Source organism: Desertivirga xinjiangensis, assembly GCF_024436435.1.
GTDB classification, from domain to species: Bacteria; Bacteroidota; Bacteroidia; order Sphingobacteriales; family Sphingobacteriaceae; genus Desertivirga; species Desertivirga xinjiangensis.
This window is the reverse complement of sequence record NZ_JAFMZP010000008.1, coordinates 1-115,343: the sequence shown is the minus strand read 5'-3', so window position 1 is coordinate 115,343 and position 115,343 is coordinate 1. Positions and strand designations below refer to the sequence as shown.

Sequence of the window (115,343 nt, the reverse complement as noted above, 5' to 3'; positions counted from 1 at the left end):
CGATTGCTGCGCATCGAAGACTTTTTCACCGTCTGCTGCTATGAGTCGAATCTGAATGGAGGATTTTGTATTGATACTGATGTTATCTGCGCCTTTTCCTGTATATACCCAAACCTCTTTAGTAACCTGCGGGTCCATCGTTTTGCTAAAAACCAGTTGTTTGTCCCCCTGTGCTTTTAGCCGGAATATCTCCAATGTTAGTTGTTTGTTGTTGCCGCTAAACTTAATCTGTTCGTTCTTGTCTGAAGCTTTTACCTCTACGATCTCGTTAAGGAAGAAGTAGAATTTTTCTGACTCTTCTAATAGCCTGGATCGTTGACTTCTCATTTTAGACAACAATTCATCGTGGCGGAGTTCGTAAGATGATGCAGGTAAACGTCGTAAAGAAGTTTCCAGCACCTCATCGGGCACAGCCGAAACGAACTCGCTGGTAATCCTCATCCACTCTTCATAGCTCATCTCGTTTAGTATTCTTGACACCATCAGCCGGCTTTCCCAGAGATAGGTATTGATGTTCCTTACCTCATGGTCGTAACCCTGAAGAAAAGGCAGAAGCCATGAGCGCGAGGCCAGGTTAGGGAACAGACCTTGATTCAAGTAGAATACCTGATCACGATCCCGGGGAACGGCGATGTATTTTTTCCCTTTACCCTCCTGGATATCTTTCCATCTCCATTGGTCCACGTGCCGGTCCCAGTCGCCGATCAATATATCCAGCAATGTCGCTCTCAGAAAGCCTTCGGCCTCTACCTTGTTGCCACTGTCTTCATCCAGAGCGGCAAACATTTCTGGTGTGTTGTCTGATTTCCCGAGCGGTTCTCTTTCTTCTAAAAGGACTAGCGTGTTTTCAAAAGTGGAAGCAAATTCACCAAGTGCGGGGTCTGGAGCTACCAATCCAACAACTGGATTTGTATGAGGCACTCCCGTTGCCTTCGCTAGAACCGGTACTATTAGAGCTGCGTAGGGGTGCTGCGCCGACATATTATCGTCTACCCAGTCTTTTGCAAAAGTATTTCTGATTACTTCCGGGATTAAAACCTCCGGGTATTTCTCTACGCTTCGAAGTACGTATTCCTTGCCCTGCTTATCCTTAAGCCGGAGTGAATGACTTTGATGCCCACCCCCGCGTCTGGTGGGGGTAAGGCCTCCATTAAGCTCTGAGATTTTTATTATTGGAACCTTGGTGTCTGCAGCCCATTCTTCACGATAGTTCTCACCGAATAGTTTCCGGTGAAACTTCCCTGGTTTGTTATACGAGGCATGAGCTTTCACGATAACGCTGTCCTGAGCAAAGGATGTGCTTGCATGAAGTATTAACGTGAGGATAATTAATAAAGAGAATACGAACGTGAAAAGGTGGTCTTGTTCGTCGCTTCCTTTTGCTGACTTCAACTTTGTGGTAGTAGCCATTCTTTTGATTTTGCTACTATGATTGTTTGTATTCATGATAACTCTTGTTTTAGCTTGTGAACCTTGGCATCAAAAGTCACGATTGCTAAAAAGCTGTCTCATGAGCTTTGCTAAGAAATTGGATTGACAAAAATCAAGTGCCTGGGAAGGAGGTACATTTCATTTTCTTAAAGGTGTTAAGGACGGATCGCGAGGACTTGACATTTGTCAATTGTGCTTTTTATCTTATGTCAATGTGTAGCAGTTGCTACCTCTCCATCTTTGTTGTGTTCACAAAACGAAATTTTAAAACTTAAAAATTATAATCATGGAAACTACACAACAAGCAGTAAAATGGACTATCGACAACATGCACTCAGAGGTCTTATTCAAAGTTAAACACCTGGTTATCTCAACTGTGACAGGCTCGTTTAAATCGTTTAATGGATCTGTAACCCTTCCAGAGGAATCGCTAGAAGGGGCAGAAATCAGTTTTTCAATTGATGTTGATAGCATCGACACTAACCAGCAGCAACGCGATGCGCATCTCAAGTCTGCCGACTTCTTTGATGCAGAGAGCTTTCCGACCATCAACTTCCAATCGGTGTCATTCATTAAAAGAGACGAAGAGAATTACAGCTTACTCGGTAACCTTACGATCAAAGGAGTAACCAAACTAGTGGAGGTAAATGCCGAATATGGCGGCACGGAGAAAGATGCATACGGCAATCAGAAGATCGGGTTCGAAGTTACGGGAACGATAAACCGAAAAGAGTTTGGATTAACTTACAACGCCCTTACAGAAACAGGGGGACTGGCGATTGGAGAAAATATCAAGTTGATTGCCAACATTCAATTGCAAAAATCAGCTTAGATTCATAAAATATACCAAATAAAAAGACAAGGGCATTGTCTTTTTATTTGGTATTTGGCTTACATGGATACCATATAAAGGCTTTCACATGCTATCTGCCCTATTTAGCTTTGCGCATGCTATATCTTATCATCTCTCGGTGTTGTAAGGCCCAGGATTTTAGCCCCAAAAGGACGGTCTTCAATGATTCACTATGAGTGTAACCTCATAGACGATGGTGATCGGAGTGGATGGTGTTATAGTTCTTTTCAAAATCCATTCATTTCCAACTCTTTTAACTGGCGAGAAAGGTTCTTTGGGGTAATGCCCTGTATAGCCTGCTGAATCTCGTTAAACCGTCGCGGCTTTTCGATCAACGTATAAATCAGTGGCAACTTCCATTTACCGTTAAGCACATATAAGGCGTCTTGAATGGCATTCACACTACTCAGACATTCCTCTTCCTTAATAAGCTCCTCATTCTCAGCTAATTTGATAGAGTCAAATCTGTCAACTTTCCTTAAAGATACCACTTTCCTGAAGGATAGTAAGGTTTTTTCGATGGTTACTGCCTATACTTTTGGACCAAAATGATTTTTTGAAAAAGATCCTTCATTTAATATCCAGCCCGAGAAAAGACGCTTCTTAAAGTATCAAACTTGGCAGGGCAATTGTAGCCCAGATTACTGAAACCTATCCTGATGCTGTGCTTGAGGAACTGGACCTGATCGCTGAAGAAACCCTCATCTTGATGGGTCGCACCTTCAGGCATTCTTTACCCCTCCCGATCAGTTAAGTGCCACAGATAAGGTGGCTATTCAATTCTCGGATAAGTGGATTGGACAGCTGCAAAGCGCCGACTTTATCGTAATAGGTGCACCTCTTTATAACTTCACGATACATTCTGCCCTTAAAACCTGGATTGATCATGTTGTTCGAGCAGGAAAAACCTTTTCCTACAAAGAGGGCGGTCCGGAGGGATTGGTGAAAAAATAAAAAAAGTGTATCTGGCAGTACTACCATGATCCGCCTGAAAGCAGGCTAGCGGATTGACAAAAAGCAGTGTGTCTGCATATTCTTCCCATGAGGATGTTTTCTTTTTTGCGATGAGAGCACCTTTAGCTAGCGATAAGGCAGGGAAGAATTATTCCGTATAGCGGTTCAAATCCATATGTGTTATTTTTGTTTATGGCATATGAAAGAAAGATTCCGATTTCGATGGATTGCGGTTTAGATCTTTTCAGAGAGGTTCTCAATGGGAAATGGAAAATTGCATTGTTATATTATATCTCAGAAGGTATAAAGCGCCCAGGTGCTTTGCAGAGAAGTATACCTGAAGCATCGCGCAGAGTATTGAATATCCAGTTAAACCAGTTAGAAAATTACGAACTGGTTAAGAAGAAGATTTTTAAGCAACTCCCCCCTAAGGTTGAATATTATCTCACAGAACTTGGAGAGAGTTTGGTTCCGGTTATAAGAACGATCGGAGACTGGGGTGATGCACATCGCGAAGAATTAGAGAGGGTTATTTATTTTAATAACGCAAATGCTTGATGATCACTTCCTATCCATTTGTACAAATGAATAGTACTTTGTTGTTGTCCGTCTTTATCCTTGCTGCTATGTGAAATATAAAATAATCCATCGCCTAAAGGGCACATACCCGTAGCTCCCCACTTAAAAGACCAACCCCTAATGCCTGATACCGGATCTTTGGAGCCGGCTTCTAGCAAAGAAAGTGTTTCGACTTTAAACTTCTTATTTTCAGATCTTATGTAACTTTTAATCGGCTTTCTTTTTCCATCAATGACAAAGAGATCATAGTTTGGAAAATGAGACTTAGATCCCTTGTACACTGCAGCGAACAAATTTCCTGTGTATGGATCATAAGCCAAGTTCTGAATGCCATACCGGGTATTTCCTGTTTTTAAGAAATAATTTTCGAGGGGCTTTTTGGGTCCTGAATGGTGTAGCTTGTTCTGTGATAGTTTTTGCGCATACTGCTTCCAATCACTAACGTCGTATTTCAAGATAACCTGATGGTCATTATCACTTCGTGTTGTATCACCATAAATGCCGTATGCTACGTACAAAAACTTTTTAGTAGGATTGGATCTCCCTATAGCCGGGCCAAAAGCAACTCCGTCTATTCCTGAACAGGCAAACCGATGCGCCCTTACTCTATCCCCATCTTTTACCGTCGCCGCATAATCCTTTACTGCCTCCCTGATATAAACAGTATTTAATACATCTTCTTTTTCTGCATCCATGTTTGCACGTACAATACGCGACCCATCGAAAATTGCAATGTAAAATCCATCCTCGCTCGCCGTTTTACCTCCTAATTGTCTTGTAATGCCTTTTCCTATTGCATCGTTTTTGTATTCTAGCGACCCGTATATCTTCCCGTCATCACCAAAAGCCAGATCGCCGAGGTGACCGACAAAGCCAGTCACACTACCTATTAAATTTCCCGAGAAGTCAGTTTTGATCAACCTATCAGTAAATGAGAAGTAGACCCAAGCATTCGCTTTATCCACCACAATGCCTTGCACGTGAAATTTACCCTGCTTACCTGAATAAATGGAATCCGGAAGTGTTAGAGTTTGAGACTGAGAGCGCAGGGATACTGCGGTAAAAACCAAGAGGTACAAAATGAATTTTTTCATCCTTTAGATGACTAAGTTGATTTAGAGTTTAGACTTGTGCCAACATAGATCCTACAGTGACGTGGGTCGGCAAAAGCCATTAATACGGCGGATTGATTGCGGCTCCTGTGAATGATGAATTGTTGGATTTTTATAAATTTCTTCCCTAACAGTCTGAGTAACAAAGAAGCCGCAGACTTAAATAGCTGCGGCTTCTTCTTATAAGATCTTCTCAGCCATTACCTGCGTTGCCATACCTGTTCTCACTGTGTATCCGGAAAGGCAGGAAGAAGAAACGCTCCAGCGGCAACAGACACTTTTGATGTACTTCTAGACGAACTGCTAATCTCGTCTGACGAATTGTCGGCAGGCGCATTTTCATGTTTGTTACAGCTAGCAGAAACAAGTGCGCCGACAACGAATGCCATCCGCAAGGACTTTTTAAAAATAAATTCCATTTTATTTGTGTTTGTTATGTGAGGTAAGTTTCATTTGCTCTCCAGTACAGGCCACAAACCTAGAAAACCGCACATTACCTATACATTAACGTTACGTTTCATTTTCTGCGTAATTCATGGTTTTTATGGAGACTTTTGTTGTTTAGCATAACAACGTCTTGAAACTAAGGCTTATAGCGGCTAAAGAAGAAAGACAATACTCATGATGACCTTCAACAGTTTGTTCAGCCTGTTTACACCCTACTAAAACTTCTTGTAGATGACGGATTGCTAAGTGGTTTTTTCAAATGCGCCCTTGTTTAATTCTCTGCAATTTTTGCAATGAACTGAACACTGGCCCGCTGTGTCACAGTAGTATACAAATCGGTATCCGCTGAAGGGCGGAGCGTCCACATTTTTTAAATCCACTTTGCCCTTTGTCCAGTTTACAGCCGATGAGAGCGCCATAATTAATTAAATCTAGGATTATGGAAAGGTATCAAGTTAAATCGCACTATTCCAGGTTGCTGAAATTACAGTAAGTTATCAGCCTAAGTTCAAAGCTTCAGAAAGGCCAACTGTATCAAGTTCAAAAGACGTCTACAACTTCTTCTTTCATAACTGGGATAATACCCGCATTGAAATGATTGAGCAGTTTAAGATAATGCTGTTAAACTGTGCAAATAAAATCCTGGGAATCTTCACTGTCTCAACCGGAGGTGTAGCTGGTACTGTTCCAGACCTAAAGTGATATTTGCTACCGCTTTGAAAGGAAATGCCAGTTTAGTGAAGATCCAGGCTTCGCTGTCAACTCCCACTCCAATCTCGGAGCGCTTTAACTTTTTAATATCAGCGTAAGCCAAACCTGTATAGCAGCAGAAAAGAAAAATGTCGCGCACCTGGGCCAGACGCTCCATGCTGATTTTCTTTCTGTGCATCGTATCTAGTTCCCCCTTGGTGAGATAAACCCGCTCACCACCGGAGTTACTGGACAATGGCGACACATTAAAACAACTACTGGCCAGAAGCCGCTATCTGCTTTAAAAGACTGTGATAATTAGACTACAGAGAAGGCTGAGTGGGCTAAGTTACTTAACAATTAATCTGCACCACAACAATATCCTTAACTATTTTGATACCCGAAGTACCAACGCATCGGCCGAATCTTTCAATGCAAAGATCAAAGCATTCAGAGCTCAGTATAGAGGCGTAGGAAATGTCAATTTTTTCCTCTTAGACTTATGAAGATTTTTGCTTAGTCCACAGATTTTGGTACTGACCCCAACTTTTCCGGGATCAAGTGGAAAAGTTGGGGGCGGCTAAGCGCATTAGTGCCAAACTTTTTAAAACGGTCGTCATGCCGAATTCAATTCGGCAACTCTTGGACTATAAAGGACATGCTTAAGCAAGAGGTCCTGAAACAAGTTCAGGATGACGAAGGAAAGAACATCCCCCCAACTTTTCCGCTTGATCCCTTTTCCGCTCGATCAACCTTCGTTTGGTTCGTAAAATCGAGTTTTGCTAAAACTAAAAATCCCGCTCTACTTCAAGTAAAGCGGGATCGTAGCCCGTAGGGGAATCGAACCCCTGTTTCCAGAATGAAAATCTGGCGTCCTAACCCCTAGACGAACGGGCCAATTTGAAGAGTCTTCCATCTTCTTTTGGTAGCGGGGACCAGACTCGAACTGATGACCTTCGGGTTATGAGCCCGACGAGCTACCAACTGCTCCACCCCGCACTGTTTTTTCAATCTTTCAAGCCCCGATAAATCTCATCTGAGACATAAAAAAAGCGGGTCATTTAATCCGCTTGCGTAGCCCGTAGGGGAATCGAACCCCTGTTTCCAGAATGAAAATCTGGCGTCCTAACCCCTAGACGAACGGGCCATTTGAAGAGTCTTCCATCTTCTTTTTGGTAGCGGGGACCAGACTCGAACTGATGACCTTCGGGTTATGAGCCCGACGAGCTACCAACTGCTCCACCCCGCACTTTTGACAATCCTGTAAAGCTTTCTTTTGTTAAATACTTACCCCCCGAATTGGACTGCAAAGATATATTTCGTTTCTTTGCAGTCCAAATCTTTTTTAAAAAAAATTTACATGTCGCATAAAGCTGGATTTGTGAGTATTGTTGGCAAGCCAAATGCAGGAAAATCAACCCTGATGAATGCGCTTGTGGGCGAGAAAATGTCGATTATAACACCGAAAGCGCAAACTACGCGCCATCGGATACTGGGTATAGTGAATGAAGAAGAATACCAAATTGTCTTTTCAGACACCCCCGGTGTGATCAAACCTGTATATGGTTTGCAGGAAAGTATGATGGGTGCAGTGAACGATTCTTTGGTTGATGCCGACATTATTCTTCTTGTAACTGATATAAATGAGCGTTACGATGAAAGTGATGTTATTGAAAAATTAAAAAATACAGCCTCCCCTTTTGCTGTAATAATAAACAAAATCGACAAGTCGACCCAGGAACAGGTAGAAGCTAAAATTCAATACTGGATAGATACTTTAAACCCAAACGCAATATTTGCCACTTCTGCACTTAAGGAGTACAATATTGAACCGGTAATGGATTTTATACTGCAGAAGCTGCCGGAACATCCTGCTTTCTATGACAAAGAAACTTTGACCGACCGGACTGAACGCTTTTTTGTTTCAGAGATCATAAGAGAAAAGATCTTTAGATTGTATGAAAAAGAGATCCCATACAGCACTGAGGTTATCATCACCGCTTTCAAAGAAGAAGAGATCATTAACCGCATCAGTGCAGAGATCATCGTGGAAAGAGATTCACAAAAGAACATCCTTATTGGTACAGGTGGCGAAATGATAAAAAAGGTTGGGACCTATGCACGCAAAGATATTGAGGAATTTCTCCAAAAGAAGGTTTTTCTTGAAATGTTCGTGAAAGTGCTCCCCGATTGGAGAAACAGGAAAAACTACCTGAAAAGGTTCGGATACGAAGATTAGTAAAAATACGATTTACGATTTTAGATTTACGTTTTTGCACGTGATCAATTGTGAATCGAAACAGAAGATTGATCATTAATTAAAAAAGAAGCTCTTGAATGGAGCTTAATTGGAAGAAGAAGAAGGCCCACAAGGGAAACCGTAATTCGTAACTTCAAAAATCGTAAATTAAAATGAGTAATATAGTAGCAATAGTAGGGCGACCAAACGTAGGAAAGTCTACATTATATAACCGACTGACCGAAACACGGAAGGCGATTGTTGATGACATGAGCGGTGTAACACGTGATAGACATTACGGGGTAGCTGAGTGGGTTGGAAAGACTTTTACAGTTATAGACACAGGCGGATATGTAGCGCATTCGGAAGATGTTTTTGAATCGGCTATACGTGAACAAGTATTAATCGCTATTGAGGAAGCGACAGTGATCCTCTTTATGGTGGATGTTACAACCGGCATCACGGATCTTGACGACAGCATTGCGGACATCCTTCGCAGGAGTAAGAAGCCTGTTTTTGTTGTAGCGAATAAGCTTGACAACAATCAGCTGGTAAGTGAAGTGCCGATCTTTTACAGCTTTGGATTAGGCGACATCTATGCGATCTCTTCTATGACAGGCTCTGGTACAGGAGAATTGCTCGACCAGGTGATCACCCATTTCCAGGAAGATGAACCGGATGATACTACTATTCCCAAATATGCTATTGTAGGAAGACCTAACGTTGGTAAGTCATCGATGATCAACGCCCTGATCGGCAAAGAACGTAACATTGTTACGCCGATCGCCGGCACAACCAGAGATTCCATTCATATCCATTACAACCAGTTTGGTCATGAGTTTATGCTGATCGACACTGCTGGTCTTCGAAAAAAAACGAAGGTAAAGGAGAACATCGAGTTTTATTCGGTAATGCGAACTATCAAAGCCTTAGAAGAAGCCGATGTAATTATCTTAATGATTGATGCGGTTGAGGGTCTCGAATCACAAGACATTAATATCTTCCATCTTGCTGAGAAGAATAAAAAAGGGGTAGTAATACTGGTTAATAAGTGGGACTTAATTGAAAAGAACCACAAAACCACCAAAGTTTATGAAGATCTTATCCGTGAAAAGATTGCACCTTTTTCAGACGTGCCCATCATTTTTACATCAGTAACCGAAAAGCAACGTATTTTTAAAGCAGTGGAGGCCGCTTCCAAGGTTTATGAAAATAAATTAAAGAAAATACCTACATCCAAACTAAACGATGTATTGCTTCCTATTATTGAGAATTATCCACCTCCGTCCCTAAAAGGAAAGTATATTAAGATCAAGTACATTACGCAGATTAATGCAAGCTCTCCGATGTTCGCCTTCTTCTGTAATCTGCCTCAATATATCAAAGATCCTTATAAAAGATTCATCGAAAATAAATTGAGAGAACATTTTGATTTCAGTGGTGTTCCAATACAAATATACTTCCGACAGAAGTAAGAATTATAACACCATGAGAAAAAAACTTTGGATCTTATCAATTGCCATTTGTGCATTCGTCGCCTGTAACACCCGCGGCGATTCTGACAGCGACGATAAAGACACGATTAATGCTAATAAGACTGAGCGGTCTCTTATGGAGGACAGTCTAGATGCTACTAAGGCCGATACTGTGCACCGCCAGCAATAAAAAAATATAATAGTCAGGACTTCTTTAGTGATTCAAGAGCCCTGGCTATTACTTTGTCGCCTCCATTGCGGACCCTGAAAAAACCCTCGTTACCAAAATAATAGCGTGCAGCCAAAGCTTTTACCTGCGCCTGGATTGCCGGCCTGGCTTTTATTGCCTCCTTTTGATCAAACTTAACGGCTCTTAAAGCAGCAATATCCCGTAGCTTTTTATACTGATCTTCGCTTATCTGAAAGTTGGCGATGAAATGATCTAAAGACATGGGGCTTATCTGTTTAACCAGGTTTTTATAAACAAACTCTAATAAGATACCCCTCGCGTTTAAAGCGTAATAGTAATTGTTGTAGGACGAGGTATCCACAGGTACAAAGATGTCTGGAGTAATTCCGCCCCCGTCATAAATCACCCGTCCTGAGGCAGTTTTGTATTTCTTATGTTTTTGCAGAGTGTCAGTTTGCTTTCCTGTAACTTCTCCTTTGTGAAGCCGGTTCTCAATCTCCTGATAGTACTTATCTGACCCATTGTTATAGGCGCGTTGAATGGAACGGCCGGAAGGAGTATAGTAACGTGCCACTGTTAAATTAAGTGCAGAACCGTCTCCGAAATTAAATTGCTCCTGCACCAAGCCCTTGCCAAAAGACCGGCGGCCAATTATTAGTCCGCGATCAAGATCCTGGATGGCACCGGCGAAAACCTCACTGGCAGACGCAGAGTGTTCATCAATAAGGACAACTAGCTTCCCTTTTTCAAATACACCTTTTGGGGTTGCGAAATAGTCGGTTCGGGGTTCATGCTCTCCCTTTGTATAAACAATAAGTTTTTTATCGGGAAGAAACTGGTCTGCCAAAGCTGTGGCCGCATTCAGATAGCCCCCGCCGTTGGCTCTTAAATCGAGCACCAGATTATATAAGCCTCTCTTTCGCATCCGGTTAATTTCAAAGGCGAAATCGTCGTCAGTCCGGGCGCCAAATTTACTGATCTTTATATAACCGGTATGATCTTCAAGAAAATAGGCTGCATCGATACTACTGACTACGATCTTGTCACGTTTTACAGAAACTTTTTTCAAACTGCTGTTTCGCTTTAAAAGCAACTCCACCGCAGTTCCATTTCGTCCCTTGATCAAAGAAATTATTTTTTGAGGATTAGTCTGCGGCCCTGTAATCGCCTCTGCACCTACCTTCAGAATTTGGTCGCCTGCTTTAATTCCCGATTTTTCTGCAGGGCCTCCTTTATGCACTGAAAGTATACTAACTGTATCATTTAAGAATTGGTATTCAACGCCTATGCCATTATAATTTCCATCCAGATCTTCAAACTGACGGCGGGCAGCAACCGGCGGCAGGTATGCTGAATGAGGGTCCAGTTTCTTAAGGATCTGGTTAATTGCAAGGTTCTGCATTGAATCAACCTTTACTGGGTCAACATAATTTTCCTCTATAATATTTAATACACGATCAACTTTTTCAACACGGGTTTCCGTTAAAAATTGCTGGGAGTTTTCAGCACGTTTTTGTGCATGTTCTTTTTGAAACTTCGGCCCTATGATCATTCCTAAGATCAGAGTTCCTGTATAGAGACCGGCAATAGTGAGATTTCTCCTGGTAGATGGTTGCATGCGTAATCAGACTGCTAAATTTAATACATCAATTGCTTTGTTTAGTTCTTAAAATGTCATAAAAATGCCGTTTTAAGATTATTGAGAAGTTTTGTCTTGTTAGACTAAAAATTTAACCTGGCAAATATCATCCCTGGCTAACTAAAAATTTCAGACATTTGCCCCGCTATGGAAAGAACCACCGAAAAGGACTCTTTATATAATGATCTTGAAAAGATGTCTGTAAAAAGTCTTCTTCAAGGAATAAATAACGAAGACAAAACCGTACCTTTTGCTATCGAAAGAGCGATACCACAAATTGAAAAGCTGGTAGTCGCAATCTCTGACAAAATGAGGGAAGGCGGACGGCTTTTTTATATCGGAGCAGGAACCAGTGGAAGGTTAGGCATTGTTGACGCTTCAGAATGCCCCCCAACCTATGGTATTCCCGACGAATGGGTAATAGGAATTATTGCCGGTGGCGACACTGCAATTAGAAAAGCGGTTGAATTTGCGGAAGATGATCCGCAACAGGCATGGAAAGATCTGCTGCAATATAATATCTCTAAAAAAGATGCCCTTGTGGGAATTGCGGCTTCAGGAACCACACCTTACGTTATAGGCGGCCTACAGAAGGCTAATGAGGCTGGACTGGTAACTGGTTGTATTGTTTGCAATGATGGTAGCCCTATTGCTTCCCTTGCCCAATACCCGGTTGAAGTAATTGTTGGGCCCGAATTTGTGACGGGATCTACCCGTATGAAATCGGGGACAGCACAAAAACTCGTATTAAATATGATTAGCACTGCCGTAATGATTCAGCTTGGCAGAGTAAAAGGAAATAAAATGTTTGATATGCAGTTAAGTAATAACAAATTATTAAACAGGGCCGTAAAAATGATTATCGAAGCAACCGGGATAGATAAAGAAACGGCACAGAAACTGCTTGATAAGCATGGAAACGTCCGTGCTGCTGTTGACGCTTACAAAAGCACTGATTAAATTGATCTCCAGACATAGGGCTTAGAGGAAAACTTAATGCACGACATTGAACCATATTACCGCTGGCGCGACGACTATATAGCCGCCGAAGATGATCGTTCACCATTTTTTCAAACCGAGTACAGTGAATTCGAGTTTGACAAAATGATCTACAACTATTATATCCACCCTCAGTGGGATTATTTTGGATCTCAGACACTGTATATGAAGATCCTCTTTGTAGACTACGACAAACAATACTCAATAATAGAATTTCTTGGCGAATGGAACGACACCCTTTATAATGACATCATGTTATTAAAGCGGGAGATTATTGAGTTAATGATGCATGAAGGAATAAACAAATTCATTTTAATAGGAGAAAATATTCTGAACTTCCACTCGTCTGATGATTCCTATTATGAAGAATGGTTCCAGGACGTGGAAGATGGCTGGATTGCTGGAGTGAATTTCCGCGAACATGTAATAGATGAGTTCAAACGTAATAACATCGATTATTATATCAACTTTGGTGGCTCGCTCGATGAAATGCAGTGGCGAAATTTAAAGCCAATCCAGTTTTTCAAAAGGATCGAGGAACAATTGACCAAACGGCTTACCTGACAATAAACTATCACGTCAATCCCATAATAGCTGTTTTCACCAGCTCCTTCCTTTCTTATTTGCAATTCCCCCAATTATTTACGATTTTTGCCAAGCTTATTCAGAAAGACGGAGGGACTAGACCCTACGAAGTCTTAGCAACCTGTGCTTACAAGGTGCTAAATTCTATCCGAATCCGTACCCGGGAATTTGGAACAGATAAGTGAAAGTCAAAAAGCCGGAGACCGACTTTTCGAAAATAAGCATGTTTAAGTTATATACTTTTTGAGTTTGTGTTAAGGTGAGCAAATGCAGCGCATTACTTATAGCTTAAAGCTTAAAATAACAATTCTAAAATGGACATTAGAAAAGAGCTTGAAAAACGCATCCTGGTGATAGATGGAGCAATGGGGACAATGATCCAACGCTACCAGCTGACAGAAGAGGATTTCCGCGGTGAGAGATTTAAAAATCACCCTTGTGATCTAAAAGGAAATAATGATCTTTTAAACATCACCCGTCCTGATATTATCAAAGCCATTCATGCCGAATACCTGGAGGCTGGTGCCGATATTATCGAAACGAATACTTTCAGTACGCAGCGCATTTCTATGGCGGATTACCAGATGGAAGATCTTTCATATGAAATGAGCTTTGAAGGTGCAAAGATAGCCAAAGAGGTGTCCCTGGAGTTTACTGCGAAAAATCCTGATAAACCACGCTTTGTCGCGGGCGCTATAGGGCCTACCACCAAAATGGCATCTATGTCTCCTGATGTAAATGATCCTGGATACAGGGCTGTGACCTTCGACGAATTGACTGCAGCTTTTGATGAGCAGGTCCGTGGGCTGGTAGACGGTGGCGCTGACGTGTTGCTTTTTGAAACCATCACCGATACACTGATCACCAAAGCCGGCTTATTCTCCGTCAAAAAATACGAACAGGAAATTGGGCGAAAGATCGAGATCATGATCTCGGGGACCATTACTGATGCCAGCGGAAGAACGCTATCGGGGCAAACAGCTGAAGCCTTTTTGAACTCACTTACTCATGCCAATATCCTAAGCATTGGGTTCAATTGTGCGCTTGGTGCAAAAGAAATGCGTCCGCATATTGAAGAACTTGCTAAAAAAGCGCCTTGTTATGTATCAGCTTATCCAAACGCCGGTCTGCCTAACGAATTCGGTGCGTACGATGAACAACCGCATGAAACAGCGCATTTAGTAGGCGATTTCATATCCAGCGGATTTGTCAATATAGTGGGTGGCTGCTGTGGCACTACTCCCGAACATATTGGATGTATCGCAGCAAAGGCAGCAAAGTCTCAGCCTCGTAAGATTCCAAAAGTGGAGCCATACCTCCGTCTAAGCGGACTGGAACCGGTAACAATAACTCCTGAAAGTATTTTTGTCAACATTGGGGAACGGACCAACATCACCGGATCACCTAAATTTTCAAAACTTATCCTCGGCGGCGATTATGAAGCTGCACTGGCTGTTGCACGTCAGCAGGTAGAGGGCGGCGCTCAGATCATTGACGTAAACATGGACGAGGGCATGCTAGATTCGGAAGCTGCAATGACAAAGTTCCTTAATCTTATTGCCTCAGAGCCTGATATAGCTAAGCTCCCGATCATGGTAGACTCTTCGAAATGGTCTGTTATTGAAACTGGCTTAAAGTGCCTGCAGGGTAAAGGAATTGTGAACTCCATCTCTTTAAAAGAGGGGGAGGAAAAGTTCATTGAAAGTGCCCGGAAGATCTTAAATTATGGCGCAGCTGTAGTTGTGATGGCTTTTGACGAACAAGGTCAGGCCGACAACTACGAACGCCGCACGGTGATATGCAAGCGCTCCTACGACATATTGGTCGATAAGGTTGGCTTCCCCCCACAGGATATTATTTTTGACCCTAACATTTTAACTGTAGCTACAGGGCTCGAAGAGCATAATAACTATGCGGTAGACTTTATCAATGCTACCCGATGGATTAAAGAAAATCTGCCGTATGCAAAAGTAAGCGGCGGTGTATCTAACATTTCTTTCTCTTTCAGGGGAAATAATGTAGTTCGCGAGGCCATGCACTCAGCATTTCTATATCACGCCATCAAAGCAGGCTTAGACATGGGAATCGTAAACGCTGGTATGCTTGAGGTGTACGAGCAGATCCCAAAAGAACTGCTTGATAAAGTAGAAGATGTCCTGTTAAACCGCCGTGATGATGCCACTGAACGCCTGGTTGAATACGCAGACACGATAAAAAGTAAGGGAAAAGAGGTTGTAAGGGATGAAGAATGGCGGAAAGGAAGCGTTGAGGAGCGTCTTTCGCATGCGCTGGTTAAAGGTATCGTTGAATATCTGGACGCTGATGTTGAAGAAGCCCGGCAAAAATATGATAAACCCCTGCAGGTGATTGAAGGCCCCTTAATGGAGGGCATGAATGTGGTGGGAGATCTATTCGGCGCAGGAAAGATGTTCCTTCCCCAGGTTGTAAAATCAGCCCGGGTAATGAAAAAAGCGGTTGCTTACTTGCTGCCTTTTATTGAAGAGGAGAAACTCAAAAACCCTCAGGATGGCGGATCAAGTTCTGCAGGCAAGGTTCTAATGGCGACCGTTAAAGGAGATGTTCACGATATCGGCAAAAACATCGTTGGGGTTGTGCTGGCATGCAATAATTTTGAGGTGATCGATATGGGTGTGATGGTGCCAGCACAGGCTATCATCAAAAAAGCACGGGAAGAGAATGTTGATATCATTGGTTTAAGCGGCCTGATAACCCCTTCCCTTGATGAAATGGTACATTTCGCTAAAGAAATGGAGCGTGAAGGCTTCACTATACCTTTACTGATCGGCGGAGCAACTACTTCCCGCATCCATGCGGCAGTAAAAATCGACCCTAACTATTCAGGGCCTGCCATTCATGTTCTGGATGCCTCCAGGAGTGTTACCGTATGCAGCAGTTTAATGAACGGAGAGTTTCGTGACACCTATATCAAAGGTATAAAGGATGAATATGCCAAGGCACGAGAGGCACATTTAAATAAACGCTCAGATAAACGTTATAAAACTATCGAAGAGGCAAGGGCTGACAAATATCAGATTAACCTAAACGGTTCTGTAGCACCAGCGCCGAAACTTCTGGGAACAAAAGTATTCGAAGACTTCCCGCTGGAGGACCTGGTCCCGTATATCGACTGGACACCTTTTTTCCATACATGGGAACTTCGGGGCAGCTATCCGCGGATATTTGAAGATAAAATTGTAGGCATTGAAGCAAAAAAGTTATTTGATGATGCTCAGAAACTGTTGAACCGTATTGTCGTTGAGAAACTTCTCAGAGCAAAAGCTGTCATCGGCTTCTGGAAAGCAAAATCTGTATGTGACGACATTGTGCTCGAAACAGAAGATCAGGGGCCAGTAACCATACATACGCTTCGTCAGCAAACAGAAAAAGTAGCAGGGGAACCGTATTATGCTTTATCTGACTTTATCGCTCCGCAAGAATCGGGCATTGACGACTACTTCGGCGGCTTTGCAGTTACAGCCGGAATAGGGTGCGATGAGCTGGTTGCGGAGTTTGAAAAAAATCATGACGATTACAACAGCATCATGACCAAAGCAATAGCTGACCGTTTTGCTGAAGCTTTCGCTGAAAAAATGCATGAACTTGTGCGGAAAGAATACTGGGGTTATGCACAAACAGAAGGCCTAAGTAATGAGGACCTGATAAAAGAGAAGTACCAGGGAATCCGCCCCGCACCAGGCTACCCTGCTTGTCCAGATCATACTGAAAAGCGCACTTTGTTTGACCTTTTAAAAGCAGAAGAGGCCACAGGTATTCATTTGACGGAAAGTTTCGCAATGTATCCTGCTGCATCAGTTAGCGGGTTCTATTTTTCGCATCCTGAATCGCGGTATTTTGGACTGGGGAAAATAAGTAAAGACCAGGTAGAAGATTACGCAAAACGTAAAAACCAGCCATTAGAGGACGTTGAAAGATGGCTAAGTCCTAATTTGGGGTATTAATATGAAGATAATTGATCATATAGGGAATGCCAATGGCAAAACTCTTTTTTCTTTTGAACTATTACCGCCTGTTAAGGGACAAAGCATACAAAGTATTTATAATGCCATCGACCCGTTAATGGAGTTCAAGCCTCCGTTCATCGATGTAACTTATCATCGTGAGGATTATATTTACAAACAGCACTCCTCTGGCCTGCTTGAACAGATCTCTTACCGCAAACGGCCCGGAACTGTAGCAATATGTGCCTCCATAATTAACCGGTATAAGGTTGATGCGGTTCCTCATTTGATCTGCGGGGGCTTCACGAAAGAAGAAACTGAAAATGCATTGATCGACCTGCAGTTTTTGGGCATAGATAATGTGCTGGTATTGCGCGGAGATGCCCGAAAAGCTGATCCTTCGTTTATTCCTACCCCGGGCGGACATGCCTATGCAACCGATCTGCTGGCACAGGTTGTGGATATGAATAACGGGAAGTATCTTCATGAACATAACGATGCCAATAAATCCGACTTTTGTATAGGAGTGGCAGCTTATCCTGAGAAACACTTTGAAGCACCTAACCTGAAAACTGATTTCAGGTATCTGAAAAAGAAAGTGGAGATGGGGGCAGACTTCATTGTAACACAAATGTTTTACGATAACCAGAAGTATTTCGACTTTGTAAAACTTTGTCGTGAAAACGATATTAACGTCCCTGTTATACCAGGATTAAAGCCTATCACATCTTCGAAGCAGCTTGTCAGCCTGCCAAAGATCTTCCATATTGACATTCCTGAAGATTTAAGTGAAGCAGTGCTGGCTTGTAAATCTGAAAAAGATGTTAAAGAAGTAGGGATCGAATTTATGATCCAGCAATGCAAGGAACTGATGAGCTTTGGAGCCCCGGTATTGCATTTTTATACCATGAGTAATCCAGCGCCAACAAAAAGAATTGCAGAAGCGATATTTTAAAGAGAAAGAAGGGGGCAAAGTGATTTCCTGCCCCATTCTTTTTAAAAGCCCTGACCTGCAGGTTAATTCTTGACTGTAAAAACAGTGGCTACACCACGTTCCCCTTCATGATCAAATTTCCCATTATCAGAAGGATAATTCACAACCCCACTACCTTTAACCCAGGCGGTAGAAGACCCACCTCCATCATAGTTCAACGCAGAAGTACAACCTAAAGCGGCCATTAATTGCGACAACTGAGGGATGGTCAATCCCTGTGACTGCGAAGATCTGCCATCAACAACTACTACGATCATTTTCCCGCTAGATGTCAGCCCTACTGCTGTACGAGGATGCCTGTTTGAATTGAAATCCACATCCTGTTGCGAAAGCTCCTTACCGTCCAATATCATTAAAGGACCGCCAGCCAGGGCTACCGGTTCTACTACTGCAGACCATCCCCCGGACGGTTTTTGAACTATGTTCGGTCTTCCCGAAGCATCAATTGTTACGGCTCCATTTTCCCGGTACGGCGTAAAGCCGCTTACTGTTTGGTTAACTACCTGACCTTCACTCTTAAAGAAAGTAGTGGATCCGCCACTCGTGGTGTTAAAAAAGCTCCCGTTAAATGCAATAAGGGCATCCTTTGCAGTCGCTGCCTCACTTGTTTTCAGAAAACCCGATCTTACATACGGTATTTCTATTTTATATCCCTTTGAGAGATCGATCTCAAACATGTTAACATACTGGCGCGATTCAAATATCTGGGGAAATTGATAGTACTTCCAGGTAATCCCATCGGCAACGATTTTACTTTTCCAGGCGGCCGACTCAACAACTTCCTTAATATCCTGCTCCTGTACAACGGAGTAATCATAGGGCAATTGTACCCCGTCATCCTGCTTAGAGCAGGATACAAGCAGGAACAGAAGCATTAAACTATATAAAAAATTCTTCTTTTTCATTGAGTAATTATTTTAAATCAATCCATTTTAGTCTTAAAGACTTAGGGCCTTCAAGTATTTTCAGCCCACCACCCAGTTCCATATATTCCTGGTTCCGGTACACATAAAGCTTTCGGTTAGCAGCGTCAACCATCACAGCGCTAACATTTCCTTGTCCCCAGGCATAGGGCCAGCCAGTGAAATAGTTTGGCGCGCTTGCTTCTTGTTCGATGACGAAGATCTTGCCTTTCTTCCGGCCAACGAGTACTCCGGTATCCGAGAACAATAGCAGCTTATCACCATCAATGAATCCGGCTTTCAGGCTATTCTTCCACTTTGCAGGCACGTTTGGGATCAGGGTGCTTAGATCTGAAACTCCTTTTATTTTCTTGTCTTGCTTATTTATGTTTAGCAGCTGCTCTCCATTCCATACATACCAGTGGGACCCCGCATCTATAAAGCGTAGCTCCTTTTGTACCGCGTAATCTTCCAGGGCAGGGAAAAACTTACCGCGAGGGTAGTAACTAAAGCGAGTATTCTGACGGTCTGTAACATAAACCAGGGAGCCCGTGAGGTAATATATCGAGTCGGCCTGCCGCCAGACTGCCTCGGGGGTCAGCCAGGTCCCCTTCAGTATGAACTTCTCATTATCTGGTTCTCCGTTGAAAATAGAACCATAGTCCAGCTTATCTGAAGGTTTGGGGTCTATGCTGCCTTCAATATAGAACTTCGCCTCTACTTTATCGTACTTCCTTAGTCGTGCAGCTACGGAAATGGCATGCCAATGGTCTGATACAACAAATACAGTATCCCCTGGCAGTATAACTGGTGTGCCGTCCGCTTCTTCCAGCTTCCTGCTGAAAATATAGTTCTGGACCGTCGTTTTCGAGTTCTCCTCTTTATAGATTATCTTCCCGGGAACACCGCTCTTAAGCAGGGCATCGCTCATGAAGGACGCCTCACAGATGGATGAGCCATGTGCGGCGCAGCCTCCTGAAACGATGATCTTATCGAAGCTTTGTTTTTGATATAAACGAATAGCTATATCCATCCTGTTTTGCAACACCACCGGATCTGCAGAGCCCAGGATCAGCATAATGGTTTTAGGCGGGCTGGCAAGCAAACAATGCCAGCCTGCCAATAAAAAGCAAAGTGAGATAATCCTCTTCATCCTTTATTAGCTTATCTGTTATCAGTTTGTCAGGGCTCCCATAATGGATCCTGTGCGTGCTGCACTATTTTTATCCTTGCTGATCAGCGAGCTTTCCAGAGGCGGCACATAGGTCAGTCCTAAAGCAGAAAGTGCGTTCTCATTCAAACCGTTTGTTAGAGCTGGGTTATTAGCCCCTGTTAGCCTAAAAGAGCTACTGAACATAGTGGCCGGATTGAAAGAAAGCCCTGCTACAACTGTTCCGCCATCACCATATACCGCACTTGCAATCACAGCATTCTTAAACACAGGGGTAACCGCTGCATTATCTGTAAAGGCATCTACATCGGTGGAAGTGCTGGCTTGCCTGTTACCGGAAATAACCGAGTTGATAACAGTCAGATTGTTTACATTCATACGTCTGTAAACGCCGGCGCCAGGACCTGCTACCTGATTGTCTGTAATAGTACAACTGATGATATCGGCCTTTGAATTATCATACAGCATTACTGCACCTCCTCCATTTACCGATGTGCTGGTATTGCCTGTAAGCAGGCAGTTCACTAAAATAGCTTTTGATCTTTCCCGCATGTAGAGTCCTGCGCCATACGATGTATTGCTGTTGTTCATCACTTCAGAGTTATAAAGTATGATAGTTGCATCCGGGTAGCCGTGCACCCCACCCGCTGTTCCTCTGGCGCTATTGCCATTGAATTGTGTGTTATAGGCCGTTAACGACGATGCATAGATCCATACTCCTCCTCCGTTGTTAGAAGTATTTTGATTATTGTTAACCTTGCAGTTTTCCATCGTAACCTTGGCGTTTGAGAAGGCATACAAGCCTGCTGCAAAACCAGCTGTTCCTTTGTCTGCGGTTGCCTTATTGTCAATGATGTTAACGTATTTCATGTGAACCTGAGCGGGCCCAATTGCAATGCCACCTCCTTGTCCACGACTATATCTGACACTGTTGATCGTGATATTGGTACCTCTGTCGGTAGCGTTGCCTCCTGTGATGATTAATCCTTCCAGGTAGACCTTCGAATCGGCTTCGTTATTGGCGGTGACTGTAACCGTATGGAAAGCCTGCTTGCCGCTTTGCATCCTGCCCTGAAGAATGGTCTTGTACAGTTCTGCGTTTGGTGTAGCTCCCGGCATGGCATCACTTGAAAAACCTCCTATCACGGATATATTTTTGGAGATCTCGAAGGTATTATCTGATTCTTCTGTGGATTCGCCATTGCGGATAGTTTTCGTCGGGTAGTAGGTCCCTTCCATCATATAAATGGTGCTTCCGGTTGTTGCTTTCTCCATTGCTGTAGCGAAGTCGGTCGGTGCGTTCCATGAGTCCCCCTCTCCTGTTCCGTCGGGGCTTACATAGAATACCGGAACTTTACCGGACTCCTGCGCAACGAGGACCTGCTTAACCATATTGTCATTTATACGGACACTGATGACGCCCGAGCGCTCATCATCTTCATTGCTGACAACTTCAAAGGTAATTTTCCGCTTACCTTTTGGGTAAACTGTGGAATCCAGGGTAATCCAGTCAACATCAGATTCTACCGTCATATCGACATTGGAAAGCACATCAAACTGATAAGATCCTGCTTTACTTCCTGCTTCAATAAGTTCAGTTCCGGCCAGCAACTTCTCTTGCAGGGCAGAATCATCCTTTTTACAGCTACTTACAAACCATAAGTACAGCATGGCAACTAGAGAAAAAAGTATATTCTTCATAATATTTCTTAATGGTAATAAAGCTATCATCACATGTTCACTGCTATCGTTGAGCAGAATGCACACGATGTTTATCGTTATTTTTTCTTTGTTAAGCTTACCTGGTAATTTTCCCATATGGAGTTATAGCACTCGGCCAGCTCCTTTTCATCTTTATATTTTGATTCATGCATGAAGGGACCTTTATATTTTATCTTTTGCAGGGCAGCAAAAATGGCGTTCCAATCATTCTTTCCGCGTGCATCACAAGGCAGATAATGATTTTCTGCCTCACCCGTACCATTAGATACATGTACAGTTTTAACCCGTGAACCGAATGCAAGCAGCAGCTTTTGAGGCTCTGCTATATGACACATGTCTACACCAATACCTACTTTCCCTGGAAAATTTGAAAACAGCTTCTGGCATTCCTCTACACTACGCATCAGCGGTCGTTCTACATCGCCTTTTCGCAGGGCGGGGCCGAGCATATTCTCAACAACCATCTGCCTTTTATAGCCACTGACAATTTTATAAAGCTCATTCACAGACTTAGTCATCTGCTTGGCCCTGGCTTCACGCTCGTTCAGTCCCAGATAGTACGATGGATGAAAAAGAATGATCTCGGGGCTAAGTACTAGCAGCGCTTTCAGGATATTCCGGTGCGCCGCTACGACTCGCTGACGCCTGGCCTCATTCGTAAGGGATATATCAAAGTTCTGACTGAACGGCATATGTATCGACCATACTTTAATACCGCTATTAGCAAGTATTGTCTTTACAGATTGTATGTGATCTTTCCATTTAACAGAGACCTCAATGGTGTCGAGTTTTTTGTCGAGGATGGCGCCGATTCCCGCGAGCTCGATATGCGTAATACCCAGGGATTTTGCATACTGCATCTTCTCACTGGTTATTTTGCCGATGTCGACAGAGTAGCCCAGTGGATATTTACCAGAGCTTGATTGCCCCCTTGATTTACATACGCTCCCGACAAGAAAAACGCAAAGTGCTATAACTACCTTATTCATACTATTTCCACTCCGGATTTTGTATTAATTTTTTGTTTAAGATCAGATCCTCGGAAGGGATTGGTGCATAATAGTCCCTGTTTTCATCAAAACCGCCTCCCTGCGGGAATGGATCCAGATTGCCTGATGTTGCATTCTGTTGTCCAGTGACAGGATTGCGCAGCGTACGCTGATTGATATTGATAAACGAAGTTACAGACGCAGGCGCTGAAGTGGTGGAACCCGTATGAAGGAATACATCGGCAGTGCCATCTCCCGTAAAGTCGTGTGACCCGGTACCTGAAAAGTAAACCCCAACCATCGGCTGGGTAAGCTTCTGTCCTTCCTTCCAGCGCATAAGGTCATCCCAGCGCTGACCTTCATTAAATAACTCAATCCTTCTTTCGCGACGGATCTCTAAGATCACTCCTTTATTGGCTCCCTTGTCAACATTCACATACTGGGCCAAAAGGTAGGGGTCCGGGTTAGTGTTGGCTTGCGCCAGATTTAAGTTGGGCATGCCAACACGCGCACGCAGCTTGTTGATCGAAAGGTCTAAATCAGCCTGCGTAAGCGTACCCAGCTCTGCCTTTGCTTCTGCATATACCAGCAAAGCCTCTGCATAACGAAAAATGATAATATCAAATACTGAAGCAGAGGTTGCCCATTGGGCGCGATCGGGCAGGGCTTTGATTAAGCGATAACCGGTTGTGGTGATGTTCAATGACACAGGTTCGTTGCTTGTTGCTCCGTTAACTCTAAAGTCAGGTCCTGCAGTAGTTTGCGTCAAACGAGGATCCCTGTTCTGCATCTCCTGATAATAAGACATAGTCTGATAATTGGGTTTATCGGTTAACCGCGAGCCATCATTCATCAGGTAACTGTTAACCATGTCTTTGGTAAGTCCGTAAGATCCGGCGGTTGCGGAGGTGAATGTATAAGCGAGGTTTTGCACTTTCAGCCCCAACTGGTAATCTGCTGCCAGGATAGTTTCCACGTTATCCTGATTGTCGCGCGCAAACAGATTGCGATATGCAGCCGATGTCCCTCCGGCGGAATAAAGCGTGTAAGCTCCAGACCCGATCAGTTCGTTAGAGGCTGATACCGCTTCATTTAGGAACTTCTGGTAACCTTCTATCTGGTGATATTTACGAAACGTGCCTTCGAAGAGCGCCACCCTGGCTTTAAGCAATAACGCAGTATGTTTAGTAATGAGGTACATTTGTTTCTCGGGCGGGATATTCGCAATGGCATAATCCAAATCTGCCAGTACGGAATCCATAACCAGGATACGGGAATCGCGCGCTTTGTAAATATCCGGATCTTTAGCTCCCAGCACTTTGTTATACCAAGGCACATCTCCAAAGGTCTTCACCTTATCGTAATAGAAAAGCGCTCTGTAGAACCTGGCAATACCGCTGTATTTAGCTTTTGCTGCCTCATCTTTTACCTTGTGATAGTTCTCGAGGAAGTAGTTAATCTTTCTGAGGTTGCCCCATGACCAGCCGCCGCTGCCGCTGGCTACTGGAACGATGCGAGTTCCTTTTACCTGGTTAGCCGGATTTAGCGGCATCAGGTTATCTGAAGCAGCGTCGTCAGAGTAAACTTCTGTTCCCGGCAGCATGGTATAGAAGTCGTTAGTAGCTACTTCAAGATCTTTAGCCGTATTGAAGAAATAAGGAGCTTCGACCTGATCTTCTGAAGGACGGTCCAGATAATCTTTATTACAGGATGACAGGGAAGCAAGGCCTGCAACACCGCATATATAATACAGGATGACTTTATTCATTTTCATCGTTTACAATCGTTATAAGTTTAACATTACACCAAAAGAATAGGTCTTACCCATCGGATAGTCCCGCAGATCGCCACGGTCGTCAGCTGTCGCTGGTGATGAATAGCTTATTGCCGAACCGGCCTGTTCCGGATCGATATACCTGGTCAAACCACCAAAACTCCAGGTGAACATATTTTCTCCACTGAAGAAGACACGCAGCTTCTCAATATTAGCTCTCCTTGTCCAATTCTGCGGGAGAGTATATCCTAAACTGAAATTTTTCACTCTCAAATAGCCTACGTTTTCAAGATAATAGTCGTTGAGCTCATATAATGAGCGTCCGGATTGTAATGAAGAGTAACCACGATAGATCTGCGGATATTTGCCATTCTCGTCTGGTCTCCATGCATTGTCTATGAGATCCTTACGAAGGAAGGATAGATATGGACGCTGATAGGTACCCCAGTACAGGTCACCTGTAGGATACCAATCCTGACTCGCCACACCTGCAAGAGCAACAGACATATCGAGAAATTTCCATTTTGCGTTTATGTTCAGGCCGAAAGGAAATCTAGGCATTGCGTTACCTATACGCTGTAAATCGCCATGATTAGCTAAGGTATTATCCCCTTTGTCGATCTTCCCATCGCCATTCACATCAAGGTATTTCACGTCTCCGGCACGCAGGTGGTTCCATTCACTGTTCTGCATGACATTCAGGATGTCATTGTAGACAAAGGAGAGATTGTTCGATGGGTTAGCGAAGGAGTTCTGATAAGCCATGGCCTCTTCGTCCGACTGGAACTGGCCATCGGTACGGAAACCCCATATTTCGCCCAGTCGCTTCCCTTCATAATAAGAGCTTAACAAGCCGTTAGGATTATTATAACGGGTAATGATACCCTTGAAGTTGGAAACGTTTGCTGATACGCTGAAAGTCAGTGGTGATCCCCCAACCTTGAATTTATCCTGGTAGGTTACATTCAGCTCATAGCCCTCATTTCTTAATGCCGCATAATTTTCTTTCGGTTCGTTAGCACCGAATACGGCCGGTAAAGGCTCTCCCGGAAGGTACATACCTTCTACGTTTTTGCGGTACCAATCAAAGTTGACAAAAATCCTGTTCTGGAGTAAGCCGAGATCAAGTCCCAGGTTGATACTCTTGGTGGTTTCCCAGGTGACCACGTTAGGTAGCGGTGACGGCATTGAGGCATAGGTAAGGCGGTTGCCTCCGTTTAACCATGGCGATATTCCCACTGTCATCAATTCTTTGAAAGTATTTACATCCACCGTTTGGTTACCTAGCTTTCCATAAGAACCTCTAAGCTTGACAGAGGGCAGGACGGAGCTGATAGGATCCCAGAAATCTTCACGATCTATCTGCCAGCCTAACGAAACAGAAGGAAATAGTCCCCAACGGCTGTCGGCAGGAAAACGTGAAGAGCCATCATACCGGGCGTTAACTTCAAGAAGGTATTTATTTCTGAAGTCGTAGTTTAGGCGGCCGAAGTAGCCTTGTACTGCCCAATTCGTTGCGGAGCCTGCAATGCTGTTCATGGCAGTAGCCAGAGAAAGATTAGACAGATCTTCGATCAGTAGGTTGTCGGCCTCTGCTGCCACACGGTCGCGATCAAAGCTTTCACGGTTAAGACCGGCAAGTAATTTCACATGATGGTCAGAAGCAATTGTCTTGCTATAGGTTGCAAACAGATTCAACACATTGTACTTGTCCTTCCAGCGGTATTCACTCAGACGGTTTAACCCTACTGTACGGAGGTCCAGCTTATTACCCGCCAGATAGTTGAAGGGATTTAGACGAAAGCTTCTGCTTGTATTTTCAATTCGGTTGCTATAATCGAAGTTTATCTGAAGGCCTTTAACTGGCTTAGCGTTCACACGGAAAGTATTGGTAAACTCTTCATTATTGAACAGGCGCCATGTTTTTCCGGAATAAAGACCGGCATTCCCGCCCTGACCACCGGTTCCTGTACCGATATCTGCAGGAACGCCATTGACCATATTCGGGTAAAAAGCCATCAGGTTATACCATGTTGTAGTACTCCATAAGCCTCCAAATCCATTAGTATAACCACCGTAGTCTTTATCCTCTTCATTGATGAACTGGATGTTATTAGAAATCTCAAGCCAGGGCTTGGGTGTAAATACGAGGTTTGCCTTGAGGTTCTGGCGATCCATGTCAGCATCTTTATTGATATTATTGATGCTCTGGCGTTCGAAGATTCTGCCAGACAAATAACCTCTTAGCTTATCGCTACCCCCGGAAATTGACACATTGTGAAAATTAGATGCCTGATACTTACGAAATATGGTATCCCACCAGTTGGTCTTGTGAAAGAACTTATAAGAACCATCTGATTGCAATTCATGAAAAGGCTCTATCTCACCATTGGCCACCATCTTAATGGTTTCCCAGTCCATTTCATTATACCTGGTATACGAAGACCCGTTATACCCGTAAAGGGCAGCATCCACCGTTTTGCCATATATGTATGGATCTGAAATATAATCTGTTCGGGCAGTAGGCGTTGTCCATCCGAAGTTGTTACTGTAAGAAACTATTGTTGTTCCCGCTTTACCCGACTTTGTAGTGATCAGGATGACGCCAAAAGCGCCGCGGGCACCATAGATGGCAGCAGAGGCAGCATCCTTCAATACGGTCACGGTTTCGATATCATTGGGGTTAACCCGGGTAATATTTCCCTCGATACCGTCAATCAACACCAAAGGGCTACCGCCGTTGATGGAGTTAAAACCCCGTACATTAATGTCTGGCGTCGCTGACGGATCACCATTGTTCATCTGAATATTCAAACCGGGCATCAGGCCTTGTAAGGTTGTCGAAATATTCGCATCAGGACGCAAGGCGATGTCTGCCGCATTTATCTGGGCAACTGCGCCTGTCAGGTTTGCCCGCTTCTGTACGCCGTAACCAACTACTACAACTTCATTCAGATCGCTGATCTGCTCTTTCAGTGCAATTTGTAGCACTTGTCCTTCCGCGACCTCAATGGTAAACGGCTCAAAACCTACGGCAGTGACCGTTATCGTATTTTTAACTGCTGGACTCAGTAGCTTAAAGTATCCTCTGGCGTCTGTTGCTGTACCCAGATTACTATTGGCCAACCTTACCGACGCACCCGCAATGACATTGCCCAACTCGTCTTTCACGTAGCCTTCCACAACGCTTTGTACTGCTTCCGCAGCGTTCCTCATCTCTGCACTGGACTTGATCAGCACCATATTGTTCTCCAAAACGTATACCAGGCCGTGCGGCGTAAGCACAGTGTTCAGCACTTCGGTAACTTCCTTTTTGTGCAAAAAGACACTGACCTTTCCCAAGCCCTTTAAATGCGCATTGTTATACAGGAAATCATAGTTGGTTTGTTTTTGAATATCTACCAATATGTCTTGTATGTTTGCTTGTTTGGCGTGTATTGAGATCTTTTGTCCGAAGGTAGCTGCACTGGCGTGGAGCATGGTTCCGAGCAACAACAAAGAAACCAACTTCATAATTAGCAATAGTTTTTTTACCCCCGCCGATATGAAACAAGGGGGTATGATAAAAAATCGATACATTTGATTAGTATAGGGTAATTAATACTGTTATTAGGTTTTATATCCGTACGACAAATCGGGAGCGCGGCAACGCTTCCGATTGCTTTTTTTAAGTTTTACTTCCTCACTATCACCCTCCCTTCTTTAATTTCAAATCGCAGGTTAGAAATTTTCTCTATGCTTGCCAGAACTTCCTCCAGGCTTCTTGTGCGTACAATGGAGCCTGTAAAAGACTCATTTGAATTATACTGGTATTCGATATCGCTGATAGCATACCAAGTCACTATATCGCCCATAATATCCTTGATATTAGCATCCGTAAAACGAAAGTAACCTTCCTTCCATGCAAGTACCTCTCTGAAGTTAGCTTTGCTTTTATTTTGCAGGACGCCGGCTTCTGCGCGCACCTGATCGCCCGGTAAGAGGTTGATTTGTCTTTGTTCCCTGGTCACATGAACATTTCCTTTTACCAGAGCTGTCTGCGAATAATTGTTATGAGGATAGCTTTTTATGTTGAACTGGGTTCCAAGCACCTTAACATCATAGTCACGCGTTTTCACCCGGAAGGCCATGGATTCATTTCGCTTCACATCAAAATAAGCCTCTCCCGTTAGCTCACAATCACGGTTTGATACATTGAAGCTGGGATCTAACCTCAGAATAGTTCCAGAGTTTAAATCCACTTTAGATCCATCGGGCAATAGTAAGGAATAGCTAATTCCCTTTCCGGTGGTAAACTCGTGATAGGGAAGTTTGAAGTCCTGGCTTTTCGGGTCTAAGGTGATCTTATACAAATTACCGGAGATCTTAGAAAGCCTTACACCATCATAATTGAGCCCGGTTTCAGAAATATCAGCCAAAGCCAACTGCGTGCCGTTGGCTAAACGTATGACGGCATATTGCTCTTCCTGTTTCGATACAGTCTTCCTTTGCCGGGCGGTAGTTTTCTTCTGATTCGGCCCCTGTAAAACCTCCTGATTAAAGTAAAGCACGAATCCAAGCGTGATTAAGATGGAGCATGCAACAGCAGTGAAGGCATAAGGTATCAGGCGGCGAACTTTGGTTCCAGCGAACCTTTCGTCCTGTGCCAGCTTTTCGAACGCTGTTTCTTTTTCAAAGTCTGTAACGTGACCGAGGGTAATCTTTTCGTCCACAGCTTCGTAAAAGGCGTCCTCCTGACTTTCCAGCAGGTTAAGAAATTCTTTAAGTTCTTCCTCCGAAAGATTGTCCTCAAAATATCTTTTTGCTAGTTGTTTAAATCGGTCTTTATCCACTAAGTAATAAATTGTTTTTTATTACCTGATGTACACACGAAGTTCCCGATAGGACTATAAGAAATATAAAAAAATAAAAAAATAAAGGTAGTCGGCTTTTTTAAAGTGCTGACGGAGGTACTTTAGAGTTTGTACGAGGCTATTCTTAACGGTATTGGGAGATATACCTAAGTGGTCTGCAATTTCTTTATGTGATAGCCCCTCTTCCCTGCTCAGTTGCCAGACCTCACGCTGCCTGGCGGGAAGAAGACCTACTGAATGTTTCAAAAGCTGTTCCAGCTCATTGACCTGAGTTGTGCTATCCTCAACAGCAAGTGACATATGATGTACCAGCTCTTGCTGCAGCAGGATGTCGTACTTGGCGGATCGAAGCTTATTGAAACATAAGCGTTTCGCGATAACGTATATTAAGGACCATAAGTTTCGGGATATGTCGATGTTCTCGCGCGACAACCAAAGTTTTATAAAAGTATCCTGCACGATCTCTTCCGCCAGCTCCCTGCTCTTAAGAATCTTATAGGAAAGCTCAAAAATACCCGGGCTGTATGTATCAAATACAAGCTTGAAAGCGGAACGGTCTCCGCTTCTAAGATTCTGACGTACCTGACTACATATTTCCATCTTTTTATAAATTATCCCTGCATCTTGTTCGAGCACGCTGCAAATGTAAAAATCGAGCGTTAACAGTATGTTAAGTACTTAAAAAACCTAGCGGGAACCGACAGTTTGACGAAAACTCTTTTCATTTGAACTGCCCGATGTCTATCATAATCGAAAAGTATCTACTATAAAGATCTAAATTAATATTTTTTGAGAAACTTTAATAAGTTTTTGACTTGGAGGGTTCAGGCCGTATGCTGGCGCATGCATGCCCGCGTGTGCCTAAAAAGACTTTCACAAAAAAAGAGAGTGTTTTTCAACACTCTCTTTTTAAGAGCCTCCTATCGGGATCGAACCAATGACCTACTGATTACAAGTCAGTTGCTCTACCAGCTGAGCTAAGGAGGCTTTTGATGATGCAAATTTAAATTTTTTTGCATTCAAAGCAGCAGGTTTTAGCATATCATGTTAAACAGATTGCTAACCTAATGGCTGTCAAGCAAAAAAAATTACAACAAACCTCTTTTCACTAATTCCGCCTCTAAGTCCTGCGGATTGGTGAAATGAATACTCTCAATTCCAAGCATCCTTGCAGCCTCGACATTCCTTAAGTTATCATCGATAAAAAGTGCGTTTTCGGGCTTTACTTTATACCGGTCTAAAAGTATCTGGTAAAACTCAGGAAAAGGCTTACGAAGCTTTTCTGTCCCCGACACGACCACGCCATCAAACCAATTTAAAAAATCAAACTTCCCCTGCGCTATTGGGTATGTTTCAGCCGACCAATTGGTTAAGGCATATATTTTATAACTACCGCTATCTTTTAAAGCCTTGAAAAGATCGACTGTTCCTTGTATTGGCCCGTCGAGCATTTCTTCCCAACGTCCGTAGTAAGCCCTGATATTGTCTTCATGTTCCGGAAATTGCTTAACTAGCACTTCTGTACCTTCAGCCAGGGTCCTTCCCCCATCCTGTTCTTCATTCCAATCGCCGGTACATACATTCTCAATAAAATGATGCATTTCCGACTCATCAGAAAATATCTTTTTATATAAATGATGCGGGTGCCAGTTGATCAATACCGCCCCCAAGTCAAAAATTATGGTATTAATCATATTCGCTAATTTGATAATAAATAAGATTTAAATACGTCAAAGTCAGCTCCCATTTCGACGGCCTGTTTGGGTTTCCCCTCAAGGGAACGCACTTGCTCAGGGATTTCTACCTTTAATGCAATTGCACCCTCATATACATCAGGAAACTTGCAGGGATGAGCGGTAGACAGGAATACTCCGGCACTGCTATAGTCTCCTGAAACCTTCCGATAGTCTTCAACAGCCAACCAGGCTATAGCTGTATGAGGGCAAACCACGTAGTCAAACTTTTCAAAAACCTCCTGAACAGCTACACGTGTTTGTTCATCTGTAAAACTTTCCGCGCTAACCACCCTTTTAACTTCATCTAATTCATTTTTGAATAAAGTCATAATCCGCACCCAGTTGCTTGGATTTCCAACATCCATGGCATTTGAAAGAGTGGCTATAGAAGGCTTTGGTTCGTACAGGCCTGATTTGAAAAAGGCAGGAACCGTATCATTCACATTGGTAGCTGCTATGAATTGCTTAACAGGCAAACCCATTTTCCATGCCAGCAACCCTGCGCCTATATTTCCGAAGTTTCCACTTGGAACGGAAAAGATCACATCGCTTTTGCCTTCTTTCTTTAACTGTGCATAAGCATTGAAATAGTAGAACGTCTGAGGAATTAACCTGGATATATTAATAGAGTTTGCGGAGGTCAGGCGGAATCGTTCATTCAATTCCGCATCTACAAAAGCCTGTTTCACTAAAGCCTGGCAATCGTCAAATGTTCCGTCAATTTCAATAGCCCTAATATTTTGACCATTGGTGGTCAATTGCAACTCCTGGATGGGGCTAACCTTCCCTTTAGGGTATAAAATAGTGACCTGTGTATTGGGTACACCTAAAAAGCCCAGGGCTACTGCACCACCTGTATCACCAGATGTAGCCACCAATACATTCAGAGTTTTCTCCCCCTCCTCAAGGAAGTGACTCATGATCCGGCTCATGAAGCGCGCACCGAAATCTTTAAATGCTAAAGACGGGCCATGAAACAACTCCAATACATATGTATTGTCATTTAACTTTACTACAGGGGCGGGGAAATCTATGGCGTCATCTATGATTGATTTCAGATCTTCGTCGGGCATCGCATTCTGAAGGATGTTTTTGGCTACCTTAAATGCAATTTCCGGCAGCGAATAGCTATCAATATTATCTATGAAATCCTGTTCCAGAGCCGGAATCTCATGCGGCATATATAAACCCTTATCCTGGGGCAAGCTATTAAATACTGCTTCTTTAAAATCTACCGATAAAGCTGGGTTATTTGTACTATATAATTTCACTTGAATTTGCGTTTTGGAGATTTACGAATTACGATTTTAATTTAATCAAGTATGACAGGGCCGTTTGCATTAACCTTTGAAACATAGCCCAGACTGCCAATATCCAGAGTCGAAAGATGTTTCTGGACAGCAGCTGTTATCCTTTCCGCAGTTTCCCTGTCACGTGTAAAAGAAAATACCGATGGGCCAGATCCGGAAATACCAAAACTTAATGCTCCTAAGTTCATGGCGATCTCACGCATCTTATAAAAGTCCGGAATTAATATGGATCTCACCGGCTCAACAAGGACATCTATCATGCTCCTCCCTATCAGATCCATGTCTTTCATAAATAATCCGCTTACAAGGCCAGCGACATTTCCCCATTGGGTTACCGCATCCTTAAGCAAAACTTTACTCCTTATCATTTGTCGTGCATCACGGGTAGGAACGTCCACTTCCGGAAATACAATAGCTGTATGAAGTTCTTCCGGATACGGAAGCTTAATTACATCCAGCGGATTGTAGCTACGTACCAGTATAAATCCTCCAAGTAAAGCAGGTGCCACATTATCCGCATGCCCGAATCCACAGGCTAACTCCTCACCTCTCATTGCGAAAGGCAGCAGATCTGCCTGTTTAAGAGGATTATCTAATAATGAATTGATAGCAAAAAGTCCCGCAACGGTACTTGCCGAGCTGGAGCCCAAGCCACTTCCAATTGGCATTTTCTTGTGCAACTCTATTTCTACTCCTATATCAGTGCGACCAATTTCCTGCAAATACATTTGAACGCAGGCACTGGCTGTGTTTCTGGATGCATCCAACGGTAACCGGCCATCATCTCCGGTAATCCTGGTTATTACCACTCCTGGTTCCGCCTTCCGGCGCATGATCACTTCATCACCCGGAGCGTCAACGGCTAAGCCCAATACATCGAAACCACAAACCACATTGGCTACGGTTGCAGGAGCGAAAACTCTTATTGATTCTCTCATATCTTATTTCGGAAATCCGAACAGGCCTCTATGCCCCTACATTTACAATATCAGCAAATACACCCGCAGCAGTCACCTCTGCGCCTGCCCCAGGCCCCTTCACTACTAAGGGGCGCTCTTTATAGCGGTCTGTAGTGAACGAGATTATGTTGTCGCTCCCTGAAAGCATGTAGAACGGATGACTATCATCAACCATTTCGAGCGAGATTGATACATCGCCCCGCTCAAGTTTGCCGATATAACGTAAAACCTTCCCGCTGCTTTCGGCCTCATGCTTCAACTTTTCGAAGAAGTCGTTATTTTCAATTAATTGCGCATAAAAGTCATCTACCGAATTGGCAGTCAGGCAAGCTTCAGGCAACATGCTCTGTATTCTTACATCGTCAGGTTCCAGAGGATAGCCGGCATCACGTGCAAGGATAAGCATCTTACGCATGAAGTCTGTACCACGCAGATCGTCGCGAGGATCCGGTTCGGTATAACCTTTTTCCTGAGCCATCTTTACAACATCGTGAAATGTCAGATCCCCTTTAAAATTGTTAAAAATAAAGGAGATGGTACCCGACAGAATCGCTTCAATACGGATTACCCGGTCGCCACTCAGCATCAGATCTTTTAAAGTACGAATGATCGGTAATCCTGCACCAACATTCGTTTCATAGTAAAAATCAACACCGTGCTGATGCGCCAGATCTTTGAAAGTTTTATATTGGGCATAGGAAGAAGAATTTCCTATCTTATTGCAAGTAACTACAGAAATGGTCGCATCCAACACTTCCGCATATCTCGAAATTGGGGCCGGACTGGCTGTATTATCAACAAAAACGGCATTCGGAAGATTTAATTCTTTCATTCTGGAGATAAAGGCATCCAGATCGGCATCTTCCGATGAGTTATTTAGAGTTTCCTCCCAGTTTTGCAGTGATAAACCACCCTCCTCAAAAACCATCTTGCGGCTGTTACTTATCCCAATAACATTTATCAGAATACCGTTTTGCTGTTTAAGAAATTCCCTGTGCTCTTCAAGCTGACGGAATAGCGTTTTTCCAATATTACCGGTTCCTAAACAGAAGATATTTAACGTTTTTTTGAGATCAGTATAGAAAGCGTCATGAACCGCATTTAATGCCTTCGACAAGTCATAACGGGATATGATCACAGAGATATTATATTCTGAAGAGCCTTGCGCAATTGCACGGACATTAACTCCGTTCCGGCCCAATGAATGAAACAGGGTACCTGATATTCCAGGTGTCTCTTTCATATTTTCGCCAACTATGGCAAGTACCGACAAACTATCCTCTATCACTGGTATTTCAATTTTTTTTGCTTCAAGTTCGAGTTCGAACTCAATTTCGATCAGTTGTTTTGCCTTCAGGGCATCAGCTGGGTTTACCGCAAAGGTTATGCTATGTTCAGAAGACGACTGAGTGATCAGGATAACGTTGATCTGTTCTCTCGCTAAAAGTGAAAATAAACGGCCGCTGAACCCGGCTTTACCAACCATACCACTTCCGGTAAGATTGATAACACTGATCTCGTTAATTGACGAAATCCCTTTAACACTATGCGGTGACTTTTTCGCTTCATGACTAATTACAGTACCACTAAAATCAGGCTCGAAAGTATTCCTGATCACGATTGGGATCTTCTTCAAAAACGCAGGAATCATTGTTGGTGGATAAATAACCCTGGCTCCGAAATAAGACAATTCCATTGCTTCAGTATACGAAAGCTCCGCTAAAGGGAAAGCTTTTTTTACTATTCTTGGATCAGCTGTCATCATTCCGTTAACGTCCGTCCATATTTCTATAGCATCGCAATTTAAGGCAGCTCCAAATATGGCAGCTGTGTAATCACTCCCTCCCCGGCCAAGTGTAGTGATCCGCCCCTCTTCGTTACTTCCAATAAAGCCGGTTACAAAGATCAGCCTCCCTTTATTCTCTTCATAGAATCCACGGATCAGCAGATTTGTAACTTCAGTGTGAACTTTGGCATTTCCGAAATTACTATCGGTTTTTATTAACTCGGACGCATCGGCAAACACTGCATCTCCCAGATACTGATCAGCGATCCTGCTGGCCATAAAGGTGGAACAACGCTCTCCATAACTTAATATCAGATCACGCGTGCGGGGTGTAAGTTCTTTTAGGCTTGATACACCTTGCAAAAGATCCTCGATCTGATTAAAAAATATCTTAAGCTTTGTAAAGACGGGATTTTGTCTCGGAACTTCAAGCAACGCCTTAACAACCTCAAAATGGCGACTTTCGAGCTCTGCCAGATAAGTAGAAAAGTCTTCTCCTGCTGCCGCCTTGTCGGCCATAGACACCAATAAGTTGGTTACTCCGCCCATTGCCGACAGAACAACCACAGGATTTCCATGCTTATCTTTTTCTTTTTGAAGGATTTTCATCAGCGAACGGATACTTTCTACTGATCCTACAGAAGTGCCGCCAAACTTTAAAATATTCATTAATTACGTAATTTTAAACAAAAGCGCCTTCCCCTTGTGGGAGGAAGGCGCTTTATGGTTTCTTTATATTTTCGATTACACCATGCACGATCTTCCTCCAGCATATAGCCTGGTGGAAATAATTGTGGTTGTAATGGTATAAGTAAACTTAATCATGTTTTCTAAATCGTTCGTAAAGTACGCAGTAAAATTTAAAAATCGCAAAAAAAATATTTTTTATACCTTTTCATCAAATCCTGGTTCCCAATAAATACGAAACCGCAAAAAACAAAACCCGAAAAGCTGCATTTTGTTAACTTTACCCCTTCATGCAAGGACTAGTTATAAAATCGACAGGAAGCTGGTACCAGGTGGCTGCTAATGACGGCAAGGTGGTGGATTGCCGCATTAAAGGTAAATTTCGCACAAAAGACATTCAAACTACTAATCCGGTAGCTGTTGGCGATATTGTTACTATTGAACTGGAGCCCGACCAGGAAACCGGCGTTATATACAGGCTTCATGAACGTAAAAATTACATTATCCGAAAGTCCGTTAATCTTTCGAAACAAGCCCAGATTATTGCGGCTAACTTAGATCAGGCATTTCTTATTGTAACACTGGCTTCTCCCCGCACGTCTTTAGGATTTATTGACCGGTTCCTCATTACTGCAGAGGCCTATGATATTCCAGCCGGATTGATATTTAACAAGCTTGACCTATTTAGTGAGGAAGGCATAGAGATCCTGGCAGACTATGAAGAAATCTATAAACGTATTGGTTATCCATGCTATGAAGTATCGGCTATTGAGGGAACGAATCTCCCGGACATTGAAGAGCTTCTGAAAGATAAAGTAACGCTGTTTTCTGGCCATTCTGGTGTCGGCAAATCAACTCTGATCAATAAGCTGATCCCTGATATCGAACTGAAAACAGGAAAGATCTCCGATTGGAGCGATAAGGGCCAGCATACCACTACTTTCGCGGAAATGCATAAGCTCCCGCAAGGGGGCTACCTCATTGATACCCCGGGAATCCGGGAACTGGGCATAATTGATATTAAAAAGGAGGAGCTTGCACATTTTTTACCCGAGTTCAGAGCATTGATGAACGAATGTCGTTTCCATAATTGCCGGCATATCAATGAACCTGGCTGTGCCGTTTTACTTGCTGTAGAAGATGGCGAAATTGATCAATCCCGATACGAAAGCTATCTGAGTATTTATCATGGGAATGATACCAGAAATTAATCCATATCAGCCTTATCTATGCGCGCAGTTATACAACGAGTAACAGAAGCCTCCTGCATGGTAGAGGGACAAGTCACCGGGCAGATACAAACTGGCCTTCTGATCCTGCTTGGCATTGAAGATGCAGATACTGAAGAAGATTTGAAATGGCTGGCACAAAAGATCGTAAACATGCGGATCTTCGGCGACGACCAGGGACTAATGAATAAATCAGTCATGGAAATTAATGGGCAGATCCTGTTAATTTCTCAGTTCACCTTGTTTGCTTCCACGAAAAAGGGAAACCGGCCAGGATTTACAAAAGCTGCAAAACCTCCTGTTGCTATTCCCTTTTACGAAAAAATGATCAGCGAGATAAACGGTTTAACAGGAAAAAACACCGAAACAGGGATCTTTGGTGCGGACATGAAAATACATTTAATAAACGACGGACCTGTAACTATAATCCTTGACACTAAACATAAAGAATGACCATAGAGGAAGCTCAAAAACTTGTAGACAAGTGGATAACGACCACCGGCGTGCGTTACTTCAACGAACTTACTAATACCGCTATCCTGATGGAGGAAGTTGGAGAAGTCGCCAGAATTATGTCAAGAAAATATGGCGAACAATCCTTCAAAGAATCAGATAAAGCGGTAGATCTTGGAGATGAGATGGCCGACGTACTTTTTGTACTTATTTGTTTGGCAAACCAAACGGGTATCGACCTGACACAAGCACTAAATAAGAACCTGGAAAAGAAGAACATCCGGGATGCCGACAGGCACAAAAACAATGAAAAGCTGAAATCGGAAGATTAAAGCTTCACCAGCCTGTCGCCATCTAAAACAGGGATAGCAGTGGTAATGTCTACGTTAAGGCAAAAAGCTATATCCTCTTCTATGCCTAGTTTCTTCAAACGGTCACTATGTGATGATTTGCTCATATAAACTCCGAGATCGTCTTTAGCCAGTGTGTACAGATCTTCCGCAGCAACTGCAGAATCATCCAGTTTAAAGGCATCGCCTTTTAGCTGCTGAACCACTGCGCCTGCAAAGATCGTGTCCTCAAGATTAAACTTGTTCTTCCACCCAGCACAAACTAAAAGTATGTTTTCATTTTGCAGGCGAAGCCAGTTTGAAAGGGCCGTAAGATTTAAAAATGAACCAACTACAATACTTTTTGCCTTCCTTGAAAGATGCAAAGCATGGGTTCCGTTTGTCGTGGTAAGCACCACAGTTTTACCTGCCACCTTTTCTGCGGTGTAAGAAAAAGGAGAATTTCCGAAATCAAACCCTTCCACAACTTCGCCGTTCCGTTCTGCAGCTATCAAAAAGCCTTTGCCACTGTAGGCTACACATTCTTCAACTTGAGAAACAGGAATAATGGCTTCAGCGCCGTTTTCTATACCATAGCAGATAGATGAGGTTGCGCGAAAAATATCAATCACAACCACTATACTACTTTCAATATCGTATAAAGGAAGCAAGGCCGGAGTAAGACAAACTTCTATCTTTTTTCTTTCTGATGTTAATTGAACTACTTTCAAATCGTTTAGCCTTTATAAAATGGAAGTTTCACCACCTGAGCTTTAACTGGATTATTACGGATATTAATGAATATCTCTGAACCTACGGTCGAAAACTCAGGTTTAACATAGCCTAAGCCTATTGCCTTTTGCAGCGATGGCGATTGGGTCCCCGAAGTAACTTTTCCGATGTTATTGCCACTCCTATCCACAATTTCATAATCATGACGCGGGATTCCCCGGTCGATCATTTCAAAACCTATAAGTTTACGCGCAGGCTTATTTTGCTTTTGCTCTGCCAGCTGCGCTGCATTAACAAAGTCCTTATTAAACTTGGTGATCCAGCCAAGACCTGCTTCAAGAGGCGACGTATAATCATCGATATCATTACCATAAAGACAAAAGCCCATTTCCAATCGCAGAGTATCACGAGCACCCAATCCAATTGGTCTGATGCCATATGGAGCACCGGCCTCAAAAATAGCCCTCCAGACCTCTTCTGCATGACTTGAATCAAAGTACAACTCAAAGCCTCCTGCTCCGGTATATCCGGTAGCCGAAATAAGCACATTTTCAATCCCTGCGAACTTGCCTTTTTTAAAAGAATAATACTCCATTGAAGACAGGTCCGTTTCTGTTAAGCTTTGTAAAGCTTCGGCGGCTTTAGGTCCCTGGACAGCAAGTAATGCGGTTCTTTCGGATATGTCTTTCAGCTCGACACCGTAAGTATTAAACTTTGATATCCAGTTCCAGTCTTTCTCGATATTCGAGGCGTTCACCACCAACATATAAGTGTTACTGTCGATCCGGTACACCAGTAAATCGTCCACTATGCCGCCCGTTTCGTTTGGAAGACAGGAATATTGGACTTTACCTTCCACCAGTTTTGAAGCATCGTTCGACGTGACTTTTTGGATTAACTCGAGAGCTCTTTCACCTTTGAGGATAAATTCGCCCATATGGCTTACATCAAAAACACCAACTGAATTTCTAACTACCTGATGTTCGGCATTAATACCTTCGTATTGCACAGGCATACTATATCCGGCAAAAGGAACCATTTTAGCGCCCAGAGAAATATGAGTTTCAGTTAATGCGGTATTTTTCATGAATAGTTATTTTACGTGCTTTGTGAAATCTTGAGTCTTGGAAACTCTCAATATCTGGCATCAGGTGGCAAAAGTAAAAAAAAATGGTAAAATCAGGCAGAGATCAGTTCATCCATCTCTTCAGTTTCAGAAAACAAATCAAGCTGAGGATCTGTAACCCTGAAAGTGCGCCTGTGATAAGGAGAAAATCCGTGCTTAAGCACTGCATTTCTATGCTTTATCGTAGGATAACCCTTGTTGCTGGCCCATTCATACTCAGGATGCATCGCAGCGATGTTATGCATGAAATCGTCGCGGTATGTTTTTGCCAGAATAGAAGCAGCAGCAATTGAATAGTACTTCCCATCGCCTTTAATGATACATGCATGAGGTGTTTCCTGATAGGATTTAAATCGGTTACCATCGACAAGAATGAATCCTGGGGAAACTTTTAACTGATCCAGGGCACGGTGCATGGCCAGAAATGAAGCATTTAAAATGTTAATTCTGTCGATCTCTTCATGATCAACCTGAGCCACCGCCCATGCTATAGCTTTCTTTTCGATCAGCTTTCTGAGACTATAGCGTTCTTCTTCTTTTAACTGTTTTGAATCGGTAAGAAGCTTGTGTTTAAAATTTTTAGGCAATATTACAGCCGCGGCAAATACCGGTCCTGCCAGACAGCCTCTACCCGCTTCATCACATCCAGCCTCCACAAATTCATCCTGATAAAACGGAAAAAGCATATTAACCAATTTTTAAAGCCTGGACCAAAGATATTAAATAGGATCTATTTTAAAAAACTAATGTACTTTCAATGTCAATAAGGTGATGTCGTCTGAATTCATTTTAGCATTATAAAACTGCTGGATATCTGACAATATATTGGTGTTGATTTCGTCGACATGCAAGGTTATGTGAGACTTCAGTAGAGACACAAGCTGGTCCTCCATAATAAACACTTCTTCATCGGGGCTTTCAATCAGCCCATCTGTATAATTAAAAATCAGAGCATTGGGTGGCATTGTTAACTCACCCGTATTAACAAACGGAAGTTCATCGAATATTCCAAGCATTGTAGTTCCCTCCTTCAGGTATTGCACAGAATCCTCAGAAACTACGATGGGTGAATTGTGCCCGGCATTCACAAATTCGAGTTCGCGCGTTTGCTCATTATAGCGTCCCAGGAAGAGTGTTATAAATCGTTCGCCTTTGGTGTTGCTCGTCACAAGTTCGTTAAGTTTCCTGATCACTTTTTCAAGATCGCGTTCTACCGACGCCCAGGCACGCAAACTAGCCTGAAGATTAGCCATAAGCAACGCAGCCGATACGCCTTTCCCCGACACATCGGCGATACACCATATAAACTCATGCTTATTTAACCTTATAAAGTCGAAATAATCACCTCCGATATTTTCGTGAGGCAGATAAGTTGCCGAAATCTCAAAGGCCTCACTTTTAGGCAGACGCAAAGGCACGAGCATACTTTGAACTTCACTGGCTAGCTCCATATCTCGCTGCATTCTCTCCCGCTGAACTCTCTCTTTGAAGAGTTTTTTATTTTCTAAAGCAACGATGATAATATTAATAAGCGTTTGAATGAAATTTAGTTCGTGGCTAAGCAATTCGGGCCGCGTATTGAAATCGCCTATAAGAACGAAGGCAAGCGTGCTGTTTTTATGACGTACCGGCACATAAAAATCAAAGCGACTGAGAATCTCATCTGGATGAGTATTAAGAGCTGTGATCGATTTTATCGGCTCCAGAATAGGATAAATTTTAAGCAAAGAGGCTGAAGACTCAATCTCCCCACCATAACTTGAAACACAAACAAACTGCTTGTTCTCCCGCACAAGAAGCCGCATTTTTCCAACATTCAGGTTTACCCGCAAAATCACCTCCAGCATTTCAAACAATACAGATGCGGCACTATTTTTATTAATCGCTAATGTTACCTCAAGTAACGCGTTCAACTCAGCCTGTCTTTTTAGCAATAGCTGTATTAAATCGTTTTCCGCTGTTTCTTTATCCAAGCTTCTTCCTGGTACCAAAATGCTTATTTAAATGCTGTATAATAATATTTCTCCAAATAACGAATTTACATTTATGCCTCAAAATATATTTAATAATACTTTTTGAGACGAATGGTTCAGCGAACCAGGCGGCCTTTCCAGATATATTTGCCGGTATTTCCAGCGACTCCAATATATATCATGTAAACTGTATGTATAATAGTTAGCAACGGAAGAAGTTTTAGCAATTCCGCTCTTTTGGCAAATTGTGTCACTTCCTTTAAAAAGAAAAATTCCGAAATTAATTTAGCTGTCAGCATGAATGCAAAAGCAATGCTCATGGATGGCTGGAATATTGCCAGGATTGCATTTAAAATAATATTGACATTAAAGAGCCAGATGGTTATCCCCAATGCTACTATCTTTTTGTTCTTATATCGTGTACTTTTAGATGCCCAACGCTTACGCTGCCTGATAAACTCTCTTAAATTCGGCTTCGCATCAGTGAAAACTATTGCTAACCGCGATTTGCAAAAACCTATTCCTTCGGGGTATCTTGACGCAACTTTATGCAGAAACAGTTCATCGTCGCCCGATGCGAGATCATCAATTCCATGAAATCCTTGCAGCTCGAAAAAAACGTCGCGACGGTAAGCCAGGTTAGCACCATTACAGGTGGATGGCATTTTGTTTCCGATGGATGAGGCACCTAAACCGATAAGATATAAGAACTCAAGCGTCTGAAGTCGCTCAAAAAGCCCCTTTTCGTTAAAATAAGATACCGGCGAGGAGACCATTTTACAGTTATTTTCCTCGAAAAAAGCAACAATTGTTCTTAGCCACTCTGATCCCATACGGCAGTCGGCATCGGTCGTAATTATTATTTCGCCCTGCGCTAAATTAATCGCTTCCGTAATCGCTTTCTTTTTATAGGAATTTAAAGCCCTATCTTCATTTAACCTTAAAAGTTTTACACCCTTATCAGCATAAGATTCTACAATAGCGGAAGTGCGATCTGTTGAATGATCGTCGACTATTATTAATTCAACAAGCCCTGAAGGATAATTTTGCTTCAGTATGTCTTCTATAGTAAAGGGTATTTTATCTTCCTCGTTTCGTGCAGCGATCAAAATACTTACCTTACTTACTGGCAGCGCCTGACCAGACCTGAAGACTGGTAACTGAAACCAGCCTCTTCTTAAATAAAAAACCACTGCTACATAAACAACTGTAAACAGAAGAGAAATAAAACTAATTATTAGTACCAAAGAAATTGAGTTTAAACACGAATGCGGAGCCTAAAATAGCAGGAATGATAAGATTTACCAACCAAATAAATGCCGTCGCTGCTATAATGGCCACCTCCTGATGAGTAATATAACTAAAGAAAAAACTTGCCGTAAGCGTCCTGACGCCAACGTCAAGCAAATCTAATGAAGGTAATGCAGACTGTATAAAGAACAGAATACATACCATCATGGCCATTTGGAAAACCGGAATTTGGGGTATTAACATACTTATCAAAAGACAATATTGCGATGTAAAGACAACAAATCGGGCGATACAATACAAGAAAACCCGGAACAACGATGAGGTCTTATATCTCGCCAGGATCACAAAGAATTTTTTGAATCGTTTTAAAAATGAAATATTTGTAAGTAAGTCCAGCAGCCAGCGTATTTTAAAATAAAAAAGGATAAAAAAGGCACAAAAACCCAATCCGCCAATAAAGAATGCCGTGTATATAGAGTCGTCCATTTCAACGAATTTTTTTAAGAACCATAAGACAGCCAATGCGCCTAAGACGTTTGTAACTACCATTTGTCCCACAGAGCCAACCGCCATGGCAACAATGCCCAGGATCCTTCTTTTAGGAGATAAGAAAAAAACCCTCCCGCCATACTCGCCTATTCTATTGGGTGTAAATACAGCAAGCGTAAGTCCGCAGAACACCGATTCTATAGATTTCCAAACAGAGATCTGCTCTATCTCTCTGACCAGATACCGCCATTTCAGAGCTTCCAGCAACCAATTTATGAACATCAGTAAAAACACCAGGGAGAGCGTGATATAGATCTTTGTTACTGCAAGAGAGTGAGTTAAAGCTTTGAAATTCCTAAGGTTCGTGTTATTGCTGATCTTATGATATATAAATACAGCAGCTAAAACCAAAATGATAACTTTTAAAAGGATACTAAGGTGCTTTTTATTTTTGTAAGCCAAGCTCTAAACTTTTTGCAATGTTACGCAAAACAATTAATGTAAAGGGTAAATGGCATTTGAACTTTAAAAGCCGTATAATTGTTTGGATGCTGAAAGAAAAATCGAAAGAGCGAATTATACTGGGAATTGACCCGGGCACTTCCATAATGGGATATGGTATTGTGAAAGAGACTGGAAACAGTACAGGGCTGATTTGTTTAGGTGTTGTAAAACTGGACCATCTGGACGACCATCCTTTAAAACTAAATCACATCTTTGAAAAAACTGTAGCTCTAATTGATGAATATCATCCGGATTGTCTTGCCATTGAAGCGCCTTTCTATGGAAAAAACATCCAGGTAATGTTAAAACTCGGCAGAGCCCAGGGAGTGGCAATGGCTGCGGCCCTGTCCCGTAGTCTTCCCATCTTCGAGTATTCGCCAAGAAAGATTAAACAGTCTATAACAGGAAACGGCAGTGCAACAAAAGAACAAGTGGCCGCGATGCTTCAAACCCTGCTAAAGTTTACTGAAACTCCGCAATTCCTTGATGCCACAGATGGTTTGGCAGTAGCAGTTTGCCATTCCTTTCAACGGATCTCCAGCGGAGGAAGTGCAAAAAAAAGCTATTCAGGATGGGATACTTTTGTTAAAGATAATCAAAAGCGAATTGTAAAATAGTTCCACAGAAATGGCATTTACAACGCCATTTCTGTGGATATTTTCTGTGCTATATCGTCTAACTGTTCTGCCGAAAGCTTGAGCTTCGGTCTTGAAAAGTTCATATCGTCAATAGACGTAAATGGAATGAGATGAACGTGTGTATGCGGCACTTCCAAACCCATAACGGTAATTCCGATTCTTTCACAAGGAATTGCCTTCTTCAATCCCGAGGCTACTTTCTTAACAAAGGCTTGCAGATCGAGATAACTTTCATCATCCATGTCGAAGATGTAATCAACCTCCTTTTTGGGGATTACCAGTACATGCCCCATAACGAGCGGGCTTATATCCAGAAAGGCGAGATGTTTTTCATCCTCAGCCACTTTATGACAAGGAATCTCTCCTGCAACTATTTTTGAAAAGATCGATGCCATAAACTACCTTGAGATCTCCAGAATTTCAAACTCCATGCTACCTGCCGGTACTGCTATTTCAGCCCTTTCTCCTACCGACTTCCCAAGTAGTCCTTTCGCAATGGGAGACTTAACAGAAATCTTACCTGACTTCAGGTCTGCTTCCGTTTCAGAAACCAATTGATATGTCATGGTAGCGCCGTTTTTTGTATTTTTTATTTTAACGATAGACAAGGCCAATACTTTGGACGTATCCAATTTCGATTCGTCAATAAGCCTGGCATGAGCAAGCGTATCCTCTAGCTTCGCAATTTTTGTTTCGTGATGACCTTGCGCTTCTTTTGCTGCATCGTACTCGGCGTTCTCAGAAAGGTCGCCTTTATCACGGGCTTCGGCAATAGCTTTGGCAATTTGTGCACGCCCTTCAGTTTTTAAAAAATGTAACTCTTCCTTCAGTTTTTCTAATCCCTCTTTACTATAATAAGTTATCTCAGCCATTTTGCATGTTTTTGGTTCAAGTGTATAAAAAACAAACAAGACTACACCTGCCTTGTAGCTGGTATAGTCTTGCCTTATTAACACGAAGATATATTTACTGACTTATAAATGCAAATATTAATATATTCATTGCATAGAATAAACAGTATTCACTGAGAATTGATTTTTTTTACTAAGATTTCTTTATGATGAAATCGGCTAGATCTCTTATAGGTTTAGACAAGACCTTCCCCATTTTAATTCTATACGCAGAACAAACAGAAGCCAATACGTCCTGAAAATAATAAGCAATAGAACCTACAAAATGACAGGGGTGAGATTGATGTCCGGGATAAGGCAATAAATGAGAATTTATAAATAAATCAAAGCCCTTATATAATAGGTCTTCAACAAACGGTTCAGAACGGTGCCCACTAAGGAACTTACTGAAAGAAGCAATATAAAAATTAGGAAGCGGCTCCTGATAGACATTCTTAATGATACTGTCTTTTGAGATAGGATATTCTTTCAAAAATGACGCCTTTAGGCCTGCAGGCATCGTATCGTATAAACAGGAAGTAATCAGTGCCCTGCCAAAATAGGTACCAGATCCTTCATCTCCCAGAATAAAACCAAGCCCATGAACACTTTCCTGAACTTCCTTTCCATTATAAAAGGCGATATTGGAGGATGTTCCTAAGATACATGTGAACCCACTGCTATTGCCACAAGTAGCATATGCGGAACCTAATGCGTCATTTTCAACGTTTATATACGCTTTAGAAAAAACCTTCGAAAGGCCGTTTGACACTATCTCCCTTTTATCGGGCGTAGAGCAGCCCTCTCCAAAAAAATGCACCTCTTTTATGCGGGAGTTAAATTCCTGGATCTCGTCATAGGCCGACAATACCTTACAAATTTCCTTATCATTAACAAAATAAGGATTTATTCCTTTAGTGGTAAATTCAAGGTACTCAGAGTCGTTAAATTTTAATATCCAGTCTGTTTTAGTTGAACCGCTATCGGCAATTAAAATCATTATCTTATATCTTCAAGAACACTAACCGTTAGTGGTTTCCCAATAAATTTGGTTACAAGACTGTTACCTTCAACCCTTCTAAGGTCACTAGGATCCAAAGATGACGAAAGAACAAAAATTTTAAGTTTACTGTCTTCGGTAGTTATCTCTTTTAATTTTTGTAAAAACTCGAATCCGTTCATTTCAGGCATACGAATATCCAGAAAAATCACCTCCGGCAAGGTTTGCTCATTGTAGCATTTGTTTAAATACTCAATCGCTGCAACAGGGGAATCCATAACCACAACATCATCAGCAAACATACAGTTTTCTAATATCTTGCGATTAATCAGATTGTCGATGTAACTATCATCAATCAACAAAACAGATCTATATTTTGAATCCCTCATATTTATCCCCGGCTTTCTGGTGACATTATACGCGCCGAATTACTTAAGGTTCTATAAACTTTTGCTAAAAGTACAAAAAGAATTAATTTATTAAATTAAGATTACCAGAAATCTCCTTTAATGTTATTTCAGCAAGTACAAAAAGATTTCAGATTACCAAAAATCTCCTTTAACATTATTTCAGCAAGTACAAAAAGATTTAATTTATTAAATCAAGATTACCAGAAATCTCCTTTAACGTTATTTCAGCAAATACAAAAAGATTTAATTTATTAAATCAAGATTACCAGAAATCTCCTTTAACGTTATTTCAGCAAGCTTCGCCTGGTACTGTGCATTGCTGAACCTTACACTTGCATTTACATAATTCAATTGGGCATCCCGGATTTCAACCTGGCTAATACTTCCAAGTCGGTATTTCTCCATAGTAATGTCCAGATTTTGTCTTGCAATCTGCTGATTTTTTTCTTCAAGCTCCAAAAGACTAAGGTTAGTTCTATAGGTCTGAAAAGCACTGGAAAGCTGCGCATTAACGCTTTGATTAATCCTTTCATAATCAAGGCCGGCGCTCTCTATAGCTATCGCAGCATTCTTTTCATTTCGCTTTTGCAGAAAGCCGTTGAATATGTTGATCGATGCAGAGATCCCGTAGTTAAATCCCCGCCCCGTGTTCAACGTGGAGAAACCAAGGGCCGATTCGGTACGATTGAAATTATAGCCGGTATTTACTCCAATAACGGGGTACCTGGCCGCCTTAACCTGTTTCAGATCAAGCTCCGCAAGCCGCTTACTTATCAAAGCAGCTTTTAGTGATGGATTCTGACTTAGAGCTGCGGTTTTAAGTTCAGCCAGGGAAAGGTCATCGTTGATTGGAAAATCATCCGCAACCGTAAAATGAATATTCACATCCCTGCCCATCAAATTGTTTAAATCGATCTGAGTATTGCGATACAGTTCCTGTTGTTTTAAAAGATTGGTGGTATCGGTATTATAATCCACCTGAGCATTCAAAACTTCAAGTCTTGCCGACTTACCAATTTCAAAACGGTTCTGGGCTGTTAATACACGCTGATGTGAGAGGTCGACAGCTGTATCATAAGCCTTCAGTTGCTGTTGCTGCTGTACAAGATCGTAATAACGGGTAATTACGTCACCCAATGTACTCAACACGGTAAGCCTGAGATTGGTTTCTCCTAGCTTTTGCAGTTCTTGTAACTGGTCATACCTGGCAAACATGCCAAATCCGTCAAATACTGTCCAGTTAAGACTTACCCCATAATTTAAGGTTGCCCCCTTGGCGTTGTTTCTTTCGGTGACTTCTCCGGTCGACCTTGTCTGTGAACTATTCTGAATGGTGTTGTTGTTCGCCAGTACACCTTCTACAGAAGGAATCATTCCGGCATTTGCCAGGCTGACATTATTTTCACTTACTTCAACATCATTTTTAACGATACGGATATTAAAATTATTTTCAAGTGCTATCGCTACAGCTTGTTCAAGTGTTAATCGTTCTTGTGCCCTGATTGAAATACAACAAATCACCAGTAGCAAAAACAACACTGCTTTATACTTCATATAAATAAATTAATGGCTGGTTACCAGTTCCTCTTTTTCAAATGCTTCAATATTATCAAATTCAGGACGATGTTTCCGTTCTTTTGACCACATGGAATATATGGCTGGAATCACGAACAGAGTGAGTATGAGAGAGAATATAGTGCCACCAACAATTACAATGCCCATACCCATCCGGCTTTGAGCTGCCGCCCCCAGGGCCATAGCGATAGGTAAAGCTCCCAGGGCGATAGCCAGACTTGTCATTAAGATCGGCCGTAAACGCGCTTCGGCAGCCTCCATAATAGCCTCCATTTTGGGCTTACCCTGTTCTCTGAGCTGGTTTGCAAACTCCACAATCAAAATTCCGTTCTTCGTCACCAGCCCTATTAGCATAATAGTGCCTATCTGACTGAAAATATTCCATGTTTGTCCAAAAAGCCACAGAGACAACATGGCGCCTGCTACAGCCATCGGAACCGTAAGGATGATTATAAGTGGATCGAGAAAGCTTTCGAACTGGGCGGCCAGAATGAGATAGATTAAAAGTAGCGCTAAGCCAAATGCAAACAAAGTATTAGAGCTACTTTCCACAAAGTCGCGCGATTCTCCGCCGAGATCAGTTGTAAAGGTATCATCCAGTACTTTTTCAGCAATTCTATCCATTGCTTCAATACCATCACCAATACTTTTACCCGGAGCCAGACCTGCCGACACTGTTGCTGACATATACCGGTTGTTATGATACAGCTGTGGCGGACTACTGCGTTCTTCGAGCGTTACGAGATTGTCGAGCTGAATTAACTTTCCGGTGCTGCTTCGTACAAATAATGATGTCAGATCTAAGGGATCATTCCTGTCTGCACGTGCAAACTGTCCCATTACCTGATATTGACGTCCGTTCATGATAAAGTATCCGAAACGCTGGCCGCTCAAAGACAGTTGCAAGGTTTGTGCAACATCAATCACAGATACTCCCAGACTTTGTGCTTTCTCCCGGTCGATAGAGATATTGATCTCAGGCTTGTTAAATTTTAAATTCACATCCGAAACACTGAATGTGGGATCTTCATTAACTGCGTTCATAAATACAGGGATCTTTTCCTCTAACTTATCAAAAGTCTGAGCCTGTATAATATACTGAATAGGCTGCCCGCCTCTTCGGTTCACTGAGATCGTAGGCTGCTGCACCACGTTTGTACGTGCCTCAGAGTATTTTTTAGTTACCTTAGTCAGATAATCGGCAACCTCCTTTTGAGAACGCTCCCGCTCTTTTACCGGTTTAAGTGCTATACGCATCATCCCGTTATTTACAGAACCTGCACCACCGAAATTCGGAGAAGTAAGAACCAGGTTAACGGCCTTCTCAGGAACAGAGTCGTTAACCATCTCGGTCAGTTCTTTCATAAATCGATCAGTATATTCAAAAGAGGAACCCTCGGGCGCAGTTACCTGCACCCTCAGCATGCTCCTGTCGTCGTAGGGTGCGGTTTCTTTCTGCAAAATTTTAAAGAAAAGGAATATCAGGCCAAGACAGGCAAGAATTATCGGGTAACTCAGGTATTTCTTTTTCATGAAGCTGCCAAGGGCTTCAGCATAACCTTTGTTCATCCTTTCGAAGTAAGGCTCTGACCAGAGATAAAATTTAGAATGCTTTTGAACACCGCCTTTCATTAAGTACGCGTTAAGCATCGGTGTCAGCGTTAGGGAAACGAACGCAGAAATCAATACCGCAGCCCCTATTACCACACCGAACTCCCGGAACAAGCGGCCAACAAAGCCTTCTAAAAATATAACCGGAAGAAAAACAGCTGCCAATGTGATTGAAATTGAAATAACCGCCATAAAGATTTCGTTGGATCCTTTTACAGCAGCCTCAATCGGAGACATCCCTTCTTCAACCTTTTTGTAAATGTTCTCTGTTACCACAATACCATCGTCTACCACCAGCCCGGTAGCCAGGACTATGGCAAGCAGGGTCAGCACGTTCACCGAAAAACCAGCGAGATACATGATAAAGAACGTAGCTATAAGTGAAACCGGGATATCTATTAATGGCCTGAAGGCAATACCCCAATCTCTAAAGAACAAATAAATGATTAGAATAACCAGTACAAGAGCTATCAGAATAGTTTCAGCTACTTCAATAACCGACGCCCTGATAAAAGAGGTGTTATCCATCGCGATATTAAGCTGTAAGTCTTTTGGTAATTCAGCCTTTAATTTATCGAATTCCTTATAGAACTTATCTGCGATATCAAGATAGTTTGTTCCTGGCTGTGGGATTACAGCCAAACCCACCATAGGCTGGCCCGATTCGGTCATTTTCTTTTCAAGATCTTCGGGTCCAAGCTCTGCCTTTCCCACATCACTAAACCGAATGATATTGGTGGCGTCCGATTTTACGATAAGATTGTTAAACTGCTCCTCGGAAGAAAGATTTCCCAGAGTCTTCACAACCAGTTCAGTATTTTCCCCACTTACTTTGCCTGAAGGTAATTCAACGTTCTGACTATTCAAGGCATTCCTTACATCCGATACGGTCAGGCCATAAGAGGCAAGCTTTACAGGGTTAAGCCATAAACGCATGGCATATCTTTTCTGACCCCAGATCTGGATACTGCTCACACCAGGAATCGTTTGCAGCCGCTGAGAGATAACGTTTTCAGCATAATCGCTCAATTGCAGCTGGTCTCTCGTACTGCTTCTTACCGTCATAGTTATAATAGGCTCAGAATCAGCATCGGCTTTAGATACCACAGGAGGGGTATCGATGTCCTCTGGTAGCTGGCGCAAAGCTTCCGATACTTTGTCTCTCACATCGTTTGCTGCCTCTTCAAGGTTTTTCTCAAGGTTAAACTCAATATTTATTGAGCTTGAGCCTTGGTTACTGGTCGATGAAATATTCCGGATACCATCAATAGAATTAATGGCCTTTTCTAAGGGCTCTGTAATTTGCGACTCAATGATGTCGGCATTTGCACCTGAATAATTTGTTCGCACTGATACGATTGCAGGATCAATCGAGGGATATTCCCGGATCCCTAAAAAAGAAAAGCCTATTAAACCAAATAGAATCAAAATTAAATTGATCACAATGGTTAATACTGGCCGCTTAATACTGGTGGTTGATAAACTCATCTCTGCCTCCTATTCTACTTGTTATCTATTTTCACCTGAACCGGACTACCAGCCTTTAGGGCCATAATTCCTGTAGTTAATACCGTATCACCGGCTTTCAACCCTGAGGTGATCAGTATTTCTTTTTCTGTACGTGTAGAGGTCGCAACTTTAACTTCTTCCGCTTTACCATTCTTAGACACTAAAACCTTTTTACCTTCCTGTTCAGGTATAATAGCCTCAGTTGGCACTAATATAGCTTTCTCAATATTAGATAGCGGAAGCTGGATATTTGCAAATAAGCCAGGAACCAAACCTCCCCCCGGGTTTTCGGCGCGCGCTCTCAGTCTCAGAGTGCGGGTATTGGTCTCAACCTGAGGTTCAATAGCGTATACTTTTGCAGTATATTTCTTTTCCAGTCCGGATACAGTAAAGTCGACATCTGTATTTACTTTCACATCCATAGCATATTTTTCCGGAACGTTAAAAGTGATCTTTACCGGATTTGTATTCACCAGATTTGCAACCACTGTTGTAGGCACAAGATACTCACCAACAGACACGGCTCTAAGTCCTATCTTCCCGTTGAAAGGAGCTTTTATTACCGTTTTTGCCAATTGCGCCTTCACCAATGCAGTCTGGGAACGTAAGGAACGGAATTCGGCTAAAGAAGCATCATATTCTTCCCTGCTGATAGCTTCCTTTTGCAAAAGCAGCCGGGCTCGTTTTTCGTTTTCTCCAGCCAGATTCTGTTTTGTTACCGCCTGGGCAAGCTGTGCCCTTAATTCGGAATCATCAATTGTCAACAAAGTTTGCCCCCTGGTAACATTACTTCCTTCCCTGAAATAGATCCCTCTGATCAATCCTGATATCTCACTTCTCAGCTGAACCTGTTCATTCGCCTCTATCGTACCCGTAACAGCAAGCGAGTTTGAAAAATTTCTCGGTTCTACTACCACACCATCTACGCGCATAGGTTGTCCTCCCGCTTTGCCGGTTTTCGCCGAAGCCCCTTTACCTCCGCCCTTATTGCTAACGATCCGGTACACAATCAGAGAGCCGAAACCGACAACAAGCAACGTGTAAATAATGTACTTTAATTTCATATCTAAGTGCTATTTTTTATAATTGATGATAATATTAAATGGCTTAATATCAACCAAATTACTCTCAATTTGATTGATAACTTCCAAAAAAGTATTTATTTGTGTGTTTGTTAGATTCGCTAACGACTTTTTGTTGAGCTCTTCGGTAACCTCTCTGATCTTGGTCACCGCAGGCTTTGCTTTATCGGTAAGTTTGATCACTTGCTGACGACGATCATTAACGTTCGTCTCCCGGGTTACATATCCGTTTCCCTCAAGGTAATTTATTATTCCCACTACGAAAGATTTATCTACTTCCAGATTTTCAGCGAGTGCTTTTTGCGTTAGAGTTTCCTTATGGTCGTCGATCAGCACAAGCACATACTGATACCTGTCAATATCCAGACCTTTCGTTTGTTGCGAATAAACACTAAGGTATTTCTTTGTAAGGGATATCAGTAATCGGTTTAAAGGCTTTCCTCCAATATGCATAAAAACAAAAACTCAAAACTAAGGGTGGAATTGCAAGAAAGTTTAGTGTATCAACTATTTTACAAGATATTAAATGAAGGAAATCAGCCGATATTATACACTTTCTGTTAAGGATTCGGCTGATAAAATTAAATTTGCAAAAATGCCGACTATGAAAGGATTATTTTATACACTCACTCTACTTTTTTCTATGACACTTATATCTAATGAGACCAGGGCCGCAATACAGATAAATTACGAAGTCTCATTTCCCGAAGCTCAGGCTCACTATATAGACGTTCAAATGAATGTAGCAGGAATTTCAAAAGATTATCTTGATATTAAAATGCCCGTTTGGGCACCTGGCTCATATCTGGTTCGTGAATTTGCTAAAAATGTTGAGGGTTTTTCAGTAAAAGGTACTAACAATGCGCCCCTGGAGTTTCAAAAGACTAACAAAAATACATGGAGGATAACTACCCGGAAAAGCAATAATATTAGTGTAAGCTACCGGGTTTATGCTTTTGAGCTTTCAGTACGCACAAGTTTTGTAGACGCCTCCCATGCCTTTTTATCCACAAGTGGTATTTTCATGTATATTGATAATCTTATCAATATACCGGCTAGCATCACCATAGAACCTCATAACAACTGGAAAACAATTTCAACAGGCCTCGAGCCGGTAAGGGGTAAAAAAAACACCTATTATGCACCAAATTTCGACATTTTGTACGACTCTCCCATAGAAGTGGGAAACCAGGAAGTTTTTGAATTCAACGCATCGGGCGTAAAACACCAGGTAGCTATGTACGGAGGCGGCAATTATGATAAAGTCCGCTTAAGTGCGGATATGACAAAGATCATAGAGGCCGAAACTTCAATTTTTGGAGAAAATCCGAATAAACGCTACGTATTTATTGTACATAATACGCTAAATGGCGGCGGCGGACTGGAGCACCTGAACTCGACTGTTCTCGGCGCAAAGCGCAACGCATATTCTGACGAAAATTCCTACACAGGTTTCCTTGGACTAGTAGCTCATGAATATTTCCATTTATGGAATGTTAAAAGGTTACGACCGATAGCTTTGGGGCCGTTTAATTATGATACAGAAAATTATACTAACAGCCTTTGGATAGCAGAAGGCTTTACAGCCTACTATGATAACCTGACCTTGCGTCGTACCGGCGTTTTCTCCCCGGAAAAATACCTTGAAGTGATCAGTGCTGATATCAATACCGTCGAAAATCAGCCGGGAAATAAGTTTCAGCCTGTAAGCGAGGCGAGTTTTGATGCATGGATAAAATACTATCGCCCCCACGAAAACTCACGAAACTCGACTATATCTTACTATGATAAAGGCTCATTACTTGGTATGATTATCGACCTTGAGATCCTTGGTGCAACAAAAGGACGAAAGGGCCTGGACGACGTAATGAAAGCAATGTACGATGAGTACTATAAAAAACAAAAAAGAGGCTATACCGACGCGGAGTTCAGAACGATGGCTGAGAAGTTTGCAGGAAAATCGCTTGAAAAAATATATACTGATTATGTAAATGGCACTCAGCCGATAAGCTATAATAATTATCTTGGTCACGCCGGCATTTATCTTTCAAAAGAAAGCAGGTGTGATGTGCCCATGCTGGGGATAGGGTCTGCGCTTAGAGATGGAAAACTGATAATTACGAGTGTTGCGAGAAATAGCTCAGCATGGAATGACGGCCTCAATGTCAACGATGAGCTTATTGCCATTGATAACAACCGCATTAGTACCGGTGCCGATCAGGGTAAGAGCGACCTCGACAGGATAATTACTTCCAGGAAAGTGGGTGATAAAATTAAAGTGCTGATTTCCAGGGATGGCATTATTCAAACCTTAGAAGTCACACTGACAGGAAATCCGTATGCCAGGTTTAAACTTGAGCTTGATAAAAACGCAACAACAGAACAATTAGCTGTACGCAAAAGGTGGTTGAATTTATAAGAATAAATCTAAGCTTTTAGGTTTCTTATTTGGATTTATTACAAATAGACTTACCTTTGTCTCAGTTTAGAATTAAGACATGAAGCTTTCACAACTGCTACCGGGGCAAACTGGAATTATAAAAGAGTTTACTGATCTTGAGATGTCAGTTAAACTTATGGAGATGGGTTGTCTTCCTGGCGAATCCATTGTGGTTGAGCGTTTTGCTCCACTAGGCGACCCAATGGCAATCCGGGTATCTGGTTACCAGTTGAGCCTTCGCAAGAATGAAGCTTCAACAATTATTTTGCAATAGAGATATAAGTGAACGGTGATCTGAAAGTTGCACTGATTGGAAATCCCAATACAGGAAAATCTACACTATTTAATGTTTTAACGGGCTTAAATCAGAAAGTAGGAAACTTTCCGGGAGTTACCGTTGATAAGAAGACCGGTTTCTGCAAACTTGCGGACGGAAGAACTGCGCAGGTCATCGACTTACCTGGTACGTACAGTCTTTATCCCAAAAGCAAGGACGAGACTATTGTTTTTGAAGTCCTTGCTGATAAAAATAACCCATCGCATCCCGACCTGCTACTGGTTGTTGCAGATGCCTCCAACCTGAAGCGCAATCTGCTGTTATATACTCAGGTTGCAGATCTTAAAATTCCCGTGATAATAGCTCTGAACATGATAGACCTGGCTTCAAAGGCGGGTACAGATATCAATGTAGACGAGCTTTCGTCGCGCCTGGGAGTTCAGGTTATTCCAATATGTGCCCGTAAAGGCGATAATATTGAGAAATTAAAGGAGGCTATAGCTTATGCGCCATCTACTGCCTTGCAGGCGGATACCATTGAAGTGGAAGCTTTAGCTCCTGGTCTTATCCGTAAGATCCAGGATGAAATATTGGTTGACAAGCCTTACACTGCCCTGCAGCTGGCTCATCAGCATGAAAACCTGCGCTATTTACCTCCAGCTCAAAGCGAACGGATAGAAGAAATTGAGCAGGAGTTTTCATTTCACTCTTCTAAAGTTCAGGCCGCAGAGACAATAGCCCGCTATAATTTTATTAACGATATCTTGTTTGATACCGTTAAATTCAAACAGGAGGCAGAAAAAGAGAACCTTAGTAACAAGATAGATAAGATCCTTACCCATAAGATCTGGGGCTTCACAATCTTCTTCGCAATACTATTCCTACTTTTTCAGGCAATTTTCGCATGGTCTGAATACCCGATGACCCTCATTGAAAGTCTTTTTACCTGGTTAACAAATACGGCCCATGAAGTACTGCCTTCTGGGGTATTCACAGACCTGCTGGTAGACGGAGTGCTTGCGGGGCTCAGTGGTGTATTGGTTTTCATTCCTCAGATTGCTATACTTTTTGCTTTTATTTCTATCCTTGAAGATACCGGTTATATGGCCAGAGTGACTTTTATGATGGATAAGATCATGCGTAAGGTAGGTCTGAATGGAAAATCCGTGGTACCCCTAATTGGAGGATTAGCGTGCGCGGTTCCGTCTATAATGAGCGCCCGTACAATAGAAAACTGGAAGGACCGGATAATCACAATCATGGTTACGCCGCTGGTTAGCTGCTCCGCACGACTGCCTATTTATACCCTGCTCATCTCTCTGGTAGTTCCCGATCAGAAAATCTGGGGTTTTATAAACATGCAGGGTGTAGCACTCATGGGTATGTACGTTCTGAGCATGGTGATGGCCTTTGTGGTGGCATGGGTAATGAAGCTGATCATCCATTCAAAAGACAAGGGATACTTTATAATGGAATTGCCGGTCTATCGAATGCCTCGCTGGGATAACATAGGCCTTACGATGTATGAAAAAGTTAAGGCATTTGTTTTCGAAGCTGGAAAGATCATTGTAGCCATATCTATCGTTTTATGGGTACTTGCATCCTACGGGCCACCAGAAAAACAAAGAGAGCTGGAAAAGAAATATCAATCAGCTGAATACGTAGCTAATTATTCTCCTGAAGAGCTTGAAAGGTTAAAATCATCAGAGAAACTTGAAAACTCCTATGCGGGGATATTTGGCAAAGCGATAGAGCCCTCAATTAAACCCCTGGGATTTGATTGGAAGATAGGGATATCGCTGATCACCTCATTTGCTGCCAGGGAAGTCTTCGTGGGCACCATGGCAACAATATATAGTGTAGACAATGACGAAGCGCATATGGATTCTGTGAGGGAAAAGATGGCCCAGGCTAAAAACCCCGAGACAGGAGAACCAGTGTTCACATTTGCCGTCGCATTCTCTCTAATGGTGTTTTATGCGTTTGCAATGCAATGCATGAGTACGCTCGCTATCGTTTACAGAGAAACTAAAAGCTGGAAATGGCCCTTGATTCAATTGGTTTATATGACGGCTCTTGCGTATTTTGCAAGCTTATTAGTGTACAACCTTCTCAAATAATCTATTGGATAAAGTTGCCATTCTTTCCAAATATATTCCAGCTGAAGCTGCTCCGGTCATAGCTAAATGGATAGACTACTATAAATGCGATTTTAAAGTCTCACGAAACAGGAATACTAAGTTTGGTGATTATCGCTCGCCGCATGGTGGGCACCATCATCGTATATCTGTTAATTATGACCTTAATTCGTATGCTTTTCTGGTTACAACAGTGCACGAATTTGCCCATCTACTGACATGGAATGAGCATAAAGGCCGTGTAAAACCCCATGGAAATGAGTGGAAAATAAATTTCAAAAAAATGATGCAGCCTTTTTTTGAAAAAGATATATTTCCCCGGGACTTGAAGCAAGTACTTCAGGCCTACCTGGAAAACCCGGCCGCCTCAAGTTGCAGCGACATGAGCTTGTTCAGGGCACTTAAAAAGTATGACGAAAATCCTGGCGTTCTGATTGAAAGCTTACCTATAAAGACGGTATTTCAGATAAAGGATGGAAGAGTGTTTGCCAGGGGCGAAGTGCTGCGGAAGCGTATAAAATGTACAGAGACTGATACCGGACGAATATACCTGTTCAGTCCGCTAGCTGAAGTTTATCCTTTAAAAGAAGCATAAGCAGGTCAGGAATCATCCCAACCTGCTCTAGCTCTGAAGAACAAACTAAAAGTATATCTTAAAAAATAAATTTAGTACTTAAGAAATTCGAGTTATTCTCTCCGATAATATCATTTATCAGCTGCTTATTATTTTCATTCAGCTTGGTAGCAACTAAAGATCGGATTGAGAAGGAGCGTAAAGCATCCACAACTGACAAGGTACCTTCTGCGCTATCCTTTCTACCCGTGAATGGAAAAACATCCGGGCCGCGCTGACACTGGCAGTTTATATTTACACGGCTTACCTGGTTAACAAGAGGGTCTATTAATGAAGCAAGTTCATCAGCATCATTACTAAAAATGCTCACCTGCTGGCCGTGCGTGGATTCAATAAGATAGTCGATCGGTTCTTCTAAGTCGGTGAATGGTACGACTGGAATAACCGGACCGAATTGTTCTTCCCTGTAAAGCTTCATGTCTTTGTTTACCGGGTAAACAATTGCCGGGTATACAAACGACTCGTGGCTTTCACCGCCATGTTCGTTAATTACAGAAGCTCCGTGTGCCAGTGCATCATCTATACATTCCTTTAAATAAGCAGGCTTATGCGGCTCCGGAAGAGGGGTAAGAGCCACGCCTTTTTCCCATGGCATGCCGTATTTCAGCTTCGAAACTTCTTCCGACAAAAGCTTTAAAAACTCATCTACAACAGATTGATGTACGAAAATAATTTTCAAGGCTGTACAACGCTGACCATTGAAGGATAAAGAGCCCAGCACGGTTTCGCTTACCGCCAGCTTCAAATCAGCCTTGTCAGAGATTATGGCTGCATTTTTTGCATCCAGCCCTAGAATTGCACGTAGCCTGTTCACTTTAGGGTGCAGTTTTTTGAGCTGATCGGCTACCTTGCTTGATCCAATTAATGTCAGAACATTAATTTTTCCCGACTGCATCAAAGCAGGCACGATGGTATGGCCCCGACCATAAATGGTATTAACAACTCCTTTTGGAAAACATTCTCTAAACGCATTCAATAAAGGATAATGCAATAGGGTACCGTGCTTAGGTGGTTTAAACAGCAGCGTATTGCCCATGATCAAAGCAGGGATCAGGGTAGTAAACGTCTCATTCAAAGGATAATTGAATGGTCCCATACATAATACTACACCCAGCGGAGAGCGGCGGATCTGTGCAACAATTCCCTGTTCTATTTCAAAACGGGATGACTGGCGGTCAACATCTTTAAGGGCATCAATAGTAGCGTAAATATATTCCACTGTCCGGTCGAACTCTTTTACAGAATCGGCATAAGATTTACCTATTTCCCACATGATCAGCTTCACCACAATATCCTTTTGCTCGATCATCTTGTGGGTGAAATCCTCCACGCACTTTATTCTATCCTGAACACTCATAGTAGGCCATTGCCCCCTGCCGTTATCATAGGCAGCGACAGCGGCTTCAAGAGCGTCATTAGCCTCCTTCTCTGTGCAAACCGGATAGGTCCCTATTAATTTACGTTTTAAACCGTCGGGGGTTCGGATACAGACCGGCGAATATACCGGGTGTACATCGCCACTCCAGCTTTTCATTTCCCCATTACTAAGGAACTCCTTCTGATGAACCTCTGAGATAAGAAATTCTGAAGGAATCTCACTCTCCTCAACAAATATTGATTCGAGATCTAATTGTTCGTTCATTATCATACTTTATTATTGCGGAAGCCATCCTTTTATTTAACAGCAGATGGCCTGGTTATAAATGACATCTGTTAAACCGGGGGGAAATTAAAAAAAAATCCCCGGTATTCCCGGGGATTCGTCTTTTGTGATATTCTTATTAAATTCTGTTTTCTAATAGAACAGAATTCTACAAATCTGTAATAGGTTGGTATTTTGGAACAAGTGCTTTCATCACGACCCATCCTATGAGATAACAAACCGCACAGATAGAGAAGATAACGAAATAACCCGCCTCTTTACCCTGGAAGCCCATAAACTTCATTTGAGTCTCCCCGGCAAAAGTAAACAGCACCCCGGATCCTTTATTGATCACAGTAGAGCCTAATCCTCCTGCCATGCCTCCTATACCGGTAACTGTTGCAATAGCCTTCTTAGGGAACATATCACCAACCGTCGAAAAGATATTTGCGGACCATGACTGGTGAGCAGCACCTGCAATACCGATAATAATTACCGGAATCCAGTACGTAGTCTGACCTAATGGTTGTGCCAGTAAAGCCAGCAGAGGGAAAAACGCGAAGATCAACATTGCTCTCATACGGCCTGCATATGGGTCCATCCCCTTCTTATCCACAAAGTAGGATGGCAGCCATCCTCCTATAATTGAAAGAAGAGTTATCATATAAAGTACGAAAAGCGGCAATGCACTTTCAGTAGAGTCCATGCCGTAAATGTCGGCAAGATAAGCTGGAGTCCAGAACAGGAAGAACCACCAAACACCATCTGTCATAAACTTTCCGAAAGCAAAGGCCCAGGTTTGTTTATACTGGAGGCATTTCACAAAAGACAGCTTGCCTTCCGGAGAAGCTCCTGTTACAGGTTCTGAAATGTGCTCATTGATAACAACATCTTGTTGGATATAGGCTAGTTCAGCAGCATTCACCTTAGGGTGAACTTCTGGCTTGTTATAAATGAAAATCCAGAATCCCATCCAGACAAATCCTAATACACCAATGATCAGGAACGCCATCTCCCATCCATAAGCTTCCGCAATAAAAGGGATACTCACAGGCGCTGCTAGAGCTCCAACCGTTGCTCCGGCATTGAAAATACTGGTTGATAATGCTCTGTCTTTTTTAGGAAAATATTCCGCTGTAGCTTTAATTGCTGCCGGAAAGTTTCCGGCTTCACCTAAGGCAAGTACAAAACGTGCAAAAATAAAAAGCGTAACACTTGTTGACAACACTAGTGCAGTATCGCCAACGGTCTCGATATGCTCTTTTGCGCCGCCGAAGCTTACAAACCAGTTTCCGGTAAGGATGCCCGAGGTAGCAATACCGCAATATGCATGAATACATGCACCTAATGACCAGATACCGATTGCCCAAAGAAAACCTTTTTTAGTATCCATCCAGTCAACAAAGCGGCCGGCGATAAGCATTGACCCTGCATAGAAGATTGAGAACAATGCTGTGATTGTTCCATAATCGCTGTCTGTCCAATGAAACTCCGGAACAAGATGGTCTTTCCAGGTTAAGGAAAGAACCTGCCTGTCCAGGTAGTTAATGGTGGTAGCAAAAAACAGAAGACCGCATATGGTCCATCTGTGATTGCTTAACTTTTGTGATTCCATTTCGTGTGTTTATAAATTGGTTATTTTTTAGCGACTGGAATTGATCGTTTCAAGCACCTTAGTGGTGTTTTCTGTCAACAAATCATATTGTTTGTTGTCCATGATATCTTTAGTAACCAAATTGCTGCCCATACCAACTGCACAAACACCGGCTTTAAACCATCCTGAAATGTTCTCTTTAGTAGTATCAACACCGCCTGTAGGCATGAAAAGAAGGTTCGGAAATAAGGCTTTGATACCTGAAAGGAAGCTTGGGCCTAAGATATTGCCAGGGAATAATTTAACGAATTTAGCGCCTAACTTTTCCGCTTTGATAATTTCTGAAGGAGTCATACAACCAGGGACCCAGAGAATACCTCTTGCTTCTGCCCATTCAGCAACATCTTCAACTAATCCCGGACTGATTACGTAATCTGCACCAGCGTTAACGAAAGCTTCAGCTGAGGCTGCATCTTTAATTGTACCAACACCAAGTAACATTCCCGGAAGTTCAGCATCAATTACTTTCTTCATTTCTGCAAAGTTAGCCAAAGCTGCTTCCCCCCTGTTCGTATACTCTACTGTTCTTATGCCAGCATTATATAACGCTCTTAATAACTCAACACTTGTTTCTGCATCTTTATTGAAGTACAATGGTAATATTCCTTGTTCAGTAATTACTTTTAAAACTTCTGTCTTTTTGCTCATATTAATAAATGGAATTTAAATGATTTACAACTGGGGGCTAAAGTAGAAAATTTAAATAAATTAAAAGTACTCTGGCCCGAAACATGATGAGAATCACTTACTAAGTACCAGAAAATTTACGCAAACGTTCCCGGTATTTTTTTCAAAGAATTACACTAAGTCTTTAACTTTAATGTACTTTTGCCCCAAATCTTAAGAATTTTTAAACCCTCTTATTAAAATTTAAATAGTCTAATACGATGTCAAAAAAAGTAGTAACCCTGGGCGAGATCATGTTACGCCTCTCAACTCCGGGATTCGAGCGTTTTGTACAAAGCGATAGCTTTGATGTAACTTACGGTGGTGGTGAAGCTAACGTTGCTGTAGCTGTATCTAATTATGGCTTAGATGGCGTATTTGTTTCTAAAGTTCCTGATAACGCTATCGGACAGGCTGCAATCAATCACTTGCGCCGTTATGGTGTAGATACTCAGTATGTAGCCAGAGGAGGAAAAAGACTGGGTATTTACTTCCTTGAAACTGGTGCTTCAGCCAGAGCTTCTCAGGTGATTTATGACCGCGCTGATGCTGCAATTTCTGAAGTGGATGCTTCTGAATTTGACTTTGATGCTATTTTTGAAGGAGCAGACTGGTTCCATACAACTGGTATTACTCCTGCATTAAGTGATAAAGCTGCGGCCTTAACTTTAGCAGCATTAAAAGCGGCAAAAGCAAAAGGTATTACTACAAGTATCGATTTGAACTACCGTAAAAAACTATGGAGCAAAGAGAAAGCTAAAGAAGTAATGACTGAACTTTGCCAGTACGTTGACGTTTGTATCGGTAACGAAGAAGATGCAGAAACTACTCTAGGTTTCAAAAGCGAGGGCACAGATATCACTAAAGGTGAATTAAATCTTGACGGATACAAATCTGTGTTCAAACAAATGAAAGAAAAATTCGGATTCAAATATATTGCTTCAACTTTACGTGAAAGCCACAGTGCTTCTGATAACGGTTGGTCAGCACTTGTTTACGACGGAAATGAATTCTACCACACAAAACAATATGAAGTTCGTATCGTTGACCGTGTTGGTTCTGGTGATTCATTCGCATCGGGCTTCATCTACGGTCTGGTAACTGGCTTACCTTTCGGTGAGGCTGCTGAGTTTGGTGTGGCTGCATCGGCATTAAAACACACAATTCCTGGCGACCTAAACCACGCTACTCTATCTGAAGTATCTACTCTGATGAAAGGTGATGCTTCCGGCCGTGTTCAGCGCTAAAATTTCCTAGGGAATTAATTATATTGTCCGTCTTACTATCTTAGTAAGACGGATTTTTTATTAACCATCAAGATTTAAAACCATGATCATAGATTCATTAGAAAATGCAGATAAGTATTCGAGTGTGCATCCTTCATTTGCCAAAGCATTTGAATGGCTAAAAGGCCAGGACCTGGCTGCAATCGAAGTTGGAAAATACGATATCGATGAGAACCTGAAAGCTGCGGTATCAAATAAAGACGGTGTAGCAGAAGATGCTGCAAAGTTCGAGTGCCATAACAACTTCATCGATATCCAGGTTTGTATCTCTGCCCGTGAGAAAATGGGATGGACCACACGCAGTGCCTGCACTAATCCTGCCGGGGAATATAACCCAGAAAAAGATGTTCTTTTTTTCAATGACAAACCAGGTATGTACTTTGAGCTTCAATCAAATCAGTTTGCTGTATTCTTCCCTGAAGATGTACATGCACCGATGATTGGCGAAGGGGCTATCAAGAAGCTTGTAATAAAGGTTAGAAAATAACCAACATGTTAAGCACACTCGGCACGCGTGCGCCAGCACATGAACTCTAAGGATAGACGACTACGATTTGTTAGCTCACGCGTGCCGAGTGTGCTAACAAATCGACTTATCAAAACCCTGGATCTATCCTGCCGCTTGAAAATAGTTTTCTATTTTCGAATAGAGATCGCCGGGATTGAAAGGCTTCAGCAGATAATCATTCATTCCGGCTTTGCCAATGTTCTCTACATCTGCAGACGATATAGAAGCTGTCAGAGCAATTATAGGCAAATCCCTATAAGATCCTCCGGCCAGCTTTCTTATCTTATCTGTGGCTTCAAAGCCATCCATTTCGGGCATTTGAATATCCATCAGAACAAGATTGTAGTTTTTCTTCAAAACCTTTTCCACTGCCACTTTTCCGTTTTCGGCGAATTCAACATCAATTCCCCATTTACTTAATACCTTGCGGGCTAAAAAACAGTTGATCTGATTATCATCCGCAACAAGTACAGTTCCTTTCAGTTGCTGAGTGATTTCAATTTTTTTATTCAACGCTTGTTGATTTGCTTTTTGAAACTCAATAGTAAAAGTAAATTTCGTCCCTTCACCTATTTTACTTTCAACAAAGATCTCAGAGTGGTGAAGTTCAATAAGTTTCTTTGTAATTGAAAGCCCTAAACCGGTTCCGCCGTATTTTCTTGTTGTATCTGCTCCTGCCTGCTTGTACACTTCAAAGATCTGCCCTAATTTATCAGCAGGTATACCTATACCAGTATCCGAGATTTGAAACTTTAGGGATACTGAGTCCTGGGTCTCCTTTACCATATCCAGCTTAAGCTTGATTTCACCTTTCTCAGTGAATTTTAATGAATTTCCAAGGATATTCATCATGATCTGGTAAAGCCTTGTGTCGTCCCCTTTGATTAATTCCGGTACGTTTGCATCTATCTCAAAATTAAAAGCTATCCCTTTCTCTACAGCCTTAAACTGCACAGAACTCATTGTCTTTGAAATCAAATCCTTAAGCGCTACTTCTGTTTGCTCCAGTTCAAGATTACCGGTTTCAATCTTAGTAAGGTCGAGGATATCATTAATTAAGGCCATTAGATTTTCCGCCGAGAAATTCAACAGACTTAAACTTTCCGCCTGTGACTCAGAAGTATTCTCTTCATACAAAACCCTTGAAAGGCCCAGCACAGCATTTAAGGGAGTCCGTATCTCGTGGCTCATTACCGATAAAAACATCTCCTTAGCCTTACTCAACTGAAGTGCTTCTTCTTTAGCTCTTATCAATTCAAACTCTGCATACTTGCGTAGCGTTATATCATTAATAATCTCTATTTGCCGGATCACATTTCCATTATCGTCAAAGACCGGGGTGTTCGACACAGATAGCCAAACAGGCTCATTGTCTTTCCGATAATTTAAAGTTTCAAGGTTATATGGTTTCCGCTGGGCAGACAATTCACGTACCTGTGCAAGTTCGTCCATATTGGTACCGGCGCCTAGAAGCAGATCGCCCGCACGACGAGATAATACATCTTCTAAAGTATAGCCGGTAATTTCTGTGAACGAATCATTAACCCAGGTAACTTTACCATCCTTGTCTGTAATAATTACCCCGTTTGCAGTCTTACTGGCCACAAGAGATAACAACTTCACCTGTTCTTCCGCCTGTTTACGTAATGTGATATCTACAGCGATTGCTATCTGCTTTTCCATCGACCCATCCTCGCCAAAGATCGGATTATTGCAAATATACAGCCAGATAGGGCTTTTGTCCTTTTTATGTAAGACGACCTCAATCTCATAAGGGCGTTTTTCCTTCAGGGCTAGCTTGGCATGTTCTACCACCTTGAGATCCGTATCCTTCCCAATCAGCGAGTCCCCGAAAACATGCCCACGTAGTTCGTCAAGAGTATATCCCGTGATATTTTCAAAGGCTTTATTCATCCACAAAACTCTATTCTTATCATCCCTGATAAGCACACCACTCGCGCTTTTATTAGCAGCGAGCGAAAGCAGTTCCAGCTCGTCTGTTATCTTTTTCTGATCGGTAACATCCCTGCCATTAATTAACCAGCGGCCAGTTTGCTTAGTGTCGTGCCAGGCAAACCACTTGTATTCTCCTGATTTACATAATATCCGTGTTTCCAGTCTGAAATCTGTTTCTCCCCGGGCTAATGCAGCTTCGATTCCCGGCATTACTCTATCCCTGTCTCCAGGCTGGCAGTATGACCAGATGTTTTTACCCAGCATCTCTTCAACCGAATAACCCAGCAAATGCTCTACTGATTTATTAACCATTAAGATAGAGCCCTGATCATCGAGTATGGCATGTAGTTCAGGGGAATTATTGAAGATACTGAACATTTGCTCATGCCTGTTAACAAGCGCCTGTAACTGCCAGTTCTTTTTTTGGGTTTCCAAATGGCAAACTACCTCTCCGGCAAGTATCTGCAGGGCATCGCGCTGTTCATCAGACAACTTTTTTGGCAAGTTGTCAGCCACACATACAGTACCAATGCACTGACCTTCGGGGCCGATCAGTGGAGCACCTGCATAAAAACGTGTGTCAGAAAAGGCACCCAGGTCCTTTTTGGAAAAATATGGATCGTTATGAATATCCTGAATTTCGAGAATAGAATCTTTTTGAATCGTATAATGGCAAAGCGATTGATCCCTGCGGGTCTCAGAAAGTTCAAAACCGATTTTTGATTTGAACCATTGACGGGACTCATCAACAAGCGAAATAAATGCAACAGGTGTTTGGCAGATATAGGATGCAAGCCGGGTTATTGCATCAAACTCTTTTTCCGCAGCCGTATCAAGTATGTGGTAGTTAAAAAGAGCGTCTAAACGCTCTTTTTCATTCGTATTTCTTTTCAAACCCATCATTGTACCAAATAATGACAGGCTTTTACAACCTGTCTACTTATATAATGGATGTTCATCCATTAGCTCTTCGATCTTTTTACGGACTTTTTTCAAATTGGTTTGGTTTTCCGGGTCAGAAATTACAGTATCAATAAAATCAACGATTTTATCCATATGTTTTTCCTTCAAACCACGTGTGGTAATAGCCGCTGTTCCTACACGAATACCAGAAGTTACGAACGGTGATTTATCATCAAATGGCACCATATTTTTATTTACTGTAATATGTGCTTGTTGTAATGCCGCCTCAGCTGTTTTACCGGTGATATTCTTGTTACGAAGATCAATTAACATCAAATGATTATCTGTACCTCCGGAGATGATCTGGTAGCCGCGGGATACTAAAGCCTCAGCCATTGAAGCAGCATTCTTCTTCACCTGTAACACATACTTCATGTAGTCATCACTCAACGCTTCCCCAAAAGCTATAGCTTTTGCAGCAATGATATGTTCTAACGGACCACCTTGAGTTCCAGGGAACACCGCCATATCCAATAAGGATGACATCTGACGTATTTCACCTTTAGGAGTTTTTAGACCAAATGGATTTTCAAAATCTTTGCCCAGCATGATCATCCCGCCCCGGGGTCCTCTTAAAGTCTTATGAGTAGTTGTTGTTACTACATGGCAATGCGGAAGCGGATCATCCAGCAAGCCTCTTGCTATTAAACCAGCCGGATGCGAAATGTCCGCCAGAACCAAAGCACCTACCTGGTCGGCCACCTGACGAATAAATTTATAGTCCCATTCACGCGAATAAGCAGAAGCACCACAAACAATTAATTTTGGTTTTTCTCTTAACGCGGTTTCTTCTAATTGCTTATAGTCGATACGGCCGGTCTCCCGGTCAACTCCATAAAAGAAAGGCTGATATAATTTACCGGAAAAATTTACGGGTGAACCATGTGTAAGGTGACCGCCGTGAGAAAGATCGAATCCTAAAATTTTATCCCCCGCCTGTAATAAAGCCAGCATCACCGCCGCATTGGCCTGTGCGCCCGAATGAGGCTGAACGTTAACCCAGGCTGCATTAAAGAGCTCCTTAGCACGTTCAATGGCAATGGTCTCAATCTCATCTACTATCTCACAGCCGCCATAATAACGTTTTCCGGGCAAGCCTTCAGCGTATTTATTAGTAAGCGCAGAACCTGCTGCCTCCATCACTTGTTTACTTACAAAATTTTCAGAGGCAATAAGTTCAAGCCCGCTTTCCTGGCGTTCCTGTTCTGCTTCGATCAGCTTAAAGATAACTTTATCTTTCTTCATTACTTATGTGAGTTAAAATTAAATACTAATTAGAGGTAAAACTCCTTTGAGCCACCCAAAAGTTATTAAATCCAAGGCCAACCTGTATGGATACCAGCTGCTGTTGCAGCATCTCCAGCACGGCCAGGAAGTTATATACAAAATGAACTTTATTCTCTGAGTTCTTAAGGATCTCCTGAAAATCCAATTGCTCGTTCAACTTTAACAGATCCTGAACAACCTTTTTCTGCTGTTCAATAGTGTACGGATATTGCACTACCGTATGTTTAACATCTGCAGTGCGTTGTTTATATCTGGTCATTGTACGCTCATAGACCATCATCAGCCGGTACAAACCCAAAGAAGAAAGTTCTTCTCCCGGTTCTGAAGTTTCAGCAATCCGCTCGATATCCGCCGCAATATTTCCGCGCTTATCCATCTTGAGGCGTTCATCCTCCAGCAAACGCAATTCTTCCGACACAAGCTTGAACCTTTTATATTCGATCAGTTTATGGATAAGATCTTTCTTTAAGTCTATCTCATTTCCCAATTCATCTAGTTCAGGCCTCGGAAGCAGCATTTTTGCCTTAATACGCATTAGGGTTGCGGCAATGAAGATGAACTCGCTGGCGAGTTCAATGTTCAACGCATTCATTTCCAGTATATACTGGAGGAAATCGTCTGTAATTCTGGAAATTGCGATCTCGTGAATATCCAGCTCGTCCCTCTCGATAAAGAACAAAAGAAGGTCAAAAGGACCCTCAAATTGAGGTAGCTTAATTTCGAATGTTTCCTGCTGTATCACAAAGTGCCAAAATTAATTATTTTGATCCTTATATCTACATTTGATATCATTTTTTTTAAACGGAATGCTATGGGCGCCATTTAGCTCAATATCAGGCGATTCATAGCGCAGATATATTTAGTTTAGGAAATCAGTAGATCACTGAATTTTTCTCATTTATATTGAGTTAATTTGTAGCTTTATTTTTCATTAGGCTACCAGTATGGAAGTAACGGCGGGAGAACTTTTAGAGCAAATAAATTATCCTTCTGATTTAAAAAAATTCAGCGAAAACGACCTGGAACGTATTTGCCAGGAACTACGCCAATACATTATTGATGTTGTTTCTGTTAATGGAGGACATTTTGGAGCAAGTTTGGGCGTAGTTGAACTTTCCGTAGCTTTACATTATGTTTTGAATACCCCGTACGACCAGTTAGTTTGGGACGTAGGACATCAGGCTTACGGGCATAAGATACTTACCGGCAGGCGCAGCGTCTTTCATACAAACCGTATCTATAAGGGAATAAGTGGCTTTCCAAAACGATCAGAAAGCGAATATGATACCTTCGGTGTAGGCCATTCTTCAACCTCAATCTCGGCGGCACTGGGTATGGCGGTAGCCTCGCACTACAAAGGCGAGAAAGATCGTCAGCATGTAGCCGTGATCGGTGATGGCGCCATGACTGCAGGCATGGCATTCGAAGCCCTTAACCATGCCGGAATCGAGAACTCCAATTTGCTGGTTATTCTTAATGATAACTGCATGTCTATCGACCCGAATGTCGGGGCACTCAAAGAATATCTCACAGATATTACCACTTCCAGGCAGTACAATAAATTCAGGGATGATATTTCACATGTTCTTGGTAAACTTTCTGAGCTTGGGCCTAATGCCCACACGATCGTTAAAAAGATAGAAAAGAGCATCAAGGGAACGCTTTTGAAGAAAAGCAATTTTTTTGAAGCATTAAAATTCAGATATTTCGGGCCAATTGATGGCCATGATGTAAAACACCTCGCTAAAGTACTTAAAGACTTAAAAGATATACCCGGACCGAAATTGCTTCATTGCGTAACCGTGAAGGGTAAGGGCTTCGCACTTGCAGAGAAAGATCAAACGAAATGGCATGCTCCGGGTCTTTTTGATAAAATAACCGGAGAAATTAAAAAGAGCATTCCTGATAAACCTCAACCCCCTAAATACCAGGATGTATTCGGGAATACACTAGTTGAGTTAGCTGAGAAAAACCTTAAGATCATGGGGGTTACCCCCGCCATGCCATCAGGAAGCTCAATGAACATCATGATGAAGGCTATGCCTAAAAGAGCTTTTGATGTGGGTATTGCAGAGCAACATGCAGTAACATTTTCTGCAGGACTGGCAACCCAGGGAATGATCCCTTTCTGTAATATTTATTCGAGCTTTATGCAAAGGGCTTATGACCAGGTTTTGCATGATGTTGCCCTACAGAAACTTAACGTAGTTTTTTGTCTTGACAGAGCCGGCATCGCCGGAAGCGATGGGGCCACACACCATGGGGCTTATGATCTGGCATACATGCGTTGCATACCCAACATGGTTGTATCGGCTCCAATGAATGAAGAAGAACTTCGAAACCTGATGTTTACCGCCCAGCAGGAAAATATGGGACCATTTGTTATTCGTTATCCCCGCGGAACCGGTGTGATGCCTGAATGGAAAAGACCTCTTAAAGCAATACCCGTAGGTAAAGGCCGTAAGATTTGTGATGGTGATGAAGTAGCCCTGGTTACTATAGGTCATATCGGCAATGAAGCAACGAAAGCGAGGCTGGAACTAAACACCGAAGGAATTTATCCCGCTCACTACGATTTACGTTTTGTAAAACCACTGGATGCAGAGCTATTGCATGAGGTGTTTACTAAATTTAGAAAGGTCGTCACAGTGGAAGACGGATGCTTACAGGGCGGTATGGGGAGCGCCATTCTCGAATTCATGGCAGATAATAACTATACTTCAACCATCGTGCGTCTGGGGATTCCCGATACTCTGATCGAACATGGAGAACAACCAGAGTTATGGGCCGAATGTGGCTATGATGCCGCCGCTATTGCTGAAAAAGTAAGATCAATGGCTGTATCAAGTAAAACGATGGGGAGTATTGCCAGCTAAGCTCTAGCATAGTTTTTCTTTATTTAGAAACTCCTTTATTGTAGTTTGACTATTTGCTCACGCGGCACGCGTGCGCCTACTTAAACTATATCAATCCTGCTGCCTCTTCTACTTCCTTATACCACTCCTCTCCATACTTACGGATAAGGGGTTCTTTTAAGAATTTGTAAACCGGCACTTTTAATTCCTTGCCAAACGAACAGGCGGGGCTGCAAATATTCCACCTGTCATAATGAAGAACGTCAAAATCAGGATAAGCAGTAATCCTGATCGGATATAAATGGCAGGAGATAGGCTTTTTCCAATGAATTTTTCCCTCAAGATACGCCTTCTCAATAGCACACTTACTTATTCCATTTTCCCATATCACATAAGCGCATTCTTTATTGCCATCAATACAAGGAGTAGTATAATCGCCATCCAGATCCTTAACCCAGGCACCCTCGGCTTCAACCGTCTCTATTCCCTTCACTGTCATGTAGGGCCTAACTTCGGCATATATTTCTTCCAGTATACGCAGTTCAGTCTTCTCCAGCGGTGCACCTGCATCCCCCTCTACACAGCAGGCACCTTTACACTTATCAAGGTGGCACACAAAATTCTCACTAAAAACATCCTCATGTACTAAGGTGTGCTGTATTTCAATCATATTGCAGAGAGCTACTCTATTTAAAAATTATTTCTTTTTCGTGGAAGATAAAGGATATTTTAATCCTTTTGCAGATGTAAGCTCCATCGATATAGAGCCCACCAAAATTTCAACCTCTGCCTTTACCGGGATGCGGTTACCATCATCCGTTATCCAGAGATATAGTTTGCTGTCCTTCTTGAATATCCGGCCAGGTTGAATTGAAGGACTAAATTTCAGGCAGTTGAAATATCCAATGGGAGTTTTAATTCGTTCTTTACCCAAATAAGTGATCTCCAGGTCTGATATACCATCACCGAGGAAATAGTACATTTTCAATGGTGTACCGGCTTTCACACCGGTCAGATCAAGATTACGTGCAAAATAATAGGCAGACACTATGTCGAATGTTTGCTCGGCACCTTTAAATGTCCCTCTATTAGCCACAACTTTCCTCTGCTCCTGATAAAAGCGGGCTTTATCATTTCGTCGGTAATTAGCTTCACGGACATTTTCAGAATAAAGGTGTGGCAATAAGGTCGAGCGGTCAATAAAAGAATCGTAGCGGTTGCGAACCTTATAAAATATATCAAAGGTTCCCGATGTACGTCCCTGAACAACCAGGTTATAAACCGGCCGGTTGCTCAGCTTAATATCTGTATCCAGAACAGACAAGGTTGCTTCAGCAGCTGTCACAAAACCATATCGCAATCTATATTTTAAAACCTCTCCCGGCGCAAAAGCCAATTCGTTCCGACTTTCCAGTTCCTGAGCCGATATTCCACCACAAACCAAAGCCATCATTAATACTATCAGTACTTTCTTCATATAATCTGGTTAAACACTTCGATATTTAGACGAAACAAACTTGCTTTGGTTTATGCACTTAAGAGTTAATCCTTCCTTTTATATACTGGAACTGTAGAACATGGTTCCCCATACATTATGCTTTTAGCAACTTTAGTAAGCTTTGAAGTCAGTTCTACATAAGCAGATACCGGAATATCTATTTCACCGCAACCTTTAATTACAATGCGCTCATCACGGTATTTTTCCATATCCAGGCGGTTTATAACGCGGTCGAAAAGAAGCGTCTCAAGAGTTTCCAGGCTGCCGAAAACAACAGTGGCAGCGTAAGGTGCCAAACGGTTAGCAAGCAGCATATATGCCCATGTTGGCACTACGGCATCCGTTGAACAAATTACTGCAACATGTTTGCCCCCATACTGAGCCCAGTCATGCTGTTTTATAAACTCCCGGAAATCTTTTTCCTTCAGTATCAATCCATGAAAAAGATTATCCTTTATGTCGTAGATCACACGCTCACCCGCGGGATATATATCTGCGAGATCAAAGCTTATTAAGCCACTTTGAGCTACTTTATTTACAATATTTTCCTGAATATCCATTTTAACACAATTAAAATGCAAAGATACAAGCGGCCGAGCTACTGGCAGTTAAGCAATTGTAAAATTCCAGCAGCCCAAACACGCATGATTACAAAAATCAATATTTTCAAATGAACACATTGAACGCTGGTGCAAAATTTGACTTAAAAAAAAACCGGGAGAGCGTCCCGGTTCTCAAAAATTTCAACTTTTATTAAAAAAAGCGAATACGGTTATCTATGATTTCAGCTTTGTCGCGCAGAACTTCGAACACCTGGCCTTGAGCTCTTTGTTGTAAACTCTCACTCAACTGCTGTTTCTGATTTACTGTATTTGTTAATGGGGCAGGGTTAGAAAAGCTGCTAACAGCTACCACATACACTCCGCTTTCACCTGCAATTGGCTTTGACAGCTTTCTAGGAGCCAGCCCAAATACAGTTCCGACTACTTTATTTTCCTGAGAAACACCAGGAATGATCGGATTAGCGAATACAACATTTTGTACCGGTGTAGCTTTCTTCCCTACTTTCTGGGCTACCTGATCAATTGAAGACGCCCCTGAAAGCGCTTTCGAAAGCTGCTCGGTAAGCATGCGGGCTTTAACCCTGTTACGCACCTGGCCTTCTATCTGCTTTTTTACCTGCTCCAAAGGAAGAGTTCCTTTCTCGCGAACATCTGTAAGTTTTGCAACAACGTAGCTGTTTCCCAGTTCAAACACCTTTTCAGATACATCACCAGCCTCAGCCTCGTAAGCCCAGCGAACCAGTTCCCGGGGATTATCCAGCCCCGACACAGCCGACTGAGATGCTGTTACATTTTCAGCCACGAGCTTATTGAGCTTTAAACTCTCTGCTTTCTCGTCAAAGTTCTTTGCATTATCTACTGACCCTAAGAATGAAGAAGCTTTACTGTAGGCAGCTTGTTGTGTTTCATTACTGCTAGTCACCACTTTATCTACCACAGCAACTTTAGCTACTTTTGAAGAACCTACCTGCTTATCAATTCGGATAACATGCACGCCAAATTGAGTAGTAACTACTTTCAAATCACCCGTGCTGCCATTAAATACAGCCTCTTCGAAAGCTGGAATCATAGCGCCACGACCGAAAGTACCCAGATCACCACCTTTATCTTTGGAAGCATCTGTACCATATTTTGAGGCCAGCTGAGCGAAACTGCTTCCGGAACGTATCAAATTCAGAATTGAGTCACCTTTTGCTTTTGCTTTCGCAGCACCACCTTCGGCAGCAGGGTTAATCAAAATATGACTAGCTTTTACTGAATCCGGGCTCATTCTCACATCCAAAACCTTTGCTATTTTAAAGGCATTGTTGCTGTAAACCGGTCCTATCACAGTCCCTACGGCGGCATTAAAGGCAACAGAATCAATTGCAGGATCCAATTGTCCTTTTTTCACGTAAGTGATAGGAGCTTTAGTTTCAGCATTAACACTTACAAATAACGAATCGTTCGTTGTGCTACGGAAGTCGGAAGCCAGCTTGGTCATTGCAGAACGTATAGCTGCCGAATCCGCCTTAGACGGACTAGCGTCAAATATTACATACTCAAATGAGCGGCTTTCCTCCTTATTCTTAAAACGGTTCTTATTCTCATTATAATACTCCTGATAATCTGCATCAGTCAGCGTTACCTTGTTATCAGGTAAGGAAGCGTAATCCAGACTTACATAGCTAAAGTTAGCCAACCTATTCCTTTGGTTATAATCTTCCCGTGCTTCCAAAGAAGTCACGTAAAGACTGTTTTGTACAAGGTTAACATATTTTTGAAATAAGCGGTCGCGTTTAATGGAAGCAAGGAAGTCATTCCACTGCTTGTGTATCGGATCAGTTGCCGGCTGGGCCGACAGGTTATTTAAGAAGGTGTTCAACTGAGTTTTATCGAACTGGCCCGTCTGAGGGTTTCCAAAAGCCTGAGCTACCTGAGGATGAGGATTTTTGCCAAAAAGCATGTCATTAAGCTCCGTTTTACCAACTTCTAATCCCAAACGCTTAACTTCTTTTTGAACCAAAATCTCAGAAATAGTTTGATTCCAGGTATTCTCAATTATGTAAGAACTCATCTGTGGGTTAAGGTTTCCACCCATCTGCTGTCTGAAGTTGGCTTCATTCATCTCTACCTTTGCCTTAAACGACTCGATATCGATCTTTTCACCTGCCACTTCACCTACTTCACTCTGACCGGCAGCCCAAAAAGGAGTACCTAAGCGTACTGCATCACCAATTAAGAAAGCTACAATTGCTAAACCGATAACCCCCACCAGGATAATACCTGCCCGGTTTCGCAAAAAACTCATTATTCCCATATACTATAAAATTATTCGTATCTCCAAAAAGAGGGCGCAAGATACAATTTTTACAAAAAAAACCTAATAGAAAATACAGAGTATTGAGGATTGGAGGGCTGATTTTCAGAGCGAAGCTGATTATAGTTGCAAAAGAGAGAGTATTGCCGGTTTGTAGAGCTGATTCTTGGCACACGTGGCACGCGCGTGCCAAACTATTCTTTAAACATTAAGCACACCTGGCCAGCCAACCTTAAAAACCCAGCTGGTTACCTGTTGCCAAATTTCCGTAAGCCCTTTCGATTATCGGTTTGTCAAAATTCTGGTCACTTCTGAAACCTGAGCCAAAGATATTTGTACCATCAGGTTTGATGATGTTAACCAGCTGATTTGAAAAGAACTGCTGTTTAACTTCGTCCCAAATCAGTTCTTCCGACTTGAACACATCGCCTTTAACATTAGTAACAACCACATTCTTTCTAAGCTCTACCTGCTTTTCATGCTCCCGTCTTACCGCATAATCAGAAACCACCCGGCTGCTTTCATTCAAATTTTCATCAAAAAAGATAATCGTGATCCCTTTAGGGAATTCGTAATAAGGGTTTGCCGTATGAAACTGTAGCAGCTCCGGAGTGAGCAGCTTTCCTTTTACTTTGGCAGAATCGCTGTAAATGATTGTTACCCCATACGACTTATCTACCGGTACATCCTGCTTTTTAGACGAAACTTTTTCTACATCGCGCAGATCATTCTCACACGATGCAACAAGCATACTTGTTAAAAGACCGACAATCAGACACAGATACTTCAAAACTAATCAAATTTGTAGCGCTGGAACCACTTATCATTAATGGTGAAACCCAGGTATATGTTTGCAAAATTTTCGCGTACCAGGTTGTTTTTAGTAGCTCCCCGCCGGCCGAGTTCCGTTCCCAGATTGATTTTATAAAATGTTGAGCGGTTTGAGGGCAAAGGAAAGCCAAATCCAAAGGTCAAGGCATATTCGTTAATATCGTTGTTGTTGATGTTAATATACGTTTTATCATATTTGAAGCCCAGGCGATACTCCACAAGCTTTAAATAACTTCCAACAGAAGTGATATCAGGAGTGATCTGTCCACCGACAGCTATTCCCATAGAGTTGTTTAATCCAGGATTTTCGGACCCTTCACGATACTTTTCCCACTGCGATAAGGTAAGATCAGCGCCTACCAGCCATTTATCTGTCTTCTCAATAACAAATCCCAGGCGATGCATTAAAGGCAACTTCAGGCTGGAAGAAATGCCATCGTTGAAAAAGGTTGTATCCAAAGCCACATCTTCAGCACCGGTAGCGTCTTTAGTATAATGGGTAGATAGCTCAGTAACAGATGCGTCCAGCTTATTGCCTGCCGTTCCTGAATATCCCAGCGTCAGCTTTACCCTCTTTGACAGGTTTTGAAAATACTGCGCGCCGTAATCAAAGCTTAAGCCACCTATACTTTTTGAAGATTGATTTCTTGAATTAGTAAAGGTTAGGTCATCAGGAGATTCGGTGTCACGGTTTTTCTCGAGTTTACCAAATATATACGAAACATTGGCTCCAAGACTCAGGTGCTTCCCAAGCTGGAAACCATAGCCGGCGTAAGCTTTAGACAAGCCGCCATCTCCGCTGTAAATATGATCTATATTGATTCCCTCGATTGTCGTCGGCGTTCTGTACCGGTACCCCATAGTACTGAATGGAAGTATACCAAAACTAACGGCCGATTTCCTGTTTACCGGGATCGCAAATACGAGATGATTTAACGATGCCGTGAAATTCTTCTCTGTGGCATTTCCATCGGTTATGCCATTAAAGCCACCATACATACCCACATCAAATGTAGTAAGCTGTATAGCCGAATAAGAAGCAGGATTTGCCAGGTTTATGTTATTATAACCACCAGATTTGCGTAAACCGGCAGCAATACCTCCCATGGCACGGTTCTGAGGTAGCTGCGGACCGCTTAGCTGCCCTAACCCAAATTCAGAGTATGGAGAATTAGTGGTTGATTGGGCGAATGTATTCACGCTGGCCAACAGGCACAAAAACAAAAATATATTTTTTGAAAATCTAATCATTGTAATGATGTATAACTTCGTTTAAACCAATAAGGACCAAATCAGGCACGGCTTTTACGGATTGCGCAAAGATGCTATTTTTCAATTGTCTATCAAAAAAATCAGCGTCACCACCACAAAGTGCTATAACCATGTTAGGATAAGTTGAAAAATAGGACCTTATAAAACCTTCAACTTCATATCTAAGTCCATTCTGAACACCTGACAGCATGGAAGTTCTGGTATCATTTCCCATTTCGGCCCTGTAATCAAGGTCGGGGTATAAGAGGGGCAATTTACCAGTAAAGGTATGCATTGCCTTATAACGCATATTCATACCAGGAGATATACTTCCACCATAATAATTTTTATTTCCGTCAATGAAATCATATGTAATGCACGTGCCGGCATCAATTACGAGGCAATTTGCGCCTTGAAACACATATGCAGCCCCAACCACCGCAGCATACCGGTCTAAGCCTAAAGTTTGGGGCGTCTTATAATGATTATTGATCAAACCAGTAAGGGAAGTTGAAAATTCTAAATACTTAAAGTTTTTTTCAAGAAAATCTTCCAGTCCGGTATCAGGTCTCACCGTAGACATGATTGCATTAGATATCCCTTTGTCAGATATCAAAGTGCTTAACGCTTTCGGATCTATATCGCGGACAATGTGCAACTCACATAATTCCCGTTTATCGAATAAAGCAACTTTAGAAAAAGTGTTCCCAATATCAATAACGAGATTGTACATTAATTTGAAGCCGGTTTCAGGATGGATTGAAATGTACACAGTCCATCCGGATCGCACAGAACACAGCCGGTCGCACATTTAGGGTGCGACAACATACCAACCATGTTTCCTCCGGACTTCATGATACAAAACTATTCAAATTTTGAATGTTACTGATTTTTATTTTGTTAAAAAAGGTTAATCAGTTACTTAAAATGAGACCTTGCTAAAAATATATAATATATAAAACCATACGAAAGGTTATTTGTACCTTTAGAAAATTTTTATTTGTGATCATTCTTATATTTTTTCTTTCACACTGGTTCTTATCTTTATTCGCCCAAACGTTTTTTCTGCATCGATACGCATCGCATAAAATGTTTACTACCTCTCCTTTTATGGAAAAGGTATTTTACCTAATGACCTATGTTTTCCAGGGAGCATCCTTTTTAAATCCAAGAGCATACGCTATCCTGCACCGCATGCACCATGCCTACAGCGACACTAAAGAAGACCCTCATTCACCGCACTTTTTCAGGGATGTCTTTCAAATGATGTGGGCAACCAAGAAAATATTTCAGGATTATGTCAAGATGAATAAGGAGCCTGAAACCCGCTTCAAGGGTAATTACCCGGAATGGAGAACCCTCGATCTCATCGCTTCATCCTATATCTCCAGACTAGGGTTTGCGGCTGGTTACACCTTGTTTTACATTTACTTTGCTACAAGTCCATGGATGTACCTTTTGTTGCCAATACACTATCTCATGGGACCGATACATGGCGCCCTTGTGAATTGGTGCGGCCATAAATACGGGTATTCGAACTTCGATAATGGCGATCATTCAAAAAACACTACGCCGTTGGACTTCTTTATGCTTGGTGAGTTATTTCAGAACAATCACCATAAGTTTCCAAATAGTCCCAACTTCGCAAAACGCTGGTTTGAGTTCGACCCGGTTTACCCGGTAATGAAAGCATTGCACTGGACAAAGCTCATAAAGCTCAGAAAGTCTGCAGCATAGTGAAAGATTGTCCAAAATCGGATCATAGTCATCCTGAACTGGTTTCAGGATCTCTTGCCTAAGTAAGCCTTCCCCGCATACAAGTTCAAGAGATGCCGAAGTAAATTCGGCATGACCATTGGCGTCCCTTGCTAGCGCACGCGTGCCGCGTGTGCTAAAACTAAATCAAACCGTTTTCCTACAATTCCTCCATTTGGTGCTGGCCAGGAATTCTCACATCTCCAAAGCCACATTCTATAAGCCTTTGCTTAAACTTCTCTTGTACATCATATTCCCCATGTACAAGGAACAATTTCTTAACCAGGGCAGGATCCTGACAAGATAAGAACTTAAGCAAATCTTCACAATCACCATGGGCGCTCATTGATTTGATCACAAACACGTCGGCCCTCACATCATATTCATCTCCGAAGATCTGAACAACTTTGGCTCCTGCACTTAAACGCCCGCCTAGGGATGATGGCTCGCAATATCCAACCATTAAGATGGTATTCTTTTCATTCCCGATATTATCCCTGATATGGTGTTTCACCCTGCCAGCCTCAGCCATTCCTGAAGAAGAAATGATTACACAGGGCCTTGGGTCATCGTTCAAACTTTTGGATTCCTGAACCGACTCAACAAATTTCAGACCTTTGAAGTGAAAGATGTCATCGTCTTTCTTCAGCACTTCCTGTACGCCCCTATTGTATTCATCCGGATGTTCTTTAAGAACTTCGGTAGCTTTCTTGGCTAGCGGACTATCTACATAATAAGGTACATCAGGCAGGATTCCTTTTAGCTCCAGAGCGTTCAGAGCAAACAAAAGTTCCTGTGTACGCCCAACGCTGAATGCAGGAATGATTACTTTTCCACCTTTAACCAAACAGGTTTGCTGAATGATATCTTTAAGCTGGCCTTCAATCGGTTCCAGATCCTTGTGCAGGGAGTCGCCATATGTCGATTCCAGCACGATGTAGTCAGCCTGAGGAAAAGTCTGTGGGCTCCTTAACAACATATCACCATATCTGCCGACATCGCCGCTAAAAGTAAGCTGTGTATATTTTCCCTCCTCCAGGATAGTAAGGTGCACTGCGGCACTGCCGAGTATATGGCCTGCGTCAGTAAACCGGAGAGTGATCCTTGGATCGATTTCAAAGTCCTCGTTATACTCAACGATCTTGAACAAACGCATTGCCTCCAGAACATCTTCGTCAGTATATAAGGATTGGACCTCCGGCAATCCGCGCCTCCTCAAAAGCTCATTTTCATACTCCGCATCCTGCATCTGGATATTGGCCGAATCCGCCAAAAGTATTCCGGCCAGATCCATGGTTGGTGCAGTCGAAAAAATAGTCCCTTTGAAACCTTCGGCTACCATTCTTGGAATTAAGCCGCAGTGGTCAATGTGAGCATGAGACAGTATGAGGTAATCAACCTGGTCGGGCCTGAAGCCAAAATGGCCGTTTAAACCGTCGGTCTCTTCGCCCATTCCCTGGAACAATCCGCAGTCTAACAATATCTGTGTGCCGCTCTCTAATTTTATTAAATGCTTGCTGCCGGTTACATTACGGGCAGCGCCGTGAAAAGTTATCTTCATAGTGGTTTCACAGAAACAGGGAAAATGCTATACGGTTTTACAGATTGCCTTTTCTTTCTAGCCATAAGGCCACGCTTAGGCAAGAGATCCTGAACCAAGTTCAGGATGACCAAAAAAATAAGCCAGGGCTGGCGCACGTGCCTAAAGCTGGCGCACGCGTGCCGCGTGCGTCTCATGCCTGGTACCAAATATTGTCATGACACAGCCTGTCCGCCGGCTCTCTTTACGCACAAGAGCCCTGACACATTTCTGTACCAGGGCTCTTTTATCCACCTTGCCTCGTAAAGCAAAATTAATTAATTTCTTCTTCTTTAAAAAACTTAGCACCGAAATAATCACGGCGCATTCTGTTGATATTTGTTAAAGAAATTTCCTTTGGACATTCAATCTCGCATGCACCTGTATTGGTACAGCTACCAAAACCTTCAGCATCCATCTGAGCTACCATCGCCTGGGCTCTGCGGTAGCGTTCAGGCTGTCCCTGAGGCAACAATGCAAGCTGGGAGATCTTAGCTGATACAAATAAAGATGCAGACGCATTTTTACAAGCCGCAACGCAAGCACCGCACTGGATACAGGTTGCCGAATTGAAGGCCTCATCCGCTATAACTTTTGGAATAGGAATTTCGTTAGCATCAGGCACACCACCGGTGTTTACAGATACATAACCACCAGCCTGCTGGATCCTGTCGAATGCAGAACGGTCAACTGCCAGATCCTTGATCACCGGAAAGGCAGTTGCACGCCATGGCTCGATTGTAATAGTCTCACCATCTTTAAAGCTGCGCATATGCAGCTGGCAAGTGGTAATGGCACGCTTGGGCCCGTGCGGACGGCCATTGATATATAATGAACACATCCCGCAAATTCCTTCACGGCAATCGTGATCAAAGTGAATAGGGTCTTGTCCTTTTTTAGTTAAACGTTCGTTTACTACATCAAGCATTTCCAGGAAAGACATATCCGGAGAGATACTATCTGCTTTGTATGTAACAAATTCACCCTTGTCGCTGGCATTTTTTTGCCTCCAAACTTTCAGGGTTAGATTCATGTTTCCGCTGCTCATCTTATTTAGATTTGAGATCTGAGATATCAATCCGGAGAATGATATCCCGTATCTAGTATTCTTCTACTTATAACTACGTTGTGTTAATTTTACGTTTTCGTAAACCAGTGCCTCTTTGTGCAATTGTTCCGGCTGATCTTCACCGACAAACTGCCATGCCGCTACGTAGGCAAATTCGTCATCATTCCGTAAAGCCTCGCCTTCTTCAGTTTGACTTTCTTCACGGAAGTGACCGCCGCAAGATTCTCTTCTATGCAGGGCATCACGAACCATCAGTTCACCAAGCTCGATAAAGTCGGCTACACGGTTGGCTTTTTCGAGTGACATATTCAACTCCTCGTTAGCACCCAGAACAATGGCATTTTGCCAGAAGTCTTTTTTCAGATCCTGGATCAATCCAATGGCTTTTGTCAGACCTTCCTCGTTACGAGCCATACCGCAATATTCCCACATGATGTTTCCAAGCTCACGGTGGTATTCATCAACCGTTTTGGTTCCTTTTAGAGATAATAGCTTGTTGATCCTATCTTCAACCCCTTTCTTCGCTTCAGCAAACGCCGGGTGAGTGGTATCTACTGGTTTTGGACCAATACCTGCAAGGTAATCGCCAAGTGTATATGGAATTACAAAATAGCCATCAGCTAATCCCTGCATCAATGCAGATGCACCAAGGCGGTTAGCACCATGATCAGAGAAATTACATTCTCCCAGGGCATATAAGCCGGGAATCGTAGTCATCAGGTTATAGTCAACCCAAAGCCCACCCATCGTATAGTGAACAGCAGGATAAATACGCATAGGTTGTTCGTATGGATTTTCATCAGTGATCTGATAATACATATCGAACAAGTTACCGTATTTCGCTTCGATAGCCGCTTTGCCTAAACGTCTGATAGCGTCTGAGAAGTCAAGGTAAACAGCTTTACCTGAACCGCCCACACCACGTCCGTCATCAAAAGCTTCTTTAGCATTACGGGATGCCACATCGCGTGGAACCAGATTACCGAATGAAGGATACTTACGCTCTAAGAAGTAATCCCGGTCTTCTTCCTTCACATCACTTGCTTTCAGCTGTCCTTTACGGATCTGCTCAGCCATGGCCTGTGTTTTAGGCACCCAAACACGTCCGTCGTTACGAAGTGATTCAGACATCAATGTAAGCTTCGACTGGTGATCACCACTTACCGGAATACAGGTAGGGTGAATTTGCGTGTAGCATGGGTTACCAAAGAAAGCACCTTTTTTATGTGCGCGCCAGATAGCGGTGGTATTACTACCCATTGCATTTGTAGAAAGGTAGAACACGTTTCCATATCCACCGGTACAAAGCAATACAGCATGACCTGCGTGCGATTCAATTTCTCCAGAAATCAGGTTACGGGTAATTACACCTTGAGCCTTACCGTCAACTACCACCACATCAAGCATTTCATGCCTGTTGTACATCTTAACAGTTCCTGCATTTATCTGGCGATTTAAAGCAGAGTATGCACCCAATAATAATTGCTGTCCTGTTTGTCCGCGTGCGTAAAATGTACGGGATACCTGTGATCCACCGAATGAACGGTTATCAAGAAGACCTCCGTATTCGCGGGCAAAAGGAACACCCTGAGCCACACACTGGTCGATAATATTTACCGACTCTTCAGCCAAACGATGAACGTTTGCCTCCCGTGCCCGGTAGTCACCTCCTTTGATGGTATCATAGAATAAACGATAAACGCTGTCTCCGTCATTACGGTAGTTCTTGGCGGCATTAATACCGCCCTGAGCTGCAATGGAGTGAGCACGACGCGGGCTGTCCTGGAAACAGAAAACCTTTACGTTGTAACCCAGCTCGGCAAGTGATGCCGCAGCAGAGGAGCCAGCCAGGCCGCTACCTATTACAATAACGGTGTATTTTCTCTTATTAGCGGGGTTAACCAGCTTTAAGTTAAATTTATGTTTCGACCACTTTTCGGCTAAAGGGCCTTCCGGTATTTTAGAATCTAAAATCATCTTTTGAATCTTTTTTGTACTCCCTTACTGGGTGATAATTTTATTTAAATAAAAAGTACAGTGGCATTGCAGCAAACAAGGCCGGAATGATAATACTGAAAACCCAAAGGCCCAGAAAATCTATTAATGGTTTGTATTTACTATGGTCAAAACCCAGTGTCTGGAAACCACTCTGGAAACCATGATACAAGTGAAAACCCATAGCGATCATAGATAAAACGTATAAAGCAACATACCAGGGCTGGCTGAAAGCTTCGTTTACAATCTTATAAAGATCCTTTGCCACTACAACTTCAGTCCCGTTTTGAGTATCCACATATTGTGAATGAACCAGTTGTTTCCCTTCATAAGGAAGCGGAGTAACTTTCACATCGCTGGCGTCGCTAAGGTTAGTCTCATATTTAATATAAGGTAAACCACCCCAGTGATATTCAGCCCAGAAAGTCTTCATATGGATCACGATAAAGATTAAGAGGATAGTTCCAAGAATTCCCATGTTCCTTGAACTCCATGTACTGTTAGCAGCGCCGTTATACTGTGCGTAACCAACAGTACGTGCTTTTTTGTTGCCTAGTGTCAGGATCAATGCGTACACCGCATGTAAAACTATTGACGCGTACAATAAATACGAAATAATCTTGATGGGCATGAAATGAGTCATGAAATAAGAGTACTCATTGAATGCCTTGCCGCCATCGTCCTTAAACAATTGTAAGTTACCGATAAGATGGACTACCAGGAATAGCGCTAAAAAAAGCCCTGTTAAGCCCATAATCAATTTCTTCCCCAATGTGGACGAGAAAGCTTTTGTAAAACTGCTCATTACCTTCTGATTGATTTTGTTAATTTTTGGAATACAAAAGTATTTAATTAGGCCGAATATATGTAAAGCTGCAATGCGCTGACAAAAAAATAAACTTATTTAGAAACGTTCTAAAAGCCACTTATTTTATTGCCAAAATAATACTGAAAGGGAGTTTTCAGGCCAAACCTGTCGAAAGAAAAAGACAATATTTATAAAAGCACCACCTTTTCGCTCAACACGCCGAAAACCCTTGAACTTTTCTCCGCTTCTACACAAAAATTGCCGGTAAATTTGCCGAATGCAGGTAAAACTGCCTGCTTTTCTCCGAAATAAAAACAAGAAACTGTTAAAGACTGGCGTCCTAATCCTCTGAGCTTGACACCAGGATGAATATGTCCGCTAATAACATACTTTTTTTCATTTATCAGGCTCGCACTTTTAAGAGGTTCATGAACAAACAGGAAAGTACATGTTGCAAATGTCTCAAAAATTACAAAGCCGGCTTCTGCATAATAGCTTTCATGCAAAATATCATGATTTCCTTTCACCAGAACCATTTCAATGGCCGGAAACTGCTCTCTCCAAAGCACTAGCCAGTTCCAATCATTATTATGATCGCTATGAAAGAGGTCGCCAAGAAAAATTATCCTTTGGGGCTTATGTTCATGAACAAGATCAGACAGCACGCTAAGCTCTTCCTGTTCCATCAATTTTGGAATAGCGATGCCTGCTTTTCTGAAGTGCCCTACCTTTCCAATATGAAGATCAGCTACCACAAGAGTTCTCTCCTCCTTCCAGAACATAGCTTTCTGCGGTAAGAAAACCAGATGCTGCCCCTTAAACTCCCATTCTAAACTCTTCGTAGCCCACATGCTGCAAAAATAAAAAAGCCTTTCGCTTATTTAAAACGAAAGGCGATTTTTCTATACATCTCTCGTCATGCCGAATTTATTTCGGCATCTCTTGACCAGGTAACAAACCTGCTTAGATCAAGAGGTCCTGAAACAATTCAGGATGACCTGGAGAGCGATTATTCGCTGATTGGAAAGATCACGCGGAACTTCATACCGTCTGGAGCAACACCTTCCAAACGGATAGAGTTATTTTTCGAATCACCTAAGGCTTCTCTAAGATCATCAACTTTGGAGACAGCCCTCGCATTTATACTTGTGATGATCGTGCCATTAGGGATATCATAATTAGCTAACAAGCCACCGGCCTTGATATTCGATACTACCAGTCCGGAACTAATTCCAAAGCGTTGTTTTTGAGCGTTTGTAACTGGCGTGAAACTTGCTCCAAGTTTATCCACGATCGCCTTAGACGATACTGTACTGGCATTCTTCACAGTCTCTTCGCCTTTCAATGTCACCGTAGCCGTTTTTTCTGAACCGCCACGTTCATAAGTAAGCTGTACCTTATCGCCAGGCCTTAACCTTGCAACACGCTCCTGAAGATCTGCAGATGACATGATCTTATTACCGTCAACTTTAGTCAACACATCGCCCTCTTTAATGCCTGCCGCCGCAGCGCCACCGCCACTAACTACCGAATTCACATATAGACCGTTGATACGTTTTAAGCCTTTCTCTTTGGCAGAACTTGCATTAAGCTCTTCAAAAGTTACGCCTACAAAACCACGTTTAACAGAACCATATTTGATAAAGTCGTCCATAATCTTTTTGGCAAGGTTCACCGGGATTGCAAAACCGTAACCTTCATAGCTACCACTCTGAGAGGCTATTGCAGCGTTAATACCGATAAGTTCACCACGGGTATTCACCAAAGCACCGCCGCTGTTGCCGCGGTTGATGGCTGCGTCAGTTTGAATAAACGACTCAATAGCTGTATTGACACGCGGTTGATCGGGATTCCTATATCTGCTATCCTCCTCCTGACCGCCAAGAATTCCGATACTTCTTCCTTTAGCACTTACAATACCAGCAGTAACCGTTGAATTCAAGGTAAAAGGGTATCCTACTGCGAGTACCCACTCGCCAACCTGCACATTATCAGAGTTACCTATTTTAACAACTGGCAGGCCGGTAGCATTTACCTTAACCAATGCAAGGTCAGTGTTAGGGTCGCGTCCAACGATCTTAGCCTCATAAGAACGATTGTCTGTCATGATGATCTCAATCTTGCTGGCATTTTCAACCACGTGGTTGTTGGTAACGATATAACCATCATCGGTCACAATTACGCCAGAACCGGACGCCATCTGAGGCTGTCTCGGCCTGTTCCTTGGCGTCATAAAGTCGCGGAACATATCCTCGAAAGGATCACCACTTTGTCCGCGGGACGCGTTATTACTACTATAAGTTGTTTGTATATGAACAACCGCAGGTGTTACCACTGCCGCTGCCTGAACAAAGTCTACATCCCCTGCTGATGAAACAGACACAGGGTTATTTGCAAAATAAACTTTCTGCCGCTCCTCAAGAGACATATTGCCGGTGTACTGGTTCTCGATAAGCTTATACCCGCCTACCGCGATAGCACCACCAACAAATGCAGTTAATAGAGTTATTCCTATTTTTTTCATATTATTTTCCTCGTGTTGATTTCAATTCAAATTTAATACCAGTAAAACGGATTTTGCAATTTTCATGTACACCGTTTTGTGTTAAAAATTGTTAAAACAAATTTAATTTATTTCAAGATCCGGTCAGAAACCGGTCAATATTAGCAAAATCTGTTAAAAGATCAACAAAATTCCTTCCACAATTCGTAATCTTGCACATCGAAATGAAAATACATTTTTTTAAATACCAGGGAGCCGGAAATGACTTTATCCTGTTAGATAACAGGGATTTAAGTATAGATCATCATCAACCCAAGCTAATCGCTTCCTTATGCGATCGTCGTTTCGGCATCGGAGGAGATGGAATGATGTTCCTCCAGCAGAAAGATGGCTTCGACTTTGAAATGGTATATTATAACTCCGACGGGCAGCCAAGCAGCATGTGCGGCAACGGAGGCCGCTGCATTGTAGCTTTTGCCAGAGATCTGAAGATCATCAGCGATGAAACTAATTTTTTGGCAGTAGACGGGCCGCATTATGCCAAAATTTCAGATAACTGGGTAAGTCTTCAAATGATCGATGTAAATTCTGTATCTGAAGATGGAGATGCTTGCGTATTGAATACGGGCTCACCTCATTATGTAATAGAAGCCAAGGATCTTAAAAATAAAAACGTTTTTACAGAAGGCAGAGCAATCCGCTATAACAACACCTACGCAAAAGACGGGATCAATATCAACTTTGTAGAAACATTCGATGATCATTTATTTGTTCGCACGTACGAACGCGGCGTAGAAGATGAAACTTTTGCCTGTGGCACCGGCGTTACCGCAGTCGCTCTCGCGATGGCAAAAAAGCGTAACCAAACCGGAACAATTAATATCCCGGTTAAAGTATTAGGTGGCAACCTGAACATCCGTTTTGACTATGACGGTGAACGCTTCAGCAATATCTTTCTGGAAGGACCTGCAAAGTTTGTGTTTGAGGGAGAGGTAGAGGTAAAGTAAGCCGGAGCCTTCTTGAAGCCAGCATCTTTGAAGCGGATTCCATTCTCTTAGGCACATCTCTTTATGCGTATCGTCATGCCGAAGTATTTCGGCATCTCTTGAACTTTCCATAGAAAACCGGCTAAGGCAAGCGGTCCTGAAACAAGTTCAGGATGACCAGGAAATAAAGGTTTTTATTTTTGAACTACCAGATGAGCCTGCAAAAGTATTTTTTTCGTCCTTAAATACCTTTGGTAAACGCAAAAAATATACTTTTGCACCTCTAACCTCAATTTTATGCATAGGACACATACCTGCGGCGAATTAAACATCAGTGATTTAGGAAAAGAAGTCACCCTGGCAGGGTGGGTTCAAAAATCACGCGATCTGGGCGGAATGACGTTTATTGATGTACGCGACCGTTACGGCATCACTCAACTTGTTTTTAACATGGAAGAAGATGCTGTAATTGGCGACCAGGCACGCAAATTAGCACGCGAATATGTAATTAAAGTTCAGGGTAAGGTTGTTGAGCGTTCTAATAAAAACGCGAAAATACCTACCGGGGATATCGAAATAAAGGTATCTTCCCTCGAGATCCTGAATTCGGCCAAATTACCTCCTTTCCTTATCGAAGATGAAACGGACGGAGGTGAAGATCTAAGGATGAAATACCGTTATCTCGACCTTCGCCGTAATCCCGTTAGGAACAACCTTGTACTTCGTCATAAAATGGCACAGGAAATCAGGAAATACCTCGACAGTCAGAACTTCCTGGAGGTAGAAACTCCTGTACTCATCAAATCTACACCGGAAGGTGCAAGGGACTTTGTGGTACCAAGCCGCATGAATCCGGGCGAGTTTTACGCTTTGCCGCAGTCGCCTCAAACGTTTAAACAACTCCTGATGGTATCTGGTTTCGACCGGTATTTTCAAATCGTGAAATGTTTCCGTGATGAGGATCTTCGTGCCGACCGCCAGCCGGAGTTTACGCAGATCGACTGCGAGATGGCTTTCATCGAGCAGGAAGACATCCTAAACTTGTTCGAAGGCTTAATACGCAGCTTGTTCAAATCCGTTAAAGGGATTGACCTGAACGAAGTTCCAAGAATGGTGTATGCAGATGCGATGCGTTTATACGGTTCAGATAAACCTGACACTCGCTTTGGAATGGAGTTCGTAGAACTAAACGACGTATTGAAAGGTGCCGGATTCCCGGTATTCGATAACGCCGAACTGGTTGTCGGCATCAATGCCAAAGGTTGTGCTGAATACACAAGAAAACAATTAGACGAGTTAACAGACTTTGTTAAGCGACCACAAATTGGCGCGACAGGCCTTGTTTACCTTCGTTGCAACGCAGATGGTTCCCTTAAATCATCTGTCGATAAATTTTACGGCGAAGAGCAGCTGAAAGCCTGGGCTGCAGCATTCAATGCTGAACCAGGTGATCTTATCCTGGTTATGGCCGGTGCTGCCGACAAAGCCCGTAAGCAATTGAACGAGCTTCGCCTCGAAATGGGTTCACGTTTAGGCTTACGCGATAAAAATCAATTCGCTCCATTATGGGTTATCGACTTCCCACTGCTGGAATGGGATGAAGAAAGTGGACGTTACCATGCTATGCACCATCCTTTCACGTCTCCGAAACCAGAAGACATCGCTTTGCTAGATACGAAACCAGGAGAAGTACGAGCTAATGCCTATGACCTGGTAATTAACGGAACAGAGATCGGCGGAGGTTCCATCCGTATCCATGACCGCGCGTTGCAATCCTTGATGTTCAAACACCTTGGCTTTACGGAAGAAGAAGCACAAAAGCAATTTGGCTTCCTGCTGGACGCTTTCGAGTTCGGAGCGCCACCACACGGGGGTATTGCCTTTGGCTTTGACCGCCTGGTATCGATTTTTGCAGGATTAGATTCCATACGTGATGTGATCGCCTTCCCTAAAAATAATTCAGGACGCGACGTCATGATCGACTCCCCTTCTACCATATCAGAAGAGCAATTGAAGGAATTGAGTATAAAGACAGTTTCTTAGCACACGCGGCACGCGTGCGCTAGCCAGCGAATTGAGTAAAAGACAAATATTTAATAATCATAAAGGGGTGTCCAAAGGCCGTCCTTACCAGGCTGATCGTCATGCCGAATTTATTTCGGCACCTCTTGTACCTGCTTAAGCAAGAGGTCCTGAATCAAGTTCAGGATGACGAAGTAACCGAGCTCGCGTCAATTACGAAGGACCCGAATTTCAGGACACCCTTTCCGGACACGCTCTCTTTACACTACGCCGCAGTTGATATATGCTTTACCAAACTCCGTTTGGCAAGCGGCAGCAAGGTTTGTTCAAAAGGAAAAGTAATATCAGTTTCCACATGATATACAGCAGGATTAGGGACCTCCCTCCTTTTATGGATCAATTCTTTCCTGATGGCTTCAGGCGTGTAAATGAAATTACGTTCAAAGCTCGTTACAAACGAAGTATTGATCCCCCTGTACTTTTCATCCTTCCCTTCAAAAATAGTTACCTGATATTCATAAACCTTGGTTACTTTCTCGTCACCGTTCCTTAAAAGCAGATAACCGTGATACGGGTATAAGGGAATAACCCCGATAGCCTCTATTCTGATCCGGCTTTCCACAAAGTCATAGATTTCCTTTCCTTCTTTAATGGCTGGGTCCATTTTTCGTATGGAATAACTGATGATATGCTCTATCTGTTGCATCAGCGAATCATCCTTTACCATTTTATCATAGGTCAATTTGAGAGCCTCCAGGTCGGCATTGGTAAGTCGTTCAGGAAATGCCTGCTGCAAAGCCGCCTTGTTCTCTTTAAACTTTAAAAGATTATTATAGTGGAAGATCAGATCGTTGAGATCAGGGTAAAGCTTAGTTTTATTAAAGTGTTGATTTATCTGCTGCAAATAAGCCAATAACTGATACTTCTTTCGTTCAAAATCAACAGATCCCTCTATAAACCAATTCACACTTAATGACTTCATAGAATTCCTCCTTATTAAAATACAATAAATACAGAAAAAAGACCAAATTTGCAATAATGCCTAAAGGATCTCTTTTTTTAATTCCGGTACCCCTGGCTGAAAGCTCAGCAGATAAAGTGCTCACAGTATACCAGCAGGACTTGATTAACAATATCAGCACTTATATTGTTGAGAATGAAAAGACCGCCCGTTATTGGTTAAAGCAAATGCATTTAAAGATCCCGCAAAGCGAGCTCTTGCTCCATACCTATGGCAAGCATTCCGAAAAAACGGACATAAGCACCTATTTCACGGAGCTTGAAGCAGGACAGGATGTCGGATTAATGAGTGAAGCCGGTTGTCCCGCAGTGGCCGACCCCGGGTCAGAGATAGTTTCCGAAGCGCATCGCCGGGGTATAAAAGTGGTGCCCATGGTAGGCCCAAGTTCGATCTTGCTTGCCCTGATGGCCTCCGGTTTCAGCGGCCAGAGCTTTACCTTCCATGGCTATCTCCCTATCGATAAAGTTCAGCGCTCTAAAAGGATCAAAGAACTCGAAAACCTTGCAGAACGCCATAACCAGACCCAGATATTTATTGAAACTCCTTTTCGGAACAACCAAATACTTGAAGAGCTTTTACGCAGCTGCAGTTCCAAAACCCAACTCTGTGTAGCAGTGAACATCACAGCGGAAGACGAGCAGATCATATCCAAACCTGTAGAACAATGGAGGAAACTGAAGGTTGATTTCCATAAAAAACCAGCCATATTTCTAATATATAAATGAGCTTAATCCCTGGGCAATGTTCTGTTCTGATCGTTGGTGCCGGTCCCTCCGGCCTGATGATGGCAGCGCAGTTGCTCAGGAACGGCGTGCATCCACTGATCATTGACCGCAAAACACGACCTTCACAAAGCTCCAAAGCACTGACGGTCCAGGCCAGAACATTGGAGATCTTCAGGCAAATGGGATTAGATCAGAGTGCCATAGTGCAGGGAAACGTCATTAGCCAGATCCAGCTCCATAATGAGCTTAACCATTCAGCAAACGAGGTTTCGACCCTGGAGCTTAGCTCTTCAGGAGAGCAAAAAAGCCACTTTCCGTATATGCTGGTTTTGGAACAATACAAAACCGAAAGGCTGTTAATTGATTACCTCACTATCAATACCTGCCCCATTTACTGGAATACGGAGCTTCTCGATCTAAGCCTGACTGATGAAAACGTTACTACCAATGTAAAACGTAATGATCATGAACAAACTATCCAATGCGACTGGTTGATTGCAGCCGATGGGGCCCACAGTAAAGTTGCTAGTACTCTACCTGTATCTTTTTCGGCAGCCAAAGATGAACACCGGTACTATGCAGCAGATATTCAGGTTAACCTGGATTCAGGCAAAGAAGCCATACACTTCTTTTCGGGTGATCAGGGATTTGCAGCGTGTTACCCAATGCAGAGTAACTCGCTACGATGCACTGGCATGGTACCTGCAGCCCTCAGGAAAAACGATGATCTTTCTTTTGCCGATCTTAAACCATATCTGACTTTTACTTTGGGAGTTTCAGTACAAAACGAGCAATGCACTTGGTTTTCCACATATCCGGTCAGGCGTAAAACCGCGGAGAATTTCAGTATCCAGCGTTGTTTCCTGATCGGTGATGCAGCCCATGTGCATACCCCCATAGGTGGTCAGGGAATGAATGCCGGCCTACAGGATGCCGCAAACCTGGCCTGGAAGCTGGCAGGAGTAATAAAAGAAAGATATTCAAGCAAGATTCTTAAAACTTACCACCAGGAGCGGAGGCCAATAGCCCGGCAAATTTCTAAAACCGCCGACAGGGTATTCAATACCTATTTTTCCAGCAACTGGTTCAGCCGGAACATTCGAAGGTATTTTGCATCTGCGATCCTCGGGGACGCAGGATCACAAAAACATATTCACGAAAAAACCCTCAGGTTTATTTCCCAGGCAGCACAGAATTACCGTTCAGCAGGCTTGTCTGTCCATCATAGCCAATCAAAACTTGTAAGAGCCGGCGACCGCCTGCCATATCTGAAGTTGTTTGACGAGAAACTTAACGAGGAAACCGACTTGCATAGCTGGTGCTCTGGAGTAGGTTTTACCCTACTGGTAATTGGTCACTTAAATGAACGGGATCTCTTTCTTCTGGCCAAATGGATCAAACAAACCTATCCATTCGATCTGAACTTCTACTATCTACCTCCTTCGGACAGGAATCAACATGTACTTGACGCTTTCGAAATAAGCAAGAAACAAAGACGGGCTCTAATTGTCAGACCCGACCTCCATATTGGCTATCTTAATGATGCTGTTGTTATTGATATGCTGGACACCTACCTCAAAGAAACCGTAGGCTGGCGGTAAACTTGTTGTCTTCATTGAACCGAACATTGTCACTTCGTCCAAACGGAACTTTGCCCCATCGTCATCCTGAACTTTGCCCCTTCGTCACATGCTGAACTTTGCCCCTTCGTCATCCTGAACTTGTTTCAGGACCTCTTGAGTTAAACATAGTTCAAGAGCCACTGAAACAAGTTCAGGGTGACGCCCCTCCTTGCTAGCGCACGCGGTGCCGCGTGTGCTTAACAAACAAGCTCAATCACGCCCTTCCTTCTACCCGTGAATCGTCTCCTTTTTCCCGTAATTCTGAATAACCTCCGCTTCGTACGCTAAAAATTCTTCCCAGCGCTTATCAACATCTATCCCTTCTCCATATTTTTTTGCAAGCTTGATGAACATCGAATAATGCGTAGCCTCACTTACCATCAGTTCATGATAAAATACCGCCAGCTTCTCATCATTAATATTATCAGAAAGAACCTTAAAACGCTCGCAGCTCCTAGCTTCGATCATTGCCGAGAAAAGCAGCCTGTCGATCAGCTGAGCCTGCCGGCCGCCGCCTCGAATAATAAACTTCGCCAGCTCATTTACATAATCATCCTTACGTTCCCTTCCAAGTACATATCCCCGTTCCAGGATAATATCGTGCACCCGTTTAAAATGATCCATTTCCTCCTGGACCAGGGCAGCCATTTCCTGCACCAGGTCTGACAAGTTCGGATTTTGGACAATCAGCGTAATAGCATTACTGGCAGCCTTTTGTTCACAAAAAGCGTGATCGGTCAGGATCTCTTCAATATTGCTTTCTACAACGTTCTTAACCCACTTCGGATCGGTAGGAAGCTTCAACTTCAGGATAGTTTTTTCGTTGCTCATTACCTGTATAAATTTTTACTGTCAATAAATTCCAGGACCTCATCAGGCACAAAATATTGCACGCTCTTTCCTTCCTTAATTGCATTACGGATGAAGGTAGACGAGATTTCCATATTAGGAGTTTTAGTGATCGTTACCGAAGGGTGCGAAGCCAGCTCCAGGCCGTCAAAGCCAGGACGGGGATAAACCGCAATCTTATAATCACGAAGAATGACTTCGTAGTTCTTCCATTTTTTCAGGGAAGCAAGATTGTCGGCACCCATGATCAGTGTGAACTGATGCTCCGGGTATTTCTCCTTCAAATATGCCAGGGTATCCACCGTGTATGAAGGTTGGGGAAGTTTAAACTCCACATCACTCACCTTAAGCTTCTCAGCACTGTTTGTAGCTAACCTCGCCATTTCCGACCGGTCGTACATATTAACGAGACTTGTTTTGTTCTTCAGAGGGTTATGGGGGGAGATTACCAGCCATACACTTTGCAGATCCGTATAATTGGCCATATAGTTGGCGATGATTAAATGCCCGATATGAATAGGATTAAACGAACCAAAAAAAAGACCGATACGCATATTCTCCAGTCTTAATATTCTTAATTAGTCTCTTTAATTACTTCCCGAACAAAAATTCCCTTACAATCCTCTCAGCCTCCTCGCAAGCCGTTGTAAGATCGTTGTTTGGTAAAATAATATCAAAGCGATCTGCATAAGTAAGCTCTTTTCCAGCCTTACCGATACGCTCCTTTAATTTCTCTTCGCTGTCAGTACCTCTTGATCCCAAACGCTGAATCAGTACTTCCAGAGAAGGAGGCTGAACAAAGATAGCCAAAGCATCGTCTTCAAACTTTTTACGTAAACGCAGGCCACCTTCCACATCAATATCAAACACCACATGTTTACCCGAATCCCAGATACGTTGTATCTCCGACCGCAGCGTACCATAAAAAGTACCCGAATACACCTCCTCGAACTCCACAAATTCATGCTTTGCAACCTTATGCAAAAACTCCTCTTTACTTATGAAGTAATAATCTTTATTATTTTCTTCCGAACCACGGCTTTCCCTGGTTGTAGCTGACACAGAAAATTCCAGCTCAGGGATACGCGATAAAAGATAATGCACTATAGTTGTTTTGCCAGCTCCCGAAGGAGCCGAAAAAATAACAAGTTTGCCTTGGGTCATATGATATGTGTGTTCTTGCCCGCAGGCTTTTATTATAAAACGTTTAACAGCTGTTCTTTAATCTTTTCAAGCTCTTCCTTCATGCCGACCACTACCTGTTGTATGGAGGCATCATTCGCTTTCGATCCCATGGTATTTACTTCACGGCCAATCTCCTGCGAAATAAAGGATAACTTTTTCCCATTAGCATCAGGCGATTTAAGGGCTTCCAGGAAATAATCACAATGGCTCTTCAAGCGTATCTTTTCCTCCGTAATGTCAAGCTTATCAATATAAAAAATAAGCTCCTGCTCAAAGCGGTTCTGATCAATGTTATCCTTGCCAACATATTCGTTCAGCATCTGGCTTATACGTTCCCGGATAGCCGGAATACGCTTAGGTTCGAGCACTTCAACCTGTTTAAGAGCGCTAAGAATATTACCTACCCGTAGTATAAGGTCCTGCTCCAGTATATTTCCTTCGTCACTCCTGAACCTCTGAAAGCTAACCATCGCATCGTCAAAAGTTTTACGCAATTGTTTCCACTCTTCTTCAGAAACCACATCCTCGTCGAACTGAATCACTTCAGGAAAGTTCAGTGCTAATTGTAAAAGATTCGAACCAGGATCACCCAATTCATTTGCCGTATCTTTCAGCTGTGTATAATAAAGCTTTAAGAGACCCGCATTGATAGAAGCAGCCTTTTTTTCGTTTTCAGAATATTCGATAGTGAACGCGATATTCACTTTTCCTCGTTCAATTTGCTTACTGCATTCATTACGAAGGATCAATTCTTTATCTGAAAACGCCTTTGGAAGCTTTAGCGCAAGTTCAAGAAACTTACTGTTCAGGGATTTGATCTCTACGGTATATTTAGTATTGGCAAAATCATTAGCTGCAATACCGTAACCTGTCATGGATTTGATCATGGCGCCAAAGATAAGATTTATTCAGATAAGAGCATTCAAGAAAACTTAAGTGTGCGCGCGCTCTCAACACGCCAGCGGCTTTACAAGCTTCGGGAAAAACTTACACATTGAAACATTTTTGCCCCAATTCCGTTTATACCTTTTACAACTAATACAAATAAGTTAATACAATAAGAAGGTAATATATCAAACCTGAGAGTTGAAAGGGGACTCTGATTGATTAACGGAGTCATTATACTACACTTAATGGAAAAGACTAAATCTGGGGATATCTCATATCTATCATCAACGTCCTTTGTTAATTCAACCTGTGATGCTGTCATCACGAAGGACTTAAATGATATTATTACAAGTTGGGATGCCAATGCAGAACAGCTGTTCGGTTATTCACACGCAGAAGTAAGCGGCAAAAATATATCTTTAATAATCCCGGATGAGAAACGCGCGGAAGAGCAGCAGATCACCAAGCTGATAAAAAGCGGCATTTCTATAAACAGCTACTATACTGAACGTCTTGACAAATTTGGCAACAGGCTGCATATCATCTTATCGCTCTTACCGGTTCTGAACGATGAGGGAGAAATTGCAGGGATTAGCGAAGTGCTTCAGGATATTACCTGGAAAAGAGTGCTTGAAGATAAACAGGGGATGCTCGCCGCTATAGTAGACTCCTCTGATGATGCCATTATCAGCAAAACCCTCGACGGTTTCATTACCAGCTGGAATAAAGGAGCTGAAACCATATTCGGATACAACGAAGCTGAAATATTAAATAAATCGATCACGGTTTTGATCCCTCCGTCGCGACTGGCAGAAGAATTGATGATCCTGGAAAGGATTAAAGCAGGCGAAAAAGTAGAACATTTCGAAACCATAAGACTAAGCAAAGACGGAAAGGAATTGATGGTTTCTTTAACCGTTTCACCTATAAAAAATGCCAAAGGGGAGATTATCGGCGCGTCAAAAATAGCCCGGGACATCTCGCAGCAGTATAGTTCTGACATCAAGCAGGCAATCCTTGCGTCTATTGTGGATTCATCAGAGGACGCCATCATCAGCAAAAACCTGGACGGCATCATCTCCAGCTGGAACAAGGGGGCCGAAAGGATATTTGGCTATACCGAGAGGGAGATCATCGGAAAACATATCAGCACCATTATTCCTGAGTCACGTCGCGGAGAAGAGCAGATCATAATCGACCAAATTAAAGCCGGCCAGAAGCTGGATCATTTTGAAACCAGAAGACGCCGGAAAGATGGAACAGAACTGATCCTTTCGCTTTCTATATCTCCTATAAAAAATCACCGTGGAGAAATCATCGGCTGTTCCAAGATCGCCAGGAACATCACGGAACAACGTATCCTCGAGCACAAGCAGGCGACTCTAGCTGCTATCGTAGATTCTTCTGACGACGCCATTATCAGTAAAAACCTGGATGGTATAATCACTAGCTGGAATAAAGGTGCCGAACGAATATTTGGCTATACCGAAAGCGAAGCCATTGGACAGCCGATCACCATGCTGATACCTGAAGCTTTGCTGGACGAGGAAAAGATAATTATCGGTAAAATAAGAAAGGGCGAACGAGTAGATCATTTCAAAACCACACGGATTACCAAAGACAGAAAGGAAATTGAGTTATCTTTATCTGTATCGCCAGTAAAAGATAAGAAAGGAAACATTGTAGGTGCATCCAAGATCGCCCGCGATATCACCCAACAAAACGAGATCCTAAGACAATTAAAAAGGTCCACAGAACAATTAGAAAAACTAAATAATTACAAAGACGAATTTATTGGTATAGCCAGCCACGAGCTGAAAACACCATTAACCAGTATTTATGCCAATTTACAATTGCTTGACCGTAAATTGAGCGACCTGCAGCATAAGAGCTTTGTCGCAAAAACGTTAAAACACGCCAGCAAACTCAACTCACTGGTTGCCGATCTCCTGGATATTTCAAAAATTCAAGCGGGGAAATTACAGCTTAACACCAAGCCTTTTAACATGGCCGAATTGATTGAAGAAACCGTTGATAGTGTTCAGCCAACATCAAAAACGCATACGATAAAAATCCAGAGCAAGACAGCAACTGAGATTACAGGCGACCGTCAGAGAATAGAGCAGGTGTTGATAAATCTCCTGACCAATGCGATAAAATACTCTCCACATGCCAATGAGGTGCTGGTAAACATGGCAGCTTCTGATGATGCCGTCACCGTAAGTATCCAGGATTTCGGCCTTGGCATTCCCGAGGATCAAATGGGACAGATATTTTCGAGGTTTTTCAGATCTAATGATCTGCCTTCGAGCATATCAGGATTGGGCATAGGCTTGTACATTTCTAATGAGATAGTTCTTCGTCACAAAGGAAAGATGTGGGTGGAAAGCCAGACAGGAAAAGGTTCAACCTTCCATTTCACCCTGCCCTTCACACACAACACAAGGCAGGCTTAAAAAATTAAGAGAAATCCGAAAATATTCAAAATATTACCCCAGCGACACAAATTATATTCACTGGGTACCTTACATTGGTTGGATTTGATATAATACTGCCTTATATTTGCGTTCCAAAATATTGATTTATACATAAAATGAGAGAAATACAGTTCAGAGAAGCGCTTCGTGAAGCATTAAACGAAGAAATGCGTAAAGACGAAAAGATCTTTGTCATGGGTGAAGAAGTAGCTGAATACAACGGCGCTTACAAAGTAACCCAGGGAATGCTTGACGAATTTGGAGCGAAGCGTGTAATTGACACTCCAATTGCTGAACTTGGTTTTGCAGGTATCGCTACCGGCGCTGCAATGAATGGCCTAAGACCAGTTGTAGAGTTCATGACCTTCAACTTTTCCCTTGTTGCTATTGACCAGGTTATTAACGCTGCTGCCAAAATTTACTCTATGAGCGGCGGACAGTTCTCTGTGCCTATCGTGTTCCGTGGCCCAACTGGTAATGCAGGTCAGCTAGGAGCTCAGCACTCTCAGAACTTCGAAAACTGGTATGCAAACTGCCCTGGACTTAAAGTAGTGGTTCCTTCCACTCCTTACGAGGCTAAGGGCCTGTTAAAACAATCTATTATTGATCCAGATCCGGTTATCTTCATGGAATCAGAAGTAATGTACGGTGATAAAGGTGAAGTACCAGAAGAAGAATATTACATCGAGATCGGAAAAGCCAACGTGGTAAAAGAAGGAACTGATGTGACCATTGTTACTTTTGGCAAGATGCTTTCAAGAGTAGTCAATCCGGCAGTAGAAGAATTAACCAAAGAAGGAATCAATGCAGAAGTGATCGATTTACGTACTGTACGTCCTATCGATTACGATACCATCATTAATTCCGTTAAAAAGACAAACCGTTTGGTAGTAGTAGAAGAAGCATGGCCACTTGGTTCAATTGCTACAGAAATTGCTTTCAAAGTACAAAAAGACGCGTTCGACTATTTAGATGCACCTGTGATCCGCGTAGTATCTGCCGACGTGCCACTTCCATATGCTCCAACCTTGATCAAAGAAGCATTACCAAATGCAGAGCGTGTGGTTAAAGCTGTGAAAAGCGTATTATACGTAGAAAAATAAGAAGATTAAGAACATTAATCTTCCATAAAAAAGCCGGTTTTGAGTATCAAAACCGGCTTTTTTATGATCCCAGTATTAAACAGGATAACAGCTTATGTATCCAGACTGATCTGGCGTTTAATACTCTCTTCCAATGAGATAAAAGTTTCTGTACGTTGTATGCCTTCTACCGATTGTATATAATCGTTCAACACCAATCTTAGATGATTAGTATCGCGGCAGATAATTTTTGCAAACATACTCCAGGCACCGGTAGTATAATGCAGCTCTACTATCTCCTTTACTTTTCTTAATTTTTCTACGGCATCCTTATAGGTTGATCCTTTTTCAAGGTAAATGCCTAAATAAGCACAAACATCATAACCTATTTTCTGCGCATCAATAAGCAGATTGGAGCCTTTGATAATTCCAAGATCCTGCATCTTCTTCATTCGGACGTGGATGGTGCCTCCCGATACGATCAATCGTTTTGCGATTTCGGTATAGGGTATTGTGGCATCTTCCATCAATAATGAAAGGATTTGCATGTCCAGATTGTCAATTTCTAAATTTGCGCCTTTTTTTTCCATTGGATTTTTGAAAGATAGTAATACAGATACGAAGTAAATAAAAATTTTATAAAAATTAAAATATATTCTTAGAATATTTGCAACGAATATGCAATATGTTTTAAATTTGTATTAAGCAATTGCAACAAACATATGACATAGCAAAAGCTTACAAACTGTAGGGTGGTGAAACAGGCAGACACACCTCCTTGTCTCGGTGGCGGAGAACTTGGGAAAACCGGCAACGGCTTAACCACTCCTTGAAGGTTCGATTCCTTCCCCTACAGCTCCTTTCGTTTAATTTAGGTTTATAATTGGTTAGTTTGAGCAGGTGCCCATCACCTGCTTTTTTATTGCGCTTTTAGGTGCGTTTAAAGGCATATTATGAACTGAGAAACATCTCAGATCTCCCTCTTTTGTTTGGTAAAATGAATAACCGCTACCAAAATGCTACCACGTTTTTAGTGTTGAAAGATCCTTTTTTAGGCTTGATATCACCTCCTCGCTAAGATTAATCAAATGGCGAAAGTAAATTATGACTACCCACTAAACCTAACATGTAACAAGCCTTTAATATCTGGTAAGCGATTAACAGACCGATGGTTTGTTTACTTCAGTTACATCTATAAAGGAACAAGAAAACAATACAAAATATCATCAGGGTTGAATGATAAAGAAGATACCATTGCAACCAGGCAGAAGAAAGCTGCGAAAGTGTTGAATGAGCTTGATCACTTACTGCGTACAAAAGCGTTCGACCAAGCAAACAATATCTTTAAGAAGGCACCTTTAGAGGATGCCTCTCTATCTGATTTGATAGATGAGTACTTGTCAGAAGTCAAAACACGTGTCGTGTACCACACGTACGCTAATTACTGCACTATCTTTAAAGTTTTTAAGGAACAGGCATCTACACATAGTCTGTTTGAAATTGATCAAGGGTTTATAAAGATCTTTCTAAAGGAAATAAAAGTCAAACCACAATCAAAGCGTAGTTACAAAACCTACCTGTCCGTATTCTTCAACTGGTTAATCGAAGAGAGGAACTTACCCATCCAAAACCCGACTTTAGGAATTAAGATACCAAACAATCTCCCGGTAGAACGACACCGGATACATTCTAAGGATGACATTAGGAATATTATCGGGTACTGCGACGATCGTAACGATCTAATCTTAAAAACAATTATATACCTGATCTATGGGGCTCAAGTTCGGATCTCAGAGATATTAAAAATCCAAATACGAGATATACGACTGAATGAGAATAAGATAGTCTTACCGAAAGGAAAGGGTAAGGTTAAAAATAAGTCCAAAACGGTTCTGTTAGATGAACCATTGAAGCAGTACCTTTTGAAATTACCAATTAACTACAATGACCAAAGTATCGGAGACCTTTTCTTTATCGGTACAGATGCACGCTTTCAAAAGAGTAAGTTCGTTGCCAAGCTTCCACTTGCTACCAGCACGATAGGATCAAGGTTTCAGAAACTAAAGTCTGAACTGACTATTGATGAGAATAAGACCCTATATAGCTTTAAGCATACAGGAAACGTGAATCTACTTATCAACGGCGCTGACCTTATCGAACTAATGTACAAGAACGGTCATAGTAAGATTTCACAGACAGAAACTTACGCAAGACAACTTATAGAGCAAGTACCAGAAGTGAAATACATCCGAAAGACCAGGGATGATATAGATTTCATCTAGACAACAAGAATCCTGCCACCTCCGGCAGGATTTTTATCTTTACACCCTTTATAGTTTAATTCGATGCGTTTTACATTCGATATCCCTGATTCAGTATTAAATATTATCCCGCAAGAACTTCATAACACTCTTATACATTGTTGTAAACGGGAAAATGAAAAATGGGAATGCTCAATCGTTAAAGACGAATTAATCACATTAGAAGAAGTGAGTAAGGAAAGTTATTATCAATTAACAGACACCGACATTCTTCCACATTTCCGTCGTTATGCTGATGATAGAGATAAAATACTTCGTCGCCTTCTAAAGAATCATTTCAAAGATGAAAGAGATAGAGATAACTTGAGGTTTGTTGTTTATTATTTGAATGCAGCTCTGATTGATGCAAAAAGTCATGACCCTGTATTGGTAAGATATACTCAGCAAATCGGGGAACTTTTTGAAGCGTTAAGGATAATAACGCATTATGATTACAACAAGATAAAAGTGACTTTTAGCTTAACAAATATGAAGGCTGAGGAGGGTTCATTTTCTGAATTTGATCTTCTACCGGATCTGTTAATAAAGCTAACTAGCACAATAATGTTATCCCTTCCTCTTAATGCAGAAGAATTAGACTTCATTAAGAGCATTCAAAATAAATCAGTAGATCAGGACGCTATAAAGGCTAAAGTAAAGCTATATAAAGAGAGGTATTCGGATCCTCAAGAATACTTGTTACTTAAAGGGGCACTAGCAATTTTGAAGTTATTGAATATTATGAAGTTCGGATTTAGAAAGTCAATGAGTTTTGCATCAAAGCCGCAATTGCAGCTTATTCTTGACATATACGAGGTTATGAATTGGAAAGTCAAAAACGTGGTAGTAACTAAAGATCTTCGCAACAAGTTAGATTACCTAAGCTCTCATTGTAGATTAGGCTCTTAAAACATCTGAATTTGCACATTTAATAAATTTTCTATTCAGACAATAATAGCCCCAATAGCACTTGCTTTGCATCTATTATGAAAAAGCAATTTAGTTTTAACACAGCAAGCACTAACGGCTTAGTGCGTACAATTACAGCAACAAACTTCTTTGATCAATACTTATCTAAAGAAGAAGTTATTAAAATGGGATTAGATCTGGAAGAACATGCTCCGAATCTATTAGTCAACCTAGATAAGTTCATCGAATACTCTAAGTTGGAGAAGAAAATCATCTCGGTGGTCCAAGATAAAACCCACCAGAGGACAGGTATGCCATATTTATATTTTACAATGCAACTTCGGAATGCAGAGCCTGAAATAATGCTTTACAACGCAGGCAATCTTAAGAAGTTCGTTGATGATTATGAAGACGGGCGAATCAAAGTACAGTTCACGCTTGAAGAATTACTCAATGAAGCTAGAGAAGTTTAATCACGAAGAGGTGGGCTAGTCCCACCTTTTTTATTTAATGAATATGTTCAAATCCAAGACAAAGCATCACGTAAGTTTAAATACCTACTTGTCTTCTATCTTCCCCAAAGGCTTACCTGTAAACGCTTTTATAAACAAAGGAAGATGTGGAATTGGTGGCACTACTCTTGAAATCAAAGATAAGTCTCGTACGACACTCCTTGTAGTTCCCAACATCAGCATACTTAAGAGTAAGATGATGGCAAAGAACGCTGATGAAAGACCCGACTATATAATATTTGGTGGAGTCAGCCGTCCAGAGGTTGTAAATATTGTTAAAGAACTTCGTAAAGGTGAAAAGATAATGTGTACACCAGAGGCAACTAGAAAGATTGTAAGAGCAGCAAAATCGGTTAACCGTTGGGAAGAAATGAAACAGGAATGGTTTCTCCTTTTAGACGAGTGCCACACATTTATCACAGAGGAATACAGAAAGGATATATTAGCCCCTTTCGACTATTTCTGGGAGTTTAAAAACAAATCAATTATCTCAGCCACCCCGTATTACTTCTCAGATAAACGCTTCTATTCGTTAGATCTCCATGAAGTAACTTTTACAGAGAAGTTAGGTAAAATTACTTTGATGAATGCTGTAAGTGTAGATGGCACATTAAACTATATCTTAAATAACACGGATCAGGCTCAAGGCAACATCCACATCTTCTATAACTCTGTAACAGCAATACGCGATGCTGTAATAAGATCAGAGATAGCCGATTGCAATATATTCTGCGCAAATGATAAAGACAATAGTAACATTGAAAAGTTAGGTGACCTTGCTAAATTCTTTGTAGAAGAACCTAAAACTGACATTTATAAGAAGGTTAATTTCTATACCTGTAAATACTTCGAGGGATGGGATTTATATGATGAAGGGGCTACAATTATCCTTGTTACAGATCGCTATAAGCCGTATACTAAGATAGGAGTAGGTAGCAAAGGAAAGCAAGCTATAGGACGCTTACGCAACAGCGGAGAGCAGTTTATGCATATAACCAATCATGAGAAAGAGAAAGTGAAGATTACTCTTGAAGAGTTTAAAACTGAATATCTAAAGGAAGCAAACACGCTTATTGACGCTAACAATAGTCATATTAGACAGAGCAAATTCGGAAAGTTTAAAGGAAATGATATGCTTCACAAGTTTGCTGATGTAGAGGATGAAACAAAGCTTGCTACTCTTAACCGGATGAAGCTGGATCAACAAATCAATGAATCAGCTAATAATGAAATCTATAAACACATAGACTTTATTAAGGAAGATTGGGAGAAAGCATTCTTTGAGGTTGAAGTACAATACTCACCGTTCAAGCTTGAAAGTAAAACGACAATCGAAAGAAAGTCTGGCGCAACTAAATTGAAACAGGATTATCTTGAAATATTAGAATTTAGAAGGGAACACGGTGGAAGCAGCTGGTTCTACTTCGGAGAACCATTAGACCAACAAATTAATAAGACGAATCCTTTAGCTTTTAAAGCAGCAAACCTTCTGGATCCGCAAACAATGGAAGAGCATAAGTGGAATCTGAAGAAGATTGAGCAGTTGGTAATAGTTAAAAGCAATGAGGATGCCTACATAAAACTGCAAAAGCTAGCTAAACGGATCTTCAACAAGAAGCAAGGAAGACCGGACAACTTTCATTTTAACTCAGAGGTAACGGAAAAACTTCGTACATTATTTGTTGATCTTGAAATTAGAGATCCAAAGACGGGTAGGATAAGAGAGGCAACACCTTCGCTATTCTCGGAGGTAACAGGCTTTAGAGCTAAAACAGCGAAGAGAGTAAACTCTGATGGAAAGAAGGAGAACGGATTAGTAATAGATACAACTAGCTTGATTTTAAAGCTAACTGATTGATTTATCCATCCTTTAATCTATCTATCAAGGTTCCATCAAATCGATAAATCCTGTACTTATATAGGGAGATTACAAGAATATGCAGTTTGGTGGAACCGTTATTCTGGTCTGATCCATAATAATAAACGACGCAAACGTTTAAGCCTCTGCAGAGAGTTTATCAAAATAAATTGAACGAAGATAAGCTTCCAAATCGTCCTCTGATTGTAAACTGACAAACACCTCATGTGCTATTTGTCGGACCATAGCGAAGAAGGGGGAGTGCGTTGGCTTATAATCAATATCGAAATTATCCCAGCCTAGCATATCTTCAGTAAACTTATATATTAAAAAGTGTTGCGGATCAATTGATGGATCAATGTGACTGCCCCCGGCTTTGTTACTAAGTATCGTAATTAATTGCTTTCTGGTGAACTCAAATCTGTTTGGATAACGACAGATAACCTGGGTAGACCACCAAAAATCAAAATCAATCGGTTTGTAATAAGCAAGGTTTAGGAAGGGATGATAAGTTAGAAAGGTTGAACCTAGTACTATCTTAGAGTCAATTATAAAAAACACTGGTAGGAAATAATCTACATGTCCATCCGTATACTCTGTCCCTGGCCTGAACTGCGGCTTATGAGACATCGTGTGAACGAAATCTATATTATTCAAAGCTAGCTGATGGATTAAAGCGTGAGATTTGGGTGTATTATGAAGAAGAACTCGAAGCTTATGAGCAATATCCAACGCATATTTAATTTTACCACGATCGTACTCGAAACAAATTAGAGCAAGTGATTCTATTTGGTGTTTAAGATTATCTTTTAAATCTTCCTGTTTCCACATGCTTGTTTAATTAGGAGGTAAGAGTTATTATTTTACAAGTGAAGGAAAGCTGAGATAAACATTTCCTAATGAGAAGTTCAGAACTTGTTGGTACTGGTTGCCATCCATATCGCAAAAGAAGAGGTAACCTAGAAGCTCTTTGGATTGGTAAACTCCATTTTCAATCTTAAAGTTAAAGTCGAACTGCGACTTATCACCTTTCAAGAAGACCATTGCAGATTGAGGAAAAAAAATGGTATTGGTGCCTTGATGCCTTTTAAATTTCAAGTTGTTAGCATCAGCATTATCCAAAATTACTTCTAGCGTATAGCGTTCGCAGTGATGTTCAACTTGAGAGGATTGATCGAATATTTTAAAGACAGGCATTATGCTTCGTCTATCTTTCTCTCTTTCCAGTTTAAGCATTTCGGTCTGATCTCGTGACGTTTTCCACTGTAATAATAGGGTGATTACTAAACCAACTGCAGCAAGGATGGAACTTCCTGCCTGTACCCAGTCAGCTTGACTACCTGTAGGCAAATCTGAAAAATCGACGATTTCTAAAATCATATTAATAAAATGCCCTACAGATCCTCACCTGCAGGGCTACCTAAACCTTATCACAATTACTTGTAATGGTTTCAAATATATGAGGAGTAAATTACTTTATCAAGACCAGGCTTAGCAGCTTGGTCTCTCTTTACAATTTAAATTAGAAAGTTAGATCTGGTACTTCGGCAGACTCTAATTCGTTCTCTGCATATAACCGATCGGGGCCATTATCTATCGAAACCACAACCTTTTCATCTTCACTATAAGGAAATGCAACGTAGCCAGTCTGCCCTGTAGCAATAATTCTGACCTTGGATAATACTTTAAATGACATAGCTGATAACTTTAAACTGGTGAAACAAAGGTACGAGTTTAAATGATAGTTGCTAAAAATATTAGCAAATTATACCTTTGCTGACCTATGGGGAAGCTGCTGATCCGGGTACATCACAATAGAAGAATTCATACATTAGAAGTAAGGCAGAACTTTATGAGATGGTACATCGTGCTTGGAAAATATAGTGCATACCACTTTGAACGGACCAGTGAGGGATGGATACAAAGACAGGGTGGATATATACCTGATAAGCTTTTATTCCAGATTATCGAACAACTTGAGGAGCTTCATCAGAAGTGAAACTGCTGATTCCACAAGGAATCAAAACCTCGATCCAAAATTTTATATAAAATATAAGAGGTCATAATAATAAGGTACCCCCCACCATATTGTATGAGCTCGCGACACACAAGCCCTATCACAACAGACCCTCTCCAGTAGGTTTAAGAAAAGTGAATTCCCTATCGTTATCTTCTAAAGACAAGGTGCCCCACCTTTAAATTTTACCATATATAAACCACCTACTCACAGGTAAATTCACTTTCTAAACAATCAATTCCAGGTAAAACCTTTTAAAATCAACCAACCCACATGCTTTTCATAGAGTTTTATACCCTAGCAGTACCTAAACAGGTACTGGAATTCAAATATGCCGGAGGCATAGCTGAGTTTCAACAACACATTCCAAACCATAGTTATCATGAAGACGAACACCTGGCGACAGCCCGGTTCGTAAGGATTGACGAACTATTTCACTTCATTAACCATTGCGAGGAGCATGGTTTGCACTTTGACCAGGATCAGAATTATTCAGAAGACTTTGCAGTGTACTCCTTTATGGGTATGCTGTGGGAAGCTAATTGGTTACAAACCAATCTGTTTCAGCTCTGGATGAAGGGCAGCAATTAATTTTAACAATCAACCAAAACATTATGTCAACATCAGATTATTCCGAAGAGGCATTAGAAGCTATCTGGGACTATGTCGATTCATTCTTCGACTTCGATTAAACAAGAAGGCTTGCTTCGGTAAGCCTTACTTAATTATATGTAAATTAATTCTACAAATCTGTTTAACTCTTATTACTTTTAAAGCAATCAAAAGCGGAGATGATTGGATATAAGTAGATTTGAAATAACATATTGATAATTAAAGATATATAGCGTTAGCTATTTGTTCTTGTGCTTGGAACCTAGGAAATTCGAAACACAACAAGGACAGATTGTGTACGCCTACGCTGATAGCGTGGGCTGTGCCTTTCTGTTGTGTTGGGCTTCCTAGGGCCTCAAGCGCGGATCGGCTACAGTTCCACGCTATTTTGTTTATAACCTACCGAAGAAGGGACTAGTCGGTGCCTATTATCGTTTTTAGATGTTCAATAATCAACCTGAAACTCCTGTAAACACTACCTTATTCAACTGCACCTGCGGTAAGGCTTTGACAATGCCCTCAAACCGACATATTATCTTTAAATGTTCATACTGTAATGAAAGCTATACTGCTAAATACGGTGTACTGGTAGAGGAACCACGGAGTCAAAACAATAATCTGTCCCAAGCAACTATTATTAAGAGAGAGATTATGGGTGCTCTGAATAAAATTGAGCTTCTAATGAAGGAACTCCATAGTGTAGAACCATTTACACCCAAAGAAAATGAGGTCTTGGGTAAGATGGCGGTTGAAAACAATTCGCTGTTTAAAAAACTGGTTGACTTTCAAGAGAGCAACCCCTATAACCTGAATGCTGCATATCACTCTTATGATCGTCTCTCAACTCTATCTGATAAGCAAGCAAAAGTTGAAGTGCTGATGACGTTTATTTTCTCTGCTCTTTTTAAGCTTCAACGTGAATCTTTTTTTGCTCTATTCGAAGATTACAATCATGAAATGTTTACTCAGAAGCTTCTAAATATAAATGGACAACTAGTTAAAGAGTGGCTAAATTAATATGGGATTAATAAGATCAATCTTCGGGGATAAAACCGAAGTAGGCTGGCTACTGGGCGGAGAGGCTAGTCATTGGGAGTATAGACGTTATGATAAGCTGATTGAGATATACGATAAAATACTCCAGCTTAAAGTAGACAGCAATTTAAAGAGCCAATGCCTGGTACTAAGAACCCATGCGAAAGCCTTACACTTCAACTGCGAATCTGCAATAGCAGAATTTAACTATTTAAAAGGTACTATTCCCGGATTTAGGCTTCATTCAGTGGACCACGAGAACCGGATAAAGAAGATTCAACAAGGAATCTTACCGTAAGCCACCTACTCAATTTTACAACCACAACTAAACACAACAGATCAAATCAATGAAACAAGTTCTATTACTAACCTTATCAGCAATGCTGATCTTAACTTCATGCTCTAAGAAAGACGATGAAAACCCGGAAGAAACCAATTCTGTTACCATCACTGGTAGAGAATATTCCACAGTAACCATCGGTAATCAAATCTGGACCAGTGTAAATTATAATGGTAATGGAGGTACCAACTTCGACAACACTGCCACTAACGATGCTACTTATGGAAAACTTTACACCTGGGAAGAAGCAAAAGCTGTTCAACTACCTTCTGGCTGGCGATTGCCAACTAAAGCTGACTTTGAAACGCTACTATTACACCTTGGAGGTACTAAGGACGGTAACAATGTAGTGGAGGGTAATGCTGCTGTTAACCTGAAACTGAAATCAAAAACAGGATGGCTTCTAACCCAAGGTAACAACTCCAGTGGATTCAATGCCTTCCCTGCTGGAAGAATGAGCTCATGGGATAGCAATGATTACCTTTATAAAGGTGAAGGTGCTGATTTCTGGTCTTCAACACCTGCTGGAAGCGCTAACTACTATAATTATTTCTCCGTCTCCAACTGGATTGAGGAAGGAACCACTTATGATGAAGCAACTTTAGATGGTCAGAGAAATGATATGAGATTCTCAATCAGGTTCGTGAAGGATAAGTAAACCATATTACAATAAGATGGAGGCTGTTAACTGACAGTCTTTTCTTATCAAGCTATTAGGTTTCAGACATTCCATCCATTGTTTATGTACAGAACGTCTATATTTGTCACGAATGAGTTTTAAAAATAAAACCACAGTATCAACTTTTAAGGAATTTCTTAATCTAATTACTGATGAGGTTAAAGCTTTAGAGGAGGAAGACCTTTTTTTATTGTACCGTGGACATCTTGATGCTAAATGGGATTTGCTACCAAAAATTGCAAGGCTAGGACTTGAAGCAGAGTTGCCAGATTGGGAGTTGTCCCTGATGGAAGAGTTTAAAAGGTTTGGACGGTCACATATCTCTACCGAGATTCTAAGTAATCAATGGGACACATTAGCTATTGCCCAGCACCATGGACTTCCAACAAGACTCTTAGATTGGTCTAGTAGTCCTCTAGTTGCATTATGGTTTGCGTTTAGGGAAGATATCGAAGTGGAGACAAGAGCAGTCTGGTTACTGGGCATTGACAAGAACCATATAATTGATACAAACAAGGGAACTCCTTATCAACAAAAGCAAACAAAAGTCTTTAAGCCAGGGCATATAACTAAACGTATTACAGCTCAACATGGATGGTTCACAACCCACGCTTTCATTGAAGATAATGCGAAATTTATTCCTCTGACTACTAATAAAACCTACAAGCAGAGGCTTTTCAAACTGGAGTTCTCTAATAGCTTACGAAAGGAGATATTAATAGGGTTAGATGTGTTAGGAATTAATGGGTTAACATTGTTCCCAGATCTTGACGGTTTGTCAAATTATCTATCGTGGAAGATGATGCGCAAATGCTAATTTAATCCCAAACGCTCGGTCTTACCCTCTGATTGCGGCTTAGAGAGGGATAAGCCTCGGTTTGGTCTTAAGTTTCTGCTACAACCCAGGGTGGTGCATTCTACGGTTCTTCTGCCGCAATCCCCATCCGCACTGCCCTACGCAGGTCCATCGGTATTCCAGATCCCTGGGGATTTTCCAGAAAGATATGCCAGGTTGCAATCCGTTAATAAGTTCTGCGAACACATTAACTGCATTATCCTCCGGATAACCTGTCATGCTTTCTGTTTTAATCAGCGGGATCTTACATGAAAAGCTACTCTAGATTTCGATAAAGTTTACGCTACGCTCCAACCTTATGAAATCTACCGCTTTTCCATAATTTTACTCGCCTACGCGGTCGCTCAGGCTTCGGGTTGTCATAGTTATTGATAGGGCTATGCTCAGGCTCTCACAGTCAATAACTCCGCCAACCCTCGTCTTTCATAGAAAGATATCGAAGAACCGCACTGGCGTGCTTCTCTTCTCCGACCTTCGCTCAACTCGTAGACGGCTCGCGCGAAGATTGTTTAAAAGCTAACCTAGATTCCCTATCTTGTCTAACTTTATATGTTAAAACTGACTTTGCCTTATCTTATAATTTTAGCCGCATTTTCAGCTGTAATGGCAATCGGTGGAGTCTTATACTTGGATCAAGATGAACCTGAGTCATTTAGCCAGGGAGTTGAACTGCTAAAAAGAAACAAACATGTGTTAGCTAAGATAGGCACGTATAGATCTCATACCTGGAAAGCCACAGAACTTCCCAATGAGGCAGATAACCCTGCTAACTTTAGAGTTAGCATACTCGGCTCCACCGCAAAAATCTATCTCCATTGTAAGGTTAGAAAAGATGAAAGGGGTAATTGGAGATTGCTTAGGATAATGCAGGATAGCATAAAATTTCAAGAATAGTTATGAAGACATACTAAGCAGCCGCACTTAAAGGTGCTCCCCTTGCTTAGAGGCGGAACACCATTCGCAACGGTGTCGCAGATAACGAATTATATTATTAGATTTGCACAAAAACGACCTTATGTTTCATTTTATAGAACTTACAGAAGATGGAGTTAAAGTTCAAGTTAACTTTTCTCAAGTGTCATTCTTCCATGCCTCTAATGGCAAAACCAGAGTTGCATTTAATTATAGGGAAGAGGATCACTTATCTAAGATCCGATACTACGAGGAGAGCTACGAGGAGGTCTTAAGTAAATTAAATGAAGCCTAGCAAGGTAGAATCCAACCTGTTATTAATAGTAGCTTACCTTATTCCTTATGAGCCTTAGCTTCGAAAGCCTTAATAATGATACATCTTGTAATTGCTTGGACGGCGCCTATCCTGATGATCAATCTAGTTTCGCTTTGAAAACAAACAAACCTCTTCTAAGAGATGTAGACTTTTCTAGCAAGTGGGATAAGGGCGAAAGACCAGAAACTGATGACTGCAAAGTAATTTGTTCCAAGAAAGGAGTATCATTATCATTGCTCAATACCGATAACGTTAATGAAGTAAATAGCATTTATCAGAAGTTGTTTCCTATAGCTCCTAAGTATAAGCCATACATTACGACTATCAAATTAGCAGCGACATCTGGACTTGTAAAGCATACTCCTAGTCGTAATAATGCATATCATTTTGACTTTTATAAGAGTGACAGCTTCGAGATTAGTCAGATAAAGCTTATTGAAACAAAGAATCTTTAATAAGATGTTCGAAGTAAAAGATCATAAAGTCTTAATAAGCGGTCTTGATAAAATCGTAGACAACAAAACTATTTTATTCAATGATGGAGATAATGACATTCTATATACAGGGACAAATAAGTATGGTAATAGATTGCTTTGTGCTATTATGTTTGAGGACGATGACGAGGGATTCTTCAGGTTCATGCACATCCTTATATCAGATTATCAATACAAGGACTTCTTAAATAAACGCATAACTCTGAGGAAAATCTTAGAAGAAAATGAAAGTCTCTTCCTTATTGATAGGAAGTATAATGGAGAGGAAAGAGTTAATCTGATTTCTTTCGATGAAATACCTGAGGACTTCCGTCCATTAAACGATTCCTATTGTCCAGACTTCATAGATGATCCTTCATTCAATTATGTTATAAGTTTAAAAGGAAGACAATCAGACCTGCACTTAGCTACGCCTTATGATGTTAATGATGTTAATACGAGATTCAGTCAATTCTTTGAATCTGCAACAAACTTCTTTAATGACTTAGATTTTGATAGGACGGTCTATATTGAAGCGTTCAAAGCAGGTAGTTTTAGAATTGAGTTTAAGATTGTAGTCAACGAAAGTGGGCAAGCTTCACTATTTCATCTAGAAAAACAACGAATTAATGACTTCATTAACTCTTATATAGAGTATGTCTTTAATGATTTGCCGCAAGAACCAGAAGATGTCTTTAAGCATGAAGTAGTTCAATCAAATTTGTTTAAAAGTTTAGAGGCTCAATTAGAATCATTATATGATGCTAAGGAGGCAAAGCCAAAAGCAGGAGTTGAACAGAAGCTGATAGATTCTATTAACTATGCGGTTACTAGAATCAAAGATATCCCTTTCAATAGTAGCTTTGAGCGAATAGAACTTTTAAACCAATCTAAGAAAGGAGAAGATATTCAATTGGGTATCATGGACAAATCCTTCATACCTTCAGTCGAACGAAAGCTGCCTATATCAGAACAAAAGCCTCCTAAAAAAGAAACGACAGACGAGTCTCCAATGGAGTATTCAATCTTAGTTTACTCATTTAACACAAACACTGGAAACGGAGCGGCTTTCGTTCAACTAGAAGAAGAGAGATTTGAGAAAGTCTCTCTGCATGTTAAAGGTTTGACTAATTACCAAAGCTCAATTTACACAAATAGCATGGACAAAGGTTCCACTGTTAAGGTTAAAGGTAAAGCTAAACGTGTAAATGACCGGATAAAGAATATAACAATAGAAAACTAACTAAAGTAGATCACAACTCTTCAAAAGATAAAACTGGTTAGTAGATGTTAAAATGACTGGTTGATTATCCATTAACATTTAAACAAAGTTAAGCAGAGTCTAAATATGCTCTCAAAAGACTACGGCATAAACCCACCTCCAGGTGCTCTTGTGTCCATTTATTCCGTTTCCTTTTGAGCATGATTTAGCCATACGCTTGCTCTAGTTCCATATTAATTCAAATCAATATGGATACACAAATCAGATTATCTCAGGTAGCAGAGATCGAAGTAAGCTACAGACCTAAGTTCAAAGCGTCAGAAAGACCAAGAATTACGTGTTCAAAGGATTGTTACGAGATCTTATTACAACAATGGGATCATAACAAATTAGAACTCCTGGAGCAGTTTAAAATCATGTTACTTAACAGAGGTAATAAAGTTCTAGGGATAATGAATGTAAGCACTGGTGGAGTAAGTGGCACAATAGCAGATCCGAAGTTAATCTTTGCAACTGCTTTAAAAGCTACTGCATCAGGGATCATTCTTTCACATAACCATCCTAGTGGTCAATTGAAACCAAGTCAGGCTGATATTAACTTAACGAAGAAGCTGAAAGATGGTGGAGCATTGTTAGACATTGCGGTACTAGATCATTTAATCGTTACCAGTGAGAGTTATTATAGTTTTGCTGATGAGGGGTTGCTTTAAGCAGCCTTTTTAGATAACTTTGTTTAATAATAAATCAGTTCATTCACATAGAGGATGAGTGATGTCATAGGTCTTTGAAGGATTAGAAACACTACCAGCTTCCAAAATGCTACCATAGTAGTAAAGAAATTGCTCTAACTAACTGAGTTCCTTCCCCTACAGCTCCTTTCGTTTAATTTAGGTTTATAATTGGTTAGTTTGAGCAGGTGCCCATCACCTGCTTTTTTTGTAATTGAAAGTGTAAATTTTAACTAACAAAAATAGAACATCATAATCGAGGAGGATTTGAATATCATTTCGGATCATCATTACAGCTCTACCTTGTCGTTTGACGGATCAGTCCGGAAAGTTGTGGACTAGGCGTATATTTTGGATAACCTGTACATAAAGAATTCGATATTAGTTACCCCTCTGAACTGAC

General features: G+C 41.9%; 101 protein-coding genes, 6 tRNA genes, 1 pseudogene and 1 riboswitch (1 of these 109 running past the window's edge). Of the genes and pseudogenes, 42 read left to right on the top strand and 66 right to left on the bottom strand.

Going from position 1 to position 115,343, the window contains the following annotated elements; translation table 11 throughout:
* Positions 1-1,446 carry the 5' portion of a BamA/TamA family outer membrane protein gene (locus J3P37_RS18065; protein WP_256012758.1) on the bottom strand. It extends 1,182 nt beyond the left edge of the window, so the window shows 1,446 of its 2,628 coding nt (coding positions 1-1,446); the start codon lies at positions 1,444-1,446; its stop codon lies off the left edge, out of view.
* 271 nt (positions 1,447-1,717) lie between these two features.
* On the opposite strand from J3P37_RS18065, the gene J3P37_RS18060 reads away from it, so the two are divergent.
* A complete protein-coding gene (locus J3P37_RS18060) occupies positions 1,718-2,263 on the top strand; it encodes a YceI family protein (RefSeq protein WP_256012757.1) in 546 nt (181 codons plus the stop codon).
* 248 nt (positions 2,264-2,511) lie between these two features.
* Here J3P37_RS18060 and J3P37_RS23160 read toward each other — a convergent pair whose 3' ends face one another.
* Positions 2,512-2,775, bottom strand: coding sequence for a winged helix-turn-helix transcriptional regulator (locus J3P37_RS23160; protein WP_256012756.1), 264 nt, complete (start codon positions 2,773-2,775; stop codon positions 2,512-2,514).
* A gap of 217 nt (positions 2,776-2,992) precedes the next feature.
* Here J3P37_RS23160 and J3P37_RS18050 point away from each other — a divergent pair.
* Positions 2,993-3,238, top strand: a pseudogene (locus J3P37_RS18050) (NAD(P)H-dependent oxidoreductase); the annotation flags it as partial.
* Between the two features lie 192 nt (positions 3,239-3,430).
* The gene (locus tag J3P37_RS18045) at positions 3,431-3,796 is read left to right on the top strand and encodes a winged helix-turn-helix transcriptional regulator (protein ID WP_256012755.1); all 366 of its coding nucleotides are present in this window, start codon (positions 3,431-3,433) and stop codon (positions 3,794-3,796) included.
* Here the strand turns inward: J3P37_RS18045 and J3P37_RS18040 are convergent.
* The 3 genes from J3P37_RS18040 to J3P37_RS18030 all read right to left on the bottom strand — a co-directional run bounded on the left by J3P37_RS18040 (position 3,772) and on the right by J3P37_RS18030 (position 6,331).
* Entirely contained in the window at positions 3,772-4,911 is a 1,140-nt protein-coding gene (locus J3P37_RS18040; protein ID WP_256012754.1) for a hypothetical protein, read from the bottom strand. The two genes, J3P37_RS18045 and J3P37_RS18040, sit on opposite strands and share 25 nt — an antisense overlap.
* Before the next feature lie 242 nt (positions 4,912-5,153).
* Complete coding sequence (locus J3P37_RS18035) at positions 5,154-5,318, bottom strand: hypothetical protein (RefSeq protein ID WP_256012753.1); 165 nt, start codon at positions 5,316-5,318, stop codon at positions 5,154-5,156.
* 710 nt (positions 5,319-6,028) lie between these two features.
* Positions 6,029-6,331 (bottom strand): site-specific integrase, encoded by a 303-nt coding sequence (locus J3P37_RS18030; protein ID WP_256012752.1) that lies wholly within the window; start codon positions 6,329-6,331, stop codon positions 6,029-6,031.
* Positions 6,332-6,377: 46 nt separating this feature from the next.
* On the opposite strand from J3P37_RS18030, the gene J3P37_RS18025 reads away from it, so the two are divergent.
* The gene (locus J3P37_RS18025) at positions 6,378-6,572 is read left to right on the top strand and encodes a transposase (protein WP_256012751.1); all 195 of its coding nucleotides are present in this window, start codon (positions 6,378-6,380) and stop codon (positions 6,570-6,572) included.
* A 319-nt stretch (positions 6,573-6,891) separates the two neighbouring features.
* Here J3P37_RS18025 and J3P37_RS18020 read toward each other — a convergent pair.
* The 4 genes from J3P37_RS18020 to J3P37_RS18005 form a co-directional block, all read right to left on the bottom strand.
* Positions 6,892-6,963: transfer RNA gene (locus tag J3P37_RS18020), tRNA-Glu, on the bottom strand.
* Between the two features lie 26 nt (positions 6,964-6,989).
* Positions 6,990-7,065 (bottom strand) — tRNA-Met (locus tag J3P37_RS18015).
* A gap of 76 nt (positions 7,066-7,141) precedes the next feature.
* Positions 7,142-7,213: transfer RNA gene (locus J3P37_RS18010), tRNA-Glu, on the bottom strand.
* Between the two features lie 26 nt (positions 7,214-7,239).
* Positions 7,240-7,315, bottom strand: a tRNA-Met gene (locus J3P37_RS18005).
* A 111-nt stretch (positions 7,316-7,426) separates the two neighbouring features.
* Between J3P37_RS18005 and era the strand changes: the two genes are divergently transcribed.
* Both era and der read left to right on the top strand, forming a co-directional pair.
* Entirely contained in the window at positions 7,427-8,305 is an 879-nt protein-coding gene (era, locus tag J3P37_RS18000) for a GTPase Era (RefSeq protein ID WP_256012750.1), read from the top strand.
* A gap of 173 nt (positions 8,306-8,478) precedes the next feature.
* Positions 8,479-9,780 (top strand): ribosome biogenesis GTPase Der, encoded by a 1,302-nt coding sequence (gene der / locus J3P37_RS17995; protein WP_256012749.1) that lies wholly within the window; start codon positions 8,479-8,481, stop codon positions 9,778-9,780.
* A 203-nt stretch (positions 9,781-9,983) separates the two neighbouring features.
* Here der and J3P37_RS17990 read toward each other — a convergent pair whose 3' ends face one another.
* Positions 9,984-11,588 carry a S41 family peptidase gene (locus tag J3P37_RS17990; protein ID WP_256012748.1) on the bottom strand — a complete coding sequence of 535 codons (1,605 nt, stop codon included), beginning with the start codon at positions 11,586-11,588 and terminating at the stop codon, positions 9,984-9,986.
* Positions 11,589-11,756: 168 nt separating this feature from the next.
* Between J3P37_RS17990 and murQ the strand changes: the two genes are divergently transcribed.
* From murQ to metF, 4 genes are all read left to right on the top strand, one after another.
* On the top strand, positions 11,757-12,569 hold the full coding sequence (murQ, locus tag J3P37_RS17985) for an N-acetylmuramic acid 6-phosphate etherase (protein ID WP_256012747.1): 813 nt from the start codon (positions 11,757-11,759) through the stop codon (positions 12,567-12,569).
* Between the two features lie 36 nt (positions 12,570-12,605).
* Positions 12,606-13,172: a hypothetical protein gene (locus J3P37_RS17980; protein ID WP_256012746.1), complete on the top strand. Its 567-nt coding sequence runs from the start codon at positions 12,606-12,608 to the stop codon at positions 13,170-13,172.
* Between the two features lie 93 nt (positions 13,173-13,265).
* Positions 13,266-13,377: riboswitch (SAM riboswitch) on the top strand.
* Between the two features lie 130 nt (positions 13,378-13,507).
* A complete protein-coding gene (metH, locus tag J3P37_RS17975; RefSeq protein WP_256012745.1) occupies positions 13,508-17,173 on the top strand; it encodes a methionine synthase in 3,666 nt (1,221 codons plus the stop codon).
* A 1-nt stretch (position 17,174) separates the two neighbouring features.
* On the top strand, positions 17,175-18,128 hold the full coding sequence (gene metF, locus J3P37_RS17970) for a methylenetetrahydrofolate reductase [NAD(P)H] (RefSeq protein ID WP_256012744.1): 954 nt from the start codon (positions 17,175-17,177) through the stop codon (positions 18,126-18,128).
* 62 nt (positions 18,129-18,190) lie between these two features.
* Here the strand turns inward: metF and J3P37_RS17965 are convergent, their stop codons facing one another.
* From J3P37_RS17965 to thrA, 13 genes are all read right to left on the bottom strand, one after another.
* Positions 18,191-19,072 carry a phosphodiester glycosidase family protein gene (locus J3P37_RS17965; protein WP_256012743.1) on the bottom strand — a complete coding sequence of 294 codons (882 nt, stop codon included), beginning with the start codon at positions 19,070-19,072 and terminating at the stop codon, positions 18,191-18,193.
* 7 nt (positions 19,073-19,079) lie between these two features.
* Complete coding sequence (locus J3P37_RS17960) at positions 19,080-20,222, bottom strand: YdcF family protein (protein ID WP_256012742.1); 1,143 nt, start codon at positions 20,220-20,222, stop codon at positions 19,080-19,082.
* Positions 20,223-20,243: 21 nt separating this feature from the next.
* Entirely contained in the window at positions 20,244-21,941 is a 1,698-nt protein-coding gene (locus tag J3P37_RS17955) for a right-handed parallel beta-helix repeat-containing protein (RefSeq protein ID WP_256012741.1), read from the bottom strand.
* Positions 21,942-22,018: 77 nt separating this feature from the next.
* On the bottom strand, positions 22,019-22,951 hold the full coding sequence (locus tag J3P37_RS17950) for a sugar phosphate isomerase/epimerase family protein (RefSeq protein WP_256012740.1): 933 nt from the start codon (positions 22,949-22,951) through the stop codon (positions 22,019-22,021).
* Between the two features lies 1 nt (position 22,952).
* Complete coding sequence (locus J3P37_RS17945) at positions 22,953-24,725, bottom strand: RagB/SusD family nutrient uptake outer membrane protein (RefSeq protein WP_256012739.1); 1,773 nt, start codon at positions 24,723-24,725, stop codon at positions 22,953-22,955.
* A gap of 12 nt (positions 24,726-24,737) precedes the next feature.
* The gene (locus J3P37_RS17940) at positions 24,738-28,238 is read right to left on the bottom strand and encodes a TonB-dependent receptor (RefSeq protein ID WP_256012738.1); all 3,501 of its coding nucleotides are present in this window, start codon (positions 28,236-28,238) and stop codon (positions 24,738-24,740) included.
* A 161-nt stretch (positions 28,239-28,399) separates the two neighbouring features.
* Positions 28,400-29,557, bottom strand: coding sequence for a FecR family protein (locus J3P37_RS23155; protein WP_256012737.1), 1,158 nt, complete (start codon positions 29,555-29,557; stop codon positions 28,400-28,402).
* Between the two features lie 54 nt (positions 29,558-29,611).
* Complete coding sequence (locus tag J3P37_RS17930; protein ID WP_256012736.1) at positions 29,612-30,178, bottom strand: RNA polymerase sigma factor; 567 nt, start codon at positions 30,176-30,178, stop codon at positions 29,612-29,614.
* 314 nt (positions 30,179-30,492) lie between these two features.
* Positions 30,493-30,565 (bottom strand) — tRNA-Thr (locus J3P37_RS17925).
* A 101-nt stretch (positions 30,566-30,666) separates the two neighbouring features.
* The gene (locus J3P37_RS17920; RefSeq protein ID WP_256012735.1) at positions 30,667-31,272 is read right to left on the bottom strand and encodes an HAD family hydrolase; all 606 of its coding nucleotides are present in this window, start codon (positions 31,270-31,272) and stop codon (positions 30,667-30,669) included.
* Between the two features lie 5 nt (positions 31,273-31,277).
* Complete coding sequence (gene thrC, locus J3P37_RS17915) at positions 31,278-32,585, bottom strand: threonine synthase (protein ID WP_256012734.1); 1,308 nt, start codon at positions 32,583-32,585, stop codon at positions 31,278-31,280.
* Positions 32,586-32,626: 41 nt separating this feature from the next.
* Positions 32,627-33,562 (bottom strand): homoserine kinase, encoded by a 936-nt coding sequence (locus J3P37_RS17910; protein ID WP_256012733.1) that lies wholly within the window; start codon positions 33,560-33,562, stop codon positions 32,627-32,629.
* 28 nt (positions 33,563-33,590) lie between these two features.
* Positions 33,591-36,038 (bottom strand): bifunctional aspartate kinase/homoserine dehydrogenase I, encoded by a 2,448-nt coding sequence (gene thrA / locus J3P37_RS17905; protein WP_256012732.1) that lies wholly within the window; start codon positions 36,036-36,038, stop codon positions 33,591-33,593.
* Between the two features lie 308 nt (positions 36,039-36,346).
* Here thrA and rsgA point away from each other — a divergent pair, with 308 nt between their 5' ends.
* From rsgA to J3P37_RS17890, 3 genes are read left to right on the top strand one after another with little or no spacing between them, the layout of a single operon-like run.
* Positions 36,347-37,267: a ribosome small subunit-dependent GTPase A gene (gene rsgA / locus J3P37_RS17900; RefSeq protein WP_256012731.1), complete on the top strand. Its 921-nt coding sequence runs from the start codon at positions 36,347-36,349 to the stop codon at positions 37,265-37,267.
* An 18-nt stretch (positions 37,268-37,285) separates the two neighbouring features.
* On the top strand, positions 37,286-37,738 hold the full coding sequence (gene dtd, locus J3P37_RS17895; RefSeq protein WP_256012730.1) for a D-aminoacyl-tRNA deacylase: 453 nt from the start codon (positions 37,286-37,288) through the stop codon (positions 37,736-37,738).
* Positions 37,735-38,070, top strand: a complete 336-nt coding sequence (locus tag J3P37_RS17890; protein ID WP_256012729.1) for a nucleotide pyrophosphohydrolase — start codon at positions 37,735-37,737, stop codon at positions 38,068-38,070. The genes dtd and J3P37_RS17890 overlap by 4 nt, the downstream gene beginning before the upstream one ends.
* Here the strand turns inward: J3P37_RS17890 and J3P37_RS17885 are convergent.
* The 6 genes from J3P37_RS17885 to J3P37_RS17860 all read right to left on the bottom strand — a co-directional run bounded on the left by J3P37_RS17885 (position 38,067) and on the right by J3P37_RS17860 (position 44,100).
* Positions 38,067-38,798, bottom strand: a complete 732-nt coding sequence (locus J3P37_RS17885) for a 2-phosphosulfolactate phosphatase (RefSeq protein ID WP_256012728.1) — start codon at positions 38,796-38,798, stop codon at positions 38,067-38,069. The two genes, J3P37_RS17890 and J3P37_RS17885, sit on opposite strands and share 4 nt — an antisense overlap.
* Before the next feature lie 5 nt (positions 38,799-38,803).
* Positions 38,804-39,886 (bottom strand): glycine cleavage system aminomethyltransferase GcvT, encoded by a 1,083-nt coding sequence (gene gcvT / locus J3P37_RS17880; protein WP_256012727.1) that lies wholly within the window; start codon positions 39,884-39,886, stop codon positions 38,804-38,806.
* A gap of 92 nt (positions 39,887-39,978) precedes the next feature.
* Complete coding sequence (gene rnhB / locus J3P37_RS17875; RefSeq protein ID WP_256012726.1) at positions 39,979-40,611, bottom strand: ribonuclease HII; 633 nt, start codon at positions 40,609-40,611, stop codon at positions 39,979-39,981.
* Between the two features lie 57 nt (positions 40,612-40,668).
* Positions 40,669-41,916 carry a PP2C family protein-serine/threonine phosphatase gene (locus J3P37_RS17870; RefSeq protein ID WP_256012725.1) on the bottom strand — a complete coding sequence of 416 codons (1,248 nt, stop codon included), beginning with the start codon at positions 41,914-41,916 and terminating at the stop codon, positions 40,669-40,671.
* A 98-nt stretch (positions 41,917-42,014) separates the two neighbouring features.
* Entirely contained in the window at positions 42,015-43,145 is a 1,131-nt protein-coding gene (locus J3P37_RS17865) for a glycosyltransferase family 2 protein (protein ID WP_256012724.1), read from the bottom strand.
* On the bottom strand, positions 43,129-44,100 hold the full coding sequence (locus J3P37_RS17860) for a lysylphosphatidylglycerol synthase transmembrane domain-containing protein (protein ID WP_256012723.1): 972 nt from the start codon (positions 44,098-44,100) through the stop codon (positions 43,129-43,131). The genes J3P37_RS17865 and J3P37_RS17860 overlap by 17 nt, the downstream gene beginning before the upstream one ends.
* Before the next feature lie 86 nt (positions 44,101-44,186).
* On the opposite strand from J3P37_RS17860, the gene ruvC reads away from it, so the two are divergent.
* On the top strand, positions 44,187-44,759 hold the full coding sequence (gene ruvC, locus J3P37_RS17855) for a crossover junction endodeoxyribonuclease RuvC (RefSeq protein ID WP_256012827.1): 573 nt from the start codon (positions 44,187-44,189) through the stop codon (positions 44,757-44,759).
* Positions 44,760-44,776: 17 nt separating this feature from the next.
* Here ruvC and J3P37_RS17850 read toward each other — a convergent pair whose 3' ends face one another.
* From J3P37_RS17850 to J3P37_RS17815, 8 genes are all read right to left on the bottom strand, one after another.
* Positions 44,777-45,175, bottom strand: a complete 399-nt coding sequence (locus J3P37_RS17850) for an HIT family protein (RefSeq protein ID WP_256012722.1) — start codon at positions 45,173-45,175, stop codon at positions 44,777-44,779.
* A 3-nt stretch (positions 45,176-45,178) separates the two neighbouring features.
* Entirely contained in the window at positions 45,179-45,652 is a 474-nt protein-coding gene (greA, locus tag J3P37_RS17845) for a transcription elongation factor GreA (protein WP_256012721.1), read from the bottom strand.
* A 172-nt stretch (positions 45,653-45,824) separates the two neighbouring features.
* Positions 45,825-46,670 (bottom strand): N-acetylglucosamine kinase, encoded by an 846-nt coding sequence (locus tag J3P37_RS17840; RefSeq protein WP_256012720.1) that lies wholly within the window; start codon positions 46,668-46,670, stop codon positions 45,825-45,827.
* Positions 46,670-47,059, bottom strand: a complete 390-nt coding sequence (locus J3P37_RS17835) for a response regulator (protein ID WP_256012719.1) — start codon at positions 47,057-47,059, stop codon at positions 46,670-46,672. Before J3P37_RS17835 ends, J3P37_RS17840 begins: the two co-directional genes overlap by 1 nt.
* Before the next feature lie 264 nt (positions 47,060-47,323).
* Positions 47,324-48,634, bottom strand: coding sequence for a TolC family protein (locus tag J3P37_RS17830; RefSeq protein WP_256012718.1), 1,311 nt, complete (start codon positions 48,632-48,634; stop codon positions 47,324-47,326).
* Between the two features lie 9 nt (positions 48,635-48,643).
* The gene (locus J3P37_RS17825; RefSeq protein ID WP_256012717.1) at positions 48,644-51,754 is read right to left on the bottom strand and encodes an efflux RND transporter permease subunit; all 3,111 of its coding nucleotides are present in this window, start codon (positions 51,752-51,754) and stop codon (positions 48,644-48,646) included.
* Between the two features lie 14 nt (positions 51,755-51,768).
* Complete coding sequence (locus J3P37_RS17820; protein WP_256012716.1) at positions 51,769-52,839, bottom strand: efflux RND transporter periplasmic adaptor subunit; 1,071 nt, start codon at positions 52,837-52,839, stop codon at positions 51,769-51,771.
* Positions 52,840-52,848: 9 nt separating this feature from the next.
* Entirely contained in the window at positions 52,849-53,310 is a 462-nt protein-coding gene (locus J3P37_RS17815) for a MarR family winged helix-turn-helix transcriptional regulator (protein ID WP_256012715.1), read from the bottom strand.
* Positions 53,311-53,383: 73 nt separating this feature from the next.
* Here J3P37_RS17815 and J3P37_RS17810 point away from each other — a divergent pair, with 73 nt between their 5' ends.
* From J3P37_RS17810 to J3P37_RS17795, 4 genes are all read left to right on the top strand, one after another.
* On the top strand, positions 53,384-55,276 hold the full coding sequence (locus tag J3P37_RS17810; RefSeq protein WP_256012714.1) for a M61 family metallopeptidase: 1,893 nt from the start codon (positions 53,384-53,386) through the stop codon (positions 55,274-55,276).
* A gap of 79 nt (positions 55,277-55,355) precedes the next feature.
* On the top strand, positions 55,356-55,571 hold the full coding sequence (locus J3P37_RS17805; RefSeq protein ID WP_256012713.1) for a FeoA family protein: 216 nt from the start codon (positions 55,356-55,358) through the stop codon (positions 55,569-55,571).
* A gap of 8 nt (positions 55,572-55,579) precedes the next feature.
* A complete protein-coding gene (gene feoB / locus J3P37_RS17800) occupies positions 55,580-57,694 on the top strand; it encodes a ferrous iron transport protein B (RefSeq protein WP_256012712.1) in 2,115 nt (704 codons plus the stop codon).
* Positions 57,695-57,698: 4 nt separating this feature from the next.
* The gene (locus J3P37_RS17795; RefSeq protein WP_256012711.1) at positions 57,699-58,307 is read left to right on the top strand and encodes a SprT-like domain-containing protein; all 609 of its coding nucleotides are present in this window, start codon (positions 57,699-57,701) and stop codon (positions 58,305-58,307) included.
* Between the two features lie 58 nt (positions 58,308-58,365).
* Here the strand turns inward: J3P37_RS17795 and J3P37_RS17790 are convergent, their stop codons facing one another.
* From J3P37_RS17790 to eda, 3 genes are all read right to left on the bottom strand, one after another.
* Entirely contained in the window at positions 58,366-59,988 is a 1,623-nt protein-coding gene (locus J3P37_RS17790; protein ID WP_256012710.1) for an NADP-dependent glyceraldehyde-3-phosphate dehydrogenase, read from the bottom strand.
* A gap of 169 nt (positions 59,989-60,157) precedes the next feature.
* A complete protein-coding gene (locus J3P37_RS17785; RefSeq protein ID WP_256012709.1) occupies positions 60,158-61,603 on the bottom strand; it encodes an MFS transporter in 1,446 nt (481 codons plus the stop codon).
* Positions 61,604-61,630: 27 nt separating this feature from the next.
* Positions 61,631-62,290 carry a bifunctional 4-hydroxy-2-oxoglutarate aldolase/2-dehydro-3-deoxy-phosphogluconate aldolase gene (gene eda / locus J3P37_RS17780; protein WP_256012708.1) on the bottom strand — a complete coding sequence of 220 codons (660 nt, stop codon included), beginning with the start codon at positions 62,288-62,290 and terminating at the stop codon, positions 61,631-61,633.
* A 239-nt stretch (positions 62,291-62,529) separates the two neighbouring features.
* Here eda and J3P37_RS17775 point away from each other — a divergent pair, with 239 nt between their 5' ends.
* Together J3P37_RS17775 and J3P37_RS17770 are read left to right on the top strand one after the other, a co-directional pair.
* On the top strand, positions 62,530-63,555 hold the full coding sequence (locus J3P37_RS17775) for a sugar kinase (protein WP_256012707.1): 1,026 nt from the start codon (positions 62,530-62,532) through the stop codon (positions 63,553-63,555).
* 82 nt (positions 63,556-63,637) lie between these two features.
* Entirely contained in the window at positions 63,638-64,081 is a 444-nt protein-coding gene (locus J3P37_RS17770) for a NanQ anomerase/TabA/YiaL family protein (protein ID WP_256012706.1), read from the top strand.
* A 123-nt stretch (positions 64,082-64,204) separates the two neighbouring features.
* Here the strand turns inward: J3P37_RS17770 and J3P37_RS17765 are convergent, their stop codons facing one another.
* From J3P37_RS17765 to J3P37_RS17755, 3 genes are read right to left on the bottom strand one after another with little or no spacing between them, the layout of a single operon-like run.
* Positions 64,205-66,961, bottom strand: coding sequence for a PAS domain S-box protein (locus J3P37_RS17765; protein WP_256012705.1), 2,757 nt, complete (start codon positions 66,959-66,961; stop codon positions 64,205-64,207).
* A 33-nt stretch (positions 66,962-66,994) separates the two neighbouring features.
* Positions 66,995-68,266, bottom strand: coding sequence for a serine hydroxymethyltransferase (gene glyA, locus J3P37_RS17760; RefSeq protein ID WP_256012704.1), 1,272 nt, complete (start codon positions 68,264-68,266; stop codon positions 66,995-66,997).
* Between the two features lie 25 nt (positions 68,267-68,291).
* Positions 68,292-69,050 carry a segregation and condensation protein A gene (locus J3P37_RS17755; protein ID WP_439648978.1) on the bottom strand — a complete coding sequence of 253 codons (759 nt, stop codon included), beginning with the start codon at positions 69,048-69,050 and terminating at the stop codon, positions 68,292-68,294.
* 202 nt (positions 69,051-69,252) lie between these two features.
* On the opposite strand from J3P37_RS17755, the gene dxs reads away from it, so the two are divergent.
* Positions 69,253-71,184: a 1-deoxy-D-xylulose-5-phosphate synthase gene (dxs, locus tag J3P37_RS17750; RefSeq protein ID WP_256012703.1), complete on the top strand. Its 1,932-nt coding sequence runs from the start codon at positions 69,253-69,255 to the stop codon at positions 71,182-71,184.
* 85 nt (positions 71,185-71,269) lie between these two features.
* Here the strand turns inward: dxs and J3P37_RS17745 are convergent, their stop codons facing one another.
* From J3P37_RS17745 to J3P37_RS17715, 7 genes are all read right to left on the bottom strand, one after another.
* Positions 71,270-71,833 carry a DUF3109 family protein gene (locus J3P37_RS17745; RefSeq protein ID WP_256012702.1) on the bottom strand — a complete coding sequence of 188 codons (564 nt, stop codon included), beginning with the start codon at positions 71,831-71,833 and terminating at the stop codon, positions 71,270-71,272.
* A gap of 27 nt (positions 71,834-71,860) precedes the next feature.
* Positions 71,861-72,640 (bottom strand): DUF3108 domain-containing protein, encoded by a 780-nt coding sequence (locus J3P37_RS17740; RefSeq protein WP_256012701.1) that lies wholly within the window; start codon positions 72,638-72,640, stop codon positions 71,861-71,863.
* A gap of 65 nt (positions 72,641-72,705) precedes the next feature.
* Positions 72,706-73,221, bottom strand: coding sequence for a DUF2480 family protein (locus J3P37_RS17735; RefSeq protein ID WP_256012700.1), 516 nt, complete (start codon positions 73,219-73,221; stop codon positions 72,706-72,708).
* Between the two features lie 193 nt (positions 73,222-73,414).
* Positions 73,415-75,514: a SurA N-terminal domain-containing protein gene (locus J3P37_RS17730; protein WP_369414095.1), complete on the bottom strand. Its 2,100-nt coding sequence runs from the start codon at positions 75,512-75,514 to the stop codon at positions 73,415-73,417.
* A 241-nt stretch (positions 75,515-75,755) separates the two neighbouring features.
* Positions 75,756-76,313, bottom strand: coding sequence for an LPS export ABC transporter periplasmic protein LptC (gene lptC, locus J3P37_RS17725; protein WP_256012698.1), 558 nt, complete (start codon positions 76,311-76,313; stop codon positions 75,756-75,758).
* A gap of 2 nt (positions 76,314-76,315) precedes the next feature.
* Entirely contained in the window at positions 76,316-77,605 is a 1,290-nt protein-coding gene (gene bamG / locus J3P37_RS17720; RefSeq protein WP_256012697.1) for a BamG family beta-barrel-assembly machinery protein, read from the bottom strand.
* A complete protein-coding gene (locus J3P37_RS17715; protein ID WP_256012696.1) occupies positions 77,598-78,338 on the bottom strand; it encodes a type III pantothenate kinase in 741 nt (246 codons plus the stop codon). Before J3P37_RS17715 ends, bamG begins: the two co-directional genes overlap by 8 nt.
* A gap of 269 nt (positions 78,339-78,607) precedes the next feature.
* Between J3P37_RS17715 and J3P37_RS17710 the strand changes: the two genes are divergently transcribed.
* Positions 78,608-79,342, top strand: a complete 735-nt coding sequence (locus tag J3P37_RS17710) for an acyl-CoA desaturase (RefSeq protein ID WP_256012695.1) — start codon at positions 78,608-78,610, stop codon at positions 79,340-79,342.
* A 178-nt stretch (positions 79,343-79,520) separates the two neighbouring features.
* Here J3P37_RS17710 and J3P37_RS17705 read toward each other — a convergent pair whose 3' ends face one another.
* The 6 genes from J3P37_RS17705 to J3P37_RS17680 all read right to left on the bottom strand — a co-directional run bounded on the left by J3P37_RS17705 (position 79,521) and on the right by J3P37_RS17680 (position 87,335).
* Positions 79,521-80,921, bottom strand: coding sequence for an MBL fold metallo-hydrolase RNA specificity domain-containing protein (locus J3P37_RS17705; RefSeq protein WP_256012694.1), 1,401 nt, complete (start codon positions 80,919-80,921; stop codon positions 79,521-79,523).
* A gap of 292 nt (positions 80,922-81,213) precedes the next feature.
* A complete protein-coding gene (locus tag J3P37_RS17700) occupies positions 81,214-81,987 on the bottom strand; it encodes a succinate dehydrogenase/fumarate reductase iron-sulfur subunit (protein ID WP_256012693.1) in 774 nt (257 codons plus the stop codon).
* 63 nt (positions 81,988-82,050) lie between these two features.
* Positions 82,051-83,985 carry a fumarate reductase/succinate dehydrogenase flavoprotein subunit gene (locus J3P37_RS17695; RefSeq protein WP_256012692.1) on the bottom strand — a complete coding sequence of 645 codons (1,935 nt, stop codon included), beginning with the start codon at positions 83,983-83,985 and terminating at the stop codon, positions 82,051-82,053.
* 40 nt (positions 83,986-84,025) lie between these two features.
* Positions 84,026-84,808, bottom strand: a complete 783-nt coding sequence (locus tag J3P37_RS17690; protein ID WP_256012691.1) for a succinate dehydrogenase cytochrome b subunit — start codon at positions 84,806-84,808, stop codon at positions 84,026-84,028.
* 191 nt (positions 84,809-84,999) lie between these two features.
* A complete protein-coding gene (pdeM, locus tag J3P37_RS17685) occupies positions 85,000-85,662 on the bottom strand; it encodes a ligase-associated DNA damage response endonuclease PdeM (RefSeq protein ID WP_256012690.1) in 663 nt (220 codons plus the stop codon).
* Between the two features lie 158 nt (positions 85,663-85,820).
* Positions 85,821-87,335: a Do family serine endopeptidase gene (locus tag J3P37_RS17680; RefSeq protein ID WP_256012689.1), complete on the bottom strand. Its 1,515-nt coding sequence runs from the start codon at positions 87,333-87,335 to the stop codon at positions 85,821-85,823.
* A gap of 203 nt (positions 87,336-87,538) precedes the next feature.
* On the opposite strand from J3P37_RS17680, the gene dapF reads away from it, so the two are divergent.
* Both dapF and aspS read left to right on the top strand, forming a co-directional pair.
* On the top strand, positions 87,539-88,321 hold the full coding sequence (gene dapF, locus J3P37_RS17675; RefSeq protein WP_256012688.1) for a diaminopimelate epimerase: 783 nt from the start codon (positions 87,539-87,541) through the stop codon (positions 88,319-88,321).
* A 276-nt stretch (positions 88,322-88,597) separates the two neighbouring features.
* The gene (gene aspS, locus J3P37_RS17670; RefSeq protein WP_256012687.1) at positions 88,598-90,343 is read left to right on the top strand and encodes an aspartate--tRNA ligase; all 1,746 of its coding nucleotides are present in this window, start codon (positions 88,598-88,600) and stop codon (positions 90,341-90,343) included.
* Positions 90,344-90,587: 244 nt separating this feature from the next.
* Here the strand turns inward: aspS and J3P37_RS17665 are convergent, their stop codons facing one another.
* A complete protein-coding gene (locus J3P37_RS17665) occupies positions 90,588-91,304 on the bottom strand; it encodes a hypothetical protein (RefSeq protein WP_256012686.1) in 717 nt (238 codons plus the stop codon).
* A gap of 56 nt (positions 91,305-91,360) precedes the next feature.
* Between J3P37_RS17665 and J3P37_RS17660 the strand changes: the two genes are divergently transcribed.
* Together J3P37_RS17660 and J3P37_RS17655 are read left to right on the top strand one after the other, a co-directional pair.
* Entirely contained in the window at positions 91,361-92,068 is a 708-nt protein-coding gene (locus J3P37_RS17660; protein ID WP_256012685.1) for an SAM-dependent methyltransferase, read from the top strand.
* A complete protein-coding gene (locus J3P37_RS17655; protein ID WP_256012684.1) occupies positions 92,065-93,669 on the top strand; it encodes an FAD-dependent monooxygenase in 1,605 nt (534 codons plus the stop codon). Before J3P37_RS17660 ends, J3P37_RS17655 begins: the two co-directional genes overlap by 4 nt.
* A 249-nt stretch (positions 93,670-93,918) precedes the next feature.
* On the opposite strand, the gene J3P37_RS17650 is transcribed toward J3P37_RS17655, so the two are convergent.
* Genes J3P37_RS17650 through J3P37_RS17635 form a run of 4 tightly spaced genes read right to left on the bottom strand, consistent with a single transcriptional unit; the run spans position 93,919 to position 96,611 of the window.
* Positions 93,919-94,521, bottom strand: a complete 603-nt coding sequence (locus J3P37_RS17650; RefSeq protein ID WP_256012683.1) for a MiaE family protein — start codon at positions 94,519-94,521, stop codon at positions 93,919-93,921.
* Complete coding sequence (gene nadD / locus J3P37_RS17645; protein ID WP_256012682.1) at positions 94,521-95,093, bottom strand: nicotinate (nicotinamide) nucleotide adenylyltransferase; 573 nt, start codon at positions 95,091-95,093, stop codon at positions 94,521-94,523. The genes J3P37_RS17650 and nadD overlap by 1 nt, the downstream gene beginning before the upstream one ends.
* 37 nt (positions 95,094-95,130) lie before the next feature.
* On the bottom strand, positions 95,131-95,703 hold the full coding sequence (gene gmk, locus J3P37_RS17640; protein WP_256012681.1) for a guanylate kinase: 573 nt from the start codon (positions 95,701-95,703) through the stop codon (positions 95,131-95,133).
* A 32-nt stretch (positions 95,704-95,735) separates the two neighbouring features.
* On the bottom strand, positions 95,736-96,611 hold the full coding sequence (locus tag J3P37_RS17635; protein ID WP_256012680.1) for a YicC/YloC family endoribonuclease: 876 nt from the start codon (positions 96,609-96,611) through the stop codon (positions 95,736-95,738).
* A 246-nt stretch (positions 96,612-96,857) separates the two neighbouring features.
* Here J3P37_RS17635 and J3P37_RS17630 point away from each other — a divergent pair, with 246 nt between their 5' ends.
* Together J3P37_RS17630 and J3P37_RS17625 are read left to right on the top strand one after the other, a co-directional pair.
* A complete protein-coding gene (locus tag J3P37_RS17630) occupies positions 96,858-99,068 on the top strand; it encodes a PAS domain-containing sensor histidine kinase (protein WP_256012679.1) in 2,211 nt (736 codons plus the stop codon).
* A gap of 137 nt (positions 99,069-99,205) precedes the next feature.
* Complete coding sequence (locus tag J3P37_RS17625; RefSeq protein ID WP_256012678.1) at positions 99,206-100,192, top strand: pyruvate dehydrogenase complex E1 component subunit beta; 987 nt, start codon at positions 99,206-99,208, stop codon at positions 100,190-100,192.
* 92 nt (positions 100,193-100,284) lie between these two features.
* On the opposite strand, the gene J3P37_RS17620 is transcribed toward J3P37_RS17625, so the two are convergent.
* Positions 100,285-100,761, bottom strand: a complete 477-nt coding sequence (locus tag J3P37_RS17620) for an Lrp/AsnC ligand binding domain-containing protein (protein ID WP_256012677.1) — start codon at positions 100,759-100,761, stop codon at positions 100,285-100,287.
* A gap of 156 nt (positions 100,762-100,917) precedes the next feature.
* On the opposite strand from J3P37_RS17620, the gene J3P37_RS17615 reads away from it, so the two are divergent.
* The 5 genes from J3P37_RS17615 to J3P37_RS17595 all read left to right on the top strand — a co-directional run bounded on the left by J3P37_RS17615 (position 100,918) and on the right by J3P37_RS17595 (position 105,750).
* Positions 100,918-101,027: transfer RNA gene (locus J3P37_RS17615), tRNA-Asp, on the top strand.
* A 232-nt stretch (positions 101,028-101,259) separates the two neighbouring features.
* Entirely contained in the window at positions 101,260-102,453 is a 1,194-nt protein-coding gene (locus tag J3P37_RS17610; RefSeq protein ID WP_256012676.1) for a tyrosine-type recombinase/integrase, read from the top strand.
* 63 nt (positions 102,454-102,516) lie between these two features.
* Complete coding sequence (locus J3P37_RS17605; RefSeq protein ID WP_256012675.1) at positions 102,517-103,380, top strand: hypothetical protein; 864 nt, start codon at positions 102,517-102,519, stop codon at positions 103,378-103,380.
* A gap of 77 nt (positions 103,381-103,457) precedes the next feature.
* Positions 103,458-103,853: a hypothetical protein gene (locus J3P37_RS17600; RefSeq protein WP_256012674.1), complete on the top strand. Its 396-nt coding sequence runs from the start codon at positions 103,458-103,460 to the stop codon at positions 103,851-103,853.
* A 43-nt stretch (positions 103,854-103,896) separates the two neighbouring features.
* The gene (locus J3P37_RS17595; protein WP_256012673.1) at positions 103,897-105,750 is read left to right on the top strand and encodes a DEAD/DEAH box helicase family protein; all 1,854 of its coding nucleotides are present in this window, start codon (positions 103,897-103,899) and stop codon (positions 105,748-105,750) included.
* Positions 105,751-105,888: 138 nt separating this feature from the next.
* On the opposite strand, the gene J3P37_RS17590 is transcribed toward J3P37_RS17595, so the two are convergent.
* The 3 genes from J3P37_RS17590 to J3P37_RS17580 all read right to left on the bottom strand — a co-directional run bounded on the left by J3P37_RS17590 (position 105,889) and on the right by J3P37_RS17580 (position 107,446).
* Positions 105,889-106,581 carry a hypothetical protein gene (locus J3P37_RS17590; protein WP_256012672.1) on the bottom strand — a complete coding sequence of 231 codons (693 nt, stop codon included), beginning with the start codon at positions 106,579-106,581 and terminating at the stop codon, positions 105,889-105,891.
* Between the two features lie 27 nt (positions 106,582-106,608).
* Positions 106,609-107,130: a hypothetical protein gene (locus J3P37_RS17585; protein WP_256012671.1), complete on the bottom strand. Its 522-nt coding sequence runs from the start codon at positions 107,128-107,130 to the stop codon at positions 106,609-106,611.
* A 142-nt stretch (positions 107,131-107,272) separates the two neighbouring features.
* Entirely contained in the window at positions 107,273-107,446 is a 174-nt protein-coding gene (locus J3P37_RS17580) for a hypothetical protein (RefSeq protein ID WP_256012670.1), read from the bottom strand.
* Between the two features lie 87 nt (positions 107,447-107,533).
* Between J3P37_RS17580 and J3P37_RS17575 the strand changes: the two genes are divergently transcribed.
* From J3P37_RS17575 to J3P37_RS17550, 6 genes are all read left to right on the top strand, one after another.
* Positions 107,534-107,749, top strand: coding sequence for a hypothetical protein (locus tag J3P37_RS17575; RefSeq protein ID WP_256012669.1), 216 nt, complete (start codon positions 107,534-107,536; stop codon positions 107,747-107,749).
* A 291-nt stretch (positions 107,750-108,040) separates the two neighbouring features.
* Positions 108,041-108,358 (top strand): hypothetical protein, encoded by a 318-nt coding sequence (locus tag J3P37_RS17570; protein WP_256012668.1) that lies wholly within the window; start codon positions 108,041-108,043, stop codon positions 108,356-108,358.
* Positions 108,359-109,060: 702 nt separating this feature from the next.
* Positions 109,061-109,396, top strand: a complete 336-nt coding sequence (locus J3P37_RS17565; protein WP_256012667.1) for a hypothetical protein — start codon at positions 109,061-109,063, stop codon at positions 109,394-109,396.
* Between the two features lies 1 nt (position 109,397).
* The gene (locus J3P37_RS17560) at positions 109,398-109,712 is read left to right on the top strand and encodes a hypothetical protein (protein ID WP_256012666.1); all 315 of its coding nucleotides are present in this window, start codon (positions 109,398-109,400) and stop codon (positions 109,710-109,712) included.
* Positions 109,713-109,761: 49 nt separating this feature from the next.
* On the top strand, positions 109,762-110,412 hold the full coding sequence (locus J3P37_RS17555) for an FISUMP domain-containing protein (RefSeq protein WP_256012665.1): 651 nt from the start codon (positions 109,762-109,764) through the stop codon (positions 110,410-110,412).
* Positions 110,413-110,524: 112 nt separating this feature from the next.
* Entirely contained in the window at positions 110,525-111,250 is a 726-nt protein-coding gene (locus J3P37_RS17550; RefSeq protein ID WP_256012664.1) for an FRG domain-containing protein, read from the top strand.
* Between the two features lie 78 nt (positions 111,251-111,328).
* Here the strand turns inward: J3P37_RS17550 and J3P37_RS17545 are convergent, their stop codons facing one another.
* The gene (locus tag J3P37_RS17545) at positions 111,329-111,508 is read right to left on the bottom strand and encodes a hypothetical protein (RefSeq protein WP_256012663.1); all 180 of its coding nucleotides are present in this window, start codon (positions 111,506-111,508) and stop codon (positions 111,329-111,331) included.
* 330 nt (positions 111,509-111,838) lie between these two features.
* Between J3P37_RS17545 and J3P37_RS17540 the strand changes: the two genes are divergently transcribed.
* The 3 genes from J3P37_RS17540 (at position 111,839) to J3P37_RS17530 (ending at position 114,922) form a co-directional block, all read left to right on the top strand.
* Positions 111,839-112,183 (top strand): hypothetical protein, encoded by a 345-nt coding sequence (locus J3P37_RS17540; protein WP_256012662.1) that lies wholly within the window; start codon positions 111,839-111,841, stop codon positions 112,181-112,183.
* Positions 112,184-112,976: 793 nt separating this feature from the next.
* Entirely contained in the window at positions 112,977-114,233 is a 1,257-nt protein-coding gene (locus tag J3P37_RS17535) for a hypothetical protein (protein WP_256012661.1), read from the top strand.
* 227 nt (positions 114,234-114,460) lie between these two features.
* Positions 114,461-114,922: a JAB domain-containing protein gene (locus J3P37_RS17530; protein WP_256012660.1), complete on the top strand. Its 462-nt coding sequence runs from the start codon at positions 114,461-114,463 to the stop codon at positions 114,920-114,922.
* Positions 114,923-115,343 lie beyond the last annotated feature (421 nt).

Coding starts and splice junctions, on each gene's coding strand:
- J3P37_RS18060 (WP_256012757.1), top strand. CDS start 1,718: ATGGAAACTACACAACAAGCAGTAAAATGGACTATCGACAACATGCAC.
- J3P37_RS18045 (WP_256012755.1), top strand. CDS start 3,431: ATGGCATATGAAAGAAAGATTCCGATTTCGATGGATTGCGGTTTAGAT.
- J3P37_RS18040 (WP_256012754.1), bottom strand. CDS start 4,911: ATGAAAAAATTCATTTTGTACCTCTTGGTTTTTACCGCAGTATCCCTG.
- J3P37_RS18035 (WP_256012753.1), bottom strand. CDS start 5,318: ATGGCATTCGTTGTCGGCGCACTTGTTTCTGCTAGCTGTAACAAACAT.
- era (WP_256012750.1), top strand. CDS start 7,427: ATGTCGCATAAAGCTGGATTTGTGAGTATTGTTGGCAAGCCAAATGCA.
- der (WP_256012749.1), top strand. CDS start 8,479: ATGAGTAATATAGTAGCAATAGTAGGGCGACCAAACGTAGGAAAGTCT.
- J3P37_RS17990 (WP_256012748.1), bottom strand. CDS start 11,588: ATGCAACCATCTACCAGGAGAAATCTCACTATTGCCGGTCTCTATACA.
- murQ (WP_256012747.1), top strand. CDS start 11,757: ATGGAAAGAACCACCGAAAAGGACTCTTTATATAATGATCTTGAAAAG.
- J3P37_RS17980 (WP_256012746.1), top strand. CDS start 12,606: ATGCACGACATTGAACCATATTACCGCTGGCGCGACGACTATATAGCC.
- metH (WP_256012745.1), top strand. CDS start 13,508: ATGGACATTAGAAAAGAGCTTGAAAAACGCATCCTGGTGATAGATGGA.
- metF (WP_256012744.1), top strand. CDS start 17,175: ATGAAGATAATTGATCATATAGGGAATGCCAATGGCAAAACTCTTTTT.
- J3P37_RS17965 (WP_256012743.1), bottom strand. CDS start 19,072: ATGAAAAAGAAGAATTTTTTATATAGTTTAATGCTTCTGTTCCTGCTT.
- J3P37_RS17960 (WP_256012742.1), bottom strand. CDS start 20,222: ATGAAGAGGATTATCTCACTTTGCTTTTTATTGGCAGGCTGGCATTGT.
- J3P37_RS17955 (WP_256012741.1), bottom strand. CDS start 21,941: ATGAAGAATATACTTTTTTCTCTAGTTGCCATGCTGTACTTATGGTTT.
- J3P37_RS17950 (WP_256012740.1), bottom strand. CDS start 22,951: ATGAATAAGGTAGTTATAGCACTTTGCGTTTTTCTTGTCGGGAGCGTA.
- J3P37_RS17945 (WP_256012739.1), bottom strand. CDS start 24,725: ATGAAAATGAATAAAGTCATCCTGTATTATATATGCGGTGTTGCAGGC.
- J3P37_RS17940 (WP_256012738.1), bottom strand. CDS start 28,238: ATGAAGTTGGTTTCTTTGTTGTTGCTCGGAACCATGCTCCACGCCAGT.
- J3P37_RS17930 (WP_256012736.1), bottom strand. CDS start 30,178: ATGGAAATATGTAGTCAGGTACGTCAGAATCTTAGAAGCGGAGACCGT.
- J3P37_RS17920 (WP_256012735.1), bottom strand. CDS start 31,272: ATGATTAATACCATAATTTTTGACTTGGGGGCGGTATTGATCAACTGG.
- J3P37_RS17910 (WP_256012733.1), bottom strand. CDS start 33,562: ATGAGAGAATCAATAAGAGTTTTCGCTCCTGCAACCGTAGCCAATGTG.
- thrA (WP_256012732.1), bottom strand. CDS start 36,038: ATGAATATTTTAAAGTTTGGCGGCACTTCTGTAGGATCAGTAGAAAGT.
- rsgA (WP_256012731.1), top strand. CDS start 36,347: ATGCAAGGACTAGTTATAAAATCGACAGGAAGCTGGTACCAGGTGGCT.
- dtd (WP_256012730.1), top strand. CDS start 37,286: ATGCGCGCAGTTATACAACGAGTAACAGAAGCCTCCTGCATGGTAGAG.
- J3P37_RS17890 (WP_256012729.1), top strand. CDS start 37,735: ATGACCATAGAGGAAGCTCAAAAACTTGTAGACAAGTGGATAACGACC.
- gcvT (WP_256012727.1), bottom strand. CDS start 39,886: ATGAAAAATACCGCATTAACTGAAACTCATATTTCTCTGGGCGCTAAA.
- rnhB (WP_256012726.1), bottom strand. CDS start 40,611: ATGCTTTTTCCGTTTTATCAGGATGAATTTGTGGAGGCTGGATGTGAT.
- ruvC (WP_256012827.1), top strand. CDS start 44,187: ATGCTGAAAGAAAAATCGAAAGAGCGAATTATACTGGGAATTGACCCG.
- J3P37_RS17850 (WP_256012722.1), bottom strand. CDS start 45,175: ATGGCATCGATCTTTTCAAAAATAGTTGCAGGAGAGATTCCTTGTCAT.
- greA (WP_256012721.1), bottom strand. CDS start 45,652: ATGGCTGAGATAACTTATTATAGTAAAGAGGGATTAGAAAAACTGAAG.
- J3P37_RS17840 (WP_256012720.1), bottom strand. CDS start 46,670: ATGATTTTAATTGCCGATAGCGGTTCAACTAAAACAGACTGGATATTA.
- J3P37_RS17835 (WP_256012719.1), bottom strand. CDS start 47,059: ATGAGGGATTCAAAATATAGATCTGTTTTGTTGATTGATGATAGTTAC.
- J3P37_RS17830 (WP_256012718.1), bottom strand. CDS start 48,634: ATGAAGTATAAAGCAGTGTTGTTTTTGCTACTGGTGATTTGTTGTATT.
- J3P37_RS17825 (WP_256012717.1), bottom strand. CDS start 51,754: ATGAGTTTATCAACCACCAGTATTAAGCGGCCAGTATTAACCATTGTG.
- J3P37_RS17820 (WP_256012716.1), bottom strand. CDS start 52,839: ATGAAATTAAAGTACATTATTTACACGTTGCTTGTTGTCGGTTTCGGC.
- J3P37_RS17815 (WP_256012715.1), bottom strand. CDS start 53,310: ATGCATATTGGAGGAAAGCCTTTAAACCGATTACTGATATCCCTTACA.
- J3P37_RS17810 (WP_256012714.1), top strand. CDS start 53,384: ATGAAGGAAATCAGCCGATATTATACACTTTCTGTTAAGGATTCGGCT.
- J3P37_RS17805 (WP_256012713.1), top strand. CDS start 55,356: ATGAAGCTTTCACAACTGCTACCGGGGCAAACTGGAATTATAAAAGAG.
- J3P37_RS17790 (WP_256012710.1), bottom strand. CDS start 59,988: ATGAACGAACAATTAGATCTCGAATCAATATTTGTTGAGGAGAGTGAG.
- J3P37_RS17785 (WP_256012709.1), bottom strand. CDS start 61,603: ATGGAATCACAAAAGTTAAGCAATCACAGATGGACCATATGCGGTCTT.
- eda (WP_256012708.1), bottom strand. CDS start 62,290: ATGAGCAAAAAGACAGAAGTTTTAAAAGTAATTACTGAACAAGGAATA.
- J3P37_RS17775 (WP_256012707.1), top strand. CDS start 62,530: ATGTCAAAAAAAGTAGTAACCCTGGGCGAGATCATGTTACGCCTCTCA.
- J3P37_RS17770 (WP_256012706.1), top strand. CDS start 63,638: ATGATCATAGATTCATTAGAAAATGCAGATAAGTATTCGAGTGTGCAT.
- J3P37_RS17765 (WP_256012705.1), bottom strand. CDS start 66,961: ATGATGGGTTTGAAAAGAAATACGAATGAAAAAGAGCGTTTAGACGCT.
- glyA (WP_256012704.1), bottom strand. CDS start 68,266: ATGAAGAAAGATAAAGTTATCTTTAAGCTGATCGAAGCAGAACAGGAA.
- dxs (WP_256012703.1), top strand. CDS start 69,253: ATGGAAGTAACGGCGGGAGAACTTTTAGAGCAAATAAATTATCCTTCT.
- J3P37_RS17745 (WP_256012702.1), bottom strand. CDS start 71,833: ATGATTGAAATACAGCACACCTTAGTACATGAGGATGTTTTTAGTGAG.
- J3P37_RS17740 (WP_256012701.1), bottom strand. CDS start 72,640: ATGAAGAAAGTACTGATAGTATTAATGATGGCTTTGGTTTGTGGTGGA.
- J3P37_RS17735 (WP_256012700.1), bottom strand. CDS start 73,221: ATGGATATTCAGGAAAATATTGTAAATAAAGTAGCTCAAAGTGGCTTA.
- J3P37_RS17730 (WP_369414095.1), bottom strand. CDS start 75,514: ATGAGTTTTTTGCGAAACCGGGCAGGTATTATCCTGGTGGGGGTTATC.
- bamG (WP_256012697.1), bottom strand. CDS start 77,605: ATGATTAGATTTTCAAAAAATATATTTTTGTTTTTGTGCCTGTTGGCC.
- J3P37_RS17715 (WP_256012696.1), bottom strand. CDS start 78,338: ATGTACAATCTCGTTATTGATATTGGGAACACTTTTTCTAAAGTTGCT.
- J3P37_RS17705 (WP_256012694.1), bottom strand. CDS start 80,921: ATGAAGATAACTTTTCACGGCGCTGCCCGTAATGTAACCGGCAGCAAG.
- J3P37_RS17700 (WP_256012693.1), bottom strand. CDS start 81,987: ATGAGCAGCGGAAACATGAATCTAACCCTGAAAGTTTGGAGGCAAAAA.
- J3P37_RS17695 (WP_256012692.1), bottom strand. CDS start 83,985: ATGATTTTAGATTCTAAAATACCGGAAGGCCCTTTAGCCGAAAAGTGG.
- J3P37_RS17690 (WP_256012691.1), bottom strand. CDS start 84,808: ATGAGCAGTTTTACAAAAGCTTTCTCGTCCACATTGGGGAAGAAATTG.
- pdeM (WP_256012690.1), bottom strand. CDS start 85,662: ATGTGGGCTACGAAGAGTTTAGAATGGGAGTTTAAGGGGCAGCATCTG.
- J3P37_RS17680 (WP_256012689.1), bottom strand. CDS start 87,335: ATGAAAAAAATAGGAATAACTCTATTAACTGCATTTGTTGGTGGTGCT.
- dapF (WP_256012688.1), top strand. CDS start 87,539: ATGAAAATACATTTTTTTAAATACCAGGGAGCCGGAAATGACTTTATC.
- aspS (WP_256012687.1), top strand. CDS start 88,598: ATGCATAGGACACATACCTGCGGCGAATTAAACATCAGTGATTTAGGA.
- J3P37_RS17665 (WP_256012686.1), bottom strand. CDS start 91,304: ATGAAGTCATTAAGTGTGAATTGGTTTATAGAGGGATCTGTTGATTTT.
- J3P37_RS17660 (WP_256012685.1), top strand. CDS start 91,361: ATGCCTAAAGGATCTCTTTTTTTAATTCCGGTACCCCTGGCTGAAAGC.
- J3P37_RS17655 (WP_256012684.1), top strand. CDS start 92,065: ATGAGCTTAATCCCTGGGCAATGTTCTGTTCTGATCGTTGGTGCCGGT.
- J3P37_RS17650 (WP_256012683.1), bottom strand. CDS start 94,521: ATGAGCAACGAAAAAACTATCCTGAAGTTGAAGCTTCCTACCGATCCG.
- nadD (WP_256012682.1), bottom strand. CDS start 95,093: ATGCGTATCGGTCTTTTTTTTGGTTCGTTTAATCCTATTCATATCGGG.
- gmk (WP_256012681.1), bottom strand. CDS start 95,703: ATGACCCAAGGCAAACTTGTTATTTTTTCGGCTCCTTCGGGAGCTGGC.
- J3P37_RS17635 (WP_256012680.1), bottom strand. CDS start 96,611: ATGATCAAATCCATGACAGGTTACGGTATTGCAGCTAATGATTTTGCC.
- J3P37_RS17630 (WP_256012679.1), top strand. CDS start 96,858: ATGGAAAAGACTAAATCTGGGGATATCTCATATCTATCATCAACGTCC.
- J3P37_RS17625 (WP_256012678.1), top strand. CDS start 99,206: ATGAGAGAAATACAGTTCAGAGAAGCGCTTCGTGAAGCATTAAACGAA.
- J3P37_RS17620 (WP_256012677.1), bottom strand. CDS start 100,761: ATGGAAAAAAAAGGCGCAAATTTAGAAATTGACAATCTGGACATGCAA.
- J3P37_RS17610 (WP_256012676.1), top strand. CDS start 101,260: ATGGCGAAAGTAAATTATGACTACCCACTAAACCTAACATGTAACAAG.
- J3P37_RS17605 (WP_256012675.1), top strand. CDS start 102,517: ATGCGTTTTACATTCGATATCCCTGATTCAGTATTAAATATTATCCCG.
- J3P37_RS17600 (WP_256012674.1), top strand. CDS start 103,458: ATGAAAAAGCAATTTAGTTTTAACACAGCAAGCACTAACGGCTTAGTG.
- J3P37_RS17595 (WP_256012673.1), top strand. CDS start 103,897: ATGTTCAAATCCAAGACAAAGCATCACGTAAGTTTAAATACCTACTTG.
- J3P37_RS17590 (WP_256012672.1), bottom strand. CDS start 106,581: ATGTGGAAACAGGAAGATTTAAAAGATAATCTTAAACACCAAATAGAA.
- J3P37_RS17585 (WP_256012671.1), bottom strand. CDS start 107,130: ATGATTTTAGAAATCGTCGATTTTTCAGATTTGCCTACAGGTAGTCAA.
- J3P37_RS17580 (WP_256012670.1), bottom strand. CDS start 107,446: ATGTCATTTAAAGTATTATCCAAGGTCAGAATTATTGCTACAGGGCAG.
- J3P37_RS17575 (WP_256012669.1), top strand. CDS start 107,534: ATGGGGAAGCTGCTGATCCGGGTACATCACAATAGAAGAATTCATACA.
- J3P37_RS17570 (WP_256012668.1), top strand. CDS start 108,041: ATGCTTTTCATAGAGTTTTATACCCTAGCAGTACCTAAACAGGTACTG.
- J3P37_RS17565 (WP_256012667.1), top strand. CDS start 109,061: ATGAAGGAACTCCATAGTGTAGAACCATTTACACCCAAAGAAAATGAG.
- J3P37_RS17560 (WP_256012666.1), top strand. CDS start 109,398: ATGGGATTAATAAGATCAATCTTCGGGGATAAAACCGAAGTAGGCTGG.
- J3P37_RS17555 (WP_256012665.1), top strand. CDS start 109,762: ATGAAACAAGTTCTATTACTAACCTTATCAGCAATGCTGATCTTAACT.
- J3P37_RS17550 (WP_256012664.1), top strand. CDS start 110,525: ATGAGTTTTAAAAATAAAACCACAGTATCAACTTTTAAGGAATTTCTT.
- J3P37_RS17545 (WP_256012663.1), bottom strand. CDS start 111,508: ATGACAGGTTATCCGGAGGATAATGCAGTTAATGTGTTCGCAGAACTT.
- J3P37_RS17540 (WP_256012662.1), top strand. CDS start 111,839: ATGTTAAAACTGACTTTGCCTTATCTTATAATTTTAGCCGCATTTTCA.
- J3P37_RS17535 (WP_256012661.1), top strand. CDS start 112,977: ATGTTCGAAGTAAAAGATCATAAAGTCTTAATAAGCGGTCTTGATAAA.
- J3P37_RS17530 (WP_256012660.1), top strand. CDS start 114,461: ATGGATACACAAATCAGATTATCTCAGGTAGCAGAGATCGAAGTAAGC.